The organism is Streptomyces sp. 3211.6 (assembly GCF_003634815.1).
GTDB classification, from domain to species: Bacteria; Actinomycetota; Actinomycetes; order Streptomycetales; family Streptomycetaceae; genus Streptomyces; species Streptomyces katrae_A.
Map to the genome: position 1 here is coordinate 1,289,420 of NZ_RBXC01000001.1, position 115,343 is coordinate 1,404,762.

Genomic DNA, 115,343 nt, shown 5'->3' on the forward strand with positions numbered 1-115,343 from the left:
CTTCTGCCGCTTCGTGGTGATCTTCTTGCGCTCGCGGCCGACGCGGCGGCTGATCCACACGAAGAGGGGCAGCAGGAGCAGGGAGACGAGGGTGAGCCGCCAGTCGAGGGCGAGCATCGCGACGACGGAGGCGATGACGGCGGTCAGGTTCGACACGAGGGAGGTCGCGGTCGAGGTGACCGTCGCCTGCATGCCGCCGATGTCGTTGGCTATGCGGGACTGCACCTCGCCGGTGCGGGTGCGGGTGAAGAAGGCCAGCGGCATCCGCTGGAGCTGGGCGTAGACCGCGGTGCGCAGGTCGTGCATGACGCGCTGGCCGACCGTGGTGGAGATGAGGGTCTGGAGCACGCCGAAGACGCTGGTCACGACCGCGGTCAGGATCATGCCGAGCGCCAGCAGGCTGAGCAGCCCGGTCCGGCCCTGGGGGATCGCGACGTCCAGGATCTCCTTGAGCAGGAACGGCGAGGCGACGCCGACCAGGGAGGAGGCGCCGACCAGGGCGCCGACGACGGCGAGGCGGCCGCGGTAGGGCCGGAACAGGCCGAGGATGCGGCGCAGCTCGCGCGGCCGGTCGGCGGGGGCAGGGCGGCTGGGGTCGAGGGCTTCGTTCGACGGGGTCCACTTCGGCTCGTCGCTGTGCATGGGCCTCCTTTCGCCGGGGACTCCACTGAGCCTAGCTCATTGTTACCTATGCTCACAATGAATCCGGTCCTGCTAGTGTTTCCCAGTATGAGCACCGGTTCCGAGACCGACACCCGCGATTCGACCGACGGCGTCCTCGCCGAGCAGCTGCTGCGCCTCACGCGCCGGCTCCACCGGATCCAGAAGCGGTACATGGAGCCGCTCGGGATCACCCCGGCCCAGGGCCGGCTGCTGCGGATCGTGGCGCACTACGCGGACGGCGCACCGCCCCGAATGGCCGATCTGGCCACGCGCCTTGAGGTGGTGCCCCGTGCCGTGACGACCCTGGTCGACGCTCTGGAGGCGGCCGGCTGCGTGCGCCGCGCGCCCGACCCCGCGAACCGGCGCGTGATCCGGATCGAGCTCACCGAAACCGGCCGCGCCACGCTGCGCCGTCTGCGCAACGCGCGGACCGACGCGGCAGAGGAGATCCTGGCTCCGTTGACCGCCGGACAGCGCGAGGTGCTCGGAGGTCTCCTCAACGCGCTCACGGACGTCCCGGCGGAGCGCCGCTGCTGAAACGGTCCCGCTGAGGGGCGCCGGGGGCGGCGGGCCGGGCGACCACACGGACAAGGGGTCGCACATGCCGCTGCTCGAACCGAAGCCGGGCGCCCTGCGCCCGGCCCGCCCCGGCGCCCCCGCACCCGACCGCGTCCCCGACCGGACGGCCGCCGGCACCCCGCGGACCCTGCGCGAGGAGCTGACGGCGCTGCTCGGCGCCGAGAAGGTGCTCTGGGAGGTCTCCGACCTCGTCCGCTACGCCACCGATGCCTCCCCGTACCGTTTCGTCCCCCAGGTCGTGGTGGTCGCCGAGGACATCGACGACATCTCCGCGGTCCTCTCCTACGCCCACGGCAGGCAGCGCGAGGTGGTCTTCCGCGCCGCCGGAACCTCCCTCAACGGCCAGGCGCAGGGCGAGGACATCCTCGTCGACGTGCGCCGCCACTGGCGGGCTGTCGAGGTCCTCGACGGAGGCCGCCGCGCCCGGATCCGGCCCGGCACCACCGTCTTCCGGGCCAATGCCGCCCTCGCCCGCCACGGCCGGGTCCTGGGCCCCGACCCGGCCAGCGCCGTCGCCTGCACCCTCGGCGGGGTCGTCGCCAACAACTCCTCCGGGATGACCGCCGGCACGACGAGGAACGCGTACCGCACGCTGTCCTCCCTCACCTTCGTCCTGCCGACCGGCACCGTGGTGGACACCGCCGACCCGCTCGCCGACGAGGAGCTGGCCCGCGCCGAGCCGGCCCTGTGCCGGGGGCTGATGGAGCTCAAGCGGGAGATCGAGGCGGACCCGGCCCTCGTGGCGCGGATCCGGGCCAAGTACGAGATCAAGAACACCACCGGCTACCGGCTCGACGCCTACCTGGACGGCACCACGCCCGTGGAGATCCTGCGCGGGCTGGCGGTCGGCTCCGAGGGCACCCTCGGCTTCATCGCCGAGGTCGTCTTCGACACCCTGCCCCTCGACCGCGAACTCACCAGCGCCCTGCTCTTCTTCCCCTCCCTCCCGGCCGCGGCCGCCGCCGTCCCGCTGTTCAACGAGGCCGGCGCCCTGGCCGTGGAGCTGATGGACGGCAACACCCTGCGCGCCTCGGTGAGCGTCGAGGGGGTGCCCGCCGACTGGGCGGAGCTGCCCAGGGACACCGCCGCCCTGCTGGTGGAGTTCCGCGCCCCCGACGCCGCCGGGCGCGCCGCGCACGAGCGCCGGGCCGCCGCCGTCCTGCCCCGGCTGGAGCTGGTGGCGCCGGTCGCCTCCGTCACCAACGCCTTCACCGCCGACCCGGCCGTCATCGCCGGTTACTGGAAGGCCCGCAAGGCCTTCGTCACCGCCGTCGGCGGAGCCCGGCCGCCGGGCACCACCCTGATCACCGAGGACTTCGCCGTACCCCCGTCACGGCTGGCCGAGGCCTGCGAGGCGCTCCTGGCGCTCCAGGCGGAGCACGGCTTCGACGCGGCCGTCGCCGGGCACGCCGCCCACGGCAACCTGCACTTCCTGCTGGCCTTCGACGCCTCCAGGCCCGGGGACGTCGACCGGTACGCGGCCTTCATGGAGGCCTTCTGCCGGCTCACCGTGGAACGGTTCGACGGCTCGCTGAAGGCCGAGCACTCCACCGGCCGCAACATGGCCCCCTTCCTGGAGCTGGAGTGGGGACCCCGGGCCACCGACCTCATGTGGCGCACCAAGCGGCTGATCGACCCGGAGGGCATCCTCGCCCCGCGGATCCTCCTCGACCGCGACCCGCGAGGACACCTGCGCGGCCTGAAGACCATCCCGCGGGTGGAGGCGGAGGCCGACCCCTGCATCGAGTGCGGGTTCTGCGAACCGGCTTGCCCCAGCGCGGACCTGACGACCAGTCCGCGCCAGCGCATCGTGCTGCGCCGCGAGATGGTGCGCCAGCCGCCCGGCTCCCCGGTCCTCGGGGCGCTGCTCGACGCCTACGGCCACGACGCCGTCGACACCTGCGCGGGCGACTCCACCTGCAAGCTCGCCTGTCCCGTCGGCATCGACACCGGCGCGTTGATGCGGGAGTTCCGCCACCGGCGGCACGGCCCGCGCGAGGAGCGCGCCGCCGCCCTGGCCGCCGAGCGGTTCCGTGCCGTCGAGGCCGCCGCCCGGCTCGCGGTGGCCGTCGCCGACCGGGCAGGCGACCGGGTGCCGGCCGCCCTCACCCGGGCCGCGCGCCGGGTGGTGCGCCCCGACCTGGTGCCGCAGTGGCTGCCGCGGCTGCCCGGGGCCGCGGCGCGGCGGCTGCCGCCGACCCGGCGGGTGGGCGCGGCCGCCGTGTACTACCCGGCCTGCGTCAACCGGATCTTCGGCGGGCCCGCGGACCGTCCCGGGCCCTCGCTGCCCGAGGCGGTGGTCGCCCTGTCGGAGCGGGCCGGGCGGCCGGTGTGGATCCCGCGCGACGTGTACGGCACCTGCTGCGCGACGATCTGGCACTCCAAGGGGTACGAGGCCGGCAACCGGCTGATGGCGAACCGGGTCACGGAGGCCGCCTGGGGATGGACCGCCGGGGGCCGGCTCCCGCTGGTGGTGGACGCTTCCTCCTGCGCCCTCGGCCTCGCCCGGGAGGTGGTCCCGTACCTCGGTGAGGACAACCGGGCCCTGCACGCGGAGCTGCGGATCGTGGACTCCGTCGTGTGGGCCGCCGAGGAGCTGCTGCCGCACCTGGAGGTCCGGCGCAAGATCGGGTCGGCGGTCCTCCACCCCACCTGCTCGATGCGCCACCTGGGGGACGAGGAGCAGCTGCGTGCGGTCGCCGGGGCCTGCGCGGAGGAGGTGGTGGTCCCGGACGACGCGGGCTGCTGTGCCTTCGCGGGCGACCGGGGGATGCTGCACCCCGAGCTCACGGCCTCGGCGACGCGGCGGGAGGCGGCGGAGGTGACGGCGCGGCCGTTCGACGCGTACCTGTCGGCGAACCGGATGTGCGAGGTGGGCATGGAACGGGCCACCGGGCACGCCTACGCCTCGGTGCTGCTCGAACTGGAGCGCGCCACCCGGCCCTGAACCGTTCCGCGCGCTCCGCTCACGCCTTCGCGCGACGCACGCCCCCGGGCCTCCGGGGCGTGCGCGGGCGGCTCCCCCCGCCCGGAAAATTCGATTGCCGGGGGGACGACCGGAAGGCGAACCTTGCGTGGTTTGCACTCACCGAGCCGTGATGGGGCGTCATGCAGATCAGCGACCTTCCGTATCCGGATCCCGGAGTACCCGACGCCCGCTCCGGTCCGCGTTTCCTGTGGTGGCTGGGGCGGGGCCAACTCGGCGGGCAGGCCCGCAGCCTGGCCTGGGGGCTGCTGCACTTCTGCGGTATCGCCGGGCTGCCGTACGCGGTCGGCCTGGGCGTCGAGGCGGCCGTCGACCGCGACGGCGGACGGCTGCTGCTGGTCGGCGGCGTGCTCCTGCTCGTCGGCGCCGCCATCGCGGCCGGGGACGCCATGCTCCACCGCACGGCCGTCACCAACTGGATCACCGCCGCCGCGCGGGTGCAGCAGCTGCTCGCCCGCAAGACGGCCGAGCTGGGCTCCGCCCTCACCCGCCGGGTCGCGGCGGGTGAGGTGGTGGCGGTGTCCACCGGGGACGTGGAGAAGATCGGCTGGTTCGTCGAGGCCGTCTCCCGCTTCCTCGCCGCGGCCTTCGCCGTCGTCGCCATCTGCGTCGGGCTGCTGTTCTACGCACCCTCCATCGGGGTGGTCGTCGCGGCCGGTGTCCCGGTGCTCGCCCTGTCCGTGCTGCCGCTGCTGCCGCGGGCCACGCGGCGTGCCGACGTCCAGCGCGAGAAGGCGGGCAAGGCCACCGAGCTGGCCTCCGACACCGTGGCGGGCCTGCGGGTGCTGCGCGGCATCGGCGGCGAGGAGCTCTTCCTCGACCGCTACCGCGACGCCTCGCAGGAGGTCCGCAGGGCGGCGGTGCGCAGCGCCCGGATGTGGGCGCTGATCGCCGCGGTCCAGGTGCTGTTGCCGGGCGCGCTGATGGTCGCCGTGGTCTGGTACGGCTCCGTGCTCGTCCTGGACGGACGGCTGGCGGTGGGTGAACTCGTCGCCGCCTTCAGCGCGGTGGCCACGATGCTGTATCCGCTGAGGCACTTCGAGGAGATCGCGATGGCGTACTCCTTCTCCCGGCCCTCCGCCGAGCGGGCGGCCCGGGTGCTGTCCCTGACGCGTACGGACGGGGCACCGCAACCCGCCGCCGCGGAGCCGGTGGAGGCGCCTGCTCCGGGCGGGGACCTGTACGACCCGGCGACGGGACTACTGGCCCCGGCCGGGCGGTTCACGGCGGTGGTGTGCGGGGACCCGGACGCGGCGGGCCGGCTCGCGGAGCGGCTGGGCGGGCACGCCGTCCAGGCCGGGGACGGCCCGGGCGCCGCGCCGCCGTCGGTGCTGCTCGGCGGGGTCGCGCTGGACGATCTCGCGCTGGACGCGGCGCGCGGGCTGGTCCTCGTGCAGGACAAGGATCCGGTGCTGCTGTCCGGGACCCTGCGCGAGCTGTTCGACGTGCCTGCGTCGGGCGCCGTCCCAGCGCCTCAGGCGCTGGCGGCGGCGCAGTGCGGGGACGTCCTGGACGCGCTGCTCCAGGCGGCTCCCGACGGGGTGGGCGACGCGATGGACGCCCGGATCACCGAGCGCGGGCGGTCCCTGTCCGGCGGGCAGCGCCAGCGGCTCGCACTGGCGCGGTCGCTGGTCACCGACCCGGAGGTGCTGGTGCTGGACGAGCCGACCTCGGCGGTGGACGCGCACACCGAGGCGCGGATCGCGGACGGGGTGGCCTCCTTGCGCACCGGGCGCACCACCGTGGTGCTGGCGTCCTCGCCCCTGCTGCTGGACCGGGCCGACCGGGTGGTGCTGGTGCACGAGGGCCGGGCCGTGGCGGCGGGCACCCACCGCGAGCTGCTGCGCGGCGAACCCCGCTACCGGGCGGTCGTCACGCGGGAGACGGACGGGGAACAGGGGCGGGCCGCGGAACAGGCGCGGGTCGCGGAACAGGGGCGGGTCGCGGAACCCGCCGGGGAGCTCACAGAGATCGAGGAGTCCGCATGATCGGCGTGGCGCCGCCCGAGTACGATCCGGCGGGCCCCGAGACGGCCGCGACCCTGCCCGTGGGCACGTCGGCGACCGTACGGGGCTATGTGCGCGAACTGCTGCGGCGGCACCGGCGGGCCTTCACGGCGCTGGTGGCGGTCAACGCGGTCGCGGTGGTCGCCTCCATGACCGGCCCGTACCTGCTGGGGCGGGTGGTGGACGGGCTTTCGGCCGGGGAGCGGGAGCTCCATCTGGGGCGCGTGGCGCTGTTGTTCGCGCTGGCGCTGGCCGTGCAGACCTGTTTCGTGCGGCTGGTCCGGCTGCGCGGGGCGATGCTCGGCGAGCAGATGCTGGCCGATCTGCGCGAGGACTTCCTGGTGCGGTCGGTGGGCCTGCCGCCGGGTGTCCTGGAGCGGGCCGGAACCGGTGACCTGCTGTCGCGGATCACCACCGACATCGACCGGCTGGCGAACGCCATGCGCGAGGCCGTGCCGCAGCTGGCCATCGGCGTGGTCTGGGCGGGGCTGCTGTACGGGGCGCTCGCGGTGACCGCGCCCCAGCTGGCGCTGGCCGCGCTGGTGGCGCTGCCGGTCCTGGTCGCCGGCTGCCGCTGGTACTTCCGGCGGGCGCCCTCGGCGTACCGGTCGGAGGCCGCCGGGTACGCGGCGGTCGCGGCGGTGCTGACGGAGACGGTCGACGCGGGGCGGACGGTGGAGGCGCACCGCCTGGGCGGGCGCCGCATCGCCCTGTCGGAGCGGCGGATCAAGGAGTGGACGGCCTGGGAGCGGTACACGCTGTTCCTGCGGACCGTGCTCTTCCCCGTCGTCAACGTCACCTATGTGACGATCCTCGGAGCGGTGCTGCTCATCGGCGGGTACTGCGTGCTGCGCGGCTGGATGTCGGTCGGCCAGCTGACCACGGGCGCGCTGCTGGCGCAGATGATGGTCGACCCGATCGGGCTGATCCTGCGCTGGTACGACGAGCTCCAGATCGCCCAGGTGTCACTGGCGCGGCTGGTGGGCGTGCGCGAGATTGAACCGGCCGCGGGTGACCGGGCGGTGGCCCCGGAAGGCCGGGACGTCCGGGCGGACGAGGTGCGGTTCGGCTACCGGGAGGGCGTGGACGTGCTGCACCGGGTGTCGATGTCCGTGCCGCCGGGCACCCGGATGGCGCTGGTCGGCCCTTCGGGCGCGGGCAAGTCCACCCTGGGCCGGCTGCTGGCGGGGATCTACGCGCCGCGGACCGGGGAGGTCACGCTCGGCGGGGCGCGGCTGTCGCGGATGCCGGCGGAGCGGGTGCGTGAACACGTGGCGCTGGTCAACCAGGAGCACCACGTCTTCACGGGGTCCCTCCGGGACAACCTGCGGCTGGCCCGGACGGGCGCGCAGGACGGCGAACTGTGGGCGGCGCTGGGCGCGGTGGACGCCGACGGGTGGGCACGCGCCCTGGAGTCGGGGCTGGACACGGAGGTGGGCTCGGGCGGCACCGCGCTGACCCCGGCGCAGGCGCAGCAGATCGCGCTGGCCCGCCTGGTGCTGGCGGACCCGCACACGCTGGTCCTGGACGAGGCGACCTCGCTGCTCGATCCCAGGGCGGCCCGGCATCTGGAGCGGTCGCTGGCGCGGGTGCTGGACGGCCGGACGGTCATCGCGATCGCCCACCGGCTGCACACCGCGCACGACGCGGACGTGATCGCGGTGGTCGAGGGCGGCCGGATCAGCGAACTCGGCTCGCACGACGAACTGGTGGCGGCCGACGGGGCCTACGCGGCCCTGTGGCGCTCCTGGCACGGCTGACCGGGGCGCCGGCGGCGCCGGGGCCGGGGCCGGGGCCGGGGCCGGGGCCGGGGCCGGGGCCGGGGCCGGGGCCGGGGCCGGGGCCGGGGCCGGGGCCGGGGCCGGCTAGATGAAGCCCAGGGCCGAGGCGCCGCCGATACCGCCCAGGAGCATGAACACCGGCATGAGGACCTTCAGCTCCACCCAGCTGCCCGCCCGGAAGCGCATCGCCTTCGGCGGGCCGACCGCGTACCAGCGCTTGCCCTTGATCGGCAGGGGCCACAGGACCGGGCAGCCGGAGACGGTCAGCGCGTCCCCGATGTCGTGGACGAGGGCGCCGAGCAGGATCGGCAGGCCGAGCCACAGGTACTCCTGCCCGGGGCCGGAGAACAGCCAGCCGGCGCCGTTGCCCGGCTGGTCGAGGACTCCGGCCAGGATCCAGGCGCTGGTCGCGCCGAGCAGCCAGACCAGGATGTCGCTGGACATCCGCGCCGCCCGCCACAGCAGGCCCTCGACGGCCAGCACCAGGTGGACGAAGAGGAGCGCCAGCACGCCCCAGCGGTCGAAGCTCACGGCCAGCGCGGAGGAGCCGGCGCCTATGAGGACCGCCCACAGCCAGGTGTGGGTCAGGGTGCGGTGACCGCCGCTGCGCCGGGCGTCGCGCGGCGAGCGGGTCGCCTTGTAGACGGCGTAGGAGATCTTGTCAACCACCTCGCACAGGCCCCGGGACAGCGGCCCGAAGGCTCGGGAGATGGTCGCCGACTTGTGGTCGAGGTCGGGGGCGAGAGCCGCGCCGGCGCAGATCAGTGCTCCGACGACCAGCACCGGCCAGGGCATCGGGTGTCCGGCGGCCGCGGTCGCGGCGCCCACCCCCAGCCAGGCCGCCGCCCCGGACAGTGAGTGCGCCGGACCCATCATGCTCGTTCCCCGCCCCGGTCCTGTCGTGGCGCGGCCCCTTCGACGTCTTCGGTCGGGCCGCCTCGACGGCCCAGGGTACCGGCGATGATCTTCTTTCCGTCCGCCGGTTCCCCCTTCCGGCGGGAAGCCAGGCAAGATGGGGGCGTGACCCTCATTGATCAGCTCCCGCCGACCGCCGACCCCGATGCCCTCTTCGAGGCTTTCTCCTCGTGGGCGGAGGACCAGGGCATCACCCTGTACCCGGCGCAGGAGGAGGCGCTGATCGAGGTCGTCTCGGGCGCGAACGTGATCCTTTCGACCCCGACCGGCTCCGGCAAGAGCCTCGTGGCGGCGGGTGCGCACTTCACCGCGCTGGCCCAGGACAAGGTCACCTTCTACACCGCCCCGATCAAGGCGCTGGTGTCGGAGAAGTTCTTCGACCTGTGCAAGCTCTTCGGCACCGAGAACGTCGGCATGCTCACCGGCGATGCCTCGGTGAACGCGGACGCCCCGGTGATCTGCTGCACCGCCGAGGTGCTGGCCTCCATCGCCCTGCGCGACGGCAAGTACGCCGACATCGGCCAGGTCGTGATGGACGAGTTCCACTTCTATGCGGAGCCGGACCGCGGCTGGGCCTGGCAGATCCCGCTGCTGGAGCTGCCGCAGGCGCAGTTCGTCCTGATGTCGGCGACGCTCGGCGACGTGAAGCGGTTCGAGGAGGACCTGACCCGGCGCACCGGCCGGCCGACCTCGGTGGTCCGCTCCGCGACCCGGCCCGTGCCGCTGTCGTACGAGTACGTGACCACGCCGATCACCGACACCATCACCGAGCTGCTGGAGACCCGGCAGGCGCCGGTCTACATCGTGCACTTCACGCAGGCCCAGGCGGTCGAGCGGGCGCAGTCGCTGATGAGCATCAACATGTGCACCCGCGAGGAGAAGGACAAGATCGCGGAGCTGATCGGCAACTTCCGTTTCACCACGAAGTTCGGCCAGAACCTCTCCCGCTACGTCCGCCACGGGATCGGCGTGCACCACGCGGGCATGCTGCCCAAGTACCGGCGGCTGGTGGAGAAGCTGGCCCAGGCCGGCCTCCTGAAGGTGATCTGCGGTACCGACACCCTCGGCGTCGGCGTCAACGTCCCCATCCGCACGGTGCTGTTCACCGCGCTCACCAAGTACGACGGCAACCGCGTGCGCACGCTGCGGGCCCGCGAGTTCCACCAGATCGCCGGTCGCGCGGGCCGCGCGGGCTTCGACACGGCCGGGTTCGTGGTCGCGCAGGCGCCGGAGCACGTCATCGAGAACGAGAAGGCCCTCGCGAAGGCCGGCGACGACCCGAAGAAGCGCCGCAAGGTGGTCCGGAAGAAGGCTCCCGAAGGCTTCGTCGCCTGGTCGGACACCACTTTCGAGAAGCTGATCGCCGCCGATCCGGAACCGCTGACCTCCCGCTTCAAGGTCACCAACATCATGCTGCTGTCGGTGATCGCCCGTCCGGGCGACGCCTTCCAGGCGATGCGCAGCCTGCTGGAGGACAACCACGAGCCGCGCAAGGCGCAGCTGCGGCACATCCGCCGGGCCATCGCGATCTACCGGTCGCTGCTGGACGGCGGTGTCGTGGAGAAGCTGGACACCCCGGACGCCGAGGGCCGCACCATCCGGCTGACCGTCGACCTCCAGCAGGACTTCGCGCTGAACCAGCCGCTGTCCACCTTCGCACTGGCCTCCTTCGACCTGCTGGACCCGGAGTCCCCGTCCTACGCGCTGGACATGGTCTCGGTGGTGGAGTCCACGCTGGACGACCCGCGCCAGATCCTCGCGGCCCAGCAGAACAAGGAGCGCGGCATCGCCGTCGGCGCGATGAAGGCGGACGGGATCGAGTACGAGGAGCGGATGGAGCGGCTCCAGGAGGTCAGCTATCCCAAGCCGCTGGAGGAGCTGCTGGTCCACGCCTACGACGTGTACAGCAAGAGCCACCCCTGGGTCCGCGACCACCCCGTCTCCCCGAAGTCGATCATCCGCGACATGTACGAGCGGGCGATGACCTTCACCGAGTTCACCTCTTTCTACGAGCTGGCCCGCACCGAGGGCATCGTGCTGCGATACCTGGCCGGCGCGTACAAGGCCCTCGACCACACCATTCCCGACGACCTGAAGTCGGAAGACCTGGAGGACCTGATCGCCTGGCTGGGCGAGCTGGTCCGGCAGGTGGACTCCAGCCTGCTCGACGAGTGGGAGCAGCTGGCGAACCCGGAGGTGGAGACGGCGGAGCAGGCCCAGGAGAAGGCCGACCAGGTCAAGCCGGTCACGGCCAACGCCCGCGCCTTCCGCGTGCTGGTCCGCAACGCGATGTTCCGCCGGGTGGAGCTGGCGGCCCTGGACCACGTCGACCATCTGGGCGAGCTGGACGCCGACTCCGGCTGGGACGCCGACGCCTGGGGCGAGGCCATGGACGGGTACTGGGACGAGTACGACGACCTGGGCACCGGCCCCGACGCGCGCGGCCCCAAGCTCCTGCAGATCGAGGAGGACCCGGCGCACGGCCTGTGGCGCGTCCGCCAGACCTTCGCCGACCCGAACGGCGACCATGGCTGGGGCATCAGCGCCGAGGTCGACCTCGCCGCGTCCGACGAGGAGGGCCGGGCCGTCATCCGGGTCACCTCGGTCGGCGAGCTCGGCTCGCTCTGACCTCCCCCGGACCCCGTCCGGGGGAACCCCCGACCCGCACGCCACCCGGCCGGGCGGCCCCGCCCGGCCCGCCGGCACCGCCGGACACGACAGTGGAGAGCCCCTGATGACGAACCCCGCCGAGAGACTGGTCGATCTGCTCGACCTGGAGCAGATCGAGGTCAACATCTTCCGGGGGGCCAGCCCCCAGGAATCCCTCCAGCGCGTGTTCGGCGGGCAGGTCGCCGGCCAGGCGCTGGTCGCGGCAGGCCGGACCACCGAGGGCGACCGCCCCGTCCACTCCCTCCACGCGTACTTCCTGCGCCCGGGGATTCCCGGGGTGCCCATCGTGTACCAGGTGGAACGGGTGCGTGACGGGCGCTCCTTCACCACGCGCCGGGTCACCGCCGTCCAGCAGGGCAAGACCATCTTCAACCTGACCGCCTCCTTCCATCACCCGGAGGAGGGCAGCATCGAGCACCAGCTGCCTCCCCGCCTCGACTTCCCGCACCCGGACGCGCTCCCGAAGGTCGCGGACGAGATCCGCGAGCACCTGGGCGCACTGCCCGAGGCCCTGGAGCGGATGGCCCGCCGCCAGCCCTTCGACATCCGGTACGTGGACCGGCTCCGCTGGACCCCGCAGGAGCTCAAGGACGCCGATCCGCGCAGCGCGGTGTGGATGCGGGCGGTCGGCCCCCTGGGCGACGACCCGCTCGTGCACACCTGCGCCCTCACCTACGCCAGTGACATGACCCTCCTCGACGCCGTGCGCATCCCCGTGGAGCCGCTGTGGGGCATGCGCGGTTTCGACATGGCCTCCCTGGACCACGCCATGTGGTTCCATCGGCCGTTCCGGGCGGACGAGTGGTTCCTGTACGACCAGGAGTCACCCATCGCACACGGCGGCCGGGGCCTGGCCCGCGGCCGGATCTACGACCTGGAGGGCAGGCTGCTGGTCTCCGTGGTCCAGGAGGGCCTCTTCCGTCCGTACCCCGCGGAGAAGGCACGGCCGGCCGTGTCCCCCCAGTAGGCCGGGGCGGCCCGGCCCTCCTCACCCCTCCCCTCCCGTACCGAAGAACTGAGCTCACCCATGACCAGCCCGGTCCTCCCCTGCCCCTGCGGGCTGCCCGCCGCCTACCCGGCTTGCTGCGGCCGCTTCCACTCGGGCGCCCGGCAGGCGCCGACCGCCGAACTGCTGATGCGCTCACGCTTCAGCGCCTTCGCTCTCGGCGACACCGCCTACCTGCTGCGGTCCTGGCACCCCTCGACCCGCCCCGCCCGGCTCGACCTCGATCCGGACCAGCGCTGGGAGCGGCTGGAAATCCTCGCGACCGAGCGCGGCGGGATCTTCGAGACCGAGGGCTCGGTGGAGTTCCGCGCCCACTACCGAGAGGGCGGCCACACGGGATCGCTGCACGAGCACAGCGCCTTCTCCCGGGAAGCCGGCGCCTGGGTCTACGTCGGCCCCCTCTCCCCCGTCGAGTTCGACTGACCCCGTGCCCCGCTCAGGGCGAACTCCAGGCTGGCACGGTACCGGCCGGCCTCTTCGGGCTGCTCCGTCAGCAGCAGGGGCCGGGCCACCGCCGCGGCCGCCGGGACCTGCGGGTGACCGTAGGGCGGGGGCGGCGCGAGCGCCGCGAGCACGATGCGCTCCGCCGGGTCGGGAACGGCGGCCAGCACCTCCTCCTCCGGGAGCACGGAGGCCAGCACGGCCGCCCGCTCCCAGGGATCGGCGGTCCGTCTCAGCAGCAGTCCCACATGCCGCTCCCGCCACCTGCGCGGGCGAAGGTCCGCTCCGGCGGCCACCAGTTCCCGGTCCTGGGGCGGTGCGGCCCCGCTCAGCAGCCCCGGCTCCCAGGCGGCGAACGCCCGCAGCTCGGCCGCCAGGTAGAGCCAGACGAGGGCCCGGTAGCGGTTGACCCGGTAGCCGACGGGGCTGAGGTGCCCGCACCGGGCGAGCCGGGTGAACCGGGTCGGCCCGGTCCCGAGCACCCGGGCCCCGTGGTCCGCGCCCGCCACCGTCTCCACCTGCGCCCGGAGCGCATCCGGATGTCCCCGCCGCGCCTTGACCCGCTCCAGCTCGGCCCTGGCGAAACGGGCGGCACCGCCCGCGGCCCGGGGACCGGGGCGCACCAGCCCGAGCTGGACGGCCCGGGCGAACTCTCCCCGCCCCAGGCCCAGTTCCACCGCGGCCCGGGCCCCGCCGAGCAGCGGCTCCGGCCGCGCGTCCTCCCGTAGAGCCGCCCCGACGGGCGCGCACTGCCTCGCTTCCACCTTCATCACGGTCCTCCCCCACGACTGGCGACCGCCCATGGCGATCACTCTGTGTGAAGACCGTAACCGAGCGCTACGACATCGCGCCGGGCCTGTGGACAACTCTCGTCATGCGCCGCTCAACCCCCGGTGATCCGGCGCTCCGCCACTCCCAGGTGCTCTCCCACCCGGTTCACCAGCAGCGTCATCTCGTACGCAACCTGCACGATGTCAGCCTCGGCGGCGCTCAGCGCGCACAGGCTGCTGCCCGAGCCCGCCGCCACCACGAAGAGGAAACCCTCGTCGTACTCGACCATCGTCTGGCGCACCTCACCCGCCCGGAAGTGCCGCCCGGACCCCTTCGCCAGGCTCTGCAGCCCCGCCGCTACCGCTGCGAGGTGTTCGGAGTCCTCCCGCGCCAGGCCCGCGCTCGCCGCCGTCACCAGCCCGTCGTTCGACAGCACCACCGCGTGGCGGACCTGCGGGACCCTGCGCGTCAGATCGTCCAGCAACCAGTCGAGCTGCTTGTCCAGTGCCATTTTCAGCCCCTCCCCGTTGACCCGGCCGACGTGGCCGCGCCCTCCCCGCGTGGTCCTGCCGCAAGCCTTCCCCACCAGGGGCTTTCCGGCAAGGAGATGGACGCATGGCACGGAAGATGACTCAAGAGGAATGGCGGGCGTCCCTCCGGCCCCCGTCCGCCGCCGGGAAGCCACCCCGGGCGGACGCGGACGGAAGCCCGCACATCGCTCCCATCCGGTCCCTTCCCGACAGCGGCCACACCGTGCCCACCACCGGCGGTGACACCGTCAAGAGCCGGATTCCGGCCCTTCACACGGAACCGGCCTGCGGGCCCACCGAGTCCAGCAGCCGGGCGGTGTGCACCCGTCCCGCGTACTCCACCAGCCGGATCAGCACTTCCTTCCCCGAATCCCGGTCCCGCGCGTCACACAGCACCACCGGCGTGCCCTGCTCCAGGTCCAGCGCCCGCGCGACCTCGTCCGCCCCGTAACGCCTGGCGTCGGTGAAGCAGTTGACGGCGACCACGAAGGGGATCCGGCGGTGCTCGAAGTAGTCCACCGCCGGGAAGCAGTCCTCCAGCCGCCGGGTGTCGGCGAGCACCACCGCCCCGAGCGCCCCCTGCGAGAGCTCGTCCCACAGGAACCAGAAGCGGTCCTGGCCCGGCGTCCCGAACAGGTACAGCGACAGCCCGGCCCGGATGGTGATCCGCCCGAAGTCCATGGCCACGGTGGTGGTCGTCTTCCGGTCCACCCCGCCGGTGTCGTCGACCAGTTCACCCGCCTCGCTGAGCAGCTCCTCCGTACGCAGCGGACGGATCTCGCTGACCGCGCCCACCAGCGTGGTCTTGCCCACCCCGAACCCGCCCGCCACCAGGATCTTCAACGCCAGCGCGGCCAGGTCCCCGTCGCCCGCGGGATCCCGCTTCTGCGCCGGTCCGTTGTCGTGCAGTCCCCTCACAGCGCCCTCAATCCCTCGATGACTTCCCGCAGAATCCGCAGTTCCGGCAACCGGGCGGGCGGCACCGGACGGCTGACCTTCACGTGCCCCGCCTCGAGCAGGTCCCCCAGCAGCACCCGCACCACGCCCACCGGAAGGTCCGCCTCGGCGGCGAGCTCCGCGACCGACTGGGTCTCGGCGCGGCAGAGCCCCAGCAGGGCCCGGTGTTCGGGCTCCAGCAGCGACTCGTCCCCCGCCCCCGCGCCCCCGGGACCGACCGCGACGAGGGCGATCAGGTCGAAGCGGACCCCGTGGGGCCCGGGTTTCGTCCGCCCTCCCGTCATGGCGTACGGGCGGACCAGGGGACCCGCCTCGCCGTCGTACCACCGGCCGTCCATGTTCCGGCCCGCCGCTCTCACCCGGCGGCCGGCGGGTGGGAGGCCGCGAACCGGGGCGGGGTGTAGAGGTGTTCGCCGACCCGCTTGACCAGGCGGGCCATCTCGTAGGCGATCAGGCCGATGTCCGCGCCGGCGGTGCTGAGCACGGCCAGACAGGAGCCGTCCCCGGCGGCCGCGACGAAGAGGAACCCCTCGTCCATCTCCACCAGGGTCTGGCGCACGCCCCCGGCGTGGAAGTGCCGGCCCGCGCCCTTGGCCAGGCTGTGGAAGCCGGAGGCGACGGCGGCCAGGTGCTCGGCGTCCGCCCGGCTCAGCGCGCTGGAGGAGCCGACCGCGAGCCCGTCGTTGGACAGGAGCACCGCGTGCCGGACCTCGCGGACCCGTCTGACCAGCTCGTCGAGCAGCCAGTCCGGCTCCCCGCTCCGGCGGACGCCTTCGGGGCCCGCCCTGTGGTGTTCGATCATCACACTTCTCCTTCGCTGCCTGAATGGGGTGATTCGTCCCGGGAGCCGCGCGCCCAGCCGGCCCGGTAGGCCGCCATCCGGTCCCGCGCCTGCTCCGGGCTCCGGCCCGGCGGCTCCTGCGCGGGCAGCGTCCCCGGCGGGGTCAGGTCGGCGGAGACCTCGCGCAGCTGCGGGACCAGGCTGGCCTGGCGCACGCGGCGCGGCAGTTCGGCCACCGGTTCCACGGAGGGCGGCGGGGCGGGTGGGGCAGGTGGCGCCGGGCGGGCGCCGGGCGCCGGGGCCGCCGCGGATACCGGGTCGGCACGCCCCTCCCCGCCGCCCGGCCCGCGCGGCCGGAGCGCCGCCACCGGGGCGGGGAACGGCTCCCCCGGCCCGGCACCGGAGCGCACGGCGGGCCCGGGGCCGGGACGCATGGCGGGCCCGGGCGGCGCAGCAGGGGCGGGTCCCCGTCCGGCGGGCCCGGGGCCGGCGGGGCGAGGTCCCGCAGCCGGCGACCCGGCCGGCTCTGGCCCGGCAACGGTCGGCCGCCTGTCACCGGCCGGCCCGGCACCCGCCGTCCCGGGGTCCGGCACCGCCTCGATGGCGCCCTGGAGCAGGGACAGCGGCAGCAGCACCACGGCGGTCGTGCCCCCGTACGGCGAGGGCCGCAGGTGCACCCGGATGCCGTGCCGGGCGGAGAGCCGGCTGACCACGAAGAGCCCGAGCCGGTCGCTGTCGAACAGGTCGAGGTCCTCGCACTGCTCGATCCGCCGGTTCGCCCCGGCAAGGGCCTCGCGGCCCATGCCGAGCCCGCGGTCCTCGACCTCCAGCACGTAACCGGCGCCGACGGGTTCGCCGCTGACCCGGACCTTGGTGTGGGGCGGGGAGAACTGGGCGGCGTTCTCGATCAGTTCGGCGAGGAGGTGCGTGAGGTCGGCGACGGATCCGCCCGCGACGGAGGTCTCGGCGAGCCCGCGCACCTCCACCCGCGGGTAGTCCTCGATCTCGGAGACGGCCGCGCGCACCACGTTCGTCAGCGGTACGGGCATCCGCCAGGCCCGGCCGGGGGCGGCGCCGGAGAGGATGATCAGGCTCTCGGCGTGGCGGCGCATCCGGGTCGTGAGGTGGTCGAGCCGGAAGAGGTCACCGAGCTCGCCCGGGTCGTCGGCCCGGCGCTCCATCGAGTCGAGCAGGCTGAGCTGTTTGTGGACCAGGACCTGGCTGCGGCGGGCCAGGTTGACGAAGACTCCGCTGACCCCGCCGGCGAGTTCGGCCCGTTCGACGGCAGCGCCGAGTGCGGCCCGGTGGACGGTGGACAGGGCCTCCCCGACCTGGGTGATCTCGTCCTCGGCGGGCGGGCCGGACGGGGCCTCGGCCTCGATGTCGATCTCGTCGGACCGGCCCGCGCGGATCCTGTCCATGGCCTGCGGGAGCTTGTGGTGGGCGATCTCCAGGGCCGAGTCGCGCAGCGAGACCAGTTCGACGACCAGGAAGCGGCCGATGCGCACGGAGATCACGAGCGTGACGGCGACGGCGGCCAGGCCCAGCAGCACGGCGGCCCCGGCCGGGCTGAGGGCGGCCTCGGTGAGCGGGTCGGCGTGCGGTGCGGTCTCGGCGTGCGCCGCCTGGCGGATCTCGCGCAGGGAGCTGCCGATGCTCGTGTACGTGCCGTCCCAGCCCGGCGGTGTGCCGCGGGACTCCTTCGCGGCGGCGGGGGCACCGGCGCCCGTGGCCGTCGGCGTCAGGGCCTTGTCCTCCGCCGCGGTGAGCTCGCTGTAGGCGGCGCTCTGGGCCACCGACTCCCACACCGCCCGCTGGCCCGGGGGCAGGTCCCCGGCGGCGGCCGCGGTCATCGCGCGGCGGGATTCGACAGCGGCCGTCAGGCGGCGCTGTGCGTCGGCGCCGCGGGCGCCCGGCAGGGCGAGCAGCGCGTCCTCCCGGGAGAGGAGTTCGCCGGCCCGGGCGAAGTCGAGCAGGACCCGGGCCTCCGCGCCGAGCTCGGGGTGCGCCCCGCCGGACAGGGCGCCTTCGACGGCCAGGGCGGCGTCGGCCACGCGGGTGTACGTCTCGTAGGCGCCGTCAGGGGTGGCACGGCGGTCGGTGACGTCCTTGCGGGCGGAGCCGAGCGCCTCCGCGTCGGCGACGAAGGCGGCGAGCCGGACCACGGTGTCGGCGCGGTAGTCACCGGTGTCGGCGACGGTGTGGCGATCGCCCAGGCGCAATCGCCGGACGGCCGCATCGGTCCGCCGGGCCTGCCCCTCGAGGGCGGAGGCCTGGTCGGAGGCGGGGTCGGCCAGGAAGCGGACGGCTGCGCGGCGTTCGGCCTGGATCTCGGTGAGGGCGGCGGCGACGGGCGTGCGTATCTCGGCGTCGACCTGCCGGACGCGGCCGAGGCGGACGATGTCCTGGGCGGCGCTGACGGTGGCAAAGCCCCAGAGTGCGAGCAGCGAGACCACCGGGACCATCAGCAGCGAGACGATCTTCGCCCGGACGGTGGCGGGCCGCCGCCGGAGCCCGGGCTTCGCCGGGCTCCCGTCGCCGGCCCCCCGGCCGGGGCTCGCGGGCGCTGCCGCCTCCTCGGCAGGGGCACCGGCATGGGCGCGGCGGCCGCGCGGCGGGGGCGCGGGCGGCCGCGGCACCGCCGGGTCCGGTCTTCTGCGGGGTGTGCGCATGGGCTCCTCGTTCCGGGGCGGTACGTCTGGGCGGGGCGCGGGGTCAGCGGGAGGGGGCGGGACGGTCCGCCGGCGGCCGTCCGGGGCGCGGTGCGTAGGCGGCGGCGGGGAGCCGGGCCGGAGCCGGACCGGAGGCCCGGCCGGACGCGGTGCCGGGGCCAGGACCGGGAGCGGCAGCGGCAGCGGCACCAGGAGCAGCGGCCCGCACCGGCAGCGCCCGCTCGTCGCCCGTCGGGGACAGGGCGACGAAAGCGGCGGTGACGAACAGGTACGAGCCGAGCCCGACCGCGAGGGGGAAGATGAACTGGAGCGCGGTGGCCCCGGGCAGCGGCTCGGCCGAGGGGGTCACACGGACGGTGACGGCCATCATCCCGGTGTAGTGCATGCTGCTGACGGCCGCGCCCATGAGGAGGGACGCGCCGGTCACCGCCAGCGGCGAGCTGATGTGCAGGGCGGCCCAGAGCGCGGCGGTCGCGGCCACGACGGCGATGGCGATCGAGATCCCGACGACCAGGGGGTCGTAGGCGACCCTGCCGTGCAGGCGCAGGGCCGCCATCCCGAGGTAGTGCATGCTCGCGACGCCGAGACCGGTGGTGAGGCCGCCGAGGACCAGGGAGCGGCCGCGGTCCCGGCCGTAGCCGACGGCGAAGAGCCCGGCGCCGACGACGAGCACGGCGACGAGGAGGCTCAGGAGGGTCAGCGGCACGTTGTAGTGGATCTCGGTGCCGGTGATGTGGAAGCCCAGCATGGCGATGAAGTGCATCGTCCAGATGCAGGTGGCGAAGGCCGAGGCCGCGGTGAGCAGCCAGTTGCGGCGCGAGGGGCCCGTCGCGGCGAGCGCGCGGACGGTGCAGCGCAGGCCGAGGGCGGCGCCGATCGAGGCCATCACGTACGACAGCGCGGGTGTCAGCCAGCCATAGGCGGCGTGGTCCAGGTGTCCCATGGCCACGGGACGCTAGTCCGGGTGAGGGGACGAACACGGGGCGCATTTCGAAAGCCGCTGGAACTGCTGGAATATGACAGACATACGTTCATCTGCGACCACGACGGACGACAGCTTGCACACGGGCCACATCGGGTGGGGAATCATGGGTGCATGAGCACTGTGAACCGGATGAGCGAGGACCGCACGCGCGTACAGGAGTTCTTCGGGGCGCGGGCGGACGCCTGGGACGAGAAGTTCCCGGAGGACGGCCCCGCCTTCGCGAGGGCCGTCGCCGAGTTCGGCGTCGGGCCCGGCGACCGGGTCCTCGACGCGGGCTGCGGGACCGGGCGGGCGCTGACCCCGCTGCGCGCGGCCGTCGGACCTGCCGGGACGGTGCTCGGCGTGGACCTCACCGAGCGGATGCTGGCCGCGGCTCGGCGGGCGGGACGGGGGGCGGACGGGACGCTGCTGCGGGCGGACGTAGCCCGGCTGCCGCTGCGCGACGGGGCCCTGGACGCGGTGTTCGCGGCCGGGCTCATCGCGCACCTGCCCGAACCGGCGGCGAACCTGCGCGAGCTCGCCCGTGTGGTCCGCCCCGGCGGCCGGCTCGCGCTGTTTCACCCGATCGGGCGAGCCGCGCTGGCCGCGCGCCACGGCCGCGAGCTGACCCCGGACGATCTGCGGGCCGAGCAGAACCTCGGCCCGCTGCTGTCCGGTTCCGGCTGGGAGATGACCTCGTACGCGGACGAGGACGCCCGCTTCCTGGCCCTGGCCGTCCGCCGCGCCTGAGCGCCCTTTCCCCGTCTTTTACGTCGGCACGCGCGGCGGGGTCCCCGCCGAAACCCGGGGGCTACGCCGGAGGCTGGGCATCCGCCCCGGCCGGGCGGCGCGGGTGGGGCACGGGGCAGCCCCCGGCCCCGGGCACAGGGAACGTGCCGAGCTCGCCCACGTCGTAGCCGTGGGGGTAGCCCTTGATCTCCGGGTTCTGGCGTGCGTAGTGCGGGGCCTTCCGGGGCGGCAGCAGCCGTACCGCCCGGCCGCGCAACCGCAGGGCGCCGTGCACCAGGCGGCTGAGCGCGGGGTGGGGGCGCTCGTACCGGAAGGCGCTCAGCAGCGGCTCGTCCAGGAGGGCGCGGCTCGCGCGGAGCACGGCGGGGGCGAGGGGCGCCGGGTACCAGGAGGCCATCAGGCCCAGGGTGGAGTCGGCGACCGCGCGGCCCCCCTCGTCCCAGCCGAAGTGGGCCTCCTCGTAGGCGTCGAGGGTGGCCTCGAACTCCTCGTAGGAGCCCGGAACGTCCTTGATGCCCAGGTGCTTGCCGAGCGTCGCGTAGTAGTGGGCGCAGGCGCGGCGCTCGTGGTGGGTCAGCGGGCGCCAGCCGTAGGCGTCGATCCAGCGCGACGGGATCACCACGAACGTGCACAGGACGTAGCGCATGTCGTCGTCGGAAATGTCGTAGCTGCGGTGCATCTGGTTGACGCGGCGGATCGCCGTGCGGGCCGTGTCGTGGTCGAAGCCGTGCTCCACGACCGCGTCGAGGAGCAGTGCGGTGTCGTCGTAGCGCTTCTGGGGGCGCTCGGTGAACTCGGCGGTCTCGGCGAGCAGGCTCCCGATGCTCGGGACCGCGTAGGTGCGGAAGAGGGCGAGCTCCAGGGCGCGGCTGAAGTCCCAGGGGAATTCGTAGGTGGCGGTGAGCCGGTAGATGGCGAGGAAGTCCTTCTCGGGGTCGAGCCGGAGGATCTCCTTCAGCCGGTCGTAACGCTGCACCGGTCTCCCTTTCTGTGGCGGGTGCCCAACTCTACGTGCAGGTAGAGGGCTTGAAAATCGCCGCCCGCCGGGTCTCGACGCGCGAGTTACCGCCTGGTTAGGGTGCGCCGACGAGACTGCGATCGGGAGGCCAGGTGTCGGACGAGGAGGGCGGGGGCTCGCTGTACGTGCTGAGCGCCGTGCTGCTGACCCCCACGCAGTTCCCGGCGTTGCTCGGCGACGACTTCCCGGAGGCCTGCTCGCTGCTGGGCGTGGCGCCCACCGCCGAGGGGTACGGGCTCGTGCTCGGGCAGGACGAGGAGGGCGCCCGGTGGACGGTCGTGGTGGACGACGTCTCGCTCGTGGCCGCCGCCATCGCCTCCTGGGACTGCGGCATGGAGTACGAGCTGTCGCCCGACGAGCGGACGGTCGTGCTGTCGCTGGCGGGCTGGCCGCTGGAGCTGACCGTGTCCACGCCCGGCATCCCCGCGCCGCACGACCCGGAGCGGGGCGCGGACGGCACCGGGCGGGTGCCGCTCGCGCCGCCCTCGGCCGACACCTGGGGGCCGGTGCAGCGGCGGCTGGGCGCCGACCAGATCGCCCGGGAGTGGGCGGACTGGCGCGAGCGCGTGGCGGAGGACGGCGGCGCCGCTGCCGCCGCGCACCCGGGGCTGGCGCGGGCGCTGCGGGAGGCGGTGGACTACACCCGGCAGCCGCCTCCGCCGGGGCGGGTCCGGTCGGCCTTCGCGGGTGAGGGCGTACGGACCTTCCGGGCGGACGGGCCCGGCTGGTCGCTGGTCGCCCGGACCGGCGACGCCGCCTTCGTGCTGCTGGACGAGGAGCCGGGCGGGGTGCTGGCGGTGCCCCGCGAGGCGGCGGACGGGCTGCCCGGACTTTCCGGCCTGCTGGAGGCGCTGGACCGCGTCGCCGTGCGGCCGGCCTGACCACTTCGACCGGGTGCCGGTGGAGAAGATCGAGACCGGTGCCCGGCACCCCCGGGGGAACCGGGACTGGCCGCTGGTCGGCATCTTCGCCCAGCGCGGGAAGAACCGGCCCAACCGGCTCGGCGTCTCGCGGTGCCGGGTGGTGACCCCGGCGCTCGGCCTCAAGCCGTGCATGGAGGAGTTCGGCCCGCGGGGCGAGGTCCACCAGCCGGAGTGGGCGACGGCCCTGATGCGCGACTGCTACTGACGCGACCGCTGCCGGGCCGGGCCGCTCGGGCGTGCCTGTCCGCTCAGACGCGGTCGAGCGGTATGTGCGGCAGCGGCGGGAGGGTGACCTTGATGGAGTCGCCGGGGCGGACCCTGCCGCCCTGCTGGACCACGCCCATGATCCCCGCCTTGCGGACCACCCTGCCCTCCTGGTCCCGGCCGACGACCTGCTTGAGGAGTCCGTCCTGGAAGGCGTTGATCTGCGGGCACGGGTTGCGCAGCCCCGTCACCTCGACGACCGCCCGCTCGCCGATGCCCAGCAGGGTGCCCTTCGGCAGGGCCAGGAGGTCTATGCCCTCGGTGGTGACGTTCTCCCCGAGCTGACCGGGCGCGACGCTGAAGCCGGCCCGGGCGACCTCGTCGAAGAGCTCCCGGTGGATCAGGTGCACCTGCCGGAGGTTGGGCTGCGTCGGGTCCTGGGCCACGCGCGAGCGGTGCTTGACCGTGACCCCCGCGTGCACGTCTCCCTCGACTCCGAGACCGGTGAGCAGGGTGATGCTCTCCCGGTTCGGCTTCGTGAAGGAGTACTCGCCGTTGCTGCTGACCGCCGCGACCTGCGCCGTGGTGGTGTCGTTCATCTCCTTGCTCCCCCCTGCCGCTGTCAGCGGCCGATCCTCTTCCTCGACATGCCCCGCACCCGACGCCTCTGGGAGGGGTCCAGGAGCAGGTAGGCCAGCACCGGGACCCCGATCAGGACCGCGAGCGCCGGCCAGAAGCCGAACAGCCAGAACAACACGACCGCCGCCGCGACCGCGACGACCGCGGTCCTTCCGCTCCTCGACATCCGCGGACACCTCCTCCTGCGTCGACTCACTACTGGCACAACGCGCCGGGGCGGCGGTGCGTTCCCGGCCGGGTTCCGGGGCGAACTGGCCGACGCGACCCTTGCCGGGACCGGGGCCCCGCACCACGATGGGGGCGCTCCGCGTACCACGGCTCCACGGCTCCACGGTCTTCGGGAGGGTGACATGGGCGATCCGTCGTTGGCGCTGCCGGGCGGGGCCGATCCCGTCGAGCGGACGCGCGTCCTACGGCGGGCGCACGAGGCCTTCACCCGGGACGGCCGGGTCGAGCCGCCGGTGCGGACGGTGATCGCGAAATCCTGGCGGCGCTGCGCGCGGGCCCGGGTCAGCCCCGAGTGCGCGCCCCGGCTGGACCGGCCGGAGCCGGAGCTGCTGGCCTACCGGGAGCGCCACCCGCTGGCCCGGGTGATGCCGCTGTTCCGTGACCTGGTGGGGGCGTTCGCGGCGCACGGGGCGCACATGCTGGCCGTGTGCGACGCGCGGGGCGGGCTGCTGTGGGTGGAGGGCGAGCCCGCCACCCTGCGCCGGGCCGAGGGGCTGGGCTTCGTACCGGGCTCGCGCTGGGCGGAGACGGCCATGGGAACCAACGCCCCCGGTACGGCGGTCGCGCTGGGGGAACCCGTCCAGGTCTTCGGCGCCGAGCACTTCAGCCGCCGCGTGCACCCGTGGACCTGCGCGGCGGCCCCGGTCCGGGACCCGCGCACCGGCCGGGTGCTGGGCGCGGTGGACATCACCGGCGGCGACGGGCTGGCCCACCCGCACTCGCTGGCCTTCGTACAGGCGGTGGCCCGCGCCGCCGAGGCCCAGCTGGCCCTGCTGGCGCCCGCGCCGGACGCGGCGGCCCCCGACACGCTCACCGCCCTCGGCCGGGACGAGGCGCTGCTGGTGCTCGGCGGCCGGAGGATCGCCCTGGGGCGGCGGCACAGCGAGATCCTGGCCCTGCTGGCGCAGCACCCGGAGGGGCTGACGGGGGACGAGCTGGCCTACGCCCTGTACGAGGAGGAGTCGGTGGCGGCGGTGACCCTGCGGGCCGAGATGTCCCGGCTGCGGGCCGTCCTGGGTACCGGGAACCTGCTCTCGCGCCCGTACCGCACGGCCGTCCCGCTGGAGGCGGACTTCGCGGCCGTGACCCGGCACTTGGCGGCGGGCGCCGTCTCGGCCGCCCTCACGCGCTATCCGGGCCCGCTGCTGCCGTCCTCCTCGGCGCCGGGGATCGCCCGGCTGCGGCGGCGGCTCGAGGACCAGGCGCGGGCGGCGGTGATCGCCCGGGCGGACGTGGGGCTGCTGTCGGACTGGGTGTGCAGCCCGTGGGGCGCGGAGGACCCGGCGGTGTGGCGGGCGCTGGCCGCGGCGCTGCCGCCACGGGACCGGCCGGCCGCGCTGGCCCGTGTACGGTCCCTCGACGCGGAGCTGGGCGCGGGGCTCGGACCGGAGCGGGGCGCGGGGTGTGCAACGTTCCCGCAACCTGCCCCCTCCTAGCCTGCCTCCCGAGCGCTGTCCGACGGCGGCCGGCGCCCGGCAAGGGGAGGACCACCATGGCCCGTTACGCCGCACCCGGTACCGAGGGCGCCCTGATGGCGTACGCGTCGCGCTACGACCACTACATCGGCGGTGCGTACGTCCCGCCCGCGCGTGGCCGGTACTTCGAGAACCCCTCCCCCGTCACCGGGCAGCCCTTCACGGAGGTCGCCCGCGGTACGGCGGAGGACGTGGAGCGTGCCCTGGACGCGGCGCACGCGGCCGCCCCGGCCTGGGGCCGGACGTCCGCCGCGGAGCGTGCGGGCGTCCTGCTGCGCATCGCGGACCGGATGGAGCAGAACCTGGAGGCGCTGGCGGTCGCGGAGACCTGGGAGAACGGCAAGCCGGTCCGCGAGACCCTCGCCGCCGACCTCCCGCTGGCGGTGGACCAGTTCCGCTACTTCGCGGGGGCGCTGCGCGCGCAGGAGGGCTCGCTCAGCCAGCTGGACGAGGACACGGTCGCCTACCACTTCCACGAGCCGCTGGGCGTGGTCGGTCAGATCATCCCGTGGAACTTCCCGATCCTGATGGCGGTGTGGAAGCTCGCGCCGGCCCTGGCCGCGGGCAACACGGTGGTCCTCAAGCCGGCCGAGCAGACCCCCGCCTCCGTGCACTACTGGCTGAGCCTGGTCTCGGACCTGCTTCCGCCCGGTGTGGTGAACATCGTCAACGGCTTCGGCGAGGAGGCGGGCAAGCCGCTGGCGTCGAGCCCGCGGGTGGCGAAGGTGGCGTTCACCGGGGAGACGGCGACGGGCCGGCTGATCCTGCAGTACGCGGCGGAACACCTGAAGCCGGTGACGCTGGAGCTGGGCGGCAAGAGCCCGAACCTCTTCTTCGACGACATCTGGACGAAGGACGACGACCTGCGCGACAAGGCCCTGGAGGGCTTCACCATGTTCGCGCTGAACCAGGGCGAGGTGTGCACGAGCCCCTCGCGCGCCCTGATCGAACGCGGCCGCTACGGCGACTTCCTGGACGCGGCGGTGGCCCGCACGGAACTGATCGTGCCGGGCCACCCGTTGGACACGGAGACGATGATCGGCGCGCAGGCCTCGGAGGAGCAGCTGCGGAAGGTCCTGTCGTACGTGGAGATAGGCCAGCGGGAGGGCGCGAAGATCCTCACGGGCGGCGGCCGGATCGACCACGGCGGCGACCTGGCGGGCGGCTTCTACGTCCAGCCGACCATCTTCGAGGGAGACAACCGAATGCGGATCTTCCAGGAGGAGATCTTCGGGCCGGTGGTGTCGGTGACCTCGTTCGAGGACTTCGACGACGCGGTCCGCATCGCCAACGACACGGCGTACGGCCTGGGCGCGGGCGTCTGGACCCGCGACGTCAACACCGCGTACCGCGCGGGCCGCGCGATCCAGGCGGGCCGCGTCTGGACGAACTGCTACCACGCCTACCCGGCACACGCCGCCTTCGGCGGCTACAAGCAGTCGGGCATCGGCCGCGAGACCCACAAGATGATGCTGGAGCACTACCAGCAGACCAAGAATCTCCTCGTCTCGTACTCGCCGAAGAAGCTCGGCTTCTTCTAGGAGCACGAGAAACGGCGCCTGACCCGGGCTTTTGCCCGTCAGGCGCCGTTGACGCGACCCGCTTGACGCGGATATCGGTATTTCCTGTTCGGACCGAAGGACGTAGTCCGGATCGGCCTCACGCAGGGCACGCGGCGGGAGCTTGCAACGGCGGTCACCCTCGCGGGTGATGGTGACCCACTCGACCAGGGCATGAGGCAGGTCGAGTGCGGCAGAATCCGGAACCAACACGGCTTCTATGCCTCTGGGTTGAGACTTCGAACGCGGAGATGTTCGAGTTGAGCCGGCGGCCACCCTTCGGTTCGCCAGCGCTCACGCGGCGAGTCCGAAGGGTGACCGCGTTCCCTGCACGCACCTCGTCACCCAGGGCGTCACACCAGCAAGGGACCGCCGCAGCGTTCGGCGCCTTCCTTCATCGCGATCAGATTGGCCACCACGTAAGAGATCTGGTTCCGGGCGTGCCAGTCGGTCGGGAAGTAGGTGACCAGCCGTGAGTTCTGGAACCGGGCCTGGATCTCCGGTACGAAGGCACGGTACTGATTGTCGGTGTAGTACCAGAACGAGTTCTCGTTGTAGTAGGCGACATGTGTCGGGTCCTGGTAGGCGCCCCGGCCGTCGGAGCTGGGAGTGAGGGTGAGGAGCATGCCGCCAGGTGCCAGCAGGCGGTACAGCTCATTGATCAGTGGAACCTTCGCGGGCACGTGTTCCAGGAAGTCCACCGCCCTGAGCAGACCGACCGAGTTGTCCGGGAGGTCCAGGGGTGCGGGCAGCGTGGCAATGATGTCGACTCCGTCCCGTGCGTGCTGGTCCACTCCCAGGTAGCCGGGCGGCTTGCGGTGCGCGGCGCCGAGGTCCAGTGCGAGCAGCCCGCGCCGCTTGGTCCAGGCGAGCGCGTTGGACTCGATGTATTTGTCGTACAGGGCGACGGTCTCGCGCTGAATGTGCGCGTTGATCTCGGTGTCGCGCTGGGTGTTGTCGGGATGCATGCGTTGCATGTACAGGCATCGCGGGATGCAGTGGAAGTCACCGGCCTGGAAGAGACGGCACATCAAGTCCTGGTCGTCCAGCACCGTGCGGGTGGCGTCGTACCCGCCGACCTGCTCGTAGGTGTCCCTGCGGAACGCCCGCACATGGTTGGGGGCGTACCAGATGTAAGACACGTTGTGCGGCGTCGGCGCCATGGCGATCGCTTGCAGGAGACGGCGACCGTCGACGTCCACCTCCTCGTACTGCCAGCCGTTCGCCTCGTTGAACCGCGTGTCGTCCCGGTTTCCGTCCTCGGTGATCTGAGCGGTGTGGCTGTAGACCAAGACGGCGTCGGGATGTTCGTCGAAGGCCTTCGCCAGTTCCGCCAGGCAGTCCTTCGCCAGCAGGTCGTCGTGGTCGAGCTCGACGAGAATCTCGCCGCGTGCCACTTCGCAGGCACGGCGTTTGGCGGCTCCAACCCCCCGGATGCCGTCCGCGACCTCCAGCCGGACACGGTCGTCGGGGCGTTCCGGCCGCCATCGCGCGCCGTTGTTGAGGAGGACGATCCACTCCCAGTCGGAGCAGGTCTGCGCTTGCAGGGTGGCGAGGCATTCGTCCAGGAAACGCGGTCGGTGGCTGGGGGTGAAGACGGAGAACCTCGGGGTCGGGGAAGAAGTCATTCCGTGGTACCTACCTGAGTGGCTGTCAGTGCTGCGCTCGCGGAATCCCGGAACTCCTCCGGGACGAACTGTAGAAGCGATGGGTCGGCGCGGACGGCGAGGCCGAAGGCTTCCCCGGCCTCTTTGTCCCGGCCCTTCCTCGCCAGGGCCCGTCCAAGGTGCAGATGGGCCGTGGCGGCCTTCGGGTCGGCCCCCACGATGTGCCGCAGGATCGCGATGGCCTCGTCGGGGTGGTTCGACTCGACCAGAAGCGCCTTGTTGTAGAGGGCCGATTCGAAATTCGGGTCGATCTTGAGGGCGTGGTCGTAAGCCGCGCGTGCGTCGGCTGTCCTGTTGTCGTGCTGGGCGATGACGCCGAGGTTGTACCAGGCGAGTTTGTCGGCGGGGTTCACGTTCAGGTCCAGGACCTGTCGGAAGCTGTGCGTCGCCCCGGGGAAATCCTTGGCCTCGCCCTGTTTGATGCCCGCTTGGAGCAGTGCCTCCGCCCGCGCGGCACGCTTGGCCGCAGGTGACTCGGGCCCGGACGCAGTCGAAGACGTGCTCTTGGGGTCCCCTGTGAGCAGGTGGACCCAACCGGTGGCCACATTGGCGACCACGACTGCCGCGGTGAGTCCGGTCCACAGTGCGATCCGCGTTTTCACAGGGGTCTACCTCGCCGATCCGGTGACGCGACTGAGCCGGGCGGCAGGGGCAAGCACCGTCGGCTGCACGGACGATGCTCGCGGACGTCGTTGACCAGTGCGGCCGTGTGCGCCGGCCGGCTGGTCAGGAGAGTTCACGGTGCGGGGGTTCACGGCGCGCACACCGCGTAGACGGTGACTGCGCCCACGCCGTTGGAGGTGGCCTGCCAGCCAGTAGCGGGGGAACCCCCGACAGGACGGCTGCTGAGCATCTGGAGGCCAACGACCGACGTGCTCTGGTAGCCGCCGCCGATGGCGAATGTACCAGCGGGGCAAAAGACCGTGGATTGGCCTGTGCCGCTGTTGGAGACGACCGTGCTCTGCGCCCCGGGACTCGCGCCCTGGTTGCCTTGGAATCCCTGGTTGCCTTGGAATCCCTGAGTGCCTTGGAATCCCTGAGTGCCCTGCGCACCGGGGCCGCCCTGACTTCCCTGGGCACCGGCACCGCCCTGGAAACCCTGCGCGCCCTGCGGACCGACGTTGCCCTGGCTGCCTTGCGCGCCGGTGCTGCCCTGAACGCCTTGCGCGCCCACAGCTCCTTGGGTGCCCTGGGCACCGGTACCGCCCTGGAAACCCTGGAAACCCTGCGTGCCTTGGGTGCCCTGGGCTCCGGTGCCGCCCTGGAAGCCCTGGAACCCCTGCGCGCCCTGCGCGCCGACGTTGCCTTGGCTGCCTTGCGCGCCGGTGCTGCCCTGAACGCCTTGCGCGCCCACAGCTCCTTGGGTGCCCTGGGCACCAGTACCGCCCTGGAAACCCTGGAAACCCTGGCTGCCTTGGGTGCCCTGGGCTCCGGTGCCGCCCTGGAAGCCCTGGAACCCCTGCGCGCCCTGCGCGCCGACATTGCCTTGGCTGCCTTGCGCGCCGGTGCTGCCCTGAACGCCCTGCGCGCCCACAGCCCCTTGGGTGCCCTGGGCACCAGTACCGCCCTGGAAACCCTGGAAACCCTGGGCCCCCTGGCTGCCCTGGGCTCCGGTGTCACCCTGCGAGCCCTGATTGCCCTGATTGCCCTGCGCGCCGACGCCGCCCTGACTGCCCTGCGCACCGGCGGTGCCCTGAACGCCTTGCGCGCCTACAGCCCCTTGGCCACCCTGGGCACCAGTACCGCCCTGGAAACCCTGGAAACCCTGCGCCCCCTGGGAGCCCTGCGCTCCGGTGTCACCCTGCGAGCCCTGATTGCCCTGATTGCCCTGCGCGCCAACGCCGCCCTGACTGCCCTGCGCACCGGCGGTGCCCTGAACGCCTTGCGCGCCTACAGCCCCTTGGCCACCCTGGGCACCAGTACCGCCCTGGAAACCCTGGAAACCCTGCGCCCCCTGGGAGCCCTGCGCGCCGGTGTCACCCTGCGAGCCCTGATTGCCCTGCGCACCCTGCGCGCCAACGCCGCCCTGACTGCCCTGCGCACCGGCGGTGCCCTGAACGCCCTGCGCGCCCACAGCCCCTTGACCACCCTGCGCACCAGTACCGCCCTGGAAACCCTGGAAACCCTGCGCCCCCTGGGAGCCCTGCGCGCCGGTGTCACCCTGCGAGCCCTGATTGCCCTGCGCACCCTGCGCGCCAACGCCGCCCTGACTGCCCTGCGCACCCGCGGTGCCCTGAACGCCCTGCGCGCCCACAGCCCCTTGACCACCCTGCGCACCAGTACCGCCCTGGAAACCCTGGAAACCCTGCGCCCCCTGGGAGCCCTGCGCGCCGGTGTCACCCTGCGAGCCCTGATTGCCCTGCGCACCCTGCGCGCCAACGCCGCCCTGACTGCCCTGCGCACCCGCGGTGCCCTGAACGCCCTGCGCGCCCACAGCCCCTTGACCACCCTGGGCACCGGTACCGCCCTGGAAACCCTGGAAACCCTGCGCCCCCTGGGAGCCCTGGCTGCCCTGTGCCCCGGTGTCGCCCTGGAAACCCTGGCTGCCTTGTGTGCCTTGTGTGCCGGTGTCGCCCTGGAACCCTTGACTGCCTTGAACTCCGGCGTCGCCCTGGCTGCCCTGGCTGCCCTGCGGGCCGATATCGCCCTGGCTGCCCTGGCTGCCGACTTCACCCTGGCTGCCCTGGACGCCGGCCCCTCCCTGGAACCCCTGGCTGCCCTGGGAACCCTGACTGCCCTGGAACCCCTGGACACCAGTTTCGCCCTGACTGCCCTGACTGCCCTGGAAACCCTGGGCGCCGGGGCTGCCCTGACTGCCCTGCGGGCCGGCTCCCGAACCACCCGGACTACCCTGCGCACCCTGGAAACCCTGCGGACCGATACCACCCTGAGCACCCTGAACACCGGCGCCACCCTGGACACCGGGACCACCCTGGCTGCCAGCGACGCCCTGAGACCCCGGCGTGCCCATGTCGCCCTGCGCCCCCTGACTGCCCTGACTGCCGGAACCACCCTGACTTCCCTGAGCTCCGGTGCCACCCTGAATGCCCTGGCTGCCCTGGGCCCCGGCACCGCCCTGGCTCCCCTGGGTTCCGATTCCCTGGGTTCCTTGCGCACCGGTGTCGCCCTGGAACCCCTGACTGCCCTGGGTTCCTTGCGCACCGGTGTCGCCCTGGAACCCCTGGCTGCCCTGGGCTCCGGCGTCGCCTTGGCTGCCCTGGCTTCCCTGGCTGCCTGCACTGCCCTGGCTGCCCTGAGCACCGGCGGTGCCCTGGCTGCCCTGACTTCCCTGCGCCCCCGCATCACCCTGGCTGCCCTGAACTCCGGCACCGCCCTGGCTACCCTGCGGCCCGACACCACCCTGGGTGCCCTGGGCTCCGGCGTCGCCTTGTGTGCCCTGGCTTCCCTGGCTGCCTGCACTGCCCTGGCTTCCCTGAGCACCGGCGGTGCCCTGGCTGCCCTGACTTCCCTGCGGGCCGATATCGCCCTGGCTGCCCTGGACTCCGGCACCGCCCTGGCTGCCCTGCGGCCCGACACCACCCTGGCTGCCCTGGGCTCCGGCGTCGCCCTGGCTGCCCTGGCTTCCCTGGCTGCCCGCACTGCCCTGGCTGCCCTGAGCGCCAGCGGTGCCCTGGCTGCCCTGACTTCCCTGCGTTCCCGCGTCACCCTGGCTGCCCTGGACTCCGGCACCGCCCTGGCTGCCCTGCGGCCCGGTACCACCCTGGCTGCCCTGCGCGCCCTCGTCGCCCTGGCTGCCCTGGCTTCCCTGGCTGCCCGCACTGCCCTGGCTGCCCTGAGCACCGGCGGTGCCCTGGCTGCCCTGACTTCCCTGCGTTCCCGCGTCACCCTGGCTGCCCTGGACTCCGGCACCGCCCTGGCTGCCCTGCGGCCCGACACCACCCTGGCTGCCCTGCGCGCCCTCGTCGCCCTGGCTGCCCTGGCTTCCCTGGCTGCCCGCACTGCCCTGGCTGCCCTGAGCGCCAGCGGTGCCCTGGCTGCCCTGACTTCCCTGCGTTCCCGCGTCACCCTGGCTGCCCTGGACTCCGGCACCGCCCTGGCTGCCCTGCGGCCCGGTACCACCCTGGCTGCCCTGCGCGCCCTCGTCGCCCTGGCTGCCCTGGCTTCCCTGGCTGCCCGCACTGCCCTGGCTGCCCTGAGCACCGGCGGTGCCCTGGCTGCCCTGACTTCCCTGCGTTCCCGCGTCACCCTGGCTGCCCTGGACTCCGGCACCGCCCTGGCTGCCCTGCGGCCCGACACCACCCTGGCTGCCCTGCGCGCCCTCGTCGCCCTGACTGCCCTGGCTTCCCTGCACGCCGGCGCCGCCCTGGCTGCCCTGAGCACCGGCGGTGCCCTGGCTGCCCTGACTTCCCTGCGGGCCGATATCGCCCTGGCTGCCCTGAACTCCGGCACCGCCCTGGCTACCCTGCGGCCCGACACCACCCTGGCTGCCCTGGGCTCCGGCGTCGCCTTGTGTGCCCTGGCTGCCCTGGGCTCCGGCGTCGCCCTGGCTGCCCTGCGGCCCGGCACCGCCCTGGCTCCCCTGGAAACCCTGCGTCCCCATATCGCCCTGGCCGCCTTGGACTCCGGCGTCGCCCTGGCTGCCCTGGCTGCCCTGCGGCCCGATATCGCCCTGGCTGCCCTGGCTGCCGACTTCACCCTGGCTGCCCTGGACGCCGGCTCCACCCTGGAACCCCTGGCTGCCCTGGGAACCCTGACTGCCCTGGAACCCCTGGACACCAGTTTCGCCCTGACTGCCCTGACTGCCCTGGAAACCCTGGGCGCCGGGGCTGCCCTGACTGCCCTGCGGGCCGGCTCCCGAACCACCCGGACTACCCTGCGCACCCTGGAAACCCTGCGGACCGATACCACCCTGAGCACCCTGAACACCGGCGCCACCCTGGACACCGGGACCACCCTGGCTGCCAGCGACGCCCTGAGACCCCGGCGTGCCCATGTCGCCCTGCGCCCCCTGACTGCCCTGACTGCCGGAACCACCCTGACTTCCCTGAGCTCCGGTGCCACCCTGAATGCCCTGGCTGCCCTGGGCCCCGGCACCGCCCTGGCTCCCCTGCGCCCCGAGACTGCCCTGACTGCCCTGGCTGCCGGTGCCGCCTTCGGTGCCCTGGCTGCCCTGCGGTCCTGGACCGCCCTGGCTGCCCTGGCTGCCGGGACCGCCCTGGAAGCCTTGGCTGCCCTGCGCTCCCTCGCCGCCCTGGCTTCCCTGCGCCCCCGCATCGCCCTGGCTGCCCTGCACACCGGGGCCGCCCTGGCTGCCCTGGCTGCCTACATCGCCCTGACTGCCCTGACTTCCCTGCGTTCCCGCGTCACCCTGGCTGCCCTGCACACCGGGACCGCCCTGGCTGCCCTGGGCTCCCGTACCACCCTGGCCGCCCTGACTTCCCTGCGCCCCCGCGTCGCCCTGACTGCCCTGCGCACCCGGACCACCCTGACTGCCCTGCGCGCCCTCGTCGCCCTGACTGCCCTGACTTCCCTGCGCCCCCGCATCGCCCTGACTGCCCTGCACACCGGGACCGCCCTGGCTGCCCTGGGCTCCCGTACCACCCTGGCCGCCCTGACTTCCCTGCGCCCCGGCATCGCCCTGACTGCCCTGCACACCCGGACCACCCTGACTGCCCTGCGCGCCCTCGTCGCCCTGACTGCCCTGACTTCCCTGCGCCCCCGCGTCACCCTGACTTCCCTGCACACCGGGACCGCCCTGGCTGCCCTGGGCTCCCGTACCACCCTGGCCGCCCTGACTTCCCTGCGCCCCCGCGTCACCCTGACTGCCCTGCGCACCCGGACCACCCTGACTGCCCTGCGCGCCCTCGTCGCCCTGACTGCCCTGACTTCCCTGCGCCCCCGCATCGCCCTGACTGCCCTGCGCTCCCGGACCGCCCTGGCTGCCCTGGGCTCCCGTACCACCCTGGCCGCCCTGACTTCCCTGCGCCCCGGCATCACCCTGACTGCCCTGCACACCCGGACCACCCTGGCTGCCCTGGCTGCCGACATCGCCCTGACTGCCCTGACTTCCCTGCGCCCCCGCATCGCCCTGACTTCCCTGCGCTCCCGGACCGCCCTGGCTGCCCTGGGCTCCCGTACCGCCCTGGCCGCCCTGACTTCCCTGCGCCCCCGCGTCACCCTGACTGCCCTGCGCACCCGGACCACCCTGACTGCCCTGCGCGCCCTCGTCGCCCTGACTGCCCTGACTTCCCTGCGCCCCCGCATCGCCCTGACTGCCCTGCACACCGGGACCGCCCTGGCTGCCCTGGGCTCCCGTACCACCCTGGCCGCCCTGACTTCCCTGCGCCCCGGCATCACCCTGACTGCCCTGCACACCCGGACCACCCTGGCTGCCCTGGCTGCCGACATCGCCCTGACTGCCCTGACTTCCCTGCGCCCCCGCATCGCCCTGGCTGCCCTGCACACCCGGACCACCCTGGCTGCCCTGGCTGCCGACATCGCCCTGACTGCCTTCGCCGCCCTGTGGACCGGTACCGCCCTGGCTTCCCTGCGGACCGGCGTCGCCCTGACTGCCCTGGACTCCGGCGCCCCCTTGGAACCCCTGGCTGCCCTGGAAGCCCTGGCTGCCCTGGTCCCCTTGGGCGCCGGTGTTGCCCTGGACTCCCTGGCTGCCTTGGCTGCCCTGGAACCCCTGGGTGCCGGGGCTGCCCTGACTGCCCTGCGGGCCGGCTCCCGAACCACCCGGACTGCCCTGCGCACCCTGGAAACCCTGCGGACCGATACCACCCTGAGCACCCTGCACACCGGCGCCACCCTGGACACCGGGACCACCCTGGGTGCCAGGGACGCCCTGAGATCCTGGCGTGCCGGTGTCGCCCTGAAAACCCTGACCGCCTTGGCTTCCCTGGGTTCCGACCCCGCCCTGATTGCCCTGATTTCCCTGCGGGCCGGCGTCTCCCTGACTGCCCTGGGCTCCCGTACCGCCCTGGTTGCCCTGCGCCCCGGCACCGCCCTGACCGCCCTGGCTACCCTGGGCTCCGGCGGTCCCCTGGCTACCCTGCGGGCCGGCGTCACCCTGACTGCCCTGCGCCCCGAGACCGCCCTGACTGCCCGAACCTCCCTGCGCCCCAGCATCGCCCTGACTGCCCTGGGCTCCGGTACCGCCCTGGTTGCCCTGCGCCCCGGCACCGCCCTGGCTGCCCTGGCTACCCTGGATTCCGGCGGTCCCCTGGCTACCCTGCGGACCGGCATCACCCTGACTGCCCTGCGCCCCGAGACCGCCCTGACTGCCCGAACCTCCCTGCGCCCCAGCATCGCCCTGACTGCCCTGGGCTCCGGTACCGCCCTGGTTGCCCTGCGCCCCGGCACCGCCCTGACTGCCCTGGCTACCCTGGGCTCCGGCAGTCCCCTGGCTACCCTGCGGACCGGCATCACCCTGACTGCCCTGCGCCCCGAGACCGCCCTGACTGCCCGAACCTCCCTGCGGGCCGGCATCGCCCTGACTGCCCTGCGAGCCCGTACCGCCCTGGTTGCCCTGCGCGCCGAGACCGCCCTGGCTGCCCTGGCTGCCCTGGCTTCCGGCGGTCCCCTGACTTCCCTGCGGGCCCGCGTCACCCTGACTGCCCTGCGCCCCAAGACCGCCCTGACTGCCCGAACCTCCCTGCGGGCCGGCATCGCCCTGACTGCCCTGCGAGCCCGTACCGCCCTGGTTGCCCTGCGCGCCGAGACCGCCCTGGCTGCCCTGGCTGCCCTGGCTTCCGGCGGTCCCCTGGCTACCCTGCGGGCCGGCGTCACCCTGACTGCCCTGCGCCCCGAGACCGCCCTGACTGCCCTGGGCACCGGTACCACCCTGGCTGCCCTGACTGCCCTGGGTCCCGGTACCGCCCTGGTTGCCCTGCGCCCCGGCACCGCCCTGGTTTCCTTGGCTGCCCTGGCTTCCGGCAGTCCCCTGACTTCCCTGCGGACCGGCGTCACCCTGACTGCCCTGCGCCCCGAGACCGCCCTGACTGCCCTGGGCACCGGTACCACCCTGGCTGCCCTGACTGCCCTGGGCCCCGGTACCGCCCTGGTTGCCCTGCGCCCCGGCACCGCCCTGGTTTCCTTGGCTGCCCTGGCTTCCGGCAGTCCCCTGACTTCCCTGCGGACCGGCGTCACCCTGACTGCCCTGCGCCCCGAGACCGCCCTGACTGCCCTGGGCACCGGTACCACCCTGGCTGCCCTGACTGCCCTGGGCTCCGGTACCGCCCTGGTTGCCCTGCGCCCCGAGACCGCCCTGGTTTCCTTGGCTGCCCTGGCTTCCGGCGGCCCCCTGACTTCCCTGCGGACCGGCGCCTCCCTGACTGCCCTGCGCCCCGAGACCGCCCTGACTGCCCTGACTTCCCTGCGGGCCTGCCACACCCTGGTTGCCCTGGGACCCGGTGCCCTGAGAACCCTGACTGCCCTGGGAGCCCTGACTGCCTTGGGAGCCCTGGGACCCGGTGCCCTGACTGCCCTGCGTGCCCTGGAATCCCTGCGTGCCTTGGAAGCCCTGGGGGCCCTGCGTGCCTTGGGGGCCCTGCGTGCCTTGGGGGCCTTGGGGGCCCTGGGGACCGGGGTGCGGGCTCGGGTGCTCATGAGGCTTGCCATTGCCCGTCCCATGCCCGCCTGGTTCGTCCCCGTGGCCACCGTCGTCACCATGGCCACCCTGATCACCATGGCCACCCTGATCACCGTCGCCACCGTGACCACCGTCGCCACCATGGCCACCGTGATCACCGTCGCCACCATGACCACCATGACCACCATCGTCACCGTGACCACCGTCGCCACCATGACCACCGTCGCCACCGTGACCACCGTCGTCATCGGCCCTCCGCGGTGGGCGGGGCTCGAAGTCGGCACTCAGAGCACCGTTCGGGCCTGGCACACCGATGGAGTAATCGACGGACGTAGCTGTCGCGTTGGCTGGAGCGGCCGTTGACGAACCGAGATTGACAAGCAATCCAAGAGTTCCCGACGCCGCGAGCGTAGTGACGGCCCGGATCCACGATCTGCGAAGTGACTGACGCTTCATGTCGGAACCTTCCCGCAGGCTGAAAACCGATACGCCGAGGGGGGTGACGGGTCACATAGGCATGCCACACCATCACGTCGGACGGCATGAATGAGCGCCCAAGCTGTTGCGCAGTCGTGCCAGCAGCAGTGTGCCGGGACCCGATTCCCCACCGACGGTTGACAGCGAATGTCGCCGCACTTCATTCAATTGGCGTACGGTCCGGCATTCGGGCTGCTCGTCCTTCGCTCCTGAGGTCTGTCCGGGGCGGACGGCAAGAATAGATGCCCTCCGCCAGGCATACGTCGTACGACGGCAGCATCCCCCCCACCACCGCCTCGGCCCACGACGGTGCCGCCGCGTCCCGGGCGGAGAGCAGCGGTGCGTCGGCCGGCCACTCGATGCCCAGGTCGGGATCGAGCGGATGGACCGCGTGCTCGGCGGTCGGCCGGTACGTCGTCGAGCACAGGTACGTCAGGGTCGCGTCGTCGGTGAGCGCGCAGAAGCCATGGCCCAGCCCCTCGGGGAGACAGACCGCCCGACGCTCGATGTCGTCCAGCCGGATACCCTCCCAACGGCCGAAGGTGGGCGAGCCGACCCTCAGGTCGACCACCACGTCCCACACCGCACCGCGCACGCAGGTGACGTACTTGGCCTGCCCGGGTGGCACGTCGGCGAAGTGGATGCCGCGCACCACGCCCTTGGCGGACACCGAAAGATTGGCCTGGGCCAGTGATAGCGGCCTGCCCACCGCCTCCGCCAGCCGGTCGAAGCGGTACCACTCGGTGAACAGCCCGCGCTGGTCGCCGTGCACCTGCGGGACGATCTCGAACGCGCCGGCGATCGTCAACTCGCGGATTTTCACCGCACACCCTCCTCGAGCAGCCCGAGAAGGTACTGGCCGTAGCCGCTGTGGAGCAGCGGTTCTGCCAGCAGGCGCAGTTGGGAGTCGCCGACGAGTCCGGACCGCCAGACCGTCTCTTCGACGCAGCCGACTTTGAGGCCCTGCCGCTCCTCGATCACCCGGACGAACTCCGAGGCCTGGACCATCGAGGCGAAGGTCCCGGTGTCCAGCCAGGCCGTGCCCCGGTCGAGGGGGGTGACGTAGAGCTCGCCGGTGTCCAGATAGGCCCGGTTGACCTCCGTGATCTCCAACTCCCCACGAGCGCTGGGGCGAAGGCCTTGGGCGATCTCCACCGCCCGGTTGTCGTAGAAGTACAGTCCGGGCACCGCGTACCTGGATTTCGGACGGGCCGGCTTCTCCTCGATGCTCAGCACCTGGCCCAGCTCGTCGAACTCCACCACCCCGTACGCCGACGGGTCGGCGACGGGGTAGGCGAACACCCTGCCGCCCTTCATGTCGGAGTGCTGGGCGAGCCTGGTGCCGAGGCCGCTGCCGTGGAAGATGTTGTCGCCCAGGATCAGGGCGACAGGGCCGTCCCCGATGAAATCCGCACCGAGCACGAGGGCTTGCGCGATGCCCTCCGGGCGTACCTGCACCGCGTATTCAAGGCGGAGGCCCCATTGGCTGCCGTCGCCGAGCAGGCGGCGGAACTGGGGCTGGTCGCCGGCCGTGGTGACGATCAGGATTTCACTGATGCCGGCCATGACCAGGGTAGAAATAGGATAGTAAATCATCGGTTTATCGAAGACCGGCAGCAGTTGTTTGGATACCGATCGAGTAAGCGGCCACAAGCGGGAACCAGTGCCACCGGCCAACAGAATGCCTCGCATGGCGACAGCGTATGACTTTGATGGCCGATTCGGCCATATGCCGAGTGGCGCTAGAATCTGCCCACTATGCGCATCCTGGTTACCGGCGGCGCCGGGTTTATCGGTTCCGAGTTCGTCCGCTCCGTGCTGAATGCGGACTCCGAGAGCAGAATCACCGTCCTGGACAACTTCACCTATTCCGGCGTCGGGGAAAACCTCGCGCCGGTGGCTCACCATCCCGGGTACGCCTGCGTGCGCGGTGACATCTGCGACGTGGAGACGGTGGACGCCGTGATGCCGGGCCACGACGCGGTGGTCCACTTCGCCGCCGAGTCCCACGTCGACCGCTCGATCGATGGCGCGGCAGCGTTCGTACGGACCAACGTCACCGGCACCCAGGTGCTGCTGGATGCCGCCCGCAAGCACGGCGTCGGCCGGTTCGTGCACGTCTCCACCGACGAGGTGTACGGCTCGATCGGCAAGGGCTCATGGACGGAGGAGTCGCCGCTCGCCCCCAACTCGCCGTACTCCGCGTCAAAAGCCGGCTCCGACCTGCTGGCACTCGCCTGCCACCGCACGCACGGCCTGGACGTCGTGGTGACCCGCTGCTCCAACAACTACGGGTCCCACCAGTTCCCGGAGAAGGTCATCCCCCTCTTCACCACGCACCTGCTCGAGGGGAAGAAGGTGCCGCTGTACGGGGACGGCGGCAACGTCCGCGACTGGCTGCACGTCTCCGACCACTGCCACGCCATCGAACTGGTGCTCCGCGGCGGCCGGGCCGGCGAGGTCTACCACATCGGCGGCGGAAGCGAGATCACGAACAAGGAGCTCACCGGCATGCTGCTCGAGGCAACCGGACACGGCTGGGACATGGTCCGGGAGGTGCCCGACCGAAAGGGACACGACCGGCGCTACTCCCTCGACATCACCAAGATCCAACAAGAGTTGGGCTACCGGCCGCAGATCTCCTTCGCGGACGGCCTGGCCGCGACCGTCAACTGGTATCGCGAGAACCGTGCCTGGTGGGAGCCGCTGAAGAGCCGGGCGGCACTGACGTGACCCGCTGGCTGGTCACCGGCTCCGGCGGGATGCTCGGCCGCGACGTGCGGACCCTGCTGGCAGACGGGCAAGTCACCGCGCTCGATCGCGCCGCCCTTGACATCACCGACCCGGAGGCCGTCCGCACCGCAGTCTCCGGCCACGACGTGGTGATCAACTGCGCCGCCTGGACGGACGTCGACGGCGCCGAGGCCGCCGAGGCCACCGCCACCGCCGTCAACGGAACAGGCGTCCGCCACCTGGCTCATGCCTGCCGGGACAGCGGCGCTCGACTGCTGCATGTCTCCACCGACTACGTCCTGCCGGGGGACGGCACCGAGCCGTATTCCGAGTCGACCCCGACCGGTCCGGTCAACGCGTACGGCCGCAGCAAACTGGTCGGCGAACGGGCCGTTGCCGAAATCCTCCCCGATACCGGCTACATCGTGCGCACCGCCTGGCTGTACGGCGAGCACGGCCAAAACTTCGTCGCTACCATGCTCGGCCTGGCCGCCCGCAGGAGGACCGTCGACGTCGTCAACGACCAGTACGGGCAGCCAACTTGGACGCACGATCTGGCTGGTCTCCTGGTGATGCTCGGCCACGCCGACAAGGCCCCGCCCGGGGTCTACCACTGCACCGCGACCGGCCACACCACCTGGTACGGCCTGGCCCGCGCGGCATACGAACTCAGCGGGCTCGATCCGGACCGCATCCGCCCGACCGCATCGGCGGCATTCCCGCGCCCTGCCCGCCGGCCCGCCTTCAGCGTCCTCGGCCACGCCCGCTGGGCCGCGGCGGGCCTGCCCGTACTCCCGCACTGGCGCGCATCACTCGCCGAGGCCCTGCACCGACCCTCGTTCACCGCCCTCGTGCACCAATAGCCCGTGTAGGCGCGGTCGCCGAGGACGGGGACGCCCTGGCGTTCGCAGATCCGGATCATCCGGTGGGTGCGGGCCGCGGTGAGCTCACGAGTGCGGCCCGGCAGGGCGGGCGAGATCCCGGCGCGGATCCCACGGCGACGGCGAACAACACCGGTTTCCTGACCAGTTCGCGACCTTCCTGACGGCGGCGCGCAAGAGGGCGTCAAGCCGCCGTCCGAGGTGCGTCAACGCCGGATCGGCGCAGGTCGGCGCAGGTCAGCGCGGGTCGGCGGTGATGCGGAAGCGGAGTCGGCAGATCACGGCGTCCGTGTCGCGGCGGACCGCATGGGCGACGACGGAGCCGCGCTGGTTCTGGAGCAGCCGCTGCCACAGACGGGCCGGTTCGGTCTCCGGGATCAGGACGGTCACCTGGGCGTCCGGGTGGGTCTGGGCCAGCTTCCGCACGTACGACGAAAGGGGGCGGCCGAGCGAGCGCGTTTCCGAGGAGACCTCGATCAGCTCGACCCCGGGCTTCCACAACTCCCAGTCCCGCCTGAGGGCTTCGGCTGCCCGCCGGTCCTCGGGGGCCGGGTGGGTGACGGTCACGGCGAGGACTTCGTCGCCGAGCGAGCCGGCGGCGGTGAGGGCCTGGCTGGTCAGGCGGGACAGGCCGGAGACGGGGACCACGACCACGGAGCGGGAGCGCCGAGGGGCCTGCGGAATCCGGCCGAGCTCCAGGCGTTCACCGATCTCGGTGTACGCGCGGTGGATCTTCTCGAAGCCGAGGACGAGCAGCGGAAGCGCCACGACGATCAGCCAGGCGCCCTCGGTGAACTTGGTGGCGGTGACGACGACGGCCGAGACTCCGGTCAGCAGGGCGCCGGAGCCGTTGAGCGCCGCCTTCGCCTGCCAGCCGCGCGGCCGCTCCCCGAACCAGTGGCGGACCATGCCGACCTGGCAGATGGTGAAGCCGACGAAGACGCCGATCGCGAAGAGAGGGACCAGGGTGTTGGTGTCGCCGCCGGAGCACAGCAGGAGGATGGCGGACACGACGGCCAGGGCGAGTACGCCGTGCCGGTGGACCTGGCGGTCGGCCTTGAGCGCGAAGACGTGCGGCAGGTGGTGGTCGCGGGCCAGCAGGCTCATCAGCACCGGCAGACCGCCGAAGGAGGTGTTCGCGGCGAGCGCGAGCAGCACCATCGTGGCGAACTGGACCACGTAGAAAGCGATGTTGTGCCCGAAGGAGGCGTCCGCGAGCTGGGCGAGTACGGTCACGCCCTCGACCGGCTGGAGGTGGAAGCGGCCGATGAGGATCGACAGGCCGATCAGCATCACGCCCAGGAGCGCGCCGAGAGCGACCTCGGTGCGCTGGGCGCGGCGGGCGGCCGGAGCCCGGAAGGACGGTACGGCGTTGGCGACGGCCTCGACGCCCGTCAGTGCAGAGCAGCCGGCGGCGAAGGCCTTCAGCAGCAGGAGCGCGCCCACGGTGGTCGCGCCCTCGCCGAGGGCGGAGGCGTGTCCGGCAGCGGAGGCGGTGCTGACGGGGCCGTCGCGCAGGAGTCCCACGACGACCATCGCGAGGATCGACCCGACGAACACGGCGGTGGGCACGAGGAACGCCTTGGCGGATTCCACGACCCCGCGCAGGTTCACGGCGGTGACCAGCACCAGGATGCCCAGGCAGATCCACACCCGCTCCCCGTACAGTCCCGGGAAGGCCGAGGTCAGGGCGGCGACGCCTGCCGTGACGGACAGGGCCACGTTCAGGACGTAGTCCAGGATCAGCGAGGCGGCGGCGACCAGGCTCGTACGCCGGCCGAGGTGCTTCCTGGCCACGGCGTACGAACCGCCGCCGTCCGGGAAGGCGGCGATGACCTGCCGGTAGGAGGCCACCAGCACCGCCAGCAGGGCGGCGATCGCGAGGGTGACGGGGAGGGTGAAGCCCAAGCCGTAGGCACCCGCCGCGGCCAGGACCAGCACGATCGACTCCGGCCCGTACGCCACGGACGCCATCGCGTCCAGCGACAGGGCGGCCAGGCCCTGCAGGGCGGTCAGCCGGTGGCGTTCGCCCGCGGCGGTCGCCCGTTCGCCGGTATCAGGGGGCTCCTCCGTGCCGGGGGCCTGTCCTGCCGTGCTCGGCTTTCCCATGTCTATGGACATCTTTCGCTGTTCCTCCGTTGGACAAACTGGGGACAGCGTCGGAATGCCGTGGCCGGATTTCCAGTGTTCTTGGCGCTTTCCATACGGCCGCCGCTGCGGTCTTCACGCGACTTTGACGCCGGGGCGGGGCAGCCGTATGAGGTGCGTCAAGACCTGGCCGCGGGGGGTCGCCGTCCCTCCGGCGGGGGCAGTGTTGACAGAGGCGGCACGTCGTCGCCCTTGCTCTCCCCTCGTGTCCGGACAGGAGGCATCAGATGTCCGGGTATCGACTTCACGACACTGCCGCCCTGCTCGCGGCCCTCGTGGCCCCCTTCCTCGTGGCGCTCGCGCTCGTTCCCGTCCGCACGGATCTTTCGGCGACGAACGCGGCGCTGGTCCTCGTCGTCGCGGTGGTCGCGGTGGCCGCCATCGGTACGCGTGTCGCCGGAGCGGTGGCCGCGCTGTCGGCGGCCGCCTGGTTCGACTTCTTCCTCACCGCGCCCTATCAACGGTTCCTGATCGCCGGCCGCGGCGACTTCGAGACGGCGGGCCTGCTGCTCGCCGTCGGCCTGATCGTCTCGCAGGCGGCGGTGCGCACACGGCGGCTCCAGAGGACCGTGATCACCGACGCCGCCCGTCTGGCGAGCCTCCAGGGAGCCGCCCGGCTCACCGAGGACGGCGGTTCGCCGGAGGCGGTGGTCGAGTACGTGCGACGGGAACTCGTCGGCCTGCTGGGGCTGCGCGGCTGCCGTTTCGCATACGGAACCCTGATGGGAAACCTGCCGCGCCTCGAGCATGACGGCGGTCTCTGGCGGCACCGCCCGGGCCGGGTGACCGAGTACGCCGACTGGCCGGACGGCGAGAGCGAGTTGCGCGTCGTCGGCGGCGGGCACTACTACGGCCGCTTCCTGCTGGATCCCCTCCCCGGCCCGCTGCCCCCGGAGCAGGACCGCCTGGTGGCCGTCGCGCTGGCCGCACAGGCCGGCTCCGCGCTGGATACGGCCGGCCTGGCCCACCCCCAGGGCTGACCAGGCCTTTTCCGGCCGCCTTGGCCGGCCGCCTTTTCCGGCGCTTCCCGTATGGGTGGCGTTAAGACTTCCCGTGCGCCCGTATGGGCCCCGTCAAGGCGTCTTAACGCCGGGCTGAAGACGCGGTTATCTCGTCATCGGCCAGCTGGCCGATTTCATTTCTTCCCCATCAACCCAGGAGCTCACGGTGGCCGATCTGGCCTTCGTCGTCACCACGATCGCGGTGTTCGCGCTGGTGGCTCTCATCGCCCGGGGGGTGACCAAGCTGTGACCGCCGAAAACATCGTCGGCCTCGTCGTGGCCGTCTCCCTGCTCGGATACCTCGTCCTCGCCCTTGTGTACCCGGAGAGGTTCTAGCCACCGATGAGTCCCGTTCTCGCTGGTGTGCTCCAGCTCCTCGCGCTGATGACAGCGCTCGCGCTGGCCTACCGCCCCCTGGGCGACTACATGGCCCGCGTCTACTCCTCCGAGAAGCACTACCGCCCGGAGAAGTGGATCTACAAGGCGATCGGCGCCGACCCGACGGCCGAGATGCGCTGGCCCGCGTACCTGCGCGGTGTCCTCGCCTTCTCCGCGGTCAGCGTCCTGTTCCTCTACGCCCTGCAGCGCGCCCAGGGGATCCTGCCCGGCTCGCTCGGCTTCCAGGCCATCGATCCCGACCAGGCCTTCAACACCGCCGCCTCGTTCGTGGCGAACACCAACTGGCAGTCGTACGCCGGTGAACAGGCGATGGGCCACGTCGTGCAGACCGGCGGCCTGGCGGTGCAGAACTTCGTCTCCGCCGCCGTCGGCATGGCCGTGGCCGTGGCCCTCGTACGCGGCTTCGCCCGGTCCCGTACCGGTGAACTGGGCAACTTCTGGGCCGACCTGGTACGCGGCACCTTCCGCGTCCTGCTCCCCATCTCCGTCATCGGGGCCCTGGTCCTGGTCGCGTGCGGGGCCATCCAGAACTTCGCCGGCATCCACGAGGTCGGCCAGTTCGCGGGCGGCACGCAGCAGTGGAACGGCGGGGCGGTCGCCTCGCAGGAGGTCATCAAGGAGCTGGGCACCAACGGCGGCGGCTACTTCAACGCCAACTCCGCCCACCCCTTCGAGAACCCCACCCCCTTCTCCAACCTCTTCGAGGTCTTCCTCATCCTCGTCATCCCCTTCGCGCTGACCCGCACCTTCGGCCGCATGGTCGCGAGCCTGCGCCAGGGCTACGCGATCCTCGCCACGATGGCGACGATCTGGCTCGGCTTCACCGCCCTGATGATGTGGACCGAATTCGCCCACCACGGCCCGGCCTTCGAGGTCGCGGGCGGGGCGATGGAGGGCAAGGAGACCCGCTTCGGCATCGGCGCGTCCGCGATCTTCTCCGTCGCCACCACGCTGACCTCGACCGGCGCGGTCAACTCGTTCCACTCCTCCTTCACCGGCCTCGGCGGCGGCATCCAGCTGCTGGGCATGCAGCTCGGGGAGATCGCGCCCGGCGGTGTCGGTTCCGGCCTCTACGGCATGCTGGTCATGGCGATCATCGCGGTGTTCATCGCGGGTCTGATGGTCGGGCGGACGCCGGAGTACCTGGGCAAGAAGATCGGCACCCGCGAGATCAAGCTCGCGGCCTGCTACATCCTCATCACCCCAGCCCTCGTGCTCTGCTTCACCGCCGCCGCCATGGCCCTGCCCACCCCGCCCCACTCCATGCTGAACTCCGGCGCGCACGGGTTCTCCGAGGTCCTCTACGCCTACACCTCGGGGGCCAACAACAACGGCTCCGCCTTCGCCGGCCTGAACGCCGACACCCAGTGGTACAACTCCACGATCGGCATCGCCATGCTGCTGGGCCGCTTCCTCCCCATGGTCTTCGTCCTCGCGCTGGCCGGCTCGCTCGCCGAGCAGAAGCCCGTCCCCGAGACGGCAGGCACCCTGCGTACCGACAAGCCGCTCTACACCGGCCTGCTCGTCGGCACGATCCTCATCGTCACCGGTCTCACCTACTTCCCGGCCCTGGCGCTGGGTCCGCTCGCTGAAGGGCTCGCATCATGAGCACCGCCACACCCACCAGGGCTCCGCACCAGGACGTGCCCACCGGACACAAGCCGGGCGCCGGACGCGTGGGCGGCGGCCTGTTCGATCCGAAGCAGCTTCTGAATTCCTTCCCGGACGCCGTCCGCAAGCTCGATCCGCGCGTCATGATCAAGTCGCCGGTCATGTTCGTGGTCCTGATCGGCTCGGTGGTCACCACCGTGCTGGCCTGTCTGGACCCGACGAACTGGTTCGGCTGGGCCATCACCGTCTGGCTGTGGCTGACCACGATCTTCGCCAACCTCGCCGAGGCCGTGGCCGAGGGCCGGGGCAAGGCCCAGGCCGACACCCTGCGCAAGGCCAAGACCGACTCCGTCGCCCGCCGGCTGACCAAGGACGGCAAGGGCGAGGAGCAGGTCCCGGGCACCGAGCTGAAGATCGGCGACCTGGTGGTCTGCGAGGCAGGCGACATCATCCCCGGCGACGGTGACGTGGTCGAGGGCGTCGCCTCCGTGGACGAGTCCGCCATCACCGGCGAATCCGCGCCCGTCATCCGCGAGTCCGGTGGCGACCGCAGCGCGGTCACCGGCGGCACGAAGGTCCTCTCGGACCGGATCATCGTCAAGATCACCACCAAGCCCGGCGAGACCTTCATCGACCGCATGATCGCCCTGGTCGAGGGCGCGGCACGGCAGAAGACGCCCAACGAGATCGCGCTGAACATCCTCCTCGCTTCCCTCACGATCGTCTTCCTGCTGGCGGTGGTCACGCTCCAGCCGTTCGCGATCTACGCGGGTGCCGAGCAGTCGATGATCGTACTGACGGCCCTGCTCGTCTGCCTGATCCCGACGACCATCGGCGCGCTGCTCTCCGCGATCGGTATCGCGGGCATGGACCGCCTGGTCCAGCGCAACGTCCTCGCCATGTCCGGGCGCGCGGTGGAAGCCGCCGGTGACGTCTCCACGCTGCTGCTCGACAAGACCGGCACCATCACCCTCGGCAACCGCCAGGCCTCGGAGTTCGTCCCGGTCGAGGGCACGACGGAGGCCGAGCTGGCGGACGCCGCCCAGCTGTCGTCCCTCGCGGACGAGACGCCCGAGGGCCGTTCCATCGTCGTCCTGGCGAAGGAGAAGTACGGGCTGCGCGAGCGCCACCAGGGCGAGCTGTCGCACGCCGAGTGGATCTCCTTCACCGCCCAGACCCGGATGTCGGGCGTGGACGTGGACGGCAGGCAGACCCGCAAGGGAGCTGCCGGCTCCGTCATCACCTGGGTCAAGGAACAGGGAGGCATGGTCTCCGACGACGCCGACCTCCTCGCCAACAAGATCTCCGAGGCGGGCGGCACCCCCCTCCTGGTGGCCGTCAACGACGAGGAGGGCGCCCGCGTCCTCGGTGTCATCCACCTCAAGGACGTCGTCAAGGAGGGCATGCGGGAGCGGTTCGACGAGCTGCGCCGCATGGGCATCAAGACCGTCATGATCACGGGTGACAACCCGCTGACGGCCAAGGCGATCGCCGAGGAGGCGGGTGTCGACGACTTCCTCGCGGAGGCGACGCCCGAGGACAAGATGGCCCTCATCAAGCGGGAGCAGGCGGGCGGCAAGCTGGTCGCGATGACCGGCGACGGCACCAACGACGCCCCCGCCCTCGCCCAGGCGGACGTGGGCGTGGCGATGAACACGGGCACCTCGGCCGCCAAGGAGGCCGGGAACATGGTGGACCTGGACTCCAACCCCACCAAACTGATCGAGATCGTGGAGATCGGCAAGCAGCTGCTGATCACGCGGGGCGCCCTGACCACGTTCTCCATCGCCAACGACGTCGCGAAGTACTTCGCGATCATCCCCGCGATGTTCGCGGTGGTCTACCCCGGCCTCGACAAGCTCAACGTCATGGGCCTGTCCTCGCCCGAGTCGGCGATCCTGTCCGCGGTCGTCTTCAACGCGCTGATCATCATCGCCCTGGTCCCGCTCGCCCTCAAGGGCGTCCAGTACAAGCCGACCAGCGCCGACAGGATGCTCCGCCGCAATCTGGGCCTGTACGGCGTGGGCGGCCTGATCGCCCCGTTCATCGGAATCAAGATCATCGACCTGCTCATCTCCCTCATCCCCGGAATCGGCTGAGCCATGAACAACTCCGTAGGAAACACCGCCCGTCTGCTGGGGGCCGGCCTGCGCGCGCTGCTGGTCCTGACGGTCGTCTGCGGCGTCCTGTACCCGCTGGCCGTCACCGGCATCGCCCAGGTCGCCTTCGGTGACCAGGCCAACGGCTCCGAGATCAAGGACAGGAACGGCCAGGTCGTCGGCTCCTCCCTCATCGGCCAGACCTACGACCTCCCCAAGCAGAACCCCGACGACCCGGAGGAGGCCGCCAGGCCGGACCTCAAGTGGTTCCAGCCGCGCCCCTCCAACGGCCTCGGCTCCAACAGCGTCAACACCCAGTACTCGCTGATCCTCTCGGGAGCCACCAACAAGGCGGCCGACAACCCGGACCTGGTCAAGCTGGTCAAGGACGCCAAGGCCGCGGTCGTCGCGGACAACACGACGGCCTCGTACACGGTCAAGCCGGAAGACGTACCGGCGGACGCCGTCACCTCCTCCGGCTCCGGCCTCGACCCGGACATCTCCCCCGCCTACGCCAGGCTGCAGATCCACCGGGTCGCCGAGCGGAACAGGCTCGACGTCAAGCAGGTCGAAGAGCTCGTCGCCGACCACACCACCGGCCGCACCCTCGGCTTCATGGGCGAACCCCGCGTCAACGTCCTCGAACTCAACACCGCCCTCAAGGCACTGGCCAAGAGCTGATGTTCCCCCTCGCACGGGCCGGGGGCCGGCGGGGCGCGGAACTCCCGTGCTCCGCCGGCCCCTTACCGCGCCCGAACAACGAAGGAAAGGCTGCACACCGATGACCCGGGTGCTGGTGGTGGAGGACGACCCTCAGCTCGTCCGCGCACTGAAGATCAATCTCCAGGCGCGCAAGTTCGACGTCGAGGAGGCCCCCGACGGAGGCGCGGCCCTGCGGCTCGCGGCCGCCCACAGGCCGGACGTCATCGTGCTGGACCTCGGCCTCCCGGACATGGACGGCGTCGAGGTCATCAAGGGGGTCCGCGGCTGGAGCCGGGTCCCGATCCTGGTGCTGTCCGCGCGTCACACCTCGGAGGAGAAGATCCGGGCGCTGGACGCCGGAGCGGACGACTACGTGACGAAACCGTTCAGCATGGACGAGCTCCTGGCCCGGCTGCGGGCGGCCGCCCGCAGGCAGGAGCCGGCCGCCGGCTCCCAGGCCGACCAGGTCGCCGTCGTCACGACCGACGAGTTCACCGTCGACCTGGTCGCGAAGAAGGTGCACCGGGGCGAACGCACGGTGCGGCTGACCCCGACCGAGTGGCACCTGCTGGAAATCCTCATCACCCACCCGGGCCGGCTGATCACCCAGAGCAGGCTCCTGCTGGAAGTCTGGGGACCGACCTACGGGGAGAACACCAACTACCTGCGCGTATACATGGCCCAGCTCCGCCGGAAACTCGAAGCGGACCCCTCGCACCCCCGGTACCTGATCACCGAACCGGGCATGGGCTACCGCTTCGAACCCTGATCCCCCGCCTGATCGTCGATCCTCGACAGAGAAGAAGAGTCTGAACATGGGACGCGGCAAGCTCCGCATCTACCTCGGCGCGGCACCGGGCGTCGGCAAGACGTACGCGATGCTCTCCGAGGCCCACCGCCGCGTCGAGCGGGGCACCGACTGCGTCGTGGGCTTCGTCGAGCACCACGGCCGCCCGCGGACCGAGGTCATGCTGCACGGCCTCGAACTCGTCGCGCGGCGCGAACTGGAGTACCGCGGCTCGACGTTCACCGAGATGGACGTCGACGCGATCCTCGCCCGCCGCCCCGCCGTGGCCCTCGTGGACGAGCTCGCGCACACCAACGTGCCGGGCTCGCGCAACGGCAAGCGCTGGCAGGACGTGGAGGAGCTGCTCCAGGCCGGCATCGACGTCGTCTCGACCGTCAACATCCAGCATCTCGAATCACTGGGTGACGTGGTCGAGACGATCACCGGCGTCCGCCAGCGGGAGACGGTCCCGGACGAGGTCGCACGCCACGCCGACCAGATCGAGCTGGTCGACATGTCCCCGCAGGCGCTGCGCAGGCGCATGGCGCACGGCAACGTCTACCAGCCCGACAAGGTGGACGCGGCCCTCTCGAACTACTTCCGCCCGGGGAACCTGACCGCGCTGCGCGAGCTGGCGCTGCTCTGGGTCGCCGACCGCGTGGACGAGTACCTTCAGGAGTACCGGGGCGAGCACGACATCCGCTCCACCTGGCAGGCCCGCGAGCGCATCGTCGTGGGCCTGACCGGCGGCCCTGAGGGACGCACGCTCATCCGCCGCGCAGCCCGGCTCGCCGAAAAGGGTGCGGGCGGCGAGGTCCTGGCCGTCTACATCGCCGCCAGCGACGGGCTCACCTCCGCCTCGCCCAAGGAGCTGGCCGTCCAGCGCACCCTGGTCGAGGACCTGGGCGGCACCTTCCACCACGTGATAGGCGACAGCATCCCCGACGCGCTCCTGGAGTTCGCCCGCGGCTGCAACGCCACCCAGATCGTCCTCGGCGTCAGCCGCCGCCGCTCCTGGCAGTACGCGTTCAGCCCGGGCGTCAGCGCCACGGTCGCCCGCGAATCGGGCCCGGACCTCGACGTCCACATCGTCACCCACGACGAGGCCGCCAAGGGCCGCCGCGGTCTGCCCGTCGCCCGGGGCGCACGGCTCGGCCGCTCGCGCATCATCTGGGGCTGGCTCGCCGGTATCGCCGGCCCCGCGCTGCTCACCGTGCTGTTGAGCCGGCTCGTCCCCGAGCTCGGTCTCGCGAACGACATGCTGCTCTTCCTCACGTTCACGGTGGCGGCGGCCCTGGTCGGCGGCCTGCTGCCCGCGCTCGCCTCGGCGGCGTTCGGATCCCTGCTGCTGAACTACTACTTCACGCCGCCGCTGCACGAGTTCACGGTCTCCGACCCGAAGAACATCGTCGCCATCGCGATCTTCGTCGGGGTGGCGGTGTCGGTGGCCTCGGTCGTGGACCAGGCCGCCCGGCGTACCCACCAGGCCGCCCGGCTGCGCGCCGAATCCGAGATCCTCTCCTTCCTCGCCGGCAGCGTCCTGCGCGGCGAGGACTCCCTCGACGCGCTCCTCGAACGGCTCCGGGAGACCTTCGCCATGCAGTCGGTCGCCCTCCTGGAGCGCGGCAGCGAGGTGGACCCCTGGACGACGGCGGCGTCCGTCGGCGGCAGTCCCGTCAGCCGGCCCGAGGACGCGGACGTCGACCTGCCCATCGGCGACACCATGGCCCTCGCCCTCACGGGCCGGGTCCTGCCCGCCGAGGACCGCCGCGTCCTGGGCGCCTTCGCCGCCCAGGCCGCCGTCGTACTCGACCGCCAGCGCCTCGTCGACGAGGCCGAGAAGTCCCGCGAACTCGCCGAGGCCAACCGCATCCGCACCGCGCTGCTCGCCGCCGTCAGCCACGACCTGCGCACCCCGCTCGCCGGCATCAAGGCCTCCGTCAGCTCCCTGCGCTCCGCCGACGTCGCATGGTCCGAGGACGACAGGGCCGAACTCCTCGAAGGCATCGAGGACGGAGCCGACCGCCTCGCCGCCCTGATCGGCAACCTCCTCGACATGTCCCGGCTCAACACCGGCACCGTCGCCCCGCTGATCCGGGAGACCGGCCTCGACGAGGTCGTCCCCATGGCCCTGGGCGGCGTCCCCGAGGACAGCGTGGCGCTCGACATCCCCGAGACCCTGCCGATGGTCGCCGTGGACCGCGGCCTCCTGGAGCGGGCCGTCGCCAACATCGTGGAGAACGCCGTCAAGTACAGCCCCGAGGGCCGGCCCGTCCACGTCTGCGCCAGCGCGCTCGCCAGCCGTGTCGAGCTGCGCGTGGTCGACCGCGGGCCCGGTGTCCCGGACGAAGCCAAGAGCCGCATCTTCGAACCGTTCCAGCGGCACGGCGACGCCCCGCGCGGCGCGGGCGTGGGCCTCGGCCTGGCGGTCGCCCGCGGCTTCACCGAGACCATCGGAGGCACCCTCACCGCCGAGGACACCCCCGGCGGCGGCCTCACCATGGTCATCACCCTCCCCATAGCGGGGGACGTCCCTCCGGTGTCACCGGAGCTCCCGACGTCTGCGGTCACCTGACCGACAAGGGGGCGACCGGCCGGGCGGCTCCCGCGTACGGGCTGACCGCCGGCACACGCGAGCCGTCCGGCCCCGGTATTTCTTGACGCGTTCCTTCCGCGCGGAAGCCGATCTTTGCTGCGGCTCTGACGGAGGGTGTCCGCGCGGCCCTCTGACGCCGGCCGCGCGTCCGACGCCCTCGTATCCCCTCGGGGCCCGGCATCCCGCTGGTCAGCCTTCGACGCCGGTCGTGGTGTGGGCGGCGCCGACCGGCTTGGATTCGGGGGAGCCGCGCTGGCGGAGGTAGATGGACAGGACGACCATGGCGGCGACCGCGAGGAGTTCGGACTGCCAGTTCTGCAGGGTGCGGTTCCAGAAGTCGGGGGTGGCGACGTATCCGGCCCAGCTGACGGGGTCCTCGAGTTGGCGCAGCTGCCGACCGTTGTAGGCGGCGGTGCCGGTGATGGACTGGCCCAGCCAGGAGAGGACGAACAGGGTGCCCATGACGGTGCCGAGGGAGCGGGCGTAGAAGGCCTGGCGCCAGTCTTTGGTGCCCGCCCAGCGGGGCGAGTCAGGGCGTGCGTGGTCGCCCATGCGCTGCTCCTGCTCGCTTTCGCTGCCGGCTTTGTGGACCTTCTTGGACTCCGGGGAGCCGCGCTGGACGAGGTAGACGGTGCCGAAGATGTAGAGGAAGAACTGCAGGAATTCCGATTGCCAGTTCTCGGTGACGTCCACGGCGAAGTCCGATGACGTCAGGTAGTCGCCGAAGCCGAGCGGCTGGAGGCCGTCGACCGTCATCTGTTCGTTGAACTCGGCGTGCCCGGAGATGGCCTGGCAGACGAGCACCACCAGGAAGGCGGTGCCGAAGGCGAGGGTCAGGCTGTTCTCCCGCCAGAACCCTCTGCGCGTTTCGCGGCCGGCGGTCATCGCTGGAGCACCCCGATGGTGATGAAGTAGCCGAGCCCGCCCAGGATGACCGCCAGGGTGGTGACGAAGAGCGTGCGCACGCCTCACGCTCCCTTGAGCAGGCAGTCGTAGGGCCGGTCGGGCCGCGGTGTGCAGCCGGCGGCCACGACCTTCCAGCCGCCGGTGAACAGCGACAGGAACAGGGTGTCGTCGCCCGCCATGCGCACCATCGCCTGCCGCCCGTACGCCTCGACCCCCTGGACACCGTGCGTCCTGGGCAGCTCCTGCGACGCGAGCGCGGCGGGACAGGCCTTGTGCTCGTCCTGCTCCAGCTGCTTGCGGGTCTGCGGAGCCAGGAGCCCGCAGGCCCGGACGTGGTCTCCGGCCGCGACGGCGGCTTCGAAGGCGGATCCCGCCGCGGCCGCGGCGTCCTGGCGTGCCCCAGGGCCCCCGCACCCGGCGGCCGCGAGCACCGCCGCGGCCGCCAGGACCAGTCCGCTCAGGGGGCGGCCGGATGCCCGGTGCCGTGATCGGATCACTTCGAGTCGGCGCTGGGTACGGCGAGCGGGTCGCGGGGGGCCTGCTTCTTCCCGGCCTCCAGCTCACCGCCCAGCTCGGTGAGCCGGTTGCGGCCCATCGCCTTGCGGACCTCCGGGAACCAGTCCTGTTCCTCTTCCTCGACGTGGTGGCGGACCTGTTCCATCAGCACGCTCATCTTGGCCTTGAACCGCTCGTCGGCCGGGTCCATGTCCTTGATCTCCGAGAGCATCCACACCACCGCGTGGTGCTCCTCGATGCTCTCCAGGATGTGGTCCGTCGTGTCCGGTGCGGCCTCGCGGGCCGCCGGGTAGAAGAACTCCTCCTCGATCCAGGCGTGGACGGTGAGCTCCTCGATCACCTCGTCGGCGATCCGGCGGCGTTCGGCCGTGTCGTCGTCGGAGGTCTTCTCGAAGCGCTTGAACAGCTTCTCGACGGTCTTGTGGTCTTCGCGCAGCAGCACGATCGCATCCATGCGGGGCACTCCCCGTCAGGTGTTGACGCGGCTGTTGGTGCCGTCATGGCCGTCGGCCTGGTCGTCGTCGAACCAGTAGCCGCCGGCCGCCAGGTAGCGGAAGGAGTGGCCCCGGTGCGCGGGCAGGACCACCGTGGCCGCACGCATGCCGTCGCCCCGGTCCTGCAGCGGGTGCGCGGCGGGGTTCCAGTGGTTGAAGTCGCCCACGACGCTGACCGGACCCTCCGGGTGGTCGGCGGGGAGAACGAAAGTGACCTGCGTGCGGCCCTTGAGCTGCTTGCGTTCGAGCACCGGATGACTCCTGACTGGCGAGTGCTGGCGGAGGCCCGAGCACCTTCGCACGGTGCTCCCCCGCCCCGGCCCCGCACACGCCGACGGGAGCGAAACGGTCACTCACCTGGAGGCCGGGGTCAGCGGCCGAGGGCGTTCTTCAGTTGTTGCTTGGTCATGTTCGAGCGGCCCTCGATGCCGCGCTTCTTCGCCTCTTGGTAGAGGTCGTCCTTGGTCCGCTCGGACGAGCCGCCGCCACCGGACTTCTGGCCGCCCCGCTGGGAGGCGGATGCGCCCTGGGTCGAGCTGCGGCTGGAGGTCTTGCTCTCGCCGGATCGCGCGCGTTCCTTGTTCACGGTGCGGGAGGCCATTTCCTCGGCACGGGACTCGGACATACCGCGCTTCTCGCCGGATTCCTTGATGTGTTCGTACTGGCGCTCGCGCTTGGGGCTTGATCCTCTGGGCACGACGAATCCCTTCCTCGACGGTGCGTACACGGCCATCGTGTGCGCACCCGGGGCGTTCCCGCATCTCGCGTTGGTCCCCGTGGACGACGGCCGTCACCCTTGCCGTACGAGCGGGTGTCCCGGACCGGCCGGTGTCGTCCGGGCCCGCCGTCAGCCCGAAGGGGCGCCCTCGAAGGTGATCTCGCCGCTCGGACGGAGTTCGGCCGACATGTTGCGTTCCATCATGCGCAGGGCCGCTTCGGCGAGAGCGGCGTCGATGTGGGCGACCGCGTCGAGGGCCACGACGACCTCGAGGTGGCGGATGTGGGCGTCGAGGGCCGAGTACAGCACGCACTGCTCGGTCACCTGCCCGCACAGCACCACCCGGCGTACATCGAGCTGGCCCAGCAGGTAGGCCAGGGGCGTTTCGTAGAAGACCGAGTGCCGTGCCTTGACGACGAACAGGGATTCCTCGTCCGGTGCGATCGGCTCCACCAGGTCGGAGTAACGGCCCGCCAGGGCGGCTTCGAGGATCTCGCCGTGGTGGGAGCGCCAGCGGCCGAAGTTGTCGTTCACGTAGACGACCGGCGCTCCGGCCTCCCTCGCCCGCCGCAGCAGCGCCGCTACGCCCGGCAGGGCTTCACGGACGGACCGCACCAGCACCTCGGCGTCCTCGTGCTCGTAGGTGTTGAGCATGTCGATCACGATGAGCGCCGTGCGGCCCGTATCGCCGCCTCCCGCCGCGCGGCCCGGCGGACGGCCACCGCGAACGCGACCGCCGTTCACGGACGCGGCCCGGCCACGGCCGGGGCAGGGGCGTGCCGGGCGACGAGCGCGCCTGCGTCGAGGGGGTGGGTCAAGGGCATGGCGGGTCCTTCATCCGGGACAGATGACGAGGTGGCCGTGCCGACAGTTTCCCGCTTCGGCCCGTGTCCGGCGCGCAGGCCACGCCGCCACAACGGGGAGGGCGCCCCACGTCAGCCGGCCCGGGCGGGATCCCGTGGCATGGTCTGCCCGGCACGGGTTAGACGCGGCACATGACGCAGCACCGACCCCTGCCCGACTCCCCTCGCTGACCGTGCCGGAAGGAGACCGCAATGCCCTCGCACGACCAGCCCCGCCTCACCGATCCCGTGTCGCTCCATGCCCGCCCGCCGTTCCCCGAGCAGGACCAGAGCCATCCCGGCTCGACGGAGGCGATGGACCCCCGCCCCGACCACGGCGAGGACACCTACCGGGGCCACGGCCTGCTGAACGGCCGCAAGGCGCTGGTCACCGGAGGTGACTCCGGGATCGGCCGGGCGGTCTGCCTGGCCTTCGCACGGGAAGGCGCCGATGTCGTCTTCACCCATCTGTCCGAGGAAGCAGAGGAGGCCGACGAGACCGCCCGTCTCATCCGGGAGGCGGGCCGCACGGCGGTGGCCGTGGCCTGCGACATCCGGTACGAAGACGAGTGCACTGCCCTCGTCGACAAGGCGGTGGGCGAGCTGGGCGGCATCGACCTGCTCGTCAACAACGCCGCCTACCAGATGGCCCAGCCGGACGGGATCGAGGCGATCACCACCGAGCAGTTCGACCGGGTGATGAAGACCAACCTGTACGGGATGTTCTGGCTCACCAAGGCCGCTCTGGCCCACATGCCGCGCGGGGGTTCGGTGATCAACACCGCCTCGGTGCAGGGCTACCAGCCCAGCCCGCATCTGCTCGACTACGCCATGACCAAGTCCGCGATCATCTCCTTCACCCACAACCTGGCCCAGATGCTCGCCGAGCGCGGCATCAGGGTCAACGCCGTCGCCCCCGGTCCGGTCTGGACCCCCCTGATCCCGGCGACCATGCCCGACCCGACGAAGTTCGGCGAACAGTCACCGCTGGGCCGGCCCGCGCAGCCGGCGGAAATGGCACCCGCCTACGTCTTCCTCGCCTCCGGCCAGGCCTCGTACATCACCGGCGAGATCGTCAACGCCACCGGCGGAACCCCCCTGCCCTGACCCCGGCCGAAGCCCTGCGCCGGATCGCTTCCTCCTGGAGCGGCGCGGGGCGGCCGCCTCCCCCGAGCGGGTGAGACGCGCCGTGCGGCCGGGCGCCCGTGCGTTCGACGGGGAACCGATCGCTTCGGGCCGGACAGGCCCGGCCCGAACACACATGGAGGCAACATGGGACACGGCGGGAACGTGATCGACGAGCTGATGGCCGACCACCGCGAGGTGGAGGGCATGTTCGCCCGGATCCAGGCCATGACCGGCACCGGGCAGGAGCTCCGCGATCTCATCGACGAGATCACCATCGAGCTGGTGCGGCACTCGGTCGCCGAGGAGCAGTACCTCTATCCGGCGGTACGCAAGCACGTCGAGGGCGGCGGGCCGATGGCGGACAAGGAGATCGAGGACCACGGCCGCGTCGAGAAGATGCTCAAGCGGCTGGAGAGGATGAGCACCGATGACGTACAGATGAGCCCGCTCCTGCAGCAGCTCATGGAGGAGGTCGCCGCCCACGTCCAGGACGAGGAGAGCAACCTCTTCCCGATGCTGAGGAGAGCCTGTACCGCGCAGCAGCTGGACGATCTCGGTGACAAGATCCGCCGTGCCAAGGCCATGGCGCCCACCCGCCCGCACCCCGCCGCGCCGAGCAGCCCCATGGCCAGCAAACTCCTCGCACCGGGTGCCGGCCTGGTGGACCGGGCCCGCGACTTCGTGAGCGGCCGCGGCAAGTCCTGATCTCCGGTCCGGGGCGGCGGGCGCGGTACGGGTCCGGGCCGCCGCCCCGGGCGGAGGGTGACGTGCGTCATGCCGCCGGCCCGTCGCTTGCGGCTACGCTGGTCGGCCACGAGCGGAGCGGCGCAGCTTCGCGCCGCAGCTCGCGGGCCCGGGAGGCCCAGGCGAGCACCCCCCCCCCGAGGAACCCGCCGTGTCCGCCGATCTCGCACCTGTCATAGCCGCCGGCTCCCGCTGGCTGCTGACCGCCTTCCCGCCCTCCCCGGGCGCGTTCAGCCAGGCCCTGGCCGAGGCCCAGGCCCGGCAGGCCGTCGCCCTGGCCGCCGCCCTGCGGTACCCGACCCCGCTGGACGCCGAGCTGCTGGATCTCCTCGGCCCGGGCGGAAGCGCCCGGCTGGACTGGCTGACCGGCGCCGATCACGGCGACGACACCGACGCCGGCTGGCGGACGTGGGTGGACGAAACCGTCGTCAGCTGGGCCGCCTGCCTCCTCGCCGCCCCCGCCCTGGCCCTCGCCGCCCAGCGCCACGTCGACCGTGGCCAGGCCGGTGAGCTCACCCGCCTCACCCGCCCCGGCGACCACGAACACGACGCCGCGCCCCTGCTTCGCCATCCCGACCTGCTGGAGCCGGTCGCCGCCCTCCACCGCGCGCCGCTGCTGGACCTCCTGGACAACGAGACCGCCGCCATGAGCTAGGCCGCCTCTTGTGGAAGGGCGCCCACGAGCGGCTCAGCCGTCAGGGATGGAAGAGGACCTTCACCATGTTGTCCCGCTTCGCCTGGAAGTCCGCGTACGCCCGTGGGGCTTCGTCCAGGGAGAGGTGATGGGTGGCGAAGCCTTCGACGCCGAGAGGGTCGCCGTCCGTCAGCAAGGGCATCAGGTCGTCGACCCAGCGGCGGACGTTGGCCTGTCCCATGCGCAGCTGGATCTGCTTGTCGAACATCGTGAGCAGCGGGAGCGGGTCGGCGGCTCCTCCGTAGACGCCGGAGAGGGAGATCGTGCCGCCGCGGCGTACGAGCTCTATGGCCAGCCTCAGGGCGCCCAGGCGGTCGACCCCGGCCCTCTTCATCAGAGCGGCGGCCAAGGCGTCCGGGAGCAGGCCGGTCGCGGTCTGTACGGCCCTGACGCCGGCGCTGCCGTGGGCTTCCATGCCGACGGCGTCGATCACGGCGTCCGGGCCGCGGCCGCCGGTGGCGCTGCGGACCGCGTCGGCGAGCTGGTCACCGTAGTGGGTCAGGTCGTAGACCTGTACGCCGTGGCCCGCGGCGCGGGCGAGCCGTTCGGGGACCAGGTCGATGCCGATCACCTTGCCGGCACCGCGGTGGGCGGCGATGCGGGTGCACATGTCGCCGATGGGCCCGAGGCCCAGGACGGCGACGCTGCCGCCGGGCGGGATGCCGGCGTAGGCGACGGCCTGCCAGGCGGTCGGCAGGACGTCCGACAGGTAGACGAACCGTTCGTCCGGTGGCCCATCGGGCACGCGGATCGGGAGCGTGTCGGCGAAGGGGACGCGCAGGTATTCGGCCTGTCCCCCGGGCACCTGCCCGTAGAGCTTGGTGTATCCGAACAGGCTCGCGCCGCTGCCGTGCTCGTGGACCTGGGTCGTCTCGCACTGCGAGTGCAGCCCCCGCTCGCACATGAAGCAGGTCCCGCAGGACACGTTGAACGGTACGACGACCCGGTCGCCGGCCTTCAGCTCCCGGACCTCGGGCCCCACCTCGGCGACCACCCCCATCGGCTCGTGCCCCAGGATGTCCCCGGCGTCCAGGAAGGGCCCGAGCACCTCGTACAGGTGCAGGTCCGATCCGCACAGGCCCGTCGTCGTCACCCTGATGACGGCGTCCGTGGGATCGGCGATCCGCGGGTCTGCAACGGTGGCCACCTCGATCTTGCGGCGGCCCTGCCAGGTCACGGCTTTCATCACGCCTCCTCGGTCACGTATGCGCAGGGCAGGGAGCGGGCGACGCCGGCCTGTATCCGCGCGCCTGCCCCCTTCCGGATCCGCCAAGCAGCCGGCGCCGTCGTCCGCCCGCTGCGGATGACGGCCGCGATGCCGGGTAGCCGCGTGGACGGGATCCCTTGCCCCACGGTGTGAGGAGGCTGCGATGACAGCCAAGAGACCACTGGCCCACTACCACCGGCGACGCGACTTCTCCAAGACGGCCGAGCCCGAGGGCGGACTCGACGAGCCCTCCGGCGGGCAGCCCTCGTACGTGGTGCAGATCCACGACGCCCGCAGCATGCACTTCGACTTCCGGCTGGAAGCCGACGGCGTACTGAAATCATTCGCCGTGCCCAAGGGGCCCTCCAACGACCCCCACGACAAGCGCTTCGCGACACCGACCGAAGACCATCCGCTGGAGTACCGCGACTTCGAGGGCACGATTCCGCACGGCGAGTACGGCGGCGGCACGGTGATCGTCTGGGACCAGGGAACGTACCGCAACGCCACCTCCGACCGCGACGGCCGCGAGATCCCGCTCACCGAGGCGCTGGAGCGGGGGCATGCCTCGTTCCGGCTCGACGGCCGCAAGCTGCACGGCGGCTACGCGCTCACCCGGATCCGTGACGACGCGGACGGCGGGAAGGAGGCCTGGCTGCTGGTCAAGCAGGCCGACGAGCGGGCCGCCGCCACCGGCACGCCCGACCCCCGGCGGGCGAGGTCGGTGCGTACCGGCCGGACCCTGAACCAGGTCGCCGCCGACGCACGCCCGAGGCCTGGGACTGCGCGAGGACGAGCCGGGGGCCGAGGTGGTCCGTGAGCAACCGGCCGGGAGGACCCGATGACCCCGAAACGCCGGTCCACGCCGCCGGAGCGCATACGGGCCGGCCGGCACACCGTCGAGATCAGCCGCCCGGACAAGGTCCTCTTCCCCGGTGACGGCATCACCAAGGCCGACCTCGCCGGCTACTACCGCACGGTGGCCCGGCGCATGCTGCCCCAGCTGCGCGGGCGGCCCCTGATGCTGGAACGGCATCCCGACGGGACCGACGGCCCCGCCTTCATGCAGAAGGACGTCCCGGACCACTTCCCGGACTGGATCCACCGTGCCGAACTGCCCAAGCAGGACGGCACCGTCACCTACGTGATCTGCGACGACACCGCCACGCTGCTCTACCTCGCGGACCAGGCGTGCACCACCCCGCACCGCTTCCTGTCCAAGGCCGACCGGCCCGGCCATCCGGACCGGCTGGTGTTCGACCTCGACCCGGCCGGCGAAGACTTCGCTCCGGTGCGGGAGGCCGCGCTCGGCCTGCACCGGCTCCTGGACGAGCTGGAACTGCCGTCCCTGCCCATGACCACCGGCTCCCGCGGCCTCCACGTCGTGGTCCCCCTCGACCGCCGCGCGCCCTTCGACGACGTACGCGTCTTCGCGCGCGCGGTCGCCGGCGTCCTGGCCGCCCGCCGGCCCGACCGGTTCACCACCGAGCCCAGGAAGAAGGCCCGCCGCGGACGCCTCTACCTCGACACCGGGCGCAACGCTTACGCCCAGACCGCCGTGGCCCCCTACGCCGTCCGCGCCCTCCCCGGCGCCCCCGTCGCCGCCCCACTGTCCTGGAGCGACCTCGACGACCCCGACCTCACCGCCCGCCGCTGGACCCTCGCCACCGTCGGCGAGCTGCTGGGGGAAGACCCCTGGCGGACCCCTCCCCGGCCCCGCTCCCTGCGAAGGGCCCACAGCCTGCTCACCGCACTCACCCGTGACGAAACGAACCCGACGCCATGACACGACGACGACAGACGACCGTACGAAAGCTGATGGACGCCTACGGGCGGACCCATGCCGAGGAAGCCGGCATCAAGCTGCGGAACACACCCGCGCCCCTCTACCAACTGCTCACCCTCTGCGTGCTCTTCTCCGTACGGATCAACGCCGACATCGCGGTGGCCGCCGCCCGCGAGCTGTTCGGAGCCGGGATGCGGACACCCCGGGCGATGGCGGACTCCTCCTGGCAGGACCGGGTGGACGCACTCGGCCGCGCCCACTACCGCCGCTACGACGAGAGCACGGCCACCGCGCTGGGCGCCGGAGCCGAACTCGTCCTCGACCGGTACCGCGGCGACCTGCGCCGCCTGCGCGACCAGGCCGACGGGGATCCGGACCGGATCCGCGCACTGCTGCGGGAGTTCCCGCGGATCGGGCCCGTGGGAGCGGACATCTTCTGCCGTGAGGCCCAGACCGTATGGCCAGAGCTGCGCCCCTCGTTCGACGACCGCGCCCGCGAGGCCGCCTCCAAGCTCGGCCTGCCGGCCACGCCGGAGGCCCTCGCCCGCCTGGTGGACACCGAGACGCTGCCGAGACTGGCAGCCGCCCTGGTGAGGGTCGGACTGTCCAAGGACGCCGCCGACGACCTCCTCGGAAGGGGCTGAGCCGGGGTGGGTGCGGGGGTCGCGTTCTTCGGCGTCGGCATTCTCGATAGCGTGGCTGCCGGCCGCGCACGGCTTCCATGGTCCGGCACGCCCGTGCGGTGGGTTTCGACGGAGAGTGATGAGGCGATGAGGCTGTGACGAGTGAAGAACGGACGAAGCCCGTGGTCGAGGTTCCGAAGGGGGACGCTCCCGCCGAGCTGACCGTGCGGGACCTGGTCGTCGGGGAGGGGGCCGAGGTCAAGCCGGGCATGGTGGTCAAGGTCCACTACGTCGGGGTGACCTTCGAGTCCGGGAAGGAGTTCGACGCCTCCTGGGACCAGGGGCAGCCGTTCAAGTTCGCCCTGGGCAGTGGCAAGGTCATCAAGGGCTGGGACCGGGGGGTGCGGGGCATGAGGGTCGGCGGCCGGCGCGAGATCGTCGTTCCCCCGCGTCTCGGCTACGGGAACCAGTCGCCCTCACCCTTGATCCCGGCGGGCTCGACCCTGGTCTTCGTGGTGGACCTGCTCGACTCGTATTCCCGGACGTCCGGGTGGAGCAACGGCTAGCCCCCGGCCGCCGGTTCCCTCCCCCTCTCCCGGCAGAGATCGTGGTGCCGGTCGGTGTCAGTGCACTGAAGTATCCTTCCCGGCACCGCACACCGACTCGGAGGATCAAGAGAATTGTCCGGCCTGTCCGCCTTTCCGTTGCCCTTTCAAGCATCGCGTTCCGTAGCGTTCGCGGCACCCCGGACGCTGCGGGAGCTGGAGATGATGCAGTGCAGCGCGCACATCCGGGCGAAGGCCGGGTGGTTCGACAAGATGAAGGACGCCGACGTCGTCGCCCGGTGGACGCGGGAAGCCCGCGAGCAGGGTCTCACCGAGGCTCAGGTGCGTTACGTCCTCGACGAACTCGCCCACTACGCCGCCCTGCGGGACGGGCGGACCGGCATCGAGGTGTCCGGTGTCGACGGGGTGTGGCAGTCGGACGCGCTGGTCGACGAGGAGCTCGCAGCTCGGCTGCGCGAGGCGGTGCGGGTGCTGGAAGAGGTTCCCCCGGCGGAGCTGGACTGGCATCCGGGATCCGGTGGTCAGGTACTGGACCTGGTACATCCCTCGCTGTTCTGCCTGGTGCGGGACGTGAGCCCAGCGCCCGAGGGGGCGTGGCGGAATCCGACGGACCGTTATTCGAAGCACGAGTTCTCGGAGAAGTTCCAGTGGCTGCCCACGGACGTGGAGGTCGCTGAGGACGGCGGGGTCTGCTTCCGTTCGCACGTCAACAACGTCCACCCGGAGGACCACCGCGAGCTGGCCTCCGTTCTGCCGGACCTGTTCGCGCGCATGCGTCCGCTCCTGGAGAACGTGCTCACCGATCTGCGCCATCCGCGGCCCCTGCGCATCAAGGCCGATCCCTACGGGTGGTACGAGTCGGAGCCGCAGTACCCGAACAGGGCCGACTACGGTGACGACGCCGCCTTCGCGGAAGCCCGCCAGGAGTGGGGGGAGGCCCACGACGAGTGGTGGCAGACCCGCCGGCCGGTCGTCCCGGACGCGCCGGAGTTCACCGCGCCCGAGGTGCCCGACGCGACCGCCCGGGTCGACCTGCGCGGCCGGGGCCTCCAGGTCATCGTGAAGCTGGCCACCATCCACCTCACCCCGGAGAAGCCCGAGTACGCCGGCGGTTCCTGGCACGTCGAGGGGATGCTGAACGAGCGGATCGTCTCGACCGGCATCTACTACTGGGACAGCGAGAACGTCACCGAGAGCCGGCTGAGCTTCCGCACCGCGCTCGACGACCCGGACTACGAGCAGAACGACGACGACGGCCTGCGCGAGGTCTACGGCCTGGAGAACGAGGACGAACTCAACCAGATACTGGGTTCGGCGGCGACTCCGGCGGGCCGCTGCCTGGCCTTCCCGAACGTCCTGCAGCACCGCGTCGGCGCGTTCCGCCTCGCGGACCCCACCCGCCCGGGGCACCGGAAGATCCTCGCCTTCTTCCTCGTCGATCCGTCCGAGAGGATCGTCTCGACGGCCGATGTGCCGCCGCAGCAGCCGTGGGCCGAGACCTCGACCATGACCCTGGAAGAGGCGAAGGGCTACCGCGAACAGCTCATGCACGAACGCAAGTTCTTCGTCGCCGAACACAACGAGCAGCTGTACGAGCGGGAGTTCTCCCTCTGCGAGCACTGAGCCCCGTCGGTCCCGGCCCCCGGAGCGGTCAGTGGCGGGCGTCCGCCCGGGGGCGTTCCAGGGTGAAGGCGTCCACCGGGGTCAGCTCTCCGTAGGGGCCGTCGAAGGTGTAGTACGTGACGTTCATCCGGGTGCGGCCGGAGCCCCTGGTGCCCGGGTCGACGTCGAAGGCTGCGAAGCCGTGGGGGTGGACGCGGTCCTGCACGGCGCGCCAGGGGGCGTCCTCGGTGAGGTAGACCGGCGTGCGGTGGCGGCCCTGGGGTTCCTTGCTCACGTCGACGACGACGCGCCCCTTGGGCTCCTCGAACAGGTCGTCCTGGGTGGTGGCGAAGTTGCCCCCGCCACCGATGATCATGTGGACGGTCCCCTTCCCGGTGTCGGCGACGTCGGTGCGGGTGGAGACCGGGACCGGGGTGCGGGTGTCGTTGGGCAGGGTGCCGCGGACCGGGAGCGACCGCTCGTAGTAGTGCTCGTGGCCGCAGAGCACCAGGTCGACCCCGTACGCGTCGAAGAGCGGGCCCCATTCCTGACGGACTCCGAGGTCGCTGCCGCCGCTGCGGTGGCTGGAGATCATGGGGTGGTGCATGAAGACGACGATCCAGTCGATGCCGGTGTCGGCCCGCGCCGCCTTCAGTTCCCGCTCCAGCCAGCGGCGCTGTGCGCCGCCGGAGTAGCCGCGCAGATAGATGTCCCCGGTATCGACGATCGCCACGTCGTCGTTGGCCAGGCTGATGAAGCGGACCCCGCCGACGGTGAAGGCGTACCACAGGCCGCGGGTCTGGGCGTCGGTGGCGGTGGCCGCGTCCGGCAGGGTGAAGTAGGTCTGGTAGCCCGTCAGTCCCAGGGGGCCGTTGCCCTTCTCGGTCTCGCCGTTGCCGACGCAGGGCATCCAGGGACGCAGCCGCGCCGAACGGCTGTTGCCGATGAACCAGTCGGCCCAGGTCGCGACGCGGTCCTCACCGATGGCACCGGCCACGCCCGCGTAGCAGAGGTCGCCGTTGACCAGGTTGAACAGCGGGGCGACCCGTTCCACCGCGGCCACGATGTCGGCGGAGGCCTCGGTGCCGCCCTGGGTGCTGGTGTGGAGCCGGAAATGGCCGAGCGGCGGCGGTGCGTCGGGCGTGGGCCACGTGAGGGAGCGGCGCAGATTGGGCGTGCCCTGGTCGCCGAAGCTGGTGAAGGTGAACGCGGAGCGGCCGCGCGGGGCGGTAGTGAACGACCCGGTCTCCTGCGCGGCGCCGTCGTGCCCGGCCGAGTACAGGTAGGTGGTGTCGGGCCGCAGCCCCGTGATGCGGGCGTGGTGGACGTACACCTCCCGCCGGGACAGGTCGTCACGGTAGGTCCGGGTCTCGGCGTCGACCGCGTGCCCCGAGCCGCCGCCGTCCGGTGAACCGAGGTGGACCCGCGGCCGCCGGACGGACTGGGGACTGATCCAGGAGACGGTCATCTCGGTGGCCGGGTCGGCGCCGAACTGCAGGTGCAGCCCCGCCACTCCGGGCACCCCGATCCGGCTGGGCGTGCGCTGCAGCAGGGGCGACACCGCGTCCGCCGGCCTCTCGGCGGCCCGTGCGCTTCCCGTGCTCCCGACGGCGGCGGCAGCCGCACCAGCGGTCGAGCCGGTCAGTAACGTCCTGCGCGGAATCGGCATGGGGCACCTTTCTCGAAGCGAGTCGTCGCTCGCGTGAACCCTGGGGGCGGTCGACCGCAATGATGCCTGCGGGAAGCTCTCGTGGACGAGGATTTTCCGCCGGCGGGGCCTACGGCCGGCGGCCCGGGCGGGTGCGGTCACCTGGCGCCGCGACGGCCATGCCGTCGCACTGCTGAGGCTGGAGGCGCCCGTGGCCGGGACGGGCCCGGCACCGCGCGTGGGGCTGAGGGTGCGTGGTGCGGCGCGGGGCCCGGCCGGGCGGGGGGCTGCGGCCGGGCGGGGGTCAGGTGCGGTCGCGTTCGAAGGTGCGCAGCAGGTCCGCCGCGACGCCCACCGCGATCGCGGCCGGTTCCTTGCCGGTGATCTCCGTCAGGCCGATCGGGGTCTTGATCCGGTCGATCGTCGTGTCGTCGTGGCCGCCCTCGGTGGACAGGCGGTGGCGGAAGCGGGCCCATTTGGCAGCCGAGCCGATCAGGCCGATCGTGCCCAGCCCCGGGGTGCGCAGGGCGGCGTCGCACAGGGCGGCGTCCTCGGCGTGGTCGTGGGTCATGATCAGGACGTGGGTGCCGGGGGCCAGTTCGGTGAGGACCTCCTCCGGGAGCAGGGGGGTGTGGTGGACGTGGACCTGCGCCACGGCGTCCGCGAGCACGGCGAGCCGGTCGTCGGCGAGCTGGCCGGGGCGGGTGTCGATCAGGTGGAGGTCGAGGTCGAAGCGGGCCAGGATGCGGGCCAGTTCGAGGCCGACGTGTCCGACGCCGAAGACCGCCACCGCCGGGACCACCGGCAGGGGTTCGAGCAGGACGCTGACGGCTCCGCCGCAGCACTGCACGCCGTGCCGGCCGGTGACCTTGTCGTTGAGGGCGAATTCCATCAGTTCCGGTTCCGCGTCGGGCGTGGCGAGCACCTCGCGGGCCCGGTCGATGGCGACGGCCTCGATGTTGCCGCCGCCGACCGAGCCCCAGGTCTCGGTCCGTCCGACGACGAGTTTGGCGCCGGCCTTGCGGGGTGCGTGGCCGCGCACGGCCGCGACGGTCACGAGCGCGCCGGGTTCCCGGCGCGCCCGCAACCGCGCGACCGCGGCCACCCAGGTCAGTTCAGGCATGGCTCAGGGCGCTCGCGCCGCCGGTGCGGGCCGTGGCGGCGGCACGGGCCGCTTCCAGGGCCCAGTACACCGCCTCCGGCGTCGCGGGGGAGGCGAGTTCCACGCTGACCCCGGCGGGCCCGAAGGCCGCGGCGGCCTGCCGCAGCGCCTCGCGCACCGAGAACGCCAGCATCAGCGGGGGTTCGCCGACCGCCTTCGAGCCGTAGACCGCCCCTTCCTCGGTGGCGTTCTGCAGCAGCGTGACGTTGAACTCCTCGGGCGTCTCCGAGAAGCTGGGCAGCTTGTAGGTGCTGGCGGCCTGGGTCAGCAGCCGGCCGCGGTTCGGGCCGTCGCCGGTGTCCCAGCGCATGTCCTCCAGGGTCAGCCAGCCCGCGCCCTGGACGAAGCCGCCCTCGACCTGGCCGATGTCGATCATCGGGGACAGGCTGTCGCCGACGTCGTGCACGATGTCCACGCGACGGATGCGGTACGCGCCGGTGAATCCGTCCACCTCCACCTCGGTGGCGGCGGCGCCGTGGGCGAAGTACTTGAACGGCGAGCCCTTGAAGGCCTTCGCGTCCCAGTGCAGTCCCTCGGTGCGGTAGAAGCCGGCCGCCGAGAGCTGGACGCGCTGGAGGTAGGCGGTGCGCACGAGGTCGTCCCAGGCCAGTTCGCGGTCGCTGCCCAGGGCGCGGGCGACGCCCTCGACGATGCGCACGTCGGAGGCGTTGGCGCCCAGCTGGGTTCCGGCCACCTCCAGCAGCCGTCCGCGCAGCTGCTCGCAGGCGTTCTTCACGGCCGCGCCGTTGAGGTCCGCCCCGGCGCTGGCGGCGGTGGCGGAGGTGTTGGGCACCTTGTCGGTGCGGGTCGGTGCCAGCCGCACCTTGTGCAGGGGGACGCCCAGGGTGGTGGCGGCGACCTGGATCATCTTGGTGTGCAGGCCCTGGCCCATCTCGGTGCCGCCGTGGTTGATCAGGACCGAGCCGTCCTTGTAGATCAGCACCAGTGCGCCGCCCTGGTTGAAGGCGGTGAGGTTGAAGGAGATGCCGAACTTGATGCCGGTGAGGGCGATGGCCCGCTTGGTGTGCGGGTGCGCGGCGTTGAAGGCAGCGATCTCACGCCGCCGGTCGGCCAGTCCGCCGCTCTCCTTGACCTGCTCCCAGACGGCGGAGATCCGCCCGGGCTGGGTGACCGGCTGCCCGTACGGGGTGTGCTGGCCCTCGCGGTAGAAGTTGCGTTCCCGCAGTTCCGTCGGGTCGAGGCCGAGCAGCGGCGCGCAGCGGCCCATGATGTCCTCGATCACGAGCATGCCCTGGGGGCCGCCGAAGCCGCGGAAGGCGGTGTTGGAGACCTTGTGGGTCTTGGCGATGCGCCCGGCGACGCGCGCGTGGGGGATCCAGTAGGTGTTGTCGATGTGGCAGAGGGCGCGGGCCACCACCGGCTCGGACAGGTCCAGGCTCCAGCCGCCGTCCGCGGTCAGGGTGGCGTCCAGGGCCTGGATGCGGCCGTCGGCGTCGAAGCCGATCTTCCAGGCGGCGTGGAAGCCGTGCCGCTTGCCCGACATGGTCAGGTCCTGGGTCCGGTTGAGACGTACCCGGACGGGCCGGCCGGTGAGCTTGGCGCCGAGGGCGGCGACGGCCGCGAATCCGTGCGGCTGCATCTCCTTGCCGCCGAAGCCGCCGCCCATGCGCAGGCACTGCACGGTCACCTCGTGGCTGTGCAGGCCGAGGACGTGGGCGACGATCTCCTGGGTCTCCGAGGGGTGCTGGGTGCTGCTCTGGACGAAGACCTGCCCGGCCTCGTCGATGTGGGCCAGCGCCGCATGGGTCTCGAGGTAGAAGTGTTCCTGTTCGGAGAACTGGAACTCGCCGGTGAACACGTGGACGGAGTCGGCGAATCCGGCGTCGACGTCGCCGGCCAGCATCACGGGCCGGGCGCCGTGGAAGCTCCCGGCGGCGATCGCCTCCGACAGCGTGACGACCGACGGCTGTTCGTCGAGTTCCACCTCGACGGCCGCCGCACCGAGCCGGGCGGCCTCCAGGGTTTCGCCGAGCACCCAGGCGACGGCGTGGCCGTGGAACATGACCGTGTCGGGGAAGAGCGGTTCGTCGTGCTTCATGCCGGCGTCGTTGACGCCGGGCACGTCGGCGGCGGTCAGCACGCGGACCACGCCGGGCACGGCGAGCGCGGCTGCGGTGCGCAGGGCGGTGATCCTGCCGTGGGCCTTCATCACCTGGACCGGGTGGGCGTGCAGGACGTCCTTGGTGCGGTGGATCAGGTCGTCGGTGTAGAGCGCGGCGCCGGTGACGTGCAGGTTGGCGCTCTCGTGCGGGAGGGGAAGTCCGACGGCGGGCTTCTCGGGGCGCTGGGACAACTGGCTCACGAAGACACCGCCTCGGTGGTCTGGGCGTACAGCTTGAGAAGGCTCTGGCCGAGCATCGCGGAGCGGTACCCGGCGCTGGCGCGGTGGTCGTCCATGGGGGTTCCCTGGGTCTTGAGCACCTCGGCGGCGGCCTGGGCGGTCTCGGCCGTCCAGGCCCTGCCCTCCAGGGCGGCCTCGGCGGCGAGGGCGCGGATCGGGGTGGCGGCCACGCCGCCCAGGCCGATGCGCGCCTTGCGGACCGTCCCGTCCTGGATGTCGAGGGCGAAGGCGACGGCGACGCTGGAGATGTCGTCGAACCGCCGCTTGGCGATCTTGTGGAAGGCCGTGACGGGCGACAGCGGCAGGGGGACGCGTACGGCGCGGATCAGCTCGCCGGGGCGGCGCACGCTCTGCCGGTAGCCGGTGAAGTAGTCGCAGAGGGGGACTTCGCGTTCGCCGTCGGCGCCGGCGAGCACCACCGACGCCTCCAGGGCGAGCAGGACCGGCGGGCTGTCGCCGATGGGCGAGCCGGTGCCGAGGTTGCCGCCGAGGGTGGCGCTGTTGCGGATGAGGCGGGAGGCGAACTGGGGGAACAGCTCGGCCAGGAGGGGTACGGCGCCGTCGAGGCGGCGTTCGATCTCGGTGAGGGTCTGCGCGGCGCCGATCTCGATGTGGCCGGATCCGATGTGCAGGGAGCGCAGTTCGGGCAGCCGGTCGACGGCGATGACGCAAGGGGCCCGGCGGGAGCGGATGTTGACCTCGACGCCCCAGTCGGTGCTGCCGGCGACGACGACGGCGTCGGGCCGCTCGCGCAGCAGCTCCAGCGCCTCGGCCAGGCTGCCCGGCCGCAGGAAGCTGCTGTCGTCGCGGGTGTAGGCGGTGGCGGCCGGTTCGGGCGGGGACTGTTCGCGGCGCCGGGCGAGCGGGTCGTCCCCGGCGGGCGCGCCGACGGCGAACGCGGCGTCGCGGATCGGGCGGTATCCGGTGCAGCGGCACAGGTTCCCGCTCAGCGCGTGCAGGTCGAAGCCGTTCGGGCCGTGCTCGGGGTCGCCGTGCCCGGCGTCGCCGTGCCCGGGGCGGCCTTCCTCGGCGGGGGCGGGGTGGGCGCAGCGGCCGGGGCGGTAGTACTCGGCGGCCATGCTGCACACGAACCCCGGGGTGCAGTAGCCGCATTGGGAGCCGCCGCGGACCGCCATCTCCTCCTGTACGGGGTGCAGGGTGGGCGGGGTGCCGGGCTCGCCCGGGGTGGCCAGGCCCTCGGAGGTGATCACCTCCTGGCCGTCGAGCGCCGCGGCCGGGACCAGGCAGGCGTTGACGGCCACCCAGTCGGTGGGCCTGTCCACACCGGGCCGGGCCACCAGGACCGAACAGGCTCCGCATTCGCCCTCGGCGCAGCCCTCCTTGGTGCCGGTCAGCCCGCGCTCACGCAGGAAGTCCAGCACCGTGGTGTGGGGGGCAGCCGGTGCGAGGGGGGTTTCCTGCCCGTTGACCGTGATAAAGGGTGTGGGTGTACTGGTCGCCATATTTCAGGAGCTTTCTCTTTCGGTGGCGCAGCTCGAAGAGCCCGGAGCTCGATGAGTCCGGGGAGCGCACGTCGGCACGCGTCGGCGTACCGCAGGCGGTGTGTGGGGAGAAGCGGGGCCGGGGCCGCGGGCGGGCGCACCGGGAGGGAGGGGCCGTTCAGCAGCCGTGGGCCACACGGCCGGGGGCCCAGGCGACCTCGTGGGCGGGGCGCAGCGGCGCGGAGACGGTCGGCATCCGACGTCGCCTCCTTCCCTGAGCTCACGAGTCGTTGCGCCCGAAGCTACGTCGCCGCAGGTTGATCGGTCAAGCATGGGTTCCGGCATGTGGCCCGTTGTCACTCCGGACGGCTCCGGACGGCCGCCGGTGGGCCGGCTGTCCCGTCAGGGGCCCGTCTCGAACGCCGGGGGCTTGAGGCCCTTGAGGCATTGCGTGTCCGGGGTCGTCGGGGTGTCGAAGAAGGAGACCGCGATGGTCTGGGCGCACTTCGAGGTCGCGAAGACCACGTGGGGCTCGTAGGGGACGGTGATGACGGTGGCCCGGGACAGGGTGCGGGCGACGTAGGGGCCGTTGGCCGCTCCGGTCTGGGAGTCGAAGCCGCCCGAGAGGGCCAGGGTGGGGATGTCGCTCTTGGTGACGTCCCGGATCGAGCGCGGTGCGGCGGGGACGTTCCAGGTGTCGCAGTCCTGGTGGAGGTAGGCCAGCTGCGGTGCCTGGGACTGGACCGCGCGCGGGAAGGACGGGAAGGCCTCCTCGCCGCCGCGCAGGGCCGCGTCCCGGGCCGCGTACGGGGTCCACTCGCTGCAGAACACGCCGTAGACCAGCCCGTGGGAGAGCCGGCCGACGGCCTGGGGCGAGTACTTGCCGACCGACCACTGCTCGGCGATGCGCTGGGGCTTGCCGTGGTCCAGTTCGTCGAGGGCTCGCGGCACCTGGGCCGCGACGTGGGTGGCGGAGGTCAGCCAGTTCACCAGGGCCGCGCCGTCGAGGACCACCTTCACCTGCTTGTGGGTGTCGGGCAGGGTGACGGTGGTGGTGACCGGCTTGGCCTGGAGTTCGCGCACGAGGCGTTCGAAGGTGGCCGACAGGTTCGGGTAGCGGTCGTTGCAGGCGGGCTGCTCGGCGCAGGCCTTGAACAGGCCGTCGAAGCCCTGCTTGGCGGCGCTCCAGGTCAGGGCCTCACCGGCCGTGGAGGGCGGCAGGATGCCGTCGATGCCGACCGACCGGATCCCTTGCGGGTGCAGGCGCATGGTGACGAGCGCCAGCTGGGTGCCGTAGGAGATGCCGTACAGGTTCCACTGCGCCACGCCCAGCGCGCCGCGCAGGTCCGCGAGGTCGGCGGAGCTCTCGGTGTCGTTGTAGGCGCCGAGGTCGGCCCCGAGGCCGACGAGCCGGTCGCGGCAGGCCTTCGTGGCCTGGAGGTGCAGGCGTTCGGAGTCGGGCGAGGCGTAGGCGAGGCCGGTCGCGCGGGCGTTGAACTCGTCGATGTCCGGGCAGGTGAGGGCCGGGTCGGCCGAGTACGTGCCGCGCTGGGACATGAAGATCACGTCGCGGTCGCGGTTGAGGCCGCCGTCGACGGCCATCTTCGCCTCGCCGACGGCGTCGTCCCCGGGTCCTCCGGCGAGCCAGACGATCGGGTCGGGCCGTGGCGTCGCGGCGAGCGCCGGCACGATCGCCACCCCGAGCGTGATCTTGCGGCCGTCCGGTCTGGTCCGGTTCTCGGGGACGGTGAGCGTTCCGCAGCGGGCGCCGTCGAGCTCGGCGACCGGCTCGGGCGTCCTGGGGCAGGCGCCCGGTGTGTAGCGGGCGTCGCCGGCCGTCCCGGCGACGGTGCCGAGGGGCGCCGGGGGCGGGGTGGCGGTGCCGTACGCCTGGACGGGCGCGCTGAACAGGCCGGTGAGGAGCAGGCCGGCCGCCAGGCCGGCGGAGGAGGCGTGCAGCCGTCGCACGGTGCGGCGGGGGCGGGACGCGTCGGTGCGGGGCATCGGTCCTCCCGGTCACTTCGGGGTGATGGTGAACGGCGCCGGCTCCAGGCCGGCCACGCAGCCGGTGTCGGGGGCGGCCGGGCGGGCGAGGAAGGAGGCGAGCACCTTGGCCGCGCAGGGCGACTGCGGGACCACCCAGTGCGTGATGCCGGGGATCTTCACGGAGGTCGAGCGGGACAGCGTGCGGGAGGCGTCCTTCGCGAAGCCGGCGCCGGTCTTCTGGTCGAAGGTCCCGGAGAGGAGGAGCGTGGGTACGGAGCTGACGGCGGCCACCCGCTGCTGGGCGGCCCGGTCGGGAACGTTCCAGGTCCGGCACACGTCGAGCTGGAAGGGGAGCTGCGGTGTCTGGGCCAGGACGGTGTCCGGCCATCGGGGGAAGGCCTTGCGGCCCGCGTCCAGCACCGCGGATTCGGTGACCCCCGGCGTCCACTCGGCGCAGGCCACCGACTCCGTCAGCCCGTGCGCGGTCATGCCGGTCGCCTGGACGGAGTCGACCGCCCGGGCCCGGGCGAAGCGCTCCGGGTTCCCGTGGGCCAGTTCGTCGATCGCCGCCGGGAGGTCGGCCGGCTTGATGGTGTTGGCAACGAGCACGCCGAGCACGGCTCCCCCGTCGAGGACCACCTTCACCGGGGCCCCGCCCTTCGGCGGGGCGGCGGTCAGCGTCAGCGGCTTCGCCTCCAGCCGCTTCACCTGCTCGTCCAGCGTCTTGCGGAGGTCCGGGTAGCGGCTCTTGCAGGCCGGCTGGGCCGCGCACGCGTCGAGGATGGCGCCGATGCCCTCCTGTGCGCTGGGCCAGCCCCAGGGCAGGACCACGCTCTGCGGGGGCGTGACCGAGTCGATCGCCACCGCGCGGATCCCCTCGGGGTGGGTGCGCAGATAGGTGAGGGCCAGGTTGGTCCCGTAGGAGTATCCGTAGACGTTCCACTGCGCGATACCGAGAACCGTACGCAGGTCGGCGAAGTCCGCCGCGTTCTCCGCGGTGTTGTAGGCCCCGAGGTCGGTCCCGTCGGCCGTCAGGCGGACCCGGCACTGCTTGAAGGCGTCCAGCATCTGCGACTTGGCCTGCGCCGAGTCGTAACCGAGGCCCACGTAGCGCGCGTTGAAGCGGTCGACCTCCGGGCAGGCCAGGTTGGGCCGGTCGTAGCGGTTCCCCCGCTGCGCCATGATGATCAGGTCGTGGTCCCGGTTCACGCCGGCCGCGGTCAGGAACGGGATGTCGTCGAAGGTCTCGCCTCCGGGGCCGCCCGCCATGAACACCACGGGCTCCGCGGCGGGCTTGGCCGAGACGGCCGGGATGACCGCCGTGGCCAGCTTGATGGTCCGGCCGCCGGGACGGGCCCGGTTCTCGGGGACCTCCAGGAATCCGCAGCGCGCCTTGGCCAGCTCGGGGACCGGCTCGGCCGTCTTCGGGCAGGGGCCGGGCACGAACCGCGCGGGTGCCGCCGGGGTGGGGGCGGCGGCGGCCGGCGGCGCCGTGACGGCGGCCAGGCAGACCAGGGCGGCCGCTGCGGCCGCCGTGTTGCGGGTGTGCTTCGCCATGGGATCCCGTTCCTCTGCCGGCGCGCACGGCTGCCGTTGCCGGACAGCGCCCCGGCGGTTGGGCGGAACGTACCCTTCCGACGCTACCGGGTCCCCCGGACGGCCGCATGCCGGACGGCCGGTGGCCGGGAACCCGCCCCGGACGCCCGGCGCCACCCACGACCGGCCCGGCAAGCCGGCCGCCTGACCGCCCGCCGGCCGGGCCGGGGACCGCGCCCCGGGCCCCGCCGGCGGACCGGCCCCGTTACGGTGCCATCTCGTAGGCCCCGGAAAGGGCCTCGACGCGCTCCCAGACCCGGGCCGCGCGGGCCTCGTCGACGACCGGGCGGCGCACCGCGCCGAGCGCCCACTCCTGCTGCGCCACGGTCGCGGAGTCCTTGCCGTGCAGTTCGACGGCGTGGCCGGAGAAGTCGCGGACGAGGACGGAGAACAGCTCGTCGAGGACGTCGCGGTCCAGGTCCGTGAGGCGGGCCTGTTCCAGGATCAGCTGGCCGTGCACCACCAGGGCGAAGAGCTGGCCGACGGAGAGCAGGAAGTCGAGGTCGCGGCTCTGCGCCTCGTCGGGGGCGATGGTGGCGACGAACGCGCACAGGGCGTCGGCCTGCTCGCGGAAGCGGGCGACGTTCGGCACGCCTGCGTACGCGTCGAAGGCGGGCCGCCAGTCGTGGAAGCGTACGGAGCCCAGGCCGCGGGCCGGGCCCTGCCGGAACAGGAAGTCGTCGTCGGCAGCGTCCAGGCGGGTCGGCACGGCCGGGTACTCGACCGGCTCCAGCAGGTGGTTGCGCATGAACTTGAGGATCAGCGCGAGGTTGACGTGGACGGTGCCCTCGAGCTTGGGCAGGCCGCGGATCTCGACGGCGGCGTTGGCGAAGTAGGTGTCCTTCTCGAAGCCCTTGGCGGCGATGACGTCCCACATCAGGTCGATGACCTTCTCGCCCTCGGTGGTCACCTTCATCTTCGTCATCGGGTTGAAGAGGAGGTAGCGGCGGTCCTCGGGCCCGGCGGAGCGGAAGTAGTCCACGGCGCGGTCGCTGAACAGCTTCATGCCGACCAGGCGCACGTAGGCGTCGGCCAGCTCGCGGCGCACGTGCGGGAAGGCGGTGACCGGGCGGCCGTAGAGGACCCGGTTCTGCGCGTGGGTGACGGCCTCGTACATCGCGTGCTCGCAGATGCCGATGGAGGCGGTGCAGAGGTTGAACTTGCCGACGTTGACGGTGTTGAGGGCGGCGTCGAAGGCGGCGCGGCCGGTGTGCAGCACGTCCTCGGCGGCCACCGGGTAGCGCTCCAGCCGGAACTCGCTGACGTACTTGGAGGAGTGGACCACGTTCTGGACGAGGCCGTAGGCGGGGTGGCGGCTGTCGGCGGCGAAGAAGACGTAGCCGTCCGGGCCCTCGACGTCGGTGCGGCGGCCGAAGACGGAGACCAGGCCTGCGGCGTTGCCGTTGCCGATGTAGTACTTGGAGCCGGTCGCCAGGAAGCCGCCGTCGCCGTCGGGCTCCAGGAGCATGTCGGTGGAGTAGATGTCGGCGCCGTGGGTGCGCTCGGACAGGCCGAAGGCGAACACCTCGCCCTGGGAGAGGAGTTCGGCGGCGCGGGCGCGGGCGGCGGCGTTCTCGCTCTGCCAGACCGGGCCCAGGCCGAGGATGGTCACCTGCCAGGCGTACCAGTAGTCGAGGCCGTAGAAGCCGAGGATCTCGTTGAGGGCGGCGATGCGGGCGGTGTCCCAGCGCTGGTCCTCCCGGCCGGCGGCGGAGGCCGGGGTGAGGAAGGTGGCGAACAGGTCTTCCTTGGCGGCGAAGGCGAGGAAGTCCGCGAGCCAGGCGCGGGTGCGGTAGTCCTCCAGCAGCTTGCGCTTGCCGCGCTCCTCGAACCAGTCCACGGTGGCGCGCAGCAGGCGGCGGGTCTCGGGGTCGAAGTGCGCGGGGTCGTAGGTGCGCGGGTTGAACAGGAGGGAGTCGGCCATGAGGGGTCGCCTTCCGGGGAGTAGTGACGGGTCTTGCGGTCAGGCGGGCGGTGTCGCCGCCCCGATGCGGTGGAGGGTGGCCAGGACGTCGTCCAGCCAGGCGATGGTCATCCGCTCGTACGCGATGCCGCCGCGCAGCACGACGTGCTGGAGCTCCTGCCCGGCGTCGAGCGGGGCGGGGGCGCCGGGGCCGGTGAAGTCGCGCCGCTCGCCCGCGAGGTAGTGCGCGAGGCGGTCGCCGTGGGCGCTGCGGTGGCGTTCGACCTCGCGGATGAGGGCGGCGGGGTCGTCGAAGGCCGCACCGCGGATCTTGACGGCCAGCTCGTGGCGCATGCTCTCGGGCTCGATCGGCTCGTGCAGCCACCGGGAGAGGGCGGCGCGGCCGGGCGCGGCGACGGCGTACTCCTTCTTGTCCGGCCGCCCCTGCTGGGGCACTTCGCGGACGGTGAGCAGGCCGTCGGCGGCCATGCGCCCCAGGACGCGGTAGATCTGCTGGTGGGTGGCGGTCCAGAAGTAGCCGATGGACCGGTCGAACCGGCGGGCCAGTTCGTATCCGGAGCCCGGCATCTCCAGGAGGGAGACGAGGATCGCGTGGTCGAGCGCCATGCCCCGATCCTTCTATGCAACTCGTTGCATAGACAAGTGCCGCCGCCCGGGTGAGACACGGCTCACCCGCTTCCCGCGCGGGCGGACCGTCAAACCGTTTGCCGCCCCGGCGGCGGCCGGTTAGCGTCGCCGCCCATGACCCCTGTCCTGCGCACCGAGCGCCTGCTGCTGAGCCCCTACGTCCCCGCGGACGAGGAGGATTTCGTGACCCTCTTCCAGGACGTGCGGGTGTCCCGGTGGATGGGCGACGGCCCCGCCACCGAGGAGGAGGACCGGGCCCTGTTCGGCCGGATCTTCACCAAGGTCTACGCCGGGAACCTGTTCGACGTCTGGGCCGTCCGCCTCGACGGCGAGCTGATCGGGCACGCCGAGATCAAACGGACGGACGCGGTCGCCGGCCACGAGATCATCTACGCCCTGGCGCCCGCGGCCTGGGGTGCGGGGCTGGGGACCGAGCTGGCGCGGGCCCTGGTGGAGTACGGCTTCGCCGCCCTCGGACTGGCCGAGGTGCACGCCACCGTGGCCGCGGAGAACGGCGCCTCGCTGGCCTTGCTGGAGCGGATCGGGTTCGAGCACGTCCGGGACGTCACCGAGGACGACGGCAGCACCACCCGCGTACTGACCCGGGCCGCCTAGTACTCCAGCAGCGGATCGTGTCCTGAGCTGGTTCTTCTCAGGTAGTGACTGCGCTGGGCGGTGGCCTGGCGGCGTCGGCGCCAGTGGGACCAGTTCAGTGCGTGATCTCGTGGACGAGGTCGGCCTGTTCGGTGGTGGGGCAGGAGATGTTCCAGGAGCCGTCGGATCTCTGCCACGGAGGATGAACCCCGTGTCGTCGACGATCAGGACACCACCAGGACCGAGTTTGCCTGCGACGTAGTCACGGACATCGTCACGGAGTGCGTCCGCGTCCCAGACACTCGAGTTGAGCAGTCTTTGGAATCCGTCCGGGGTGCGGTGACCTGCGTACTCGGCCAGCTGCCAGCCGTTCTTCCGGGCCACTGGAGCCAGCAGCCCCCGCAGGTAGTCCCGCATCCGCCACCGCAGATCCGCCCGTCCGAACCGGCCCGCCACCCGCGCGAACACCGACTCCAACTCCGCAGCCCACCCCTGGGCCCCAGCCATCCCCACCATGCCCTGCCAACGACAACCACCAGCTCACGAAACGATCCGCTGCTGGAGTACTAGCCCCGGCCCGGCCCGGGGCACCCCTGGACGGGGGTGCGGTTCGCGGCGTGCCTGGGGTTCGCGAGAGGCCCTGGACGTGGTCCTGGTCCGCCCCGAGCTGGTGGCGGAGATCAGCGCCGACCGGGTGATGACCGGGGCGGCGTTTTCCGCCACCCGCTGAGCCTCCGCCGGTTGGGCTTGGACGTGACAGCGGAGGACGTTCCCCGGTTCGGTGAAGGGCCGACTGCGGCGGCCAGCTGAGCCTGCCGATCGGGGCGGCCACCGCGGCCGGCTCGCGCCGGGCGAGAAGCCGAACCGCAAGCGGATGACCACCGTGGCCTGCGTCTTCGACACCCGGCCCGCCCCCAGACGCCCTTGCTCCGCGACGACCAGGTCCCTCGATCCCGACCTCCGCGCTACCCATGGCCAATTAGGAGACCGGGATGGGGAATTACACGACGCTCAAACCGCCCAACCTGGGGAAAAACTTGATCGCCGGCACTCCTACCTGCGCAGACGCCGGATCGAATGCACCATCCCGGAGAAGGCCGACCAGGTCCGCACCCGCAAGAAGCTCGGCTCGCGCGGTGGCCACGAGGTACGACAAGTTGGCCGTGTGCTACGAGGCGACAGTGCTGATCGCCGCCATCAACGAGTGGCTTTGACCAGCACTGTCGCAACAGACCCTAGAAGCCGATCCTGGAGAAGTCGTAGTACCTGTCGAAGCGCGGCACCCAGATGCTGGGCCAGGGCGTACCGCTGACGCCGCAGTCGCCGAGCACGACGGGCGAGCGGCGGCCGGTGTCGTGCAGGCAGAGTCCGGTGCCGACCTCCTGGATCTCCCAGTGGTCGCCCTTCTCGCCACCCTGGAAGATCCACGTGAAGGTACCGCAGCCCCAACCGTCCGCCTGGATCATGGAGACGCCCTTGTAGGCGTAGCCGCCCTGCGGGCCGACGCAGCGCGCGCCGCCGAAGGTGCCGATCGCGAAGTTGCCGTTGCCCAGGCTGTGGAAGGTGAAGCGCTGGTTCAAGTGTCCGTTGCAGTCGTACCTCTGGATGATGGCACCGGGACTGGTGGTATCGCCGCGGATGTCGAGGCACCCCCAGCTGTAACCGGCCCTTACCTCGTAGATGGGCGCGTTGTACGGGGTGGTGCTGTAGCGGATCGTCGGGTTCTCCGCGGCCTGCGCGGACGACGGCAGCAGCATGACGAACATCGCCGTGAAGACTGCAACGGCCACACTGCCGAACCGGCGAAATCTTTGCGCCACGTTCCCTCCTGACTGGAAACAACTGACTGAGGACGAGCTTGACGCCGAAGAAGCTAGCGAGATCCACTGGGCCTCCGATACCCACCCTTTCAGGGGGGTGTGTTCACGGCGGAGGCTGTGGTGCGGGAAGGCTCGGGGCTGCAGCGTGCCCAGCGGTTCATGATGCTGGCGACCGGCCTGTACCGGGCCAGCCACCTGGTGGCGGGCTTCGTGGCCGTGCTGCGCAAGGCGCCGGGCGAGGTCCTCCCCTGGGTGCTGTTCGGCGGGGTTCTCGCCTCCAGCGTGTGGCTGTACGGGAACGCCTACGCACGGGGCTGGTTCGACCGGCGCTGGGTATGGGCCGATGTGCTGGTGACCGGGTGCGCGGTGCCGCTGCTGGTGGGCCTGGCGAGCGGCGGGGTGGCGGGCGGCGGCTGGGTGCCCGGGGGAGCCGGAGTGGCCGTGTACGGCTGGCTGTTCCTGCTGGGCGGGTCGGTGAGCGCGGCGGCGGGTGTCGGACTGGCACCGAGGCGGGCCGTGGTGGCCGTTCTGCTCCTGCTCGGCACCACGCTGGCCGCGTACCTGTGGGTGATCGGTCCGGAGGCGGCTCCCGGATCCGCCCTCGTCGGGCACATGAACTCGGTGGTCTCCTCGGCCGTGATGGCCAAGGTCTTCTGGTGGTACCTGCGCCGACAGGGCACCCAGCTGGACGAGGCCAACGAACGGGCGCTGACCGCCGAGGCCGCGCGGGCCCGTGAGGCCGAGCGGATCGCGCACCACCGAGCCCTGCACGACACCGTGCTGGCCACGCTGACCACCATTGCCGTAGGCCGGGTGGACGCCAACGCGCCCGGGGTACGGGAGCGGTGCGCCCGCGAGGCGGCGTACCTGCGGCGGCTGATCCAGCGTGGTGACGACCCGGAGGATGCGGGTGCGCAGGCCCCGGAGGTGGCGGTCGGGGCTGTGCTGGAGGAGGCGGTGCACTCGGCCGAGTGCCTGGGCCTGAAGGTCACCGCCCAGTACCACGAACTGCCGTCGGTGCCCCGACCCGTGGCCATCGCCCTCGCGGCCGCCGTGTCCGAGGCGCTGAACAACGTACGGTGCCACGCCGGGACCGGACAGGCCTTCCTGACGGTCGTCGGGGCGGCCGGGGGCGTGTTCGTCAGGGTGGTGGACCGGGGCGTCGGCTTCGACCCGACGGCCCCCGGGAGCGGGAGCGGAACCGGGACGGGGAGCGGGCTGCGGCGCTCCATCCACGCCCGGCTGGCCGAGATAGGCGGGCGGTCCGAGGTCGACAGCGCCCCGGGAGAGGGGACCAGCGTGGAGCTGCGGTGGCCGGCGTGATTACCGTGGCCGTGGTCGACGACGACCGGATGCTGCGCGAGGGGCTGCGCTCCTGGCTGGCCGAGGTGGAGCGATTACGGCTGCTGGCCTCGGTGGAGACGGTGGACGCGCTGCTCACGGTGGGCGGCCGGCCCCCCGACGTGGTGTTGCTTGACCTGGTGCTGCGCGACGGTTCCATCCCAGAGGACAACGTCCGGCGGGTGTGCGCGGCGGGCAGCCGGGTCGTGGTCATCAGTACGGTTGCGGACCGGGCCCGGATCGTCGGGACGGTGGCGGCGGGAGCGGACGGCTACCTCACCAAGGACCACTCGCTGGAGACACTGGTGGGGGCCGTGGAGACAGTGGCCGCAGGCGGTACGGCGCACTCCCCCGAGCTGGCCTTCGCCTGGGCGTACGACTCCGGCCCGGCCCGGCCGCGGCTGGCGCCGCGGGAGCTCCAGGTTCTGCTCGACTACGCCTCCGGGCTCACCCTGAAGGCCACCGCACGGCGGGCGGGTGTCAGTCCGAACACCGCCAAGTACTACCTGGACCGGGTCAAGGAGAAGTACCAGCGGGCGGGCCGTCCGACGTACACGAAGATCGACATGGCGCTGCGGGTGAGGGAGGACGGGCTCGATCCGCACACCGTGGACCCTTGATCAGACGAAGGCCGCCCCCGCGTCCGCAACCAAAGTCACCGGTATTGGGGTTAGGGTCTGTTGCGACAGTGCTGGTCAAAGCCACTCGTTGATGGCGGCGATCAGCACTGTCGCCTCGTAGCGCACGGCCAACTTGTCGTACCTCGTGGCCACCGCGCGATGCCGTTTCAGCCGATTGCTCCCGCACTCCACGGCGTGGCGCTCCTTGTAGTCCTCCTTGTCGAAGGCTGGTGGTCGACCACCGCGCGAGCCGAGCTTCTTGCGGTTGCGGACCTGGTCGGCCTTCTCCGGGATGGTGCATTCGATCCGGCGTCTGCGCAGGTAGGAGCGGTTCACGCGAGATCCGTAGGCTTTCGGCACGGGCCTTGTCGGGTGTGGTGCGTGGCCGTCCGGGGCCGGTTCGGGGGGCGCGGATGCGTTCGAGGACGGGCTGGAACTGCGGGCTGTCGTGCCGGTGCCCGGCGGTGATCAGCAACGAAAGGGGCTTCTGCCCCTGCTCGGTCGCGAGGTGGATCTTCGTAGTCAGGCCGCCGCGGGAGCGTCCGAGGCCGTGGTCGTCCGGCTCGGCGTCGATCCCGACGGGAGGCTCGCGCTGCAGATCCCCTTTTACGCGCGCCGGCGGCGTGCTGGTGGGCGCGGCAGACGGTCGAGTCCACGCTCACGTCCCAGGTGATCAGTCCCTGTGCGTCGGCCTGGACCTGCAGTTGCTCCAGGATCCGCTTCCAGGTTCCGTCGCGCTGCCACCGGCGAAACAGGTCGTAGACCCGGTCCCACGGGCCGTATCGCTCGGGGCTGACCTTCCACGGAGTGCCCGCGCGGGTCCGCCACCGTATCCCGTCGATCAGCTGCCGACGTGTCCACGTCCGCGGCCTGCAAGCCTTCTGCCCGGTCGGCAGCAACGGCTCCAGCCGAGCCCACTGCCGGTCCGTCAGATCCCCTCGCACCCACGCCATGATCATTGCAATTCAAAATCCACTTTCGCAACAGACCCTAGGGCGCAGGGCCGGGCAGAAGCACCAAAGCGCCGTGGCCGGATCCCGGCGGTCCGCCGGAACCGCTCCCCGGGCTGCGGCCACGGCCGTTCGGGGCGGCGGGTACGGTTCCGGCATGGACGTTTCAGCAATCCGTTCGAACGACGCCGACCCGACTCCGGCGGAGACGATCAAGGAGACCGCCCGCCGGCAGCTGGTGGAACTGGGGGCCGCGGGGCTGTCTCTGGAGGGCGTGGCCCGTGCGGCCGGGCTCGGCCTCGCCGACGTCGAGGCCGTCTTCCCGCACCGGGACGACCTGCTGACCGCGCTCGTCATCGGCGCCTACGACGCCTCCGGCGCCGCGATGGAGGCGGCCGACACCGCCGGCGCCCCGGCGGGGGCGCGGCTGCTCGCCGTGACGCGTGCGCTGCGGCAGTGGTCCTTCGCGAACCCCGGCGAGTTCACGCTCATCTACGGTTCGCCGGTGCCGGGCTACCACGCCCCGCAGGACACCGTCCCGGCCGCCGCGCGGACCCCCGCCGTGCTCGCCGGGATCGTCCGGGCCGCCCTGGAGGGCGGTGAACTGACCCCGCCGCGGCGCGCGGTGCCCGGTCCGCCGCTGCTGCTGCCGGCCGCCGTCGAGGCCTTCGGCGGTGTGCCCGAGGCTCCGTTCTCGGACATCATCGAGCGCGGCATCGTGCTGTGGAGCAACCTCATCGGGCTCCTGGTGTTCCAGGTCTTCAGCCGCACCCACGACAGCGTCAAGGACGAGGCCGCGTACTTCGACTACGCCATCGCCGTGGCGGCCGAGAGCATCGGGCTCGAGGTTCCGCTCGGCGGACACACCGACTGACCCCCACTGCCGCCCCCCGCGGCACCCTGCAGGAAACCAGGCCTTGAACACCATCAGAACCCTCTGCTTCGTCATCGCGGCGCTCTCCTCGTACGCCGCGCTCATCTACCGCCTGTGCCAGGCTCGGCGCAGCCGGCACGACAGTGCCTACTGGACGCTGATCACCACTCTGGTCCTCCAGTGCCTCACCTTCACCATGGGTGCCATCGCCATGGGCGGCCCGCGCTTCCTGGGGGTCGGCAACCTCGCCATCCTGCTCATGCACCTGTCGGCGGTGGCCTACTGCGTCGCCGCGGAGATCATCCTGCTGCGGTGGGCGGCGTCCGACGAGGAGGCGCGGCGCAAGACGCGCTGGTGGCTGATCACCGGAACCGCGCTGGACGTGGCCCTGGTCGCGCTCTTCCTCCTCGCCGACGGGACCTCCCGGCCGGCGTCGGACTTCGACACGGGCAGCGGCCGGCCGCTGGTCCTCGTCTACCTGCTGGCCTTCATGGCGTCCCAGGCGCTGCCGTGCGTGACCATCTTCCGCCAGTGCGGCTCGTACGCGCGCATGACGGACAACGAGTCGCTGCGGCAGGCCCTGCGGGTGCTGCGGGTGGCCGCCGTGGTGCTGTTCCTGTACTGCTCGTGCCGGACGCTCAACATCCTGACGGCCGCGGCCGGGGTCGACATCGGCGCCTGGAAGCTGGCCTCGAACCTCTTCAGCGCGGCGGGCATCGTCATCCTGTCGCTCGGCCTGACCAACTCCTCGTGGGGTCCGGCGGCATCGAGGCTGCTGGCGTGGGGGCGGAGCTACCGTTCGTACCGGGCGCTGTACCCGCTCTGGCGGGACCTGTACGAGTCCTCCCCGGACATCGCCCTGGAGCCTCCGGGCGCCTCCGTCGCGGACCTGGACTACCGGCTGCACCGCCGGGTCGTCGAGATACGCGACGGGTGGCGGGACCTGCGTCCGTACATCGACCGCACGACCGTGGGCGGTTCGGCCGCGGGCGCGGGCAGGGAGGAGAACGAGGAGTCGCGGCAGGCCTTCACGGAGGCGGCGCGGATCAAGCGGGCCCTGCTGGCCAAGCAGGCCGGGACCATGCCGCACGACAACAAGGACGCCGGGGACTTCGACGACCGGGACACGGACAACTTCACGGCCGAAGTCGCCTGGCTCACCAAAGTCGCGGCCGCCTACAGTAAACTCGGCACCGCGAGTTGAAGCTCCCGCCCGGTTTGTATCCCCCGTCAAACCGGGCGGGCCTCCCCCGTTCACCCGTCCTCCTGTTGCGGGCCGGGCGGGTGGCCATCGCCCGGACTGGCCCGGCCCATCCCCCGAGGGCCGGGCCAGTCCGCTTTCACCGCCCGCCAACCCGTCGTCCTTCCCCCGTGACGAGTTAGCTGGCAGCTATCGGCGAGACCCAACGTTGGCGGAGTCCAGGCCAATTGTCAACTGACCGCTATTCTGCGAAACTGGCGTATAGCCAAGGGCTATACCGAGGAGGTGACGGGAGGAAGAATCACCATGACCGAGTGCGACGACCGGCCCCTGCTCGCCAGGCGCCTTGACGACCTGTTCAAGACGGTCCGCCCCAAGGGCAAGCACTGGACCAACGCCGAGGTGGCGGAGGAACTGAAGCGGGCCAACCCCGAGCTCAAGGCCGGGGGCGTGTACTTGTCGCAGCTGCGCACGGGCAAGCGCTCCAACCCGTCGCCCGACCTCCTGGCCGCCCTGGCCAAGTTCTTCGGCGTCTCGGTCGCCTACTTCTTCGACGACAAGGTCGCCGAGTCGGTGCTCAGCCAGGTCGCCGCCATCGAGGCGCTGCGGCAGTCCGGCGTCCGGGCCGTGGCCATGCGCGCGGCCGGGATGAAGAAGGAGAACCTCGCGGCCATCACGGCCATCATGGACCAGTACCGGCAGATGCAGGGCCTCCCGCCGGTCACCGACGCACCCGTCGCGGACTCCCCCGCCGCCGGCGACGGCCCCGGCCCCTCCGAGCCCGTATGAGGGGCGCCTGGAAGGAGCGGGCCGCCGATCACGACCGGCGCAGCCAGCTCAAGAAGCTCCGCAAGGCCGGCGCCCGGCGGCTCGCCGAACTCGACCTCCCCGAGGTGAGCGACGTCGCCGAGCTCTGCCGCCACCTGGGCGAGGCGCGCGAGCGGCCGATCCTCCTGGTCCCGATGCAGATGCCCTCGTCACACCCGTGCGGCATGTGGGTCGCCGCGCGTGACGAGGACCTGATCTTCTACGACGCCAACACCACCAGCGCGCATCAGGAGCACATCATCTTGCACGAGCTGGGCCACATCATCTGCTGCCACCGCGGGGCCGGCGGGCTGGACGAGGCGGCTGCCCGCCTCCTCTTCCCCGACCTCGACCCCGACCTCGTGCGCGACATGCTCCTGCGCGCGACCTACGACGACGTCCAGGAGCAGGAGGCGGAGATCATCGCCTACCTGCTCGCCCAGCGGATGGAGGGCGCCGAGCAGCAGCACGCGGCGCACCCCGGCGCGGAGGCGGACGAGACCGGCGACCCGGGCACGAGCGCCGTGCTCAGCCGGATCGAACGGACCCTGTTCTGACGTGGACCGCTTACCCCCCGGCGGTGGACGCCACCTCCTCGGCCAGCGCCGCCACCGCCCGGCGGACGTCCTCCTCGCGGTGCTCGCTGGTGACGAAGAAGCGCAGCCTCGACAGCCCTTCCTCCACGGCGGGGTGGAAGATCGGGTCGGCGGTCACTCCGCGCGCGTAGAGGCCGTCCGCGACGCGCAGGGTCCGGGCCGAGTCCCCGAGGATGCACGGCACGATCGGCGTGTGGGCGCTGGAGCCGGTCGCCAGACCGGCGGCCGCGGCCAGGCCGAGGAAGAGCTCGGAGTTGCGCCGGAGCCCGGCCACCCGCTGCGGCTCCGCCGCGATCAGCTCGGTGGCGGCCAGCGCGGCCGCCGCGTTGGGCGGGGTCAGGCCCACGCTGTAGACGAAACCGGGCAGGGTGTGGCGCAGCCAGCGCACCATCCGGGCCGAGCCGCCGAGGTAGCCGCCGCAGCTGGCGAAGGCCTTGGAGAGGGTGCCCATCCACAGGTCCACGTCGCGGCGGTCGACCCCGAAGAACTCGCCGACGCCCCGGCCCCGTTCGCCGACCGTCCCGATGCTGTGCGCCTCGTCCACCATCAGCAGCGCGCCGTAACGTTTCTTCAGCTCGATGAGGGCGGGCAGGTCGACGAGGTCGCCGTCCATGCTGTAGGCGCCCTCCACGGCGATCAGCACCCGGCGGAACCGGGACCGGTTGAGCCGCAGCAGGTGTTCCAGCCGCTCCGTGTCGTTGTGCGCGAACGGGCGCCGCGCCGCGCCGGAGAGGGCGCAGCCCTGGAGGATGCTGTCGTGGGCGAGGGCGTCGTGCAGGACGAGGTCGCCCGGGCCGACCAGGTGGCCGATCGCGGTGACGTTGGTGGCGTGGCCGCTCACCAGCGTCAGGCAGTCCCCGACCCCGAGGAACTCCGTCAGGGCCCGTTCCAGGCGGACGGTGAGGTCGCGTTCCCCGGACAGGACGCGGCTCGCGGAGACCGAGGTGCCGTAGCGGTCCACCGCCCGGTGCACGGCCTCGTTGACGGCGGGGTGCCCGGACAGCCCGAGGTAGTTGTAGCTGCCGAAGGAGAGGTACGGGCGGCCGCCGATCACCGTGGTGTCGCGGATGGTGCCCTCGTGGACCCGGAAGTACGGGTACGCCGCGCCGGTCCCGGTGATGGAGTCCAGCAGCTGTTCGAACGTGCCCACCTCCGGGAACTCGTCGACGGTCGCCGTCTCGGCGCTCCACTGCGGGGCGGCCGGCGGGTCCGCCTCCGGGGCGGAGGGCCGCGGGCCGCCGCGGTCCGGGTCCACGAGGGCGATCAGCCGGCCGACGGTGAGGTCCGGGGAGAACATCTCCTCGGTCCGGAAGCCCGGTACCCGGTTCGCGATGCGCGTGTCCAGCTCGTGCAGCATCAGGGAGTCGAAGCCGAGGTCGGCGATCAGCGTCTGGTCCTCGTGCAGGTCGGACAGCGGGTAGACGCCGGTCCGCGACACCTCTTCGAGGACGACGGACGCGGCGGCCGCCCCGTCGGAGCCCGCCCGGGCCGGCTCCGGCGCCTGCTGCCGCGCCGGCTCCGCCACCGGCACGGGCTCGGGGTCGGGGTGCGGCGCGGGGCCGGCGTGCAGCTCGGGGTCCGGGTTCGGCCCGGGGTAGCGGCCCTGCCCGGGGTCGGGGTCGGCCGTCCCGCGTGCCGCCTCGTCCACGATCCAGTGCCGGCGCGGGGCCAGCGGGCTGGGCGGCAGGGTGCACGGGGGTACGCGGTCCCCCGCCGGTACGGCCGCCTCGCCGGACGGACCGGGCGCTCGGCCCGCCTCCAGGGCCTCGGCCGCGCCGGTCAGCCGGGCCACCGCCTCGTCGACGCCGTGCGCCTCCACGGTGAGGCCTTCCCCGAGGGGGGCCCGGCGGGCCAGGGTGCCGGCCACGGCGGCCAGTGCGGGCCGGTCCTCGGCGACGGTACGGGCCAGGTCGCGGGCGTACCGGGCGAGCCCGGCCCGGTCGCGGGCGCTGAGGGCCAGCACGTACGGGCCCGCGGACGGCGCGGGGCGGGCCGGCGGGGCGGTGTGCTCCTCCACCACCAGGTGCACGCCCGTTCCCCCGAAGCCGAACGCGCTGACGCCGGCCCGGCGCGGACCGCCGCCCTGCGGCCAGGTGACGGGCTCCGTCGGCACGGTCAGCCGCGCCGCCCGGAGGCCGGGGAGTTCCGCGAGCGCGAACTCCGGCTGCGGGGGGATCACCCCGCGCTGCACGGCCAGGACCGACTTGATCAGACCGGCCAGCCCCGCCGAGTTGAGCGAGTGCCCGACCACCGCCTTGACCGCCCCCAGGTAGGCGGGGGCCGCGTCCGGCCCGCGCAGCTCGCGCAGGACGGCGAGCTCGACGGGGTCGCCGACGGTGGTCCCGGTGCCGTGCGCCTCCAGGTAGCCGACCTCGCCGGGGGTCAGTCCGGCGTCGCGGTAGGCGCGGCGCAGGGCGCGCAGCTGTCCGGCGGCCTGCGGGTGCATACCGCCCTGGACGGTCCCGTCGTTGGCGGTGCCCACCCCGCGGATCACGGCGTACACCCGGTCGCCGGCCTCCAGCGCGTCGGACAGGGGCCGCAGCACGAGCATCCCGGCGCCCTCGCCCAGGACGAAGCCGTCGGCGTCCGCGCCGAACGGCAGGCAGCGTCCGGTGCGCGAGATGGCTCCGATCCGGCACAGCCCCACGAGCAGGTCGGGGGTGACGACCAGCTGGGCGCCGCCCGCGAGGGCGATACGGGTACGGCCGGAGCGCAGGGCGTGGACGGCGTTGGCCACGGCCATGAGCCCGCCGGAGCAGGCGGAGTCCAGCGCATAGCTCTCGCCGTGCAGGTCGAAGACCGAACTGATCGTGTTCGGGCCCATGTTGAGCAGGATCCCGGCCACGGAGGTGCCCTGCATCCCGTCGACGGCGCGGACCGTCTCCCCCCAGAGGGGATCGCCCGGGCGTGCCCCGAACTCCCCGCCGGCCAGCTGGCGCATACGGATCCGGAGGGTGGTCAGGCCGCGGTAGCCGCTGTCGGTGAGGGCCGTGATCACCGAGGTCTCCTCGCGGTCGAAGCCGTCGGCCTCCCATCCGGCGTCCTGGACCGCCTCGCGGGCGAGGTCGATCAGCAGCCGGTGCTGGGGGTCCATCGCCTTGGCCCGGCGGGGCGGGATGCCGTAGTGGGCCGCGTCGAAGCGGTCCGTGTCCGGCAGCAGCGCCATGGTGTCCGTATAGGCGGCGGAGGTGTCGCGGAAGTCCTCGCCGAGGAAGGCGTCGACGCGCCACCGCGAGTCGGGGATGCGGCCGAACTGTGCCCGCGGGTCCGTCAGGAGCCGCCAGTACTCGTTCAGGTTCCGCGCCCCCGGGAACCGGCACGCCATCCCGACGACGGCTATGTCCTCCCGCTCTGCGCTGCGGTCCACTGTGGAATTCATCCCTCTCACTGCAACCGTCACCCGGTGGTGGCCAGGCGTTCGCGCCACCAGTCCACCGTCGCCTTGACCTGCTGGTCCAGGGGGGTGGCCCGGGCCGCGAACGCGGTCTCGTAGGCACTGGAGTCGACCACGAACGGGCGGTCGAACTGGTAGCGGGTCTCCTTCAGTTCGCGCAGCAGCGGGGAGAACAGCCCGCCCAGGGCCAGCGCCAGGGGCGGAACGGCGCGCACGGCGACCGGTCCGGTGCCCGCCTGGGCGGCGAGCCGGGCGACCATCTCCCGTACGGACAGCGCGGGTTCGGTCGGGACGTGCCAGGCCCGGCCCCAGGCCCGCTCGTCGCCCGCGACCTCCACCAGGGCGCGGGCCACGTCGGGGAGGTAGGTCCAGCTGTGCGGGGCGTCCGGGTCGCCGAGCGTGGAGACGGGCTTGCCGCGCAGCAGCGGCGGCATGACCCGCGCCGCGAGGTGCCCGCCGTCGGTGACGCCGGGTCCGAAGAAGTCGGAGGCGCGGACCTCGACGGCCCTGATGCGGCCCTGCTGGTGCAGGTCCCGCGCCCGCTCCCAGACGGCGGCGCGCACCCGTCCCTTGGTACCGGTCGCCGCGAGGGGCAGCTCCTCGGTCAGGGGGCCGTCCACGGGCCCGTACCCGTAGAGGTTGCCGAGCATGACCAGGACCGCTCCGGTCTCCTCGGCGGCCGTACAGAGCGAGGAGGCCAGCGCCGGCCACTCCGCCGCCCAGCGGTGGTAGGGCGGTGCGGCGCAGCTGTAGACGGCGGCCGCGCCCCGTACCGCCTCGGTGAGCCGCCCGCTGTCCTTCGCGTCCAGCGCGACGTGCTCGATCCCGGGCTCCGGGCTGCGGCCCGAGGTGGTGACGACCTTCACCGTGCGTCCCTGCTCGACGAGCAGCCGGGCGGTGGCGGCGCCGGCGGGTCCGAAACCTATGACGACATGAGAGTTCACGTACGCACACTAGCGCGAGCCCTCGGGCGGGCGGCTCCGACGCCCTCCGCCAGGTCGGCCGAAACCCCCACCCTTACCGGAAGTACGCGCAGCGGTCATCCCGCGGTGTTCCGGACCCCCGGTCACGGGGCCGTTGCCGGCTTCCCGATCGCCAGTCCGTACGCACGGGCGGCACCGCCCTTCCCTCCGGCCGCCCGCCCTCGCGCCCGGGAGGCCCCGTTGCCCGCGCACCCTCCCGTCCGCAGGAGCCGCACGATTGGCCGGAACCCTGCGACCGCGGCGCGAAGGACCGCCCGGCCCTGCCCCGTGTCCGGACCGGTCACGTTCGGAGAAGCGGGAGCCCTGGGCCCTCGCGTAGCGTGGAACGGCCGGGGCGCCGAGGGACGCCCGCCGCGGCCGCGCCGACGAGGGAGAGACGATGAGCAGGGGCACGACGAACGACCGGTCGCCCGTACCGCACGCCGCCGACAGCCACGACATGATCCGTGTACACGGCGCGCGCGAGAACAACCTCAGGGACGTCAGCGTAGAGATCCCCAAGCGGCGGCTGACGGTGTTCACCGGGGTGTCCGGGTCGGGCAAGAGTTCGCTCGTGTTCGACACGGTCGCCGCGGAGTCCCAGCGGCTGATCAACGAGACGTACAGCGCCTTCGTCCAGGGCTTCATGCCCGCGGCCGCCCGCCCCGACGTGGACGTGCTGGACGGGCTGACGACGGTGATCGCCGTGGACCAGCAGCGGATGGGCGGCGACCCCCGCTCCACGGTCGGCACCGCCACCGACGCCAACGCGATGCTGCGGATCCTCTTCAGCCGGCTCGGCGACCCGCACATCGGCTCCCCCAAGGCCTACTCCTTCAACGTGGCCTCGATCAGCGGCGCGGGCGCGGTCACCCTGGAGCGCGGCGGTCAGACGGTCAAGGAGCGGCGCGAGTTCAGCATCACCGGCGGCATGTGCCCGCGCTGCGAGGGCCGGGGCACGGTCACCGACCTGGACCTCGCCCAGCTCTTCGACGAGTCCAAGTCCCTGAACGAGGGGGCGCTCACCATCCCCGGCTACAAGCCGGGCGGCTGGAACTACCGGCTCTACAGCGAGTCGGGCCTCTTCGACCCGGACAAGCCGATCCGCTCGTTCACGAAGAAGCAGCTCGCCGACTTCCTCCACCGCGAGCCGGTCCGGATGAAGATCGCCGGGATCAACATGACGTACGAGGGGCTGATCCCGCGGATCCGCAAGTCGATGCTCGCCAAGGACAAGGAGGCGATGCAGCCGCACATCCGGGAGTTCGTGGAGCGTGCGGTCACCTTCACCACCTGTCCCGACTGCGGGGGGACGCGGCTCAGCGAGGGCGCGAGGTCGTCGAAGATCAAGGGGATCAGCATCGCGGACGCCTGTGCGATGCAGATCAGCGACCTGGCCAAGTGGGTGAGCGGTCTGGACGAGCCCTCGGTGGCGCCGCTGCTGGCGACGCTGCGGCACACGCTGGACTCGTTCGTGGAGATCGGGCTGGGGTACCTGGCGCTGGACCGGGCGGCGGGCACGCTCTCGGGCGGGGAGGCGCAGCGGGTCAAGATGATCCGCCACCTCGGCTCGGCGCTCACCGACGTCACGTACGTCTTCGACGAGCCCACCACCGGTCTGCACCCGCATGACATCGAGCGGATGAACGGCCTGCTGCTGCGGCTGCGCGACAAGGGCAACACGGTGCTGGTCGTGGAGCACAAGCCGGAGGTGATCGCGATCGCCGACCACATCGTCGACCTCGGGCCCGGCGCGGGGGCGGCGGGCGGCACGGTGTGCTTCGAGGGCGGGGTGGAGGGGCTGCGGGCCAGCGGCACGGTGACCGGGCGGCACTTCGACGACCGGGCCGCCCTCAAGGGGTCGCTGCGCGAGCCGTCGGGTGTGCTGGAGATCCGCGGGGCGTCGGCGCACAACCTGCGCGGGGTCGACGTGGACGTGCCGCTGGGGGTGCTCACGGTGGTCACGGGGGTGGCCGGCTCGGGCAAGAGCTCGCTGATCCACGGCTCTGTCCCGGCCTCGACGGGGGTGGTGTCGGTGGACCAGACGCCGATCCGCGGTTCGCGGCGGAGCAACCCGGCGACCTATACGGGGCTGCTCGAGCCGGTCCGCAAGGCGTTCGCCAAGGCCAACGGGGTCAAGCCGGCCCTGTTCAGCGCCAATTCGGAGGGGGCCTGCCCGACCTGCAACGGTGCCGGGGTCGTCTACACCGACCTGGCGATGATGGCCGGGGTGGCCACCACCTGCGAGGACTGCGAGGGCAAGCGGTTCGACGCGTCGGTGCTGGAGTACCGGCTCGGCGGCCGGGACATCAGCGAGGTGCTGGAGATGCCGGTGGCGCAGGCGGAGGAGTTCTTCGGCTCGGGCGAGGCGCGGACCCCGGCGGCGCACCGGATCCTGGAGCGGCTGGTGGACGTCGGGCTGGGCTACCTGACCCTCGGCCAGCCGCTGACCACGCTGTCGGGCGGAGAGCGGCAGCGGCTGAAGCTGGCCACGCACATGGGTGAGAAGGGCGGGATCTACGTCCTGGACGAGCCGACCGCGGGCCTCCACCTGGCGGACGTGGAGCACCTTCTGGGGTTGCTGGACCGGCTGGTGGACTCCGGCAAGTCGGTGATCGTGATCGAGCACCACCAGGCGGTCATGGCGCACGCCGACTGGATCATCGACCTCGGTCCGGGCGCCGGCCACGACGGCGGGCGGATCGTCTTCGAGGGCACGCCGGCCGAGCTGGTGGCCGCCCGCTCCACGCTGACGGGCGAACACCTGGCGGCGTACGTCGGGGCCTGACGGGCCCGGGGCGGTGAGGCGGCCCCGCGGGGCCGCCTCACCCGGCGGTCAGCGCCAGTCGTCCCACGGAGGGTCGATCTCCTCCGGGTCGAAGGGCGGTTCCTCCTCGAAGGGGGGTTCCTCCGGGGCGGCTTGCGGCGCGGCCCGGCGGGGTGCGGCGGGCTCCAGCCCCGTGAGCGGCGCGGCGACGGGAGCCGGTGCGGCGGTGGCCACGGCCCCGTCGGCCCGGCATGCGGCCAGGGCGTCGAGGAGGCCGTCGGCGTACTTGGCGCGCTTGGCCTCGCCGACGCCGCCGATCCCCGCCAGTTCCTCGACGCTGGCGGGCAGCCGCGTCGCGATCTCCCGCAGTGTGGCGTCGTGGAAGACGACGTACGCCGGGACGCCCTGTTCGCGGGCGGTGGCGGCCCGCCAGGCGCGCAGGGCCTCGAAGACCGGGACGGCGGCGGCCGGGAGGTCGACGGGGACGCGGGCGGCCTTGCCGGAGCGGGAGCCGCCCTCCTTGCGGGCGGCGGCCGGGGCCTTCTTCTCCTTGCGCATCTGGACGGTGCGGCGCCCGCCCAGCACCTCGCCGCTGGCATCGGTGAGGACGAGGGTGCCGTAGTCGCCCTCGACGGCCAGCAGCCGCAGCGCCAGCAGCCGGCGTACGACCCCGCGCCACTCGGAGGTGGTGAGGTCGGCGCCGACGCCGAACACCGAGAGGGCGTCGTGGTCGAACTGGATGACCTTGGCGGTCTTCTTGCCCTGGAGGATGTCGATGATCTGGCCGGCGCCGAACTTCTGGCGCCGTTCCTTGGCCAGCCGCCACACCGTGGACAGCAGCTTCTGGGCCGCGACCGTGCCGTCCCAGGACTCGGCGGGCGTCAGGCAGGTGTCGCAGTTGCCGCAGGGCGCGCCCTGCTGGCCGAAGTACTCCAGCAGCCGGGCCCGGCGGCAGTCGACCGTCTCGCAGAGGGCGAGCATGGCGTCGAGGTGCATGCCGAGGGAGCGGCGGTGGGCGTCGTCGCCCTCGGAGCCGTCGATGAGCTTGCGCTGCTGGACCACGTCCTGGAGGCCGTAGGCGAGCCAGGCGGTGGCGGGTTCGCCGTCGCGGCCGGCGCGGCCGGTCTCCTGGTAGTAGCCCTCGACGGACTTGGGCAGGTCGAGGTGGGCGACGAAGCGCACGTCGGGCTTGTCGATGCCCATGCCGAAGGCGATCGTGGCGACGACCACGACCCCGTCCTCGCGCAGGAACCGGGCCTGGTTCGCGGCACGCGCGCGGGCGTCCATGCCGGCGTGGTACGGGACGGCGTCGATGCCCTGTTCCCTCAGGAAGGCGGCGGTCTTCTCCACGGAGGAGCGGGAGAGGCAGTAGACGACGCCGGCGTCCCCGTCGTGCTCGGTGCGGATCAGCTCCAGGAGCTGCCGGGCCGGGTTGTCCTTGGGGACGATGCGGTACTGGATGTTGGGCCGGTCGAAGCTGGCGACGAAGTGCCTGGCGTCCTGCAGGCCGAGCCGGGCGGCGATCTCGGCGTGGGTGGCCTCGGTGGCCGTGGCGGTCAGGGCGATCCGCGGGACCTTGTGCCAGCGCTCGTGCAGCATGGACAGCGCGAGGTAGTCGGGGCGGAAGTCGTGGCCCCACTGGGCGACGCAGTGCGCCTCGTCGATGGCGAACAGGGAGACCTTGCCCCGGTCGAGCAGGCGCTGGGTCCCCTCGGTGCGCAGCCGCTCGGGGGCCAGGTAGAGCAGGTCCAGCTCGTCGGCGAGGAAGGCCTGCTCGACGGCCTGCCGCTCGTAGGGGTCCTGCGTGGAGTTGAGGAACCCGGCCCGGACCCCGAGGGCGGTCAGCGCGTCCACCTGGTCCTGCATCAGCGCGATCAGCGGGGAGATCACGATGCCGGTGCCCTCTCTGACGAGCGCCGGGATCTGGTAGCAGAGCGACTTGCCTCCGCCGGTGGGCATCAGGACGAGGGCGTCGCCGCCGCCGATCAGCTGCTCGATGATCTCCTGCTGCTCACCGCGGAAGGAGCTGTAACCGAAGACGCGGTGGAGCACCCGCAAGGCGTCGGAGACCTCGTCTGAGATCTGGGGGGAAGCGTCCGAAAGGGCCATCCGAGAAGCCTAGCGGCACCCTGGGACACTCCCGTCCCGTCGGCCGGGCCCTGTGGACGACCGGTACGACCACTCACCGTGAGGGGAGGTGATCAGGCGCAGGACGGACAGAGGCCGCGGTAGGTGACCTCGACCCTGGACACCGTGAATCCCATGCGCTCCGATTCCGGGAATCCGGCCAGCGGGTCCCCGGCCGGGTGGACGTCGCGGATCGTCCCGCAGCCGGAGCAGACCAGGTGCTGGTGCGGCCGGCGCGCGTTGGGGTCGTAGCGTTTGGCGCGCCCGTCCGTGGAGACCTCCGCGACCTCGCCGAGGGCGACCAGCTCCCCCAGGGCGTTGTAGACGGTCGCCCGGGAGATCTCGGGCAGCCGCGCGGCCGCGCGGGCGTGGACCTCGTCCGCGGTGAGGTGCACGTGGTCCCCGTCCAGGACCTCGGCGACGACGCGGCGCTGCGCGGTCATCCGCCAGCCGCGGCTTCGAAGTCGTTCCAGCAGGTCACTCATAGGTCACCCATTCCTGGGGAAGCGTACTCTGGCGTGCTTCTTGACTTGGAATCCGTCCATCGTAGGATCGGATCTGCCGATAGCCAAGGGACAGGAAAACACTCCAGCGATTTCCGTGCACCGCGACACCCCCCGGTGCGGAAGGATTCCCATGTCTGAGAAGCAAACCGAAGGCTGCCCCGTCGCCCACGGTCGCGCCGCGCACCCGACCCAGGGCGGCGGAAACCGCCAGTGGTGGCCGGATTCGCTCAACCTGAAGATCCTCGCGAAGAACCCCGCCGTGGCGAACCCACTGGGCGAGGAGTTCGACTACGCCGAGGCGTTCAAGACCCTCGACCTCCCCGCGGTCAAGCAGGACATCGCGGAGGTCCTGACGACCTCGCAGGACTGGTGGCCCGCCGACTTCGGCCACTACGGCCCCTTCATGGTCCGGATGGCCTGGCACAGCGCGGGCACCTACCGGATCAGCGACGGCCGCGGCGGTGCCGGGGCCGGCCAGCAGCGGTTCGCGCCCCTCAACAGCTGGCCGGACAACGGCAACCTGGACAAGGCCCGCCGCCTGCTGTGGCCGGTGAAGAAGAAGTACGGGCGCAGCCTCTCGTGGGCCGACCTGATGATCCTGGCGGGCAACGTCGCCCTGGAGACGATGGGCTTCAAGACCTTCGGCTTCGGCGGCGGGCGCGCGGACGTCTGGGAGCCCGACGAGGACGTGTACTGGGGCCCGGAGACCACCTGGCTCGGCGACCAGCGCTACACCGGCGACCGCGAGCTGGAGGACCCGCTGGGCGCGGTGCAGATGGGCCTGATCTACGTGAACCCGGAGGGCCCGAACGGCACCCCGGACCCGATCGCCGCCGCGCGCGACATACGTGAAACGTTTCATCGGATGGCGATGAACGACGAGGAAACGGTTGCCCTGATCGCGGGCGGCCACACCTTCGGCAAGACCCACGGCGCGGGCCCGGCGGAGAGCGTCGGCGAGGCCCCGGAGGGCGCCCCGATGTCGGCGCAGGGCCTGGGCTGGGCGAATGCGCACGGCACCGGCAAGGGCGGGGACACGATCACCAGCGGTCTCGAGGGCATCTGGACCGACACCCCGACCACCTGGGACAACAGCTTCTTCGACATCCTCTTCGGCTACGAGTGGGAGCTGTTCAAGAGCCCGGCCGGCGCCCACCAGTGGCGGCCGAAGGACGGGGCCGGGGCGGGCACCGTGCCCGATGCGCACGACCCGTCCAAGACGCACGCCCCGACGATGCTGACCACCGACCTGTCGCTGCGCTTCGACCCGGTCTACGAGCCGATCGCGCGCCGTTTCCAGGCCGACCCGGACGCGTTCGCGGACGCCTTCGCCCGCGCCTGGTACAAGCTGACCCACCGCGACATGGGCCCCGTCGTCCGCTACCTGGGCCCGGAGGTGCCGGCCGAGCAGCTGCTGTGGCAGGACCCGCTGCCGGCCCGGACGTACGAGCCCGTCGGCGCAGCCGAGATCGCCGACCTCAAGGCCCGCGTGCTGGCCTCGGACCTGTCGGTGTCCGACCTGGTGTCCGTCGCCTGGGCGGCCGCCTCCTCCTTCCGCGGCAGCGACAAGCGCGGCGGTGCCAACGGCGGGCGCATCCGCCTCCAGCCCCAGATCGGCTGGGAGGTCAACGAGCCCGACCGGCTGGCCGCGGTGCTGCGCACCCTGGAGGGGATCCGGCGCTCCTTCAACGAGGGCCGCTCGGACGGCCGGCAGGTCTCGGTGGCCGACCTGGTGGTGCTCGCGGGCGGCGCGGCCGTCGAGAAGGCCGCGAAGGACGCGGGCTTCGACGTCGAGGTGCCCTTCAGCCCGGGCCGGGTGGACGCCTCGCAGGAGCAGACGGACGTGGAGTCCTTCGCCGCGCTGGAGCCGGCGGCCGACGGCTTCCGCAACTACCTGGGCAAGGGCAACCGGCTGCCGGCCGAGTACCTGCTGCTCGACAAGGCGAACCTGCTGACGCTGAGCGCGCCCGAGATGACGGTCCTCGTCGGCGGCCTGCGCGTCCTCGGCGCGAACCACGGGCAGTCCTCGCTGGGCGTCCTCACGGACACCCCCGGGACGCTGACCAACGACTTCTTCGTCAACCTGCTCGACCTGGGCACGACGTGGACGGCGGTCTCCGAGGACGAGACCTCATTCGAGGGCCGTGACGCCTCCACGGGCGCGGTCAGGTGGACGGGCAGCCGGGCGGACCTGGTCTTCGGGTCCAACTCCGAGCTGCGCGCCCTGGCGGAGGTCTACGCGAGCGACGACGCGAAGGAGAAGTTCGTCAAGGACTTCGTCGCGGCGTGGGCCAAGGTGATGGACCTGGACCGCTTCGACCTCGTCTGACCCGTCCTCCGCGCCTTCGGCGCACCACGTCCGGGCCGGCCCCCTCGGGGGGCCGGCCCGGATGCGTGTGCGCGGCGGGCGGGCGCCCGGCACCGGGGCGCGCCGCCTCAGGCGCGGACCAGGCGGGCGATGGCCCGCGAGGCCTCCTCCACCTTGCCGCGGGCCTGGTCCCCGCCTTCGGCGATGGCGTCGGCGACGCAGGAGTGCAGGTGGTCCTCCATCATGGTCAGCCCGAAGGACTGCAGGGCCTTGGTGGCGGCGCTGACCTGGGTGAGCACGTCGATGCAGTACGTCCCCTCCTCGACCATGCGCTGGAGGCCGCGCACCTGGCCTTCGATGCGGCGCAGCCGCTTGAGGACGTCGTCCTTGTGGGAGGTGTAACCGGGCACGGCGATCGCTTCCCTTCATCGGGCCTTCTTTACCCCTGGGGGGTATGTCGACAACGAGGACGGGCCGCGGGATGTTCCGCCGGGCGGTCAGTGTGAGTGACCGCCCGGCTCCTCCCCGGCCGGCTGCGCGGGCTGCGGGGCGGGAGCGGCGGCCGGGCCGTCGCCGCCCGCCCGGACGGTGAAGGCCGCGGTGCGGACCTTGCCCTGGTGCTGGAAGTCCAGGAAGAGCCGGTAGGTGCCGGCGCTGGGCGCCGTGGCGGTGAAGGAGACGTCGGGGCCGGGGCCGCCCTCGTTGGGGTGGACGTGCAGGTAGGCGAGGTCGCCGTCGCGCAGGGCGACGAGGTGTCCGTACGCCCCGAGGTAGGGCTCCAGGTCGGTGACGGGCCTGCCGTCCTTGCTGACGGTGAGCTTGAGCTCGCCGGGCTTGCCGGGCTGGAGGGTCCCGCCGAGGGCGACCTGGTAGCCGTCCACCTCCGCGGTGGGCGAGGCCGGGGGCATCGGGTTCGGCGCGTAGGCCCCGGGGACGGTGAGGTCGGCGCCCAGGGTGACGTTCTTCGCGTCCCCGGCGGACGGGGCGAAGTCGGCGAAGGCCTTGTAGGCGCCCGCGGCGGGCAGGTCCACCGGGGTGGACCAGGTGCCGTCCCCGGCGCGCACCGGGTGGAGGTGGCGGAAGACCGTCAGGTCGCGCGAGGCGACGATGAAGTGCAGCTCCTTGCCGTGTTCGGTCTTGTAGCCGGTGACCTTGCGCCCGGAGGCGTCCTTGACCGAGAACCTGAGCTCGCCCTGGCCCGGGGCCACCACCGGGGTGTCCAGGCTCAGCGTGTAGCCGGCGTCGGAGACCTGGAGGCCGCCGGCCGCCGGGCCCTGGGCGGCGGCCTGGCCGTGGCCGCCGTGCCCGCCCTCCGCGGGCGCCTTCGCCTGGGCGGCGTGGGCCGCGTGCCCGCCCTTGGCCGGCTCCCCCACAGGGCCGACGCCCGCCCCGACGCCGTAGGCGGCGCCGAAGGCCGCCGCGAGTGCGGCGGCGAAGGCGGTGATCTTCACTCCGGTGTTCATGCCTGGTCTCCCGTACGACGTAGGTGCCGCGTACAGCGGTTCAATGGATCTCCACCATACCCCCAGGGGGTATCAAGTCAAGCGCGGGAAACTCTTGCGGATAGATACCTCGGGGGGGTATATCTGGAGTCAGCCCGGATACCCCCAGAGGGTATCTGCACGATCAAGGAGAAGCCCATGTCTTCCTGCTGTTCCCCCGATGGCGCCTGCGCCTCCAACGGTGAGACCACGACCACCGTCGCCGTCGTCGACAGCACCGCCACCGTCTACCGCGTGTCCGGCATGAGCTGCGGACACTGCCGGACCGCCATCACCGCGTCCGTCGGCGCGCTCGCCGGGGTCCTCTCGGTGGACGTGGACGTGGACGGCGGCGTGGTCACCGTGACCACCGCCGGCGACCCGGACGACGCCGCGATCGCCGCGGCGGTGGACGACGCCGGCTACGAGCTCACCGGCCGGGCCTGACACCCGCCCCGACAACGACCCACCCGGACGCCGGGGCCCGTCCTTCCCCCCGGGCCCCGGCACCGGCCCCGCGCTCGAACGAGGAGCAGCACTCATGACCACCATCACCCCCGGCGCCGCCCAGGTCGAGCTCGCCATCGGCGGCATGACCTGCGCCTCGTGCGCGGCACGCATCGAGAAGAAGCTCAACCGCATGGACGGCGTCGAGGCGACCGTCAACTACGCCACCGAGAAGGCGAAGGTCACCTTCGACGCCGACGCGGCCATCTCCGTCGCGGACCTGATCGCCACCGTCGAGGCCACCGGATACACCGCGCACGAGCCCGCGCCGCCCCGTTCCTCCGCCCCGTCCGGCGCCGGGGAGGAGCCGCCGGCCGAGGCCGACGAACTGGCCCCGCTGCGCCAGCGGCTGACCACCGCCGTCGTCCTCGCGGTGCCCGTCATCGCGATGGCGATGATCCCGGCGCTGCAGATCGACTTCTGGCAGTGGCTCTCGCTGACCCTGGCCGCACCCGTGGTCACCTACGCCGCCTGGCCCTTCCACCGCGCCGCCTGGACCAACGCCAAGCACGGCGCGGCCACCATGGACACCCTGATCTCGGTCGGCACGATCGCCGCGTTCCTGTGGTCGCTGTGGGCCCTGTTCTTCGGCACCGCCGGCACCCCCGGCATGAGGCACGCCTTCGAGTTCACCATCGCCCGCAGCGACGGCGCGGGGAACATCTACCTGGAGGCGGCGGCCGGCGTCACCACCTTCATCCTGGCCGGCCGCTACTTCGAGGCGAAGTCCAAGCGCAAGGCCGGCGCCGCCCTCAAGGCGCTGCTGGAGCTGGGCGCCAAGGAGGTCACCGTGCTGCGCGGCGGCCACGAGGTGACCGTGCCGACGGCCGACCTCCAGGTCGGCGACCGCTTCCTGGTCCGACCGGGCGAGAAGATCGCCACCGACGGCACCGTCGTCGAGGGCTCCTCCGCCGTCGACGCCTCGATGCTGACCGGCGAGTCCGTCCCCGTCGAGGTCTCCGTCGGCGACTCCGTCACCGGGGCGACCCTCAACGCCGGCGGCCGCCTGGTCGTCGAGGCCACCCGGGTCGGCTCCGACACCCAGCTCTCCCGCATGGCCCGGCTGGTCGAGGACGCGCAGAACGGCAAGGCCGCCGCCCAGCGGCTCGCCGACAAGATCTCCGCCGTGTTCGTCCCGGTCGTCATCGCCATCGCGCTGGCCACCCTCGGCTTCTGGCTCGGCACCGGATCCGGCCTCTCCGCCGCCTTCACCGCCGCCGTCGCCGTCCTGATCATCGCCTGCCCCTGCGCCCTGGGCCTGGCCACCCCGACCGCCCTCCTGGTCGGCACCGGCCGCGGCGCCCAGCTCGGGATCCTGATCAAGGGGCCCGAGGTGCTGGAGTCCACCCGCAAGGTCGACACCATCGTCCTGGACAAGACCGGCACCGTCACCACCGGCCAGATGACCCTGCTGCACGTGCACACCGCCGAGGGCACCGACGAGACCGAGGTCCTGCGCCTGGCCGGAGCCCTGGAGCACGCCTCCGAGCACCCCATCGCCCAGGCCGTCGCGGCCGGCGCCGCCGCCCGCGTCGGGTCCCTGCCCGCCCCCGAGGACTTCGCCAACATCCCGGGCCTCGGCGTCCAGGGCGTCGTCGAGGGCCACGCCGTCCTCGTCGGCCGCGGCAAGCTGCTCGCCGAGTGGGCGATGGAGCTGCCCCCGCACCTGGAGCGGGCCAAGTCCGAGGCCGAGTCGGCGGGCCGCACCGCCATCGCGGTGGCCTGGGACGGCGAGGCGCGCGCGGTGCTGGAGGTCGCGGACGCCGTCAAGGACACCAGCGCCGAGGCGATCCGCCGGCTGCGCGCCCTGGGCCTGACCCCGATCCTGCTGACCGGCGACAACAAGGCCGTCGCCGAGACGGTGGCCCGCGAGGTGGGCATCGACGAGGTGATCGCCGAGGTCATGCCGCAGGACAAGGTGGACGTGGTCAAGCGCCTGCAGGCCGAGGGCCGCAGCGTCGCGATGGTCGGCGACGGGGTCAACGACGCCGCCGCCCTCGCCCAGGCCGACCTGGGCCTGGCCATGGGCACCGGCACCGACGCCGCCATCGAGGCCGGCGACCTGACGCTGGTACGGGGCGACCTGCGGGCCGCGGCCGACGCCATCCGGCTGGCCCGCAAGACGCTCGGCACGATCCGCTCGAACCTGTTCTGGGCCTTCGCCTACAACGTGGCCGCCCTGCCGCTCGCCGCGGCCGGACTGCTCAACCCGATGATCGCCGGAGCGGCCATGGCCTTCTCCTCGGTCTTCGTCGTCGGCAACAGCCTGCGTCTGCGCGGCTTCAGGGCCGCCGCCAACTGAGGAGCCCCCGTGGCCGGTTACGCACCACACAAGGAAGACGTCATCCGGCGGCTGCGGCGGATCGAGGGCCAGGTCCGCGGCGTCCAGCGGATGGTCGCCGAGGACGTCTACTGCATCGACGTGCTCACCCAGGTGTCCGCGATCAACGCCGCGCTCCAGTCCTGCGCGGTGACCCTGCTCGACGAGCACCTCGGCTGCTGCGTCACCGAGGCCATCGCCCAGGGCGGGGACCAGGCGAAGGCCAAGGTCGGCGAGGCGAGCAAGGCCATCGCCCGGCTGATCCGCGCGTAGCCCGGCGGCCGCAGGGCCCCCGCAGCCCCTCCACACGAAGGACCGTGTGGAGGGGCTCGCGGCGTTCCGGCGCCCCGCCGCCCGGGGCCTCGTGTACCGGGCGGGGGTATGCCCCCACCGGAAGGGCGCGCCGTACGATGAGCCGCTGCCGAGGGGAGGGCGACGAGCATGCGCGTACGCCGGCTGGGAGAGCTGGAAGCCGAGATCATGGACCGGGTGTGGCTGTGGGAACGGCCCGCGTCCGTCCGCGAGATCGTCGACGACATCAACCGGGGGCGCAAGGTCGCCTACACCACCGTCATGACCGTGGCCGACATCCTGCACCGCAAGGGCTGGCTCAGCCGCGAGAAGTCGGGCCGGGCCTGGATGTACCAGGCGGTGCGCAGCCGCGAGGAGTACACCGCGGCGCTCATGCAGGACGCGCTCGGCGACAGCCAGGACCGCCGGGCCACGCTGCTGCGGTTCGTGGAGCGGATGTCCCACGAGGACGTGGAGGCGCTGGACGAGGCCCTGCGCGCCGCCCGCTCGGAACGCCCGTCCGGTGCGGGGGGCGAGGCCCTGTGAACCATCACGTACTGCCGCCGCTGGGGCTCGCGCTGGTCACCGGGCTGGTACTGCCGTGGATGCTGGTCCGTGCCGTGTGGGCGCAGCAGGCGCCCCGGCTGGGGCTGGCCGTGTGGATCGTGTGCGGCGCCCTGTTCGCGGGGTCGACGGCGATGCTGCCGGCGCAGCTGCTGCTGCCCGCACAGACCAGCCACCGGCTGGTCGACATGGCCCTGACCCTGGACCTGCCCTCCCCCGGCCGGCTGCTGGACGCGTCGCCGCGCGAGGCCCTTGCCGCGCTGGCCGCGCTCGCGGTGCTCGCGGTGCCCGGGACCGGTTTCGTGCGGGAGCTGGTGCGGGCGCGCAGGGCCCGTACCCGGCACGCCGAACTGCTGCGGCTGGTGGGCCGGTACGACCGGCGGCTGGGGGTGACCGTGCTGGAGGACCCGCGCCCGGCGGTGTACTGCCTGCCGGGGCGTTCGCGCCGGGTGGTGGTCTCGACGGGGGCCCTGGACGTGCTCTCGGAGCGGGAGCTGGCCGCCGCGCTCGCGCACGAACGGGCGCACATCGGCGGCCGCCACCACCTGATGGTGGCGGCGGCGGGGGCGTACGCGTCGGTGTTCCGCCGGCTGCCGCTGGCCCGGATCGGCGGGCGGACGGTGCCGCTGCTGCTGGAGATGGCCGCCGACGACCGGGCGCTGCGCGCCTGTTCGAGCGATGCGCTGGCCACGGCCCTGTACGCGCTGGCGACCGGGCACGCGCCGCACAAGGCGTTCGCGGCGGGCGGTCCGTCGGCGGCGGTGCGGATGCGGCGCATCCTGGGGCCGCGCCGGGCGGGGCGTCCGGTGCTGCGCGGGCTGTTCGCGGTGGGCCTCTCGGTGTCCGCCATCCTCCCGCTGATCGCGCTCTGTTGTTGGACCACTTGATAGGGATCATCCAACCCGGCTATTTACTAAGCCAATTCGTAGATTTCCCCCCGACCCCCGCCACTCGAATTGGCCGCTATTGTGGGCGCGTGCGGGCTCAGGACCGGTGCGGTGAGAGGTGGGGGATAGATGCTGCTGGCTGATGTGCGGACGGCAGCTCCGGGGGACGCCGCGGCGATTTCCCGGCTCCTCGCCGCGGCCATACGCGAGGACTACGGCAGCCTCCTCGGTGAAATGCGCGTCGGCCGGCTGGTGTCGGACCATTGCTCACTTCCGCGCATTCGAGCGGAAATTGGAATTCCCGGCGGGGCGCCCGCCTGGCTCGGCTGGCTGGTCGCCGCCGACGCGGACGGGAGCGTCGTCGGGGCCGTGTCGGGCGGTGTGCCCGTCACCGCCGAGGGCGAGCTCTACGCCCTGTGCACCGCCCCGGCCCGCCGCCGGCAGGGCGTCGGTTCGGCCCTGCTGGCGGCCGCCGGCGAGCGGATGCGGGTCCACGGGGCGCTGACCCAGCGGGTCACCCTGCCCGCCGAAGCGGCCCCGTCCCTGCCGTTCTTCGCCCGCCACGGGTTCACCGCGCTCTCCCCGGTCCGGCTGGGCCGCGCTCTCTGACGCCTGCGCCCCTCCCGCCACGGGACCGTGGCAGATCCACGCCATCGCGTGTTCACGCAGCCCGCAACGCTGGCCCCGGCACCCGCCCGCGGGACAGGATTTCCTCAGCGGCGCGGTCCCCCGGCGGCACGGGAGCCACGCCCCGGACGGCTGGACCGAGCGAGCCCCTGGAGGAGCGATGCACACACCGAGCGGCACTTCCCTGCCCTTCACGCCGGTCGTGCCCGCAGCGTTCGCACCGGTCCGGCCGGCCGCCCCCGAGGACTCCCGGCCCCCGGCGCACGGAGGGTCCGCCGTGCTGCTCCCGGCGGACTGCCTGCCCGGTCTGGAGTCGGCCGCTCCGGCGGACGAGGACGCCGGCTGGCTGCACGACGCCCTGCTGGGCCCGCACAGCGCGGACATCGTCCGCTACCTCAGCCTCGCGCGCCGCTGCGGCGGCCCGGTCCTGGACCTGGGCTGCGGGGCCGGCCGCCTGGCGGTGCCGTTCGCCCGGCAGGGATTCCGCGTCGAGGCGGTGGACCGGGACGCGGCCAGCCTGGAGCGGCTGCGGTCCTGGGGCCGGCGGATCGGCCCCCAGGTCTCGCGGCTGCTGGTGACCACCCGGGCCGATCTGGCGGAACTGCGGCTGCGGGGGAGGTACCGGCTGGCCCTGCTGGCCGGGACGATGATCGCGGCCGTGCCGCCGCACGCCCGCCCCGCACTGCTGCGGGAGGTGGCGGGGCGGCTGGAGCCGGGCGGCGCCCTGGCCCTCGACTTCACCGCCCACGGGCTGCGCGGGCTGACCGAGGAGCCCCGGCGCACCTGGGCCTTCCAGGTGCCCCGGTTCGACGGGGTCGAGGAGTGGACGGTGGCCCGGCAGGTCTTCGACCTGGACGGGATGACCGAGCGGATCACCTACCACTCCGTGCGCACGGGCAAGGTGCGCACCGAGCGGGTGGTGCGGAGCACCGACAAGTGGATCGTCGACGCGGAGTGCCTCGCCGCCGAGCTGGACGCGGCGGGCCTGCGGGTGGAGCGGCGCCGCACCCACCGGCTGGACGGGAGGACCGAGAGCGTCCTGCTCGTCTGCCGGGCCGGGGGCTGACGGAGCCCGGCTCCCCTTTCCGCTCCTCCCGCTCGAGAAGGACTCGCAAGAGGTACGATGCTCCCAAAGTTTTGAGTCGACCAGATGGCGGATGGTGGCGCAGTGATGGCTGTCGTGGAGGAGTCGACCGGCCGCGAGGCGGTGATCCAGCGCCTCCGCGACGTGGGACTGCGGGTCACCGGGCCGCGCCTGGAGGTGCTGCAAGTCCTGGCGGCGGGCGGGCACATGGACGTCGAGTCCATCACGGCCGCCGCCCGCGAGCGGCTGGGGACCCTCACCAGCCAGGCCGTCTACGAGATGCTGCGGCACTTCCTGGAGACGGGCCTGGCGGCGAAGTTCGACCGTCCCGGCCTGCCCGCGGTCTTCGAGATCTCCGGTCCGCCCCACCAGCACGCGCTGTGCGTGCGCTGCGGCCGCGTGGAGAACGTGGAGGCCCAGGTTCCGGAGCCGCCGCGCGGCGCGCCGCTCACCGCCTGGCGCATGGACGGGGGCGCGGAGGTCGTCTTCAAGGGGCTGTGCCCCGACTGCCTGAACGCATCCCGGGACTGATCCCGCTCCCCCGCGCGCCCGTCTCCCCGCCACCCCGGGGGAGTTGGGCGCTCGCGCCGCTCCGGGCCCGCCGGAGGCGAAGGCCCGCACCTCAGAGGCGCGGAGTGACCCCCGTCACATCCGAAAGAGGGGGGCGGTGGGTCCCCCATCGGCATGTGCCAAAGTGTGACTGTCGATTCGTAAGACGAGGGGGTCGCTTCGCGATGGCAACGGGCGATGGCAGGGACGGCATCCAGTCGGCCGACAAGGTGCTGGCCCTCTATCAGGAGCTGCGCCTGCGCGGGGTGTCCAACCTGAACGACGCCTTCGAGGAGCTGGACCTCTCGCCCGAGGAGCGCGAGAAGTGGCGCGCGGAGCTGATCTCGCTCGGCCTCATCGTGCCGACCGGCACCACCCACGCCACCCGCGCCGACCTCCAGTCGGGCGAATGGCGGCCGGGTCCGGACGCGGTCGCGGCCGTCGACCCGGAGATCGCCCTGCTGCGGATGCTCCAGCGCGAGCGGGAGCGGCTGCGGGAGCACCTGGACGAGTCGGACCGGGCGTACAGCGCACTGGAGACGCTGGTCGGAAGGTTCCTGCGGCCCGGTGCGCTGAGCGGTTCCGAGGTCGAGGTGGAGATCCTCGACGACTACGGGCGGATCCAGCAGGTGCTGGAGGACATCACCGACGTCATCCGCCACGACCTGACGTCCATGCACGTGACCGCCCTGGTGCGGGAGGTCGCGGACCGGGTGCTCAGCCGGGACCGCCGGCAGATCGACAACGGGGTCCGCATCCGCGCCATCTACCACCAGCGGATCACCACGTCGCCGGAGGCGGTGGAAATGCTCCGGCGCCGGGTCGAGGCCGGTGTGGAGATCCGCCTCTCCCCCGCCGTCCCGATGAACATGATCATCGCGGACCAGCAGTTCGCCGTCCTGCCCGTGCACCCCGAGGACCGCTCGGCCGGGGCGATCCTGGCCCGCGGGCCGGCGCTCGTGCGCTCCTATCTGGCGCTCTACGAACACTGCTGGCACGCCGCCACCCCCTATGGCGACGACGTCGCGCCCGAACTCGGCGGTGACGGACTGTCCGAACAGCAGCGGGCGGCCCTGAAAATGCTGGCATCGGGAATGAAGGACGAAAAGGTCGCCCGGACCCTGGGGGTTTCCCTGCGGACGGTGAGCCGAATGCTGTCCGAGCTGATGCAGGAAATGGGGGCGTCCAGCCGGTTCGAAGCGGGAGTGCGCGCGCAGCGGCTCGGCTGGCTGGACTGAGCGGAATTACGCAAGAGCGGAAAAGAAAAACCCGCGACCGCCCGGAGGGGCGATCGCGGGGTGATGTCCGCCGGTCCGGCCGGTTGTTCAGTCCCAGCCGTTGCCGTTGTCGCGGAGCGTACAGAGCGGGCGGGTGGTGGCGGTGTGCGCAGCGGACATGATTCCTCCAGGAATTGCGAAACGTTGATTCGGTCTCCGTGGATCCGTGCCGCCGGTATTCCTTCGAAGACCTCTCCATTGTCGTACGGATTCCGGGGGCGGGCCAGTTCCCTATAGCGCACCTGAGGCGGATCTGAAGGAGTTCATACAGACGTTACGCTTGCGCACCTTTGGTCAGCTCAAAAGTGCTGCTAGGGTGGAATTCCGGCCTTCTCGGCCCTCCAGGGGAGAGGCGTCGGCGAGGCAGGAGCGTGCCGCCGCTCCTGCCTCACTCATGTCCGTGCCCGGTCGCGCCCCTTCCTCGCGCAGTACGTCCTCGTAGACCTCGAGGGTCCGGGCCGCCGCGCCGCGCCAGCTCATGTTCCGGGCGTGGACCAGCGCCGCCCGGCCCATCACCGCGGCCTCCCCCGGGTGTTCGGCGAACCACAGCAGTCTGCGGGCGTACTCCGCCGGATCGTTGCCGTGCACGAGCACCCCCGTCACCCCGTCCCGTACGGCGGTCGGCAGCCCGCCCACCGCGGAGGCCAGGACCGGGGTCCCGCACGCCTGCGCCTCCAGGGCGACCAGCCCGAAGGACTCGCTGCGCGAGGGCACCATCAGCACGTCCGCCGCCCGGTACCACAGCGCCAACTCCTGCTGCGGTACCGGCGGGTGGTGGCGCAGTACCTCCGAGACGCCCAGCTCGCGGGCGAGTCCCCAGGCCGCTCCGCGCGGCCCGGCGCCCGAGTTGCCGCCCACCACCGGGACGAGGGTCCGCCCGCGCAGGTGCGGGGCCCGCTCCAGCAGTGCGGCGACCGCCCGGACCATCACGTCGGGCCCCTTGAGGGGCTGGATGCGGCCCGCGTACAAGGGGATGAACGCATCGGCCGGCAGCCCGAGCCGGGCCCGCGCCGCCGCCCTCCCCCGGCCGGGGCCGAAGGTGGCCAGGTCCACGCCCGGCCGGACGATCCGGGTGCGGCGCGCGTCGGCCCCGTACAGCTCGCACAGCGCCCGTGCCTCGTCGCCGGTGTTGGCGATCAGCCGGTCCGCGGAGCCCACCACCTGGTGCTCGCCCCGGATCCGCAGCTCGGGCTCGGGGGCGTCCCCCTCGGCGAGGGCGGCGTTCTTGACCCGGGCCAGGGTGTGGGCGGTGTGCACGAACGGGATGCGCCAGCCGGCCGCCGCGATGCGGCCGGCCTGGCCGGAGAGCCAGTAGTGCGAGTGCACCAGGTGGTAGCGCCGTTCCTCCTTCAGCAGCGCCAGCGAGAAGGGCACCACCAGGGCGGGCATGTCCTCCTTGGACAGCGGCGCGCGCGGTCCGGCCTCCAGGTGCCGCACCCGGACCCCCGGCCCGACACCGGCCGGGTCGGGGTCCTCCTCCCCCCTGCACCGGGTGAACAGGTCCACCTCCACGCCCTGTTCGGCCAGGGCTCGGGAGAGCTGGACCATGTAGACGTTCATGCCGCCCGCGTCCCCGGTGCCGGGCTGGTGCAGCGGCGAGGTGTGGACGCTGAGCATGGCGACGCGCAGGGACACGTGGAACTCCAACGGGGAGAGGCCGCGCGTCCCGCGCCGCCGGTGACCGGCGCGCGGTCACGCGGCGAAGGAGGGTGGTCGTCTCACTGTGGTGCTGGTGGTGCTGGTGCTGGTGCTGCGGGGACGTACCGCCGTGTGGGGGGCGGCGGCACGGTGCGGGGCCGGTCAGAAGCCGAAGACCGGGCCCGAGGTCGGGGCCAGCCGGGTGCCCGGGGCGGGCGGGACGAGGACCGCGGCCGACACCGGACCGCCCGGCTCCACCTTGAGGGCGGCGGCCAGCCGGTCCGCGCCCTCCGGCATCACCGGCCGCGCCCAGGCACCGAGCGCCCGGGCCACGGCCAGCTGCGCGGCGAGGGCCGGGAGGTGGCGGCTGTCGGCCGTGGGCCGGTGCGCCTCGTGCGCGTTGACGTGGCCGAAGTCGGCCGCCGAGCGCACCATCTCGTCGAGCAGGGCGACGGCCCTGCGGGGGTCGAAGGACTCGGGCGAGTACGCCTCCCGCAGGTCCTCCACCCCGCGCAGCAGCCGCCGTTCCAGCACCTCCCAGCCGGCGCCGCCGGGCAGGGCCGCCGGGGCCAGCCCGGCGCACTCCTCGCGGACGGCCGCGAACAGCCTGGCCAGCCAGCTGTTCCAGCTCTCGTCGAGCTCCCGGCGCGCGGCGGCCAGCCGCTCGGGCCGGAACTCCGTGCGCCGGCCCAGCGGCCGGGCCTGCAGGACGTGCCGGCGCAGCGTGTCGGAACCGTACTCGGTGATCAGGTCCAGGGCCCAGGCCTTCTGGCCGGAGCCCCAGACCAGGGCCTCGTCGTCCAGGACGTACGCCTCGTTGACGCAGAAGTGCTGCGGCAGCTTCACGCCCTGGGCGAAGAGCAGGACCGGCAGCAGGACCGCGTGGCAGAAGGCGTGGCCGAAGCCGCAGAAGTGGATGGCCCGTTCGGGCAGCGCCTGGTCCCCGTAGCCGAACAGGTGCATCGCGGCGGCCTCGAAGCAGCCGTCGATCCGGTGCTCGGGGAAGCCGTCGACCGGGACGGGCAGCCCCCACTCGGCGGGGTGGGCGACCGCGATGTCGGGCAGGCCGTCCTCGACGAGGGATTCGCAGAGCGCGGCCAGCCGCGGCGGCAGGCCCGTGCCGGCCCAGTAGTCGGCGAGGGCGTCCCGGTGCGGCTCCAGCGGGACGTAGAGCCGGCGGCAGCGCCGGGGCACGGCCGCGGAGCCGCACTGGGCGCAGCGGGGCTCCAGCAGGTCGCCGCCGTCGTTGGGGCGGGCGCACTCGTGGCACATGCCGCCTTCGCTGGAGGCGGAGCAGTGCGGGCAGGTGCCGGTGACGTGGGCGCCGTGGAGCCAGCGCTCGCAGGACTCGCAGTACGGGGTGAGGCGGGTGCGGGCGGCGATGACGCCCTCGGAGTGCAGGCGCCGGAAGAGGTCCGCGAGCCAGCGTCCGTACCCCTTGTCCTGGCGGGGGCGCACGACGTGGTCGAACTCCACGCCCGAGCGCAGCCAGTCCGAGGTGATGGCGGCCCGGTACCCCTCCGCCACCTCCTCCGGTTTGCGGCCCGCGCGCAGGGCGCGGGCGTGTACGGAGCTGTTGTGGTCGGCGGTGCCCGTGGTGAACAGGACGGGTTCGCCCTCGGCCCTCAGGTAGCGCGACAGGACGTCCGCCGCGACGTAGGGGCCCGCGAGGTGTCCGACGTGCAGTTCGCCGTGGGTGGCCGGCGGGGTCGCGGTGATCCATACGGGGGTGCTCATGGGACCTCCTTGACGTTGTGGTGCGCAGTACGCAGCGGGGCTTGGCACGGGCTGAGCGCTCGGGGCGGCGGGCCGCTGCCCGGCCGCCGGGCAGCCCGGGGTGCCGTTCCAGCGTGACAGAGAAACGAACCGCCCGGTCTGGTATCCGGGTGCGCGTTCACGCCGTTGCGTGGATACGCCAGGAGGTACCGGCCGGTCGGCCGGGTGGTCCGGGGGCCCGGGGCGGGCGCCACCACCCGTGTCCCGCGCGGCCGTTCAGGCGGCGCAGTCGAGCGGGACGCGCAGGGAGCGGACCACCTCGGTCCACAGTTCGTGCGAGGCCAGCGCCCACAGCGCGAGCGCGTCGCCCTCCGAGGGGCGTTCCAGCTGGCGCGCCAGCAGGGCCCGGACCCGTTCGGGACGGACCCGCCCGGCCCGTGCCAGCCGCTGCGGGGACAGCAGTTCGCGTACGGGGTCCAGCAGGGGCCCGCCGGGCGCGATCAGGGCGGCGACGGGCAGGGCGGACGGCTGCCGGGCGCGCAGGGCCACGGCCTTGGGCAGCAGCTCCCGCGCGGCCTCGCGCAGCGCCCGCCGGTCGTGCGGGCCGCTGGGTGCGAGCGCGCGGGCGCGGGCGGCGACGGCGGGGCGGCAGAACGGCATCCTGGCCTCGACGGCCCAGGCCATCCCCAGGTGGTCGGCCCGGCGCAGGGGTCCGGCGGGCAGCCGCCAGCGGGTCTCGAAGGCGGTGACGGCGGCGGGGCGGTCACCGTCCGGGCAGGAGCGCAGCTCCCGCTCCACGCGGTCGGCGGCCGACCCCTCGTCGGCGAGGTAGGCGCGGTAGGCGGGCGTGTACAGCCACTCGCGGAGCGGGCGGGGCGCGGCGCCCAGCGCGTCGGTGTAGGAGGCGGCCCAGTCCGGGCCGGTGTGGGCCGAGGACGCGGCGTGCAGCCGGGCGGGCCCGCCGAACAGCTCGTCGGCGCCGTCCCCGGTCAGGGCGACGGTGTATCCGGCCTGCCGGGCGGCGCGGAAGAGGGCGTAGGCGACGAGGGCGGCGGGGTCGGCGTCGGGCTGTCCCAGGTGGCGGGTGGTCCGGGTGAGCAGCGAGGGCAGTTCGGCCGGGTCCAGGGCGACCTCGTGGTGGACGGTGCGGGTGTGCCGGGCGACCTGGCGGGCCCGGCTGTGCTCGGCGCCGGGCCACCGGCCGCGCAGGGCGAGGTGGAAGGTGTGCGGGGCGGGCGCCCCGGCCTCGCGGGCGTACTCGGCGGCCAGCGCCGTGACGAGTCCGGAGGCGAGCCCCCCGCTGGTGAGGGTGCACACCGGCACGTCGGCCCGTGCCAGGCGCCGCACCTCGCGGCGCAACAGGTCCGCCACGTCCCCGCCGGCCCCCTCGGGGGCCTCCTGTTCCCCGGGGGGTCTGCGCCGTACGACGGGCGCCCGGCCGGGCCGTACGACGGCGGTGGCGCCGGGCGGCAGCAGCCCGACGCCCTCCAGCGCGGTGCGGGCGGAGACGGGGGTGCGCAGGCACAGGACGGTGTCGAGGCTGTCCTCGCGCGGGCCGGTCCGCACCCCGTCGAAGGCCAGCAGCGCGGGGATCTCCGAGGCGAAGCGGAACGTGCCGTCCGTGCCCTGGTGGTAGTGGAGGGTCTTGATCCCCAGCGGGTCGACGGCGAGGACCAGCCGGGGCTCCGCGCGCAGGTCGAGGACCGCGACGGCGAACATCCCGTCGAGGCGCCGTGCGAAGTCGGGGCCGTGTTCCGCGTACAGCGCGGGCAGCAGGGTGCCGTCGCACCGGTCGGGGAACCGGTGGCCGCGGGCGGCGAGTTCGCGCCGCAGGGCGGTGTGGTTGTGGATCTGCCCGTTCAGCACGGCCGTGATGCCCGGAAGGTGCGCGAGCCGGTACGGCTGGCTCCCGCCGCGCGGCTCGGTCACGGCGAGCCGGTCGCAGCCGAGCGCCCAGCCGGGCCCGCGCAGCACACGGTGCTCGTCGGGGCCGCCGTGCCGCTGCCGGGCCGAGACGGCGGCGAGTTCGGCCGGGTCCGGGTGGGCCGGCGCGGGCGAGAGGGAGCCGAAGATCCTGCACATGACGGACGCCTCCGCTTCCCACGCGTGCGCGTGGTTCCTGGGCGATGGGGTGCGGTGAAGACTTCGCGTGGCGTACAGGCGACATGTCGCGAGTACGCCAAAGGGGCTGCCTTGCGGGCCACGTCCGGGCCCAACAGGCTGATCGCATGGAACACTTCGCGACCAATCTCATTGACCGCAGCGCACCGGAATCCCTGCTGGTCGTGGCCGCGCACCCGGACGACATCGAGTTCTGCGTCAGCGGGACGGTCATGCGGTGGATCGCGCAGGGCACGCAGCGCGTGACGTACTGCATCGTCACGGACGGCGGCGCCGGCGGCTACGACGAACGGCTCCCCCGCCAGGCCATGGGCGACCTCCGCCGGGCCGAGCAGGTCCATTCGGCCAAGCGCAGCGGCGTCGACGACGTCCGCTTCCTCGGCTACCCGGACAGTTACGTGGAGGCGAGCGTGGAGCTGCGCCGCGACCTGTGCCGGGTGATCCGGGAGGTCCGCCCGCAGCGGGCCGTGATCCCGAGCCCGGAGATCAACTGGTCCCGCATCGCCGACCTGCACCCCGACCACCGTGCGGTGGGCGACGCCGCCCTGCGGGCGGTCTACCCCGAGGCGCGCAACCCCTTCGCCCACCCGTCCCTGCTCAAGGAGGAGGGGCTGGAGCCGTGGATCGTGCCCGAGCTGTGGCTGATGACCGGCCCGACCCCGAACCAGTACGTCGACGTCACCCCGGTGTTCGACCGGAAGGTGGAGGCGCTGCGCATCCACACCTCGCAGACCGCCCACTTCGACGATCTCGCGGGGCTGCTGCGGGACTGGCTGGGCGAGCACGCCCGGGCGGCCGGGCTGCCCGCCGGGCGGATGGCGGAGGCCTTCCAGGTCGTGCGGATCGACGGTTGAGCGGCCGCCCGGGCCGGGTCGCGGCCCGGGCGCACCCCTGTGCTCACCGGTCTCACCGGTCTCACCTGTAGATGAGCAGTTCCCCTTCGGTCGCGCCCGCCAGTTCGTAGCGGGTGGCGACCAGCGGGCGGCCCGAGTAGAGCCGGATCAGCGTCGCCGCGTCGCCGCTGAACCGGGCCGGGGGCCGGCCCTGCACCTCGTTGCCCAGTTCCAGCGCTCCGGTGTGACCGTCGATGTCGGCGATCAGCCGGGGCGTTTCGCGCTTACGGCTGGTGACCTGCAGCAGCGGCAGGGCGAGGGCCAGGCTGGTGCCCGCGTACGCGCCCGGCTCCCCGAAGGCCTCGCGGACGTCGCCCGCGTGGATCCACTCCCCCAGGGCCACCGCGTCCAGCCTGCCGTCACCGGCGGCGATGACCGGCCCGGCCTCGCTGAACCCGCGCTCCAGCTCGTCCACGATCCGGCCCACCGGCCAGTCCACGCGCTCGGCCACGTCGGCGGCGTTGGCGGCGGGGAGGAAGACCCCCTCCTCCAGCCGGCCCTCGACGATCCGTACGAGGGCCGCCGCGCAGTGCGCGAGCACGTCCCGGGCGGTCCAGCCCGGGCAGGCGGTCCGCAGCCCGAACGAGGCCTCCGGTGTGCGGCGCAACAGCGGGATCAGCACGTCCCGTTCGGTGCGCAGCAGCAGGTCCGGGAGCCACGGGTCCCGTTCGCCGGGGGCTGCGGTGTCCGGGTCGGCGCCCGGTGCGGCGTCCAGTGTGGTGTGCACGATGGTGTCCACGGTGTCCCCGGCAGATCAGTAGCGGTAGTGGTCGGGCTTGTACGGGCCCTCGACCTTGACGCCGATGTACTCCGCCTGCTCCGGACGGAGCGTGGTCAGCTTGACACCGAGGGCGTCGAGGTGGAGACGGGCGACCTTCTCGTCCAGGTGCTTGGGCAGCACGTAGACGTCGGTCGGGTACTCCTCGGGCTTGGTGAACAGCTCGATCTGCGCCAGCGTCTGGTCCGCGAAGGAGTTCGACATCACGAAGGACGGGTGGCCCGTCGCGTTGCCCAGGTTCAGCAGACGGCCCTCGGACAGCACGATCAGGACCTTGCCGTCGGGGAACGTCCAGGTGTGGACCTGCGGCTTGACCTCGTCCTTGACGATGCCCTCGACCCTGGCCAGACCCGCCATGTCGATCTCGTTGTCGAAGTGGCCGATGTTCCCCACGATCGCCTGGTGCTTCATCCTGGCCATGTCCGAGGCCATGATGATGTCCTTGTTGCCCGTCGTGGTGATGAAGATGTCCGCCGTCTCCACCACGTCGTCCAGGGTGGCGACCTGGTAGCCGTCCATCGCCGCCTGCAGCGCGCAGATCGGGTCGATCTCCGTCACGATGACCCGCGCACCCTGGCCGCGCAGGGACTCCGCGCAGCCCTTGCCGACGTCGCCGTAACCGCACACGACCGCGACCTTGCCGCCGATCAGCACGTCGGTGGCCCGGTTGATGCCGTCGATCAGGGAGTGGCGGCAGCCGTACTTGTTGTCGAACTTCGACTTCGTCACCGCGTCGTTCACGTTGATCGCCGGGAAGAGCAGGTCACCGGACTGCATCATCTCGTAGAGACGGTGGACACCGGTGGTGGTCTCCTCCGTCACGCCGCGGATCCCGGACGCGAGGGCGGACCAGTCGATGTCCGTCTTCGCCAGCAGGCCCAGGACGATGGCCATTTCCTCGTTGTCGGCGGTCGAGGGGTCCGGGACGGCCCCGGCCTTCTGGTACTCGACGCCCTTGTGGACGAGGAGGGTGGCGTCGCCGCCGTCGTCCAGG

92 protein-coding genes and 5 pseudogenes (2 of these 97 running past the window's edge) are annotated in these 115,343 nt (G+C 72.5%); 49 read left to right on the forward strand and 48 right to left on the reverse strand.

What is annotated here, in order from left to right:
• Positions 1–642: the beginning of an ABC transporter ATP-binding protein gene (locus tag BX286_RS06080; protein WP_261993371.1), read on the reverse strand. The gene continues 1,254 nt to the left of window position 1, outside the view; only the first 642 of its 1,896 coding nucleotides appear in the window; the start codon lies at positions 640–642; its stop codon lies off the left edge, out of view.
• Between the two features lie 87 nt (positions 643–729).
• Here BX286_RS06080 and BX286_RS06085 point away from each other — a divergent pair, with 87 nt between their 5' ends.
• From BX286_RS06085 to BX286_RS06100, 4 genes are all read left to right on the forward strand, one after another.
• Positions 730–1,200: a MarR family winged helix-turn-helix transcriptional regulator gene (locus BX286_RS06085; protein ID WP_079424460.1), complete on the forward strand. Its 471-nt coding sequence runs from the start codon at positions 730–732 to the stop codon at positions 1,198–1,200.
• 64 nt (positions 1,201–1,264) lie between these two features.
• Positions 1,265–4,189 carry an FAD-binding and (Fe-S)-binding domain-containing protein gene (locus BX286_RS06090; protein WP_079424461.1) on the forward strand — a complete coding sequence of 975 codons (2,925 nt, stop codon included), beginning with the start codon at positions 1,265–1,267 and terminating at the stop codon, positions 4,187–4,189.
• Between the two features lie 161 nt (positions 4,190–4,350).
• On the forward strand, positions 4,351–6,216 hold the full coding sequence (locus BX286_RS06095) for an ABC transporter ATP-binding protein (RefSeq protein ID WP_121014690.1): 1,866 nt from the start codon (positions 4,351–4,353) through the stop codon (positions 6,214–6,216).
• Positions 6,213–7,994: an ABC transporter ATP-binding protein gene (locus tag BX286_RS06100; RefSeq protein WP_121014691.1), complete on the forward strand. Its 1,782-nt coding sequence runs from the start codon at positions 6,213–6,215 to the stop codon at positions 7,992–7,994. The genes BX286_RS06095 and BX286_RS06100 overlap by 4 nt, the downstream gene beginning before the upstream one ends.
• A gap of 105 nt (positions 7,995–8,099) precedes the next feature.
• Here BX286_RS06100 and BX286_RS06105 read toward each other — a convergent pair whose 3' ends face one another.
• Positions 8,100–8,891, reverse strand: coding sequence for a metal-dependent hydrolase (locus tag BX286_RS06105; protein WP_100865261.1), 792 nt, complete (start codon positions 8,889–8,891; stop codon positions 8,100–8,102).
• A gap of 84 nt (positions 8,892–8,975) precedes the next feature.
• On the opposite strand from BX286_RS06105, the gene BX286_RS06110 reads away from it, so the two are divergent.
• The 3 genes from BX286_RS06110 (at position 8,976) to BX286_RS06120 (ending at position 13,029) form a co-directional block, all read left to right on the forward strand.
• Positions 8,976–11,558, forward strand: coding sequence for an RNA helicase (locus BX286_RS06110; protein ID WP_121014692.1), 2,583 nt, complete (start codon positions 8,976–8,978; stop codon positions 11,556–11,558).
• A gap of 106 nt (positions 11,559–11,664) precedes the next feature.
• Complete coding sequence (locus BX286_RS06115) at positions 11,665–12,567, forward strand: acyl-CoA thioesterase II (protein ID WP_079424470.1); 903 nt, start codon at positions 11,665–11,667, stop codon at positions 12,565–12,567.
• A 60-nt stretch (positions 12,568–12,627) separates the two neighbouring features.
• Entirely contained in the window at positions 12,628–13,029 is a 402-nt protein-coding gene (locus tag BX286_RS06120; protein WP_079424472.1) for a YchJ family protein, read from the forward strand.
• Here BX286_RS06120 and BX286_RS36420 read toward each other — a convergent pair.
• From BX286_RS36420 to BX286_RS06155, 7 genes are all read right to left on the reverse strand, one after another.
• Positions 12,993–13,817 carry a DUF6397 family protein gene (locus BX286_RS36420; RefSeq protein WP_187344098.1) on the reverse strand — a complete coding sequence of 275 codons (825 nt, stop codon included), beginning with the start codon at positions 13,815–13,817 and terminating at the stop codon, positions 12,993–12,995. The genes BX286_RS06120 and BX286_RS36420 overlap by 37 nt on opposite strands.
• Positions 13,818–13,930: 113 nt before the next feature.
• Positions 13,931–14,329, reverse strand: a complete 399-nt coding sequence (locus BX286_RS06130; protein WP_045950089.1) for a roadblock/LC7 domain-containing protein — start codon at positions 14,327–14,329, stop codon at positions 13,931–13,933.
• 289 nt (positions 14,330–14,618) lie between these two features.
• Positions 14,619–15,266, reverse strand: coding sequence for an ATP/GTP-binding protein (locus tag BX286_RS06135; protein WP_398898243.1), 648 nt, complete (start codon positions 15,264–15,266; stop codon positions 14,619–14,621).
• On the reverse strand, positions 15,263–15,643 hold the full coding sequence (locus BX286_RS06140; protein WP_079424476.1) for a DUF742 domain-containing protein: 381 nt from the start codon (positions 15,641–15,643) through the stop codon (positions 15,263–15,265). The genes BX286_RS06135 and BX286_RS06140 overlap by 4 nt, the downstream gene beginning before the upstream one ends.
• Positions 15,644–15,660: 17 nt before the next feature.
• Entirely contained in the window at positions 15,661–16,107 is a 447-nt protein-coding gene (locus BX286_RS06145) for a roadblock/LC7 domain-containing protein (protein WP_100865260.1), read from the reverse strand.
• Complete coding sequence (locus BX286_RS06150; RefSeq protein WP_121017586.1) at positions 16,107–18,758, reverse strand: nitrate- and nitrite sensing domain-containing protein; 2,652 nt, start codon at positions 18,756–18,758, stop codon at positions 16,107–16,109. Before BX286_RS06150 ends, BX286_RS06145 begins: the two co-directional genes overlap by 1 nt.
• Positions 18,759–18,801: 43 nt before the next feature.
• Positions 18,802–19,701, reverse strand: a complete 900-nt coding sequence (locus tag BX286_RS06155) for an MHYT domain-containing protein (protein ID WP_121017585.1) — start codon at positions 19,699–19,701, stop codon at positions 18,802–18,804.
• A 171-nt stretch (positions 19,702–19,872) separates the two neighbouring features.
• On the opposite strand from BX286_RS06155, the gene BX286_RS06160 reads away from it, so the two are divergent.
• Positions 19,873–20,472 carry a class I SAM-dependent methyltransferase gene (locus tag BX286_RS06160; RefSeq protein WP_121014693.1) on the forward strand — a complete coding sequence of 200 codons (600 nt, stop codon included), beginning with the start codon at positions 19,873–19,875 and terminating at the stop codon, positions 20,470–20,472.
• Between the two features lie 61 nt (positions 20,473–20,533).
• On the opposite strand, the gene BX286_RS06165 is transcribed toward BX286_RS06160, so the two are convergent.
• Positions 20,534–21,448: an oxygenase MpaB family protein gene (locus BX286_RS06165; protein WP_079424482.1), complete on the reverse strand. Its 915-nt coding sequence runs from the start codon at positions 21,446–21,448 to the stop codon at positions 20,534–20,536.
• Between the two features lie 134 nt (positions 21,449–21,582).
• Between BX286_RS06165 and BX286_RS06170 the strand changes: the two genes are divergently transcribed.
• The gene (locus BX286_RS06170) at positions 21,583–22,371 is read left to right on the forward strand and encodes a hypothetical protein (protein ID WP_079424483.1); all 789 of its coding nucleotides are present in this window, start codon (positions 21,583–21,585) and stop codon (positions 22,369–22,371) included.
• Position 22,372: 1 nt separating this feature from the next.
• A pseudogene (locus BX286_RS06175) lies at positions 22,373–22,618 on the forward strand (tRNA (N6-threonylcarbamoyladenosine(37)-N6)-methyltransferase TrmO); the annotation flags it as partial.
• 43 nt (positions 22,619–22,661) lie between these two features.
• On the opposite strand, the gene BX286_RS06180 reads toward BX286_RS06175, so the two are convergent.
• Both BX286_RS06180 and BX286_RS06185 read right to left on the reverse strand, forming a co-directional pair.
• Positions 22,662–23,216 (reverse strand): MOSC domain-containing protein, encoded by a 555-nt coding sequence (locus BX286_RS06180; protein ID WP_079424485.1) that lies wholly within the window; start codon positions 23,214–23,216, stop codon positions 22,662–22,664.
• A gap of 23 nt (positions 23,217–23,239) precedes the next feature.
• On the reverse strand, positions 23,240–23,422 hold the full coding sequence (locus tag BX286_RS06185; RefSeq protein WP_079424486.1) for a hypothetical protein: 183 nt from the start codon (positions 23,420–23,422) through the stop codon (positions 23,240–23,242).
• 184 nt (positions 23,423–23,606) lie between these two features.
• Between BX286_RS06185 and BX286_RS06190 the strand changes: the two genes are divergently transcribed.
• Both BX286_RS06190 and BX286_RS06195 read left to right on the forward strand, forming a co-directional pair.
• Positions 23,607–24,920 carry a GAF domain-containing protein gene (locus BX286_RS06190; RefSeq protein WP_121014694.1) on the forward strand — a complete coding sequence of 438 codons (1,314 nt, stop codon included), beginning with the start codon at positions 23,607–23,609 and terminating at the stop codon, positions 24,918–24,920.
• Between the two features lie 56 nt (positions 24,921–24,976).
• Positions 24,977–26,500: an aldehyde dehydrogenase family protein gene (locus BX286_RS06195; protein ID WP_121014695.1), complete on the forward strand. Its 1,524-nt coding sequence runs from the start codon at positions 24,977–24,979 to the stop codon at positions 26,498–26,500.
• A 132-nt stretch (positions 26,501–26,632) separates the two neighbouring features.
• Here BX286_RS06195 and BX286_RS06200 read toward each other — a convergent pair.
• The 3 genes and pseudogenes from BX286_RS06200 to BX286_RS06210 all read right to left on the reverse strand — a co-directional run.
• Positions 26,633–26,728 (reverse strand): annotated as a pseudogene (locus BX286_RS06200) (IS5/IS1182 family transposase); the annotation flags it as partial.
• Between the two features lie 143 nt (positions 26,729–26,871).
• Complete coding sequence (locus BX286_RS06205) at positions 26,872–28,146, reverse strand: glycosyltransferase (RefSeq protein ID WP_079424491.1); 1,275 nt, start codon at positions 28,144–28,146, stop codon at positions 26,872–26,874.
• Positions 28,143–28,787 (reverse strand): tetratricopeptide repeat protein, encoded by a 645-nt coding sequence (locus tag BX286_RS06210; protein ID WP_079424493.1) that lies wholly within the window; start codon positions 28,785–28,787, stop codon positions 28,143–28,145. The genes BX286_RS06205 and BX286_RS06210 overlap by 4 nt, the downstream gene beginning before the upstream one ends.
• A gap of 425 nt (positions 28,788–29,212) precedes the next feature.
• Here BX286_RS06210 and BX286_RS36990 point away from each other — a divergent pair, with 425 nt between their 5' ends.
• The gene (locus BX286_RS36990; RefSeq protein WP_222842052.1) at positions 29,213–37,105 is read left to right on the forward strand and encodes a hypothetical protein; all 7,893 of its coding nucleotides are present in this window, start codon (positions 29,213–29,215) and stop codon (positions 37,103–37,105) included.
• Positions 37,106–37,379: 274 nt separating this feature from the next.
• Here the strand turns inward: BX286_RS36990 and rfbC are convergent, their stop codons facing one another.
• Both rfbC and rfbA read right to left on the reverse strand, forming a co-directional pair.
• The gene (gene rfbC, locus BX286_RS06230) at positions 37,380–38,036 is read right to left on the reverse strand and encodes a dTDP-4-dehydrorhamnose 3,5-epimerase (protein ID WP_199848474.1); all 657 of its coding nucleotides are present in this window, start codon (positions 38,034–38,036) and stop codon (positions 37,380–37,382) included.
• Between the two features lie 2 nt (positions 38,037–38,038).
• Positions 38,039–38,911, reverse strand: a complete 873-nt coding sequence (gene rfbA / locus BX286_RS06235) for a glucose-1-phosphate thymidylyltransferase RfbA (protein WP_079424498.1) — start codon at positions 38,909–38,911, stop codon at positions 38,039–38,041.
• A 66-nt stretch (positions 38,912–38,977) separates the two neighbouring features.
• On the opposite strand from rfbA, the gene rfbB reads away from it, so the two are divergent.
• Complete coding sequence (gene rfbB, locus BX286_RS06240; RefSeq protein WP_079424499.1) at positions 38,978–39,952, forward strand: dTDP-glucose 4,6-dehydratase; 975 nt, start codon at positions 38,978–38,980, stop codon at positions 39,950–39,952.
• Positions 39,949–40,815: a dTDP-4-dehydrorhamnose reductase gene (rfbD, locus tag BX286_RS06245; protein ID WP_121014696.1), complete on the forward strand. Its 867-nt coding sequence runs from the start codon at positions 39,949–39,951 to the stop codon at positions 40,813–40,815. The genes rfbB and rfbD overlap by 4 nt, the downstream gene beginning before the upstream one ends.
• On the opposite strand, the pseudogene BX286_RS06250 reads toward rfbD, so the two are convergent.
• Both BX286_RS06250 and BX286_RS06255 read right to left on the reverse strand, forming a co-directional pair.
• Positions 40,814–40,931: pseudogene (locus BX286_RS06250) on the reverse strand (IS5/IS1182 family transposase); the annotation flags it as partial. The gene rfbD and the pseudogene BX286_RS06250 sit on opposite strands and share 2 nt — an antisense overlap.
• 139 nt (positions 40,932–41,070) lie before the next feature.
• Positions 41,071–42,954: an APC family permease gene (locus tag BX286_RS06255; RefSeq protein ID WP_121014697.1), complete on the reverse strand. Its 1,884-nt coding sequence runs from the start codon at positions 42,952–42,954 to the stop codon at positions 41,071–41,073.
• 254 nt (positions 42,955–43,208) lie between these two features.
• Between BX286_RS06255 and BX286_RS06260 the strand changes: the two genes are divergently transcribed.
• The 7 genes from BX286_RS06260 to BX286_RS06290 all read left to right on the forward strand — a co-directional run bounded on the left by BX286_RS06260 (position 43,209) and on the right by BX286_RS06290 (position 52,155).
• A complete protein-coding gene (locus BX286_RS06260) occupies positions 43,209–43,961 on the forward strand; it encodes a DUF4118 domain-containing protein (RefSeq protein WP_121014698.1) in 753 nt (250 codons plus the stop codon).
• A gap of 267 nt (positions 43,962–44,228) precedes the next feature.
• On the forward strand, positions 44,229–44,318 hold the full coding sequence (kdpF, locus tag BX286_RS06265) for a K(+)-transporting ATPase subunit F (RefSeq protein ID WP_063789431.1): 90 nt from the start codon (positions 44,229–44,231) through the stop codon (positions 44,316–44,318).
• 6 nt (positions 44,319–44,324) lie between these two features.
• On the forward strand, positions 44,325–45,989 hold the full coding sequence (kdpA, locus tag BX286_RS06270) for a potassium-transporting ATPase subunit KdpA (protein WP_121014699.1): 1,665 nt from the start codon (positions 44,325–44,327) through the stop codon (positions 45,987–45,989).
• A complete protein-coding gene (gene kdpB, locus BX286_RS06275) occupies positions 45,986–48,091 on the forward strand; it encodes a potassium-transporting ATPase subunit KdpB (protein WP_121014700.1) in 2,106 nt (701 codons plus the stop codon). Before kdpA ends, kdpB begins: the two co-directional genes overlap by 4 nt.
• Positions 48,092–48,094: 3 nt before the next feature.
• Positions 48,095–48,772, forward strand: a complete 678-nt coding sequence (locus BX286_RS06280; protein WP_079424510.1) for a potassium-transporting ATPase subunit C — start codon at positions 48,095–48,097, stop codon at positions 48,770–48,772.
• Positions 48,773–48,872: 100 nt separating this feature from the next.
• Complete coding sequence (locus BX286_RS06285; protein WP_079424511.1) at positions 48,873–49,562, forward strand: response regulator; 690 nt, start codon at positions 48,873–48,875, stop codon at positions 49,560–49,562.
• A 46-nt stretch (positions 49,563–49,608) separates the two neighbouring features.
• Complete coding sequence (locus BX286_RS06290; RefSeq protein WP_121014701.1) at positions 49,609–52,155, forward strand: sensor histidine kinase KdpD; 2,547 nt, start codon at positions 49,609–49,611, stop codon at positions 52,153–52,155.
• Positions 52,156–52,365: 210 nt separating this feature from the next.
• Here the strand turns inward: BX286_RS06290 and BX286_RS06295 are convergent, their stop codons facing one another.
• The 6 genes from BX286_RS06295 to BX286_RS06320 all read right to left on the reverse strand — a co-directional run bounded on the left by BX286_RS06295 (position 52,366) and on the right by BX286_RS06320 (position 55,476).
• Positions 52,366–53,061, reverse strand: a complete 696-nt coding sequence (locus BX286_RS06295; protein ID WP_079424515.1) for a DUF6766 family protein — start codon at positions 53,059–53,061, stop codon at positions 52,366–52,368.
• Positions 53,062–53,144: 83 nt separating this feature from the next.
• Positions 53,145–53,579: a hypothetical protein gene (locus BX286_RS06300; RefSeq protein ID WP_261993372.1), complete on the reverse strand. Its 435-nt coding sequence runs from the start codon at positions 53,577–53,579 to the stop codon at positions 53,145–53,147.
• Entirely contained in the window at positions 53,576–54,052 is a 477-nt protein-coding gene (locus tag BX286_RS06305) for a hemerythrin domain-containing protein (RefSeq protein WP_079424518.1), read from the reverse strand. Before BX286_RS06305 ends, BX286_RS06300 begins: the two co-directional genes overlap by 4 nt.
• Positions 54,053–54,067: 15 nt before the next feature.
• Positions 54,068–54,343 carry an isoamylase early set domain-containing protein gene (locus BX286_RS06310; protein ID WP_079424519.1) on the reverse strand — a complete coding sequence of 92 codons (276 nt, stop codon included), beginning with the start codon at positions 54,341–54,343 and terminating at the stop codon, positions 54,068–54,070.
• Between the two features lie 119 nt (positions 54,344–54,462).
• On the reverse strand, positions 54,463–54,789 hold the full coding sequence (locus BX286_RS06315; RefSeq protein ID WP_079431579.1) for a plasmid stabilization protein: 327 nt from the start codon (positions 54,787–54,789) through the stop codon (positions 54,463–54,465).
• Positions 54,790–54,939: 150 nt separating this feature from the next.
• Entirely contained in the window at positions 54,940–55,476 is a 537-nt protein-coding gene (locus tag BX286_RS06320; protein ID WP_398898876.1) for an isochorismatase family cysteine hydrolase, read from the reverse strand.
• Positions 55,477–55,865: 389 nt separating this feature from the next.
• On the opposite strand from BX286_RS06320, the gene BX286_RS06325 reads away from it, so the two are divergent.
• The 3 genes from BX286_RS06325 to BX286_RS06335 all read left to right on the forward strand — a co-directional run bounded on the left by BX286_RS06325 (position 55,866) and on the right by BX286_RS06335 (position 58,179).
• Positions 55,866–56,759, forward strand: coding sequence for a glucose 1-dehydrogenase (locus BX286_RS06325; RefSeq protein WP_079424521.1), 894 nt, complete (start codon positions 55,866–55,868; stop codon positions 56,757–56,759).
• A 165-nt stretch (positions 56,760–56,924) separates the two neighbouring features.
• The gene (locus tag BX286_RS06330; RefSeq protein ID WP_079424522.1) at positions 56,925–57,485 is read left to right on the forward strand and encodes a hemerythrin domain-containing protein; all 561 of its coding nucleotides are present in this window, start codon (positions 56,925–56,927) and stop codon (positions 57,483–57,485) included.
• A 190-nt stretch (positions 57,486–57,675) separates the two neighbouring features.
• A complete protein-coding gene (locus BX286_RS06335; RefSeq protein WP_079424524.1) occupies positions 57,676–58,179 on the forward strand; it encodes a hypothetical protein in 504 nt (167 codons plus the stop codon).
• Between the two features lie 40 nt (positions 58,180–58,219).
• Here BX286_RS06335 and BX286_RS06340 read toward each other — a convergent pair whose 3' ends face one another.
• Positions 58,220–59,404: an alcohol dehydrogenase catalytic domain-containing protein gene (locus tag BX286_RS06340; protein WP_100865238.1), complete on the reverse strand. Its 1,185-nt coding sequence runs from the start codon at positions 59,402–59,404 to the stop codon at positions 58,220–58,222.
• Between the two features lie 184 nt (positions 59,405–59,588).
• Here BX286_RS06340 and BX286_RS06345 point away from each other — a divergent pair, with 184 nt between their 5' ends.
• The 5 genes from BX286_RS06345 (at position 59,589) to BX286_RS06365 (ending at position 64,023) form a co-directional block, all read left to right on the forward strand.
• Complete coding sequence (locus BX286_RS06345) at positions 59,589–60,245, forward strand: DNA polymerase ligase N-terminal domain-containing protein (protein ID WP_079424528.1); 657 nt, start codon at positions 59,589–59,591, stop codon at positions 60,243–60,245.
• A gap of 21 nt (positions 60,246–60,266) precedes the next feature.
• A complete protein-coding gene (ligD, locus tag BX286_RS06350; RefSeq protein ID WP_121014702.1) occupies positions 60,267–61,211 on the forward strand; it encodes a non-homologous end-joining DNA ligase in 945 nt (314 codons plus the stop codon).
• On the forward strand, positions 61,208–61,855 hold the full coding sequence (locus BX286_RS06355) for an endonuclease (RefSeq protein ID WP_079424532.1): 648 nt from the start codon (positions 61,208–61,210) through the stop codon (positions 61,853–61,855). Before ligD ends, BX286_RS06355 begins: the two co-directional genes overlap by 4 nt.
• 134 nt (positions 61,856–61,989) lie before the next feature.
• Complete coding sequence (locus BX286_RS06360; RefSeq protein ID WP_079424533.1) at positions 61,990–62,400, forward strand: FKBP-type peptidyl-prolyl cis-trans isomerase; 411 nt, start codon at positions 61,990–61,992, stop codon at positions 62,398–62,400.
• Positions 62,401–62,514: 114 nt separating this feature from the next.
• The gene (locus tag BX286_RS06365) at positions 62,515–64,023 is read left to right on the forward strand and encodes a DUF4246 domain-containing protein (protein ID WP_121014703.1); all 1,509 of its coding nucleotides are present in this window, start codon (positions 62,515–62,517) and stop codon (positions 64,021–64,023) included.
• Between the two features lie 28 nt (positions 64,024–64,051).
• Here BX286_RS06365 and BX286_RS06370 read toward each other — a convergent pair whose 3' ends face one another.
• The 8 genes from BX286_RS06370 to BX286_RS06405 all read right to left on the reverse strand — a co-directional run bounded on the left by BX286_RS06370 (position 64,052) and on the right by BX286_RS06405 (position 76,728).
• On the reverse strand, positions 64,052–65,671 hold the full coding sequence (locus tag BX286_RS06370; protein WP_079424536.1) for a metallophosphoesterase family protein: 1,620 nt from the start codon (positions 65,669–65,671) through the stop codon (positions 64,052–64,054).
• A 283-nt stretch (positions 65,672–65,954) separates the two neighbouring features.
• On the reverse strand, positions 65,955–66,773 hold the full coding sequence (xdhC, locus tag BX286_RS06375) for a xanthine dehydrogenase accessory protein XdhC (protein ID WP_187344099.1): 819 nt from the start codon (positions 66,771–66,773) through the stop codon (positions 65,955–65,957).
• Positions 66,766–69,135: a xanthine dehydrogenase molybdopterin binding subunit gene (gene xdhB, locus BX286_RS06380; RefSeq protein WP_121014704.1), complete on the reverse strand. Its 2,370-nt coding sequence runs from the start codon at positions 69,133–69,135 to the stop codon at positions 66,766–66,768. The genes xdhC and xdhB overlap by 8 nt, the downstream gene beginning before the upstream one ends.
• Entirely contained in the window at positions 69,132–70,637 is a 1,506-nt protein-coding gene (locus BX286_RS06385; RefSeq protein ID WP_121014705.1) for a xanthine dehydrogenase small subunit, read from the reverse strand. The genes xdhB and BX286_RS06385 overlap by 4 nt, the downstream gene beginning before the upstream one ends.
• A 381-nt stretch (positions 70,638–71,018) precedes the next feature.
• Positions 71,019–72,620: an alpha/beta fold hydrolase gene (locus BX286_RS06390; protein ID WP_121014706.1), complete on the reverse strand. Its 1,602-nt coding sequence runs from the start codon at positions 72,618–72,620 to the stop codon at positions 71,019–71,021.
• Positions 72,621–72,632: 12 nt separating this feature from the next.
• Complete coding sequence (locus BX286_RS06395) at positions 72,633–74,159, reverse strand: alpha/beta hydrolase (protein WP_121014707.1); 1,527 nt, start codon at positions 74,157–74,159, stop codon at positions 72,633–72,635.
• 244 nt (positions 74,160–74,403) lie between these two features.
• Positions 74,404–76,122 (reverse strand): acyl-CoA dehydrogenase family protein, encoded by a 1,719-nt coding sequence (locus BX286_RS06400; RefSeq protein ID WP_121014708.1) that lies wholly within the window; start codon positions 76,120–76,122, stop codon positions 74,404–74,406.
• Between the two features lie 39 nt (positions 76,123–76,161).
• Positions 76,162–76,728, reverse strand: a complete 567-nt coding sequence (locus BX286_RS06405) for a PadR family transcriptional regulator (protein ID WP_079424548.1) — start codon at positions 76,726–76,728, stop codon at positions 76,162–76,164.
• Positions 76,729–76,863: 135 nt separating this feature from the next.
• Here BX286_RS06405 and BX286_RS06410 point away from each other — a divergent pair, with 135 nt between their 5' ends.
• Entirely contained in the window at positions 76,864–77,364 is a 501-nt protein-coding gene (locus BX286_RS06410) for a GNAT family N-acetyltransferase (RefSeq protein WP_079424550.1), read from the forward strand.
• 171 nt (positions 77,365–77,535) lie between these two features.
• Here BX286_RS06410 and BX286_RS06420 read toward each other — a convergent pair.
• Positions 77,536–77,850: pseudogene (locus tag BX286_RS06420) on the reverse strand (transposase); the annotation flags it as partial.
• Positions 77,851–78,578: 728 nt separating this feature from the next.
• Positions 78,579–79,133 (reverse strand): RICIN domain-containing protein, encoded by a 555-nt coding sequence (locus tag BX286_RS06435; protein WP_079424552.1) that lies wholly within the window; start codon positions 79,131–79,133, stop codon positions 78,579–78,581.
• A 150-nt stretch (positions 79,134–79,283) separates the two neighbouring features.
• Between BX286_RS06435 and BX286_RS06440 the strand changes: the two genes are divergently transcribed.
• Together BX286_RS06440 and BX286_RS06445 are read left to right on the forward strand one after the other, a co-directional pair.
• Complete coding sequence (locus BX286_RS06440; protein WP_079424554.1) at positions 79,284–80,486, forward strand: sensor histidine kinase; 1,203 nt, start codon at positions 79,284–79,286, stop codon at positions 80,484–80,486.
• Complete coding sequence (locus BX286_RS06445) at positions 80,474–81,124, forward strand: response regulator transcription factor (RefSeq protein WP_100865229.1); 651 nt, start codon at positions 80,474–80,476, stop codon at positions 81,122–81,124. The genes BX286_RS06440 and BX286_RS06445 overlap by 13 nt, the downstream gene beginning before the upstream one ends.
• 75 nt (positions 81,125–81,199) lie before the next feature.
• Here the strand turns inward: BX286_RS06445 and BX286_RS06450 are convergent.
• Positions 81,200–82,077: pseudogene (locus BX286_RS06450) on the reverse strand (IS5 family transposase).
• Between the two features lie 154 nt (positions 82,078–82,231).
• On the opposite strand from BX286_RS06450, the gene BX286_RS06455 reads away from it, so the two are divergent.
• The 4 genes from BX286_RS06455 (at position 82,232) to BX286_RS06470 (ending at position 85,513) form a co-directional block, all read left to right on the forward strand.
• A complete protein-coding gene (locus BX286_RS06455; RefSeq protein ID WP_079424557.1) occupies positions 82,232–82,948 on the forward strand; it encodes a TetR/AcrR family transcriptional regulator in 717 nt (238 codons plus the stop codon).
• A gap of 43 nt (positions 82,949–82,991) precedes the next feature.
• Positions 82,992–84,152 carry an MAB_1171c family putative transporter gene (locus BX286_RS06460; protein ID WP_079424559.1) on the forward strand — a complete coding sequence of 387 codons (1,161 nt, stop codon included), beginning with the start codon at positions 82,992–82,994 and terminating at the stop codon, positions 84,150–84,152.
• A gap of 303 nt (positions 84,153–84,455) precedes the next feature.
• Positions 84,456–84,938, forward strand: coding sequence for a helix-turn-helix domain-containing protein (locus tag BX286_RS06465; protein ID WP_079424561.1), 483 nt, complete (start codon positions 84,456–84,458; stop codon positions 84,936–84,938).
• Positions 84,935–85,513, forward strand: coding sequence for a toxin (locus tag BX286_RS06470; RefSeq protein WP_079424563.1), 579 nt, complete (start codon positions 84,935–84,937; stop codon positions 85,511–85,513). Before BX286_RS06465 ends, BX286_RS06470 begins: the two co-directional genes overlap by 4 nt.
• A 10-nt stretch (positions 85,514–85,523) precedes the next feature.
• Here BX286_RS06470 and BX286_RS06475 read toward each other — a convergent pair whose 3' ends face one another.
• Together BX286_RS06475 and BX286_RS06480 are read right to left on the reverse strand one after the other, a co-directional pair.
• On the reverse strand, positions 85,524–88,919 hold the full coding sequence (locus tag BX286_RS06475; protein ID WP_261993373.1) for an aminotransferase class I/II-fold pyridoxal phosphate-dependent enzyme: 3,396 nt from the start codon (positions 88,917–88,919) through the stop codon (positions 85,524–85,526).
• Between the two features lie 29 nt (positions 88,920–88,948).
• Complete coding sequence (locus tag BX286_RS06480) at positions 88,949–89,890, reverse strand: NAD-dependent epimerase/dehydratase family protein (RefSeq protein ID WP_121014710.1); 942 nt, start codon at positions 89,888–89,890, stop codon at positions 88,949–88,951.
• 418 nt (positions 89,891–90,308) lie between these two features.
• On the opposite strand from BX286_RS06480, the gene BX286_RS06485 reads away from it, so the two are divergent.
• Complete coding sequence (locus BX286_RS06485; RefSeq protein ID WP_121014711.1) at positions 90,309–92,696, forward strand: excinuclease ABC subunit UvrA; 2,388 nt, start codon at positions 90,309–90,311, stop codon at positions 92,694–92,696.
• A 48-nt stretch (positions 92,697–92,744) separates the two neighbouring features.
• Here BX286_RS06485 and recQ read toward each other — a convergent pair whose 3' ends face one another.
• Positions 92,745–94,784, reverse strand: a complete 2,040-nt coding sequence (gene recQ, locus BX286_RS06490) for a DNA helicase RecQ (RefSeq protein ID WP_121014712.1) — start codon at positions 94,782–94,784, stop codon at positions 92,745–92,747.
• 92 nt (positions 94,785–94,876) lie between these two features.
• Complete coding sequence (locus BX286_RS06495; protein ID WP_100865225.1) at positions 94,877–95,287, reverse strand: Fur family transcriptional regulator; 411 nt, start codon at positions 95,285–95,287, stop codon at positions 94,877–94,879.
• Positions 95,288–95,438: 151 nt separating this feature from the next.
• On the opposite strand from BX286_RS06495, the gene katG reads away from it, so the two are divergent.
• Complete coding sequence (gene katG, locus BX286_RS06500; RefSeq protein WP_079424572.1) at positions 95,439–97,637, forward strand: catalase/peroxidase HPI; 2,199 nt, start codon at positions 95,439–95,441, stop codon at positions 97,635–97,637.
• A gap of 107 nt (positions 97,638–97,744) precedes the next feature.
• Here katG and BX286_RS06505 read toward each other — a convergent pair whose 3' ends face one another.
• Together BX286_RS06505 and BX286_RS06510 are read right to left on the reverse strand one after the other, a co-directional pair.
• Positions 97,745–98,026 carry a metal-sensitive transcriptional regulator gene (locus tag BX286_RS06505; protein WP_045947249.1) on the reverse strand — a complete coding sequence of 94 codons (282 nt, stop codon included), beginning with the start codon at positions 98,024–98,026 and terminating at the stop codon, positions 97,745–97,747.
• A gap of 87 nt (positions 98,027–98,113) precedes the next feature.
• Positions 98,114–99,079, reverse strand: a complete 966-nt coding sequence (locus BX286_RS06510) for a hypothetical protein (RefSeq protein WP_121014713.1) — start codon at positions 99,077–99,079, stop codon at positions 98,114–98,116.
• Positions 99,080–99,256: 177 nt separating this feature from the next.
• Here BX286_RS06510 and BX286_RS06515 point away from each other — a divergent pair, with 177 nt between their 5' ends.
• The 9 genes from BX286_RS06515 to BX286_RS06555 all read left to right on the forward strand — a co-directional run bounded on the left by BX286_RS06515 (position 99,257) and on the right by BX286_RS06555 (position 107,164).
• Complete coding sequence (locus BX286_RS06515) at positions 99,257–99,544, forward strand: cation transporter (RefSeq protein WP_079424575.1); 288 nt, start codon at positions 99,257–99,259, stop codon at positions 99,542–99,544.
• 94 nt (positions 99,545–99,638) lie between these two features.
• Entirely contained in the window at positions 99,639–101,906 is a 2,268-nt protein-coding gene (locus BX286_RS06520; RefSeq protein ID WP_121014714.1) for a cation-translocating P-type ATPase, read from the forward strand.
• A gap of 9 nt (positions 101,907–101,915) precedes the next feature.
• On the forward strand, positions 101,916–102,197 hold the full coding sequence (locus BX286_RS06525; protein ID WP_079424579.1) for a metal-sensitive transcriptional regulator: 282 nt from the start codon (positions 101,916–101,918) through the stop codon (positions 102,195–102,197).
• Positions 102,198–102,365: 168 nt separating this feature from the next.
• Positions 102,366–102,761 (forward strand): BlaI/MecI/CopY family transcriptional regulator, encoded by a 396-nt coding sequence (locus BX286_RS06530; RefSeq protein WP_079424580.1) that lies wholly within the window; start codon positions 102,366–102,368, stop codon positions 102,759–102,761.
• Positions 102,758–103,666 carry a M56 family metallopeptidase gene (locus tag BX286_RS06535; protein WP_079424582.1) on the forward strand — a complete coding sequence of 303 codons (909 nt, stop codon included), beginning with the start codon at positions 102,758–102,760 and terminating at the stop codon, positions 103,664–103,666. The genes BX286_RS06530 and BX286_RS06535 overlap by 4 nt, the downstream gene beginning before the upstream one ends.
• Positions 103,667–103,795: 129 nt before the next feature.
• Positions 103,796–104,275, forward strand: coding sequence for a GNAT family N-acetyltransferase (locus tag BX286_RS06540; protein ID WP_079424584.1), 480 nt, complete (start codon positions 103,796–103,798; stop codon positions 104,273–104,275).
• A 178-nt stretch (positions 104,276–104,453) separates the two neighbouring features.
• Entirely contained in the window at positions 104,454–105,359 is a 906-nt protein-coding gene (locus BX286_RS06545) for a cyclopropane-fatty-acyl-phospholipid synthase family protein (RefSeq protein ID WP_079424585.1), read from the forward strand.
• A 105-nt stretch (positions 105,360–105,464) separates the two neighbouring features.
• Positions 105,465–105,908 (forward strand): Fur family transcriptional regulator, encoded by a 444-nt coding sequence (locus BX286_RS06550; protein ID WP_261993374.1) that lies wholly within the window; start codon positions 105,465–105,467, stop codon positions 105,906–105,908.
• Between the two features lie 203 nt (positions 105,909–106,111).
• Complete coding sequence (locus BX286_RS06555) at positions 106,112–107,164, forward strand: helix-turn-helix transcriptional regulator (protein ID WP_237292656.1); 1,053 nt, start codon at positions 106,112–106,114, stop codon at positions 107,162–107,164.
• Positions 107,165–107,497: 333 nt separating this feature from the next.
• Here BX286_RS06555 and mshA read toward each other — a convergent pair whose 3' ends face one another.
• From mshA to BX286_RS06570, 3 genes are all read right to left on the reverse strand, one after another.
• Positions 107,498–108,820, reverse strand: a complete 1,323-nt coding sequence (gene mshA / locus BX286_RS06560; protein WP_121017589.1) for a D-inositol-3-phosphate glycosyltransferase — start codon at positions 108,818–108,820, stop codon at positions 107,498–107,500.
• A 183-nt stretch (positions 108,821–109,003) separates the two neighbouring features.
• A complete protein-coding gene (locus BX286_RS06565; protein ID WP_079424587.1) occupies positions 109,004–110,578 on the reverse strand; it encodes a class I tRNA ligase family protein in 1,575 nt (524 codons plus the stop codon).
• Positions 110,579–110,833: 255 nt separating this feature from the next.
• The gene (locus BX286_RS06570) at positions 110,834–112,639 is read right to left on the reverse strand and encodes an asparagine synthetase B (RefSeq protein ID WP_100865218.1); all 1,806 of its coding nucleotides are present in this window, start codon (positions 112,637–112,639) and stop codon (positions 110,834–110,836) included.
• Between the two features lie 146 nt (positions 112,640–112,785).
• On the opposite strand from BX286_RS06570, the gene BX286_RS06575 reads away from it, so the two are divergent.
• On the forward strand, positions 112,786–113,532 hold the full coding sequence (locus BX286_RS06575) for a PIG-L deacetylase family protein (protein ID WP_079424591.1): 747 nt from the start codon (positions 112,786–112,788) through the stop codon (positions 113,530–113,532).
• 61 nt (positions 113,533–113,593) lie between these two features.
• Here BX286_RS06575 and BX286_RS06580 read toward each other — a convergent pair whose 3' ends face one another.
• Positions 113,594–114,298 carry a maleylpyruvate isomerase family mycothiol-dependent enzyme gene (locus tag BX286_RS06580; protein WP_261993376.1) on the reverse strand — a complete coding sequence of 235 codons (705 nt, stop codon included), beginning with the start codon at positions 114,296–114,298 and terminating at the stop codon, positions 113,594–113,596.
• Positions 114,299–114,325: 27 nt separating this feature from the next.
• Positions 114,326–115,343: the 3' portion of an adenosylhomocysteinase gene (gene ahcY, locus BX286_RS06585; protein ID WP_079424593.1), read on the reverse strand. It continues 389 nt past the right edge of the window; the window shows 1,018 of its 1,407 coding nt (coding positions 390–1,407); its start codon lies off the right edge, out of view; it ends in the stop codon at positions 114,326–114,328.

Bases quoted from the DNA above. Each gene is read 5' to 3' on its own strand.
- BX286_RS06575 (WP_079424591.1), top strand. From the start codon at position 112,786: ATGGAACACTTCGCGACCAATCTCATTGACCGCAGCGCACCGGAATCC.
- BX286_RS06160 (WP_121014693.1), top strand. From the start codon at position 19,873: ATGAGCGAGGACCGCACGCGCGTACAGGAGTTCTTCGGGGCGCGGGCG.
- BX286_RS06570 (WP_100865218.1), bottom strand. From the start codon at position 112,639: ATGTGCAGGATCTTCGGCTCCCTCTCGCCCGCGCCGGCCCACCCGGAC.
- BX286_RS06150 (WP_121017586.1), bottom strand. From the start codon at position 18,758: ATGCGCACACCCCGCAGAAGACCGGACCCGGCGGTGCCGCGGCCGCCC.
- BX286_RS06395 (WP_121014707.1), bottom strand. From the start codon at position 74,159: ATGGCGAAGCACACCCGCAACACGGCGGCCGCAGCGGCCGCCCTGGTC.
- recQ (WP_121014712.1), bottom strand. From the start codon at position 94,784: ATGGCCCTTTCGGACGCTTCCCCCCAGATCTCAGACGAGGTCTCCGAC.
- BX286_RS06555 (WP_237292656.1), top strand. From the start codon at position 106,112: ATGGCAACGGGCGATGGCAGGGACGGCATCCAGTCGGCCGACAAGGTG.
- BX286_RS06455 (WP_079424557.1), top strand. From the start codon at position 82,232: ATGGACGTTTCAGCAATCCGTTCGAACGACGCCGACCCGACTCCGGCG.
- kdpB (WP_121014700.1), top strand. From the start codon at position 45,986: ATGAGCACCGCCACACCCACCAGGGCTCCGCACCAGGACGTGCCCACC.
- BX286_RS36420 (WP_187344098.1), bottom strand. From the start codon at position 13,817: ATGAAGGTGGAAGCGAGGCAGTGCGCGCCCGTCGGGGCGGCTCTACGG.
- BX286_RS06355 (WP_079424532.1), top strand. From the start codon at position 61,208: ATGACACGACGACGACAGACGACCGTACGAAAGCTGATGGACGCCTAC.
- BX286_RS06390 (WP_121014706.1), bottom strand. From the start codon at position 72,620: ATGCCCCGCACCGACGCGTCCCGCCCCCGCCGCACCGTGCGACGGCTG.
- BX286_RS06120 (WP_079424472.1), top strand. From the start codon at position 12,628: ATGACCAGCCCGGTCCTCCCCTGCCCCTGCGGGCTGCCCGCCGCCTAC.
- BX286_RS06510 (WP_121014713.1), bottom strand. From the start codon at position 99,079: ATGAACACCGGAGTGAAGATCACCGCCTTCGCCGCCGCACTCGCGGCG.
- katG (WP_079424572.1), top strand. From the start codon at position 95,439: ATGTCTGAGAAGCAAACCGAAGGCTGCCCCGTCGCCCACGGTCGCGCC.
- rfbB (WP_079424499.1), top strand. From the start codon at position 38,978: ATGCGCATCCTGGTTACCGGCGGCGCCGGGTTTATCGGTTCCGAGTTC.
- BX286_RS06515 (WP_079424575.1), top strand. From the start codon at position 99,257: ATGTCTTCCTGCTGTTCCCCCGATGGCGCCTGCGCCTCCAACGGTGAG.
- xdhC (WP_187344099.1), bottom strand. From the start codon at position 66,773: ATGCCTGAACTGACCTGGGTGGCCGCGGTCGCGCGGTTGCGGGCGCGC.
- BX286_RS06295 (WP_079424515.1), bottom strand. From the start codon at position 53,061: ATGACCGCCGGCCGCGAAACGCGCAGAGGGTTCTGGCGGGAGAACAGC.
- BX286_RS06205 (WP_079424491.1), bottom strand. From the start codon at position 28,146: ATGACTTCTTCCCCGACCCCGAGGTTCTCCGTCTTCACCCCCAGCCAC.
- BX286_RS06345 (WP_079424528.1), top strand. From the start codon at position 59,589: ATGACAGCCAAGAGACCACTGGCCCACTACCACCGGCGACGCGACTTC.
- BX286_RS06110 (WP_121014692.1), top strand. From the start codon at position 8,976: ATGATCTTCTTTCCGTCCGCCGGTTCCCCCTTCCGGCGGGAAGCCAGG.
- BX286_RS06325 (WP_079424521.1), top strand. From the start codon at position 55,866: ATGCCCTCGCACGACCAGCCCCGCCTCACCGATCCCGTGTCGCTCCAT.
- BX286_RS06495 (WP_100865225.1), bottom strand. From the start codon at position 95,287: ATGAGTGACCTGCTGGAACGACTTCGAAGCCGCGGCTGGCGGATGACC.
- BX286_RS06155 (WP_121017585.1), bottom strand. From the start codon at position 19,701: ATGGGACACCTGGACCACGCCGCCTATGGCTGGCTGACACCCGCGCTG.
- BX286_RS06285 (WP_079424511.1), top strand. From the start codon at position 48,873: ATGACCCGGGTGCTGGTGGTGGAGGACGACCCTCAGCTCGTCCGCGCA.
- BX286_RS06100 (WP_121014691.1), top strand. From the start codon at position 6,213: ATGATCGGCGTGGCGCCGCCCGAGTACGATCCGGCGGGCCCCGAGACG.
- BX286_RS06095 (WP_121014690.1), top strand. From the start codon at position 4,351: ATGCAGATCAGCGACCTTCCGTATCCGGATCCCGGAGTACCCGACGCC.
- BX286_RS06195 (WP_121014695.1), top strand. From the start codon at position 24,977: ATGGCCCGTTACGCCGCACCCGGTACCGAGGGCGCCCTGATGGCGTAC.
- BX286_RS06410 (WP_079424550.1), top strand. From the start codon at position 76,864: ATGACCCCTGTCCTGCGCACCGAGCGCCTGCTGCTGAGCCCCTACGTC.
- BX286_RS06385 (WP_121014705.1), bottom strand. From the start codon at position 70,637: ATGGCGACCAGTACACCCACACCCTTTATCACGGTCAACGGGCAGGAA.
- BX286_RS06280 (WP_079424510.1), top strand. From the start codon at position 48,095: ATGAACAACTCCGTAGGAAACACCGCCCGTCTGCTGGGGGCCGGCCTG.
- mshA (WP_121017589.1), bottom strand. From the start codon at position 108,820: ATGCTCAGCGTCCACACCTCGCCGCTGCACCAGCCCGGCACCGGGGAC.
- BX286_RS06130 (WP_045950089.1), bottom strand. From the start codon at position 14,329: ATGGCACTGGACAAGCAGCTCGACTGGTTGCTGGACGATCTGACGCGC.
- BX286_RS06090 (WP_079424461.1), top strand. From the start codon at position 1,265: ATGCCGCTGCTCGAACCGAAGCCGGGCGCCCTGCGCCCGGCCCGCCCC.
- BX286_RS06550 (WP_261993374.1), top strand. From the start codon at position 105,465: ATGGCTGTCGTGGAGGAGTCGACCGGCCGCGAGGCGGTGATCCAGCGC.
- kdpA (WP_121014699.1), top strand. From the start codon at position 44,325: ATGAGTCCCGTTCTCGCTGGTGTGCTCCAGCTCCTCGCGCTGATGACA.
- BX286_RS06370 (WP_079424536.1), bottom strand. From the start codon at position 65,671: ATGCCGATTCCGCGCAGGACGTTACTGACCGGCTCGACCGCTGGTGCG.
- BX286_RS06330 (WP_079424522.1), top strand. From the start codon at position 56,925: ATGGGACACGGCGGGAACGTGATCGACGAGCTGATGGCCGACCACCGC.
- BX286_RS06545 (WP_079424585.1), top strand. From the start codon at position 104,454: ATGCACACACCGAGCGGCACTTCCCTGCCCTTCACGCCGGTCGTGCCC.
- BX286_RS06180 (WP_079424485.1), bottom strand. From the start codon at position 23,216: ATGAACGACACCACCACGGCGCAGGTCGCGGCGGTCAGCAGCAACGGC.
- ligD (WP_121014702.1), top strand. From the start codon at position 60,267: ATGACCCCGAAACGCCGGTCCACGCCGCCGGAGCGCATACGGGCCGGC.
- BX286_RS06305 (WP_079424518.1), bottom strand. From the start codon at position 54,052: ATGGATGCGATCGTGCTGCTGCGCGAAGACCACAAGACCGTCGAGAAG.
- rfbA (WP_079424498.1), bottom strand. From the start codon at position 38,911: ATGCGAGGCATTCTGTTGGCCGGTGGCACTGGTTCCCGCTTGTGGCCG.
- BX286_RS06260 (WP_121014698.1), top strand. From the start codon at position 43,209: ATGTCCGGGTATCGACTTCACGACACTGCCGCCCTGCTCGCGGCCCTC.
- BX286_RS06565 (WP_079424587.1), bottom strand. From the start codon at position 110,578: ATGAGCACCCCCGTATGGATCACCGCGACCCCGCCGGCCACCCACGGC.
- BX286_RS06340 (WP_100865238.1), bottom strand. From the start codon at position 59,404: ATGAAAGCCGTGACCTGGCAGGGCCGCCGCAAGATCGAGGTGGCCACC.
- BX286_RS06290 (WP_121014701.1), top strand. From the start codon at position 49,609: ATGGGACGCGGCAAGCTCCGCATCTACCTCGGCGCGGCACCGGGCGTC.
- BX286_RS06105 (WP_100865261.1), bottom strand. From the start codon at position 8,891: ATGATGGGTCCGGCGCACTCACTGTCCGGGGCGGCGGCCTGGCTGGGG.
- BX286_RS06255 (WP_121014697.1), bottom strand. From the start codon at position 42,954: ATGTCCATAGACATGGGAAAGCCGAGCACGGCAGGACAGGCCCCCGGC.
- BX286_RS06530 (WP_079424580.1), top strand. From the start codon at position 102,366: ATGCGCGTACGCCGGCTGGGAGAGCTGGAAGCCGAGATCATGGACCGG.
- BX286_RS06465 (WP_079424561.1), top strand. From the start codon at position 84,456: ATGACCGAGTGCGACGACCGGCCCCTGCTCGCCAGGCGCCTTGACGAC.
- BX286_RS06470 (WP_079424563.1), top strand. From the start codon at position 84,935: ATGAGGGGCGCCTGGAAGGAGCGGGCCGCCGATCACGACCGGCGCAGC.
- BX286_RS06485 (WP_121014711.1), top strand. From the start codon at position 90,309: ATGAGCAGGGGCACGACGAACGACCGGTCGCCCGTACCGCACGCCGCC.
- BX286_RS06115 (WP_079424470.1), top strand. From the start codon at position 11,665: ATGACGAACCCCGCCGAGAGACTGGTCGATCTGCTCGACCTGGAGCAG.
- BX286_RS06405 (WP_079424548.1), bottom strand. From the start codon at position 76,728: ATGGCGCTCGACCACGCGATCCTCGTCTCCCTCCTGGAGATGCCGGGC.
- BX286_RS06540 (WP_079424584.1), top strand. From the start codon at position 103,796: ATGCTGCTGGCTGATGTGCGGACGGCAGCTCCGGGGGACGCCGCGGCG.
- BX286_RS06085 (WP_079424460.1), top strand. From the start codon at position 730: ATGAGCACCGGTTCCGAGACCGACACCCGCGATTCGACCGACGGCGTC.
- BX286_RS06190 (WP_121014694.1), top strand. From the start codon at position 23,607: ATGGGCGATCCGTCGTTGGCGCTGCCGGGCGGGGCCGATCCCGTCGAG.
- BX286_RS06185 (WP_079424486.1), bottom strand. From the start codon at position 23,422: ATGTCGAGGAGCGGAAGGACCGCGGTCGTCGCGGTCGCGGCGGCGGTC.
- BX286_RS06145 (WP_100865260.1), bottom strand. From the start codon at position 16,107: ATGATCGAACACCACAGGGCGGGCCCCGAAGGCGTCCGCCGGAGCGGG.
- BX286_RS06140 (WP_079424476.1), bottom strand. From the start codon at position 15,643: ATGGACGGCCGGTGGTACGACGGCGAGGCGGGTCCCCTGGTCCGCCCG.
- BX286_RS06400 (WP_121014708.1), bottom strand. From the start codon at position 76,122: ATGGCCGACTCCCTCCTGTTCAACCCGCGCACCTACGACCCCGCGCAC.
- BX286_RS06520 (WP_121014714.1), top strand. From the start codon at position 99,639: ATGACCACCATCACCCCCGGCGCCGCCCAGGTCGAGCTCGCCATCGGC.